The organism is Bacillus crepusculi (assembly GCF_014764715.1).
GTDB lineage: Bacteria > Bacillota > Bacilli > Bacillales > Bacillaceae > Bacillus.
This window is the reverse complement of record NZ_JACXXE010000008.1, coordinates 1-115,343: the sequence shown is the minus strand read 5'-3', so window position 1 is coordinate 115,343 and position 115,343 is coordinate 1. Positions and strand designations below refer to the sequence as shown.

120 protein-coding genes and 3 pseudogenes (1 of these 123 running past the window's edge) are annotated in these 115,343 nt (G+C 41.9%); 82 read left to right on the top strand and 41 right to left on the bottom strand.

Annotation, left to right across the window (positions count from 1 at the left end; genetic code table 11):
- The 7 genes from IEE86_RS14505 to IEE86_RS14475 all read left to right on the top strand — a co-directional run.
- A protein-coding gene (locus tag IEE86_RS14505; RefSeq protein ID WP_191097847.1) for a HAMP domain-containing sensor histidine kinase crosses the window boundary here: on the top strand, positions 1 to 400 show its final stretch. The gene continues 908 nt to the left of window position 1, outside the view; the window shows 400 of its 1,308 coding nt (coding positions 909-1,308); the start codon falls outside the window, past its left edge; it ends in the stop codon at positions 398 to 400.
- A 38-nt stretch (positions 401 to 438) separates the two neighbouring features.
- Positions 439 to 867, top strand: coding sequence for a phosphate-starvation-inducible protein PsiE (psiE, locus tag IEE86_RS14500; protein WP_191097846.1), 429 nt, complete (start codon positions 439 to 441; stop codon positions 865 to 867).
- Between the two features lie 519 nt (positions 868 to 1,386).
- Positions 1,387 to 1,944, top strand: a complete 558-nt coding sequence (locus IEE86_RS14495; protein WP_191097897.1) for a cupin domain-containing protein — start codon at positions 1,387 to 1,389, stop codon at positions 1,942 to 1,944.
- A gap of 810 nt (positions 1,945 to 2,754) precedes the next feature.
- Positions 2,755 to 3,708: an ABC transporter substrate-binding protein gene (locus IEE86_RS14490; protein WP_191097845.1), complete on the top strand. Its 954-nt coding sequence runs from the start codon at positions 2,755 to 2,757 to the stop codon at positions 3,706 to 3,708.
- A 71-nt stretch (positions 3,709 to 3,779) separates the two neighbouring features.
- Positions 3,780 to 4,796, top strand: a complete 1,017-nt coding sequence (locus IEE86_RS14485; RefSeq protein ID WP_191097844.1) for a FecCD family ABC transporter permease — start codon at positions 3,780 to 3,782, stop codon at positions 4,794 to 4,796.
- The gene (locus tag IEE86_RS14480; RefSeq protein ID WP_191097843.1) at positions 4,789 to 5,826 is read left to right on the top strand and encodes a FecCD family ABC transporter permease; all 1,038 of its coding nucleotides are present in this window, start codon (positions 4,789 to 4,791) and stop codon (positions 5,824 to 5,826) included. Before IEE86_RS14485 ends, IEE86_RS14480 begins: the two co-directional genes overlap by 8 nt.
- Before the next feature lie 21 nt (positions 5,827 to 5,847).
- The gene (locus tag IEE86_RS14475; RefSeq protein ID WP_191097842.1) at positions 5,848 to 6,591 is read left to right on the top strand and encodes an IucA/IucC family C-terminal-domain containing protein; all 744 of its coding nucleotides are present in this window, start codon (positions 5,848 to 5,850) and stop codon (positions 6,589 to 6,591) included.
- Positions 6,592 to 6,606: 15 nt separating this feature from the next.
- On the opposite strand, the gene IEE86_RS14470 is transcribed toward IEE86_RS14475, so the two are convergent.
- Positions 6,607 to 7,485, bottom strand: coding sequence for an endonuclease I family protein (locus IEE86_RS14470; protein ID WP_191097841.1), 879 nt, complete (start codon positions 7,483 to 7,485; stop codon positions 6,607 to 6,609).
- Between the two features lie 171 nt (positions 7,486 to 7,656).
- On the opposite strand from IEE86_RS14470, the gene IEE86_RS14465 reads away from it, so the two are divergent.
- A complete protein-coding gene (locus tag IEE86_RS14465; protein ID WP_191097840.1) occupies positions 7,657 to 8,892 on the top strand; it encodes a pyridoxal-phosphate-dependent aminotransferase family protein in 1,236 nt (411 codons plus the stop codon).
- Positions 8,825 to 10,234, top strand: coding sequence for an MFS transporter (locus IEE86_RS14460; protein ID WP_318010292.1), 1,410 nt, complete (start codon positions 8,825 to 8,827; stop codon positions 10,232 to 10,234). The genes IEE86_RS14465 and IEE86_RS14460 overlap by 68 nt, the downstream gene beginning before the upstream one ends.
- Before the next feature lie 63 nt (positions 10,235 to 10,297).
- Here the strand turns inward: IEE86_RS14460 and IEE86_RS14455 are convergent, their stop codons facing one another.
- On the bottom strand, positions 10,298 to 11,449 hold the full coding sequence (locus IEE86_RS14455; RefSeq protein ID WP_191097838.1) for an oxalate decarboxylase family bicupin: 1,152 nt from the start codon (positions 11,447 to 11,449) through the stop codon (positions 10,298 to 10,300).
- 64 nt (positions 11,450 to 11,513) lie between these two features.
- Positions 11,514 to 12,683 (bottom strand): PucR family transcriptional regulator, encoded by a 1,170-nt coding sequence (locus tag IEE86_RS14450; RefSeq protein ID WP_191097837.1) that lies wholly within the window; start codon positions 12,681 to 12,683, stop codon positions 11,514 to 11,516.
- Positions 12,684 to 12,998: 315 nt separating this feature from the next.
- On the opposite strand from IEE86_RS14450, the gene IEE86_RS14445 reads away from it, so the two are divergent.
- The 5 genes from IEE86_RS14445 to IEE86_RS14425 all read left to right on the top strand — a co-directional run bounded on the left by IEE86_RS14445 (position 12,999) and on the right by IEE86_RS14425 (position 17,053).
- On the top strand, positions 12,999 to 13,850 hold the full coding sequence (locus IEE86_RS14445) for a DUF72 domain-containing protein (RefSeq protein ID WP_191097836.1): 852 nt from the start codon (positions 12,999 to 13,001) through the stop codon (positions 13,848 to 13,850).
- A gap of 61 nt (positions 13,851 to 13,911) precedes the next feature.
- Positions 13,912 to 15,285, top strand: coding sequence for a bifunctional metallophosphatase/5'-nucleotidase (locus IEE86_RS14440; protein WP_191097835.1), 1,374 nt, complete (start codon positions 13,912 to 13,914; stop codon positions 15,283 to 15,285).
- A gap of 68 nt (positions 15,286 to 15,353) precedes the next feature.
- Positions 15,354 to 15,659, top strand: coding sequence for a YunC family protein (locus tag IEE86_RS14435; RefSeq protein ID WP_191097834.1), 306 nt, complete (start codon positions 15,354 to 15,356; stop codon positions 15,657 to 15,659).
- Between the two features lie 69 nt (positions 15,660 to 15,728).
- Positions 15,729 to 16,499 (top strand): sporulation protein YunB, encoded by a 771-nt coding sequence (yunB, locus tag IEE86_RS14430; RefSeq protein WP_191097833.1) that lies wholly within the window; start codon positions 15,729 to 15,731, stop codon positions 16,497 to 16,499.
- A 323-nt stretch (positions 16,500 to 16,822) separates the two neighbouring features.
- Positions 16,823 to 17,053, top strand: coding sequence for a hypothetical protein (locus tag IEE86_RS14425; protein ID WP_191097832.1), 231 nt, complete (start codon positions 16,823 to 16,825; stop codon positions 17,051 to 17,053).
- A gap of 92 nt (positions 17,054 to 17,145) precedes the next feature.
- Here IEE86_RS14425 and IEE86_RS14420 read toward each other — a convergent pair whose 3' ends face one another.
- Positions 17,146 to 18,126, bottom strand: a complete 981-nt coding sequence (locus IEE86_RS14420; protein WP_191097831.1) for a M23 family metallopeptidase — start codon at positions 18,124 to 18,126, stop codon at positions 17,146 to 17,148.
- 289 nt (positions 18,127 to 18,415) lie between these two features.
- Here IEE86_RS14420 and lipA point away from each other — a divergent pair, with 289 nt between their 5' ends.
- A complete protein-coding gene (gene lipA / locus IEE86_RS14415) occupies positions 18,416 to 19,312 on the top strand; it encodes a lipoyl synthase (RefSeq protein ID WP_034317455.1) in 897 nt (298 codons plus the stop codon).
- A 39-nt stretch (positions 19,313 to 19,351) separates the two neighbouring features.
- Here lipA and IEE86_RS14410 read toward each other — a convergent pair whose 3' ends face one another.
- A complete protein-coding gene (locus IEE86_RS14410; protein ID WP_191097830.1) occupies positions 19,352 to 19,987 on the bottom strand; it encodes a YhcN/YlaJ family sporulation lipoprotein in 636 nt (211 codons plus the stop codon).
- A 120-nt stretch (positions 19,988 to 20,107) separates the two neighbouring features.
- Between IEE86_RS14410 and IEE86_RS14405 the strand changes: the two genes are divergently transcribed.
- The 3 genes from IEE86_RS14405 to IEE86_RS14395 are packed head-to-tail and all read left to right on the top strand — an operon-like array spanning position 20,108 to position 21,629.
- Positions 20,108 to 20,383, top strand: coding sequence for a YutD family protein (locus tag IEE86_RS14405; protein WP_003213192.1), 276 nt, complete (start codon positions 20,108 to 20,110; stop codon positions 20,381 to 20,383).
- Positions 20,384 to 20,402: 19 nt separating this feature from the next.
- The gene (locus tag IEE86_RS14400; protein WP_191097829.1) at positions 20,403 to 20,837 is read left to right on the top strand and encodes a DUF86 domain-containing protein; all 435 of its coding nucleotides are present in this window, start codon (positions 20,403 to 20,405) and stop codon (positions 20,835 to 20,837) included.
- A gap of 18 nt (positions 20,838 to 20,855) precedes the next feature.
- Positions 20,856 to 21,629 (top strand): TIGR01457 family HAD-type hydrolase, encoded by a 774-nt coding sequence (locus tag IEE86_RS14395; protein WP_191097896.1) that lies wholly within the window; start codon positions 20,856 to 20,858, stop codon positions 21,627 to 21,629.
- A 40-nt stretch (positions 21,630 to 21,669) separates the two neighbouring features.
- Here IEE86_RS14395 and IEE86_RS14390 read toward each other — a convergent pair whose 3' ends face one another.
- Positions 21,670 to 22,170, bottom strand: a complete 501-nt coding sequence (locus tag IEE86_RS14390; RefSeq protein ID WP_191097828.1) for a phosphatidylglycerophosphatase A family protein — start codon at positions 22,168 to 22,170, stop codon at positions 21,670 to 21,672.
- 115 nt (positions 22,171 to 22,285) lie between these two features.
- Between IEE86_RS14390 and yutH the strand changes: the two genes are divergently transcribed.
- The 6 genes from yutH to IEE86_RS14360 all read left to right on the top strand — a co-directional run bounded on the left by yutH (position 22,286) and on the right by IEE86_RS14360 (position 29,958).
- On the top strand, positions 22,286 to 23,326 hold the full coding sequence (yutH, locus tag IEE86_RS14385) for a spore coat putative kinase YutH (RefSeq protein ID WP_191097827.1): 1,041 nt from the start codon (positions 22,286 to 22,288) through the stop codon (positions 23,324 to 23,326).
- A 74-nt stretch (positions 23,327 to 23,400) separates the two neighbouring features.
- Positions 23,401 to 24,369: a 2-hydroxyacid dehydrogenase gene (locus IEE86_RS14380; RefSeq protein WP_191097826.1), complete on the top strand. Its 969-nt coding sequence runs from the start codon at positions 23,401 to 23,403 to the stop codon at positions 24,367 to 24,369.
- Between the two features lie 223 nt (positions 24,370 to 24,592).
- Complete coding sequence (locus IEE86_RS14375; RefSeq protein ID WP_191097825.1) at positions 24,593 to 25,894, top strand: homoserine dehydrogenase; 1,302 nt, start codon at positions 24,593 to 24,595, stop codon at positions 25,892 to 25,894.
- Entirely contained in the window at positions 25,894 to 26,955 is a 1,062-nt protein-coding gene (thrC, locus tag IEE86_RS14370) for a threonine synthase (RefSeq protein WP_191097824.1), read from the top strand. Before IEE86_RS14375 ends, thrC begins: the two co-directional genes overlap by 1 nt.
- The gene (thrB, locus tag IEE86_RS14365) at positions 26,952 to 27,884 is read left to right on the top strand and encodes a homoserine kinase (protein ID WP_191097823.1); all 933 of its coding nucleotides are present in this window, start codon (positions 26,952 to 26,954) and stop codon (positions 27,882 to 27,884) included. The genes thrC and thrB overlap by 4 nt, the downstream gene beginning before the upstream one ends.
- A 103-nt stretch (positions 27,885 to 27,987) precedes the next feature.
- A complete protein-coding gene (locus IEE86_RS14360) occupies positions 27,988 to 29,958 on the top strand; it encodes a S9 family peptidase (protein WP_191097822.1) in 1,971 nt (656 codons plus the stop codon).
- A 44-nt stretch (positions 29,959 to 30,002) separates the two neighbouring features.
- On the opposite strand, the pseudogene IEE86_RS14355 reads toward IEE86_RS14360, so the two are convergent.
- Positions 30,003 to 30,302, bottom strand: a pseudogene (locus IEE86_RS14355) (NifU family protein).
- A gap of 121 nt (positions 30,303 to 30,423) precedes the next feature.
- Between IEE86_RS14355 and IEE86_RS14350 the strand changes: the two are divergent.
- Positions 30,424 to 30,753, top strand: coding sequence for a YuzD family protein (locus IEE86_RS14350; RefSeq protein WP_191097821.1), 330 nt, complete (start codon positions 30,424 to 30,426; stop codon positions 30,751 to 30,753).
- A gap of 100 nt (positions 30,754 to 30,853) precedes the next feature.
- Positions 30,854 to 31,084, top strand: a complete 231-nt coding sequence (locus IEE86_RS14345; protein WP_191097820.1) for a hypothetical protein — start codon at positions 30,854 to 30,856, stop codon at positions 31,082 to 31,084.
- 51 nt (positions 31,085 to 31,135) lie between these two features.
- Here the strand turns inward: IEE86_RS14345 and IEE86_RS14340 are convergent, their stop codons facing one another.
- A complete protein-coding gene (locus IEE86_RS14340) occupies positions 31,136 to 32,203 on the bottom strand; it encodes an NAD(P)/FAD-dependent oxidoreductase (protein WP_191097819.1) in 1,068 nt (355 codons plus the stop codon).
- Between the two features lie 255 nt (positions 32,204 to 32,458).
- Here IEE86_RS14340 and IEE86_RS14335 point away from each other — a divergent pair, with 255 nt between their 5' ends.
- The 3 genes from IEE86_RS14335 (at position 32,459) to erpA (ending at position 34,257) form a co-directional block, all read left to right on the top strand.
- Positions 32,459 to 32,695 carry a YuzB family protein gene (locus IEE86_RS14335; RefSeq protein WP_008346813.1) on the top strand — a complete coding sequence of 79 codons (237 nt, stop codon included), beginning with the start codon at positions 32,459 to 32,461 and terminating at the stop codon, positions 32,693 to 32,695.
- A 271-nt stretch (positions 32,696 to 32,966) separates the two neighbouring features.
- A complete protein-coding gene (gene dapF / locus IEE86_RS14330) occupies positions 32,967 to 33,821 on the top strand; it encodes a diaminopimelate epimerase (RefSeq protein WP_191097818.1) in 855 nt (284 codons plus the stop codon).
- 73 nt (positions 33,822 to 33,894) lie between these two features.
- Positions 33,895 to 34,257: an iron-sulfur cluster insertion protein ErpA gene (gene erpA / locus IEE86_RS14325; protein WP_070325977.1), complete on the top strand. Its 363-nt coding sequence runs from the start codon at positions 33,895 to 33,897 to the stop codon at positions 34,255 to 34,257.
- 122 nt (positions 34,258 to 34,379) lie between these two features.
- On the opposite strand, the gene IEE86_RS19390 is transcribed toward erpA, so the two are convergent.
- The gene (locus tag IEE86_RS19390) at positions 34,380 to 34,622 is read right to left on the bottom strand and encodes a hypothetical protein (protein WP_224741007.1); all 243 of its coding nucleotides are present in this window, start codon (positions 34,620 to 34,622) and stop codon (positions 34,380 to 34,382) included.
- Complete coding sequence (locus IEE86_RS19385; RefSeq protein WP_224741006.1) at positions 34,619 to 34,795, bottom strand: hypothetical protein; 177 nt, start codon at positions 34,793 to 34,795, stop codon at positions 34,619 to 34,621. The genes IEE86_RS19390 and IEE86_RS19385 overlap by 4 nt, the downstream gene beginning before the upstream one ends.
- 195 nt (positions 34,796 to 34,990) lie before the next feature.
- Here IEE86_RS19385 and IEE86_RS14315 point away from each other — a divergent pair, with 195 nt between their 5' ends.
- Positions 34,991 to 35,197 (top strand): hypothetical protein, encoded by a 207-nt coding sequence (locus IEE86_RS14315; protein WP_191097817.1) that lies wholly within the window; start codon positions 34,991 to 34,993, stop codon positions 35,195 to 35,197.
- Between the two features lie 45 nt (positions 35,198 to 35,242).
- Here IEE86_RS14315 and yumC read toward each other — a convergent pair whose 3' ends face one another.
- Positions 35,243 to 36,241, bottom strand: coding sequence for a ferredoxin--NADP reductase 2 (gene yumC / locus IEE86_RS14310; protein ID WP_079920600.1), 999 nt, complete (start codon positions 36,239 to 36,241; stop codon positions 35,243 to 35,245).
- A 391-nt stretch (positions 36,242 to 36,632) separates the two neighbouring features.
- Here yumC and IEE86_RS14305 point away from each other — a divergent pair, with 391 nt between their 5' ends.
- From IEE86_RS14305 to IEE86_RS14290, 4 genes are all read left to right on the top strand, one after another.
- Entirely contained in the window at positions 36,633 to 37,850 is a 1,218-nt protein-coding gene (locus IEE86_RS14305; RefSeq protein WP_191097895.1) for an NAD(P)/FAD-dependent oxidoreductase, read from the top strand.
- A 133-nt stretch (positions 37,851 to 37,983) separates the two neighbouring features.
- Positions 37,984 to 38,109 (top strand): YuiA family protein, encoded by a 126-nt coding sequence (locus IEE86_RS14300; protein WP_191097816.1) that lies wholly within the window; start codon positions 37,984 to 37,986, stop codon positions 38,107 to 38,109.
- An 81-nt stretch (positions 38,110 to 38,190) separates the two neighbouring features.
- Complete coding sequence (locus IEE86_RS14295; RefSeq protein WP_003212933.1) at positions 38,191 to 38,511, top strand: YuiB family protein; 321 nt, start codon at positions 38,191 to 38,193, stop codon at positions 38,509 to 38,511.
- Positions 38,512 to 38,610: 99 nt separating this feature from the next.
- A complete protein-coding gene (locus IEE86_RS14290) occupies positions 38,611 to 39,255 on the top strand; it encodes a 3D domain-containing protein (RefSeq protein WP_191097815.1) in 645 nt (214 codons plus the stop codon).
- Positions 39,256 to 39,297: 42 nt separating this feature from the next.
- On the opposite strand, the gene IEE86_RS14285 is transcribed toward IEE86_RS14290, so the two are convergent.
- Positions 39,298 to 39,774 carry a divergent PAP2 family protein gene (locus tag IEE86_RS14285; protein ID WP_024719744.1) on the bottom strand — a complete coding sequence of 159 codons (477 nt, stop codon included), beginning with the start codon at positions 39,772 to 39,774 and terminating at the stop codon, positions 39,298 to 39,300.
- A 326-nt stretch (positions 39,775 to 40,100) separates the two neighbouring features.
- Between IEE86_RS14285 and IEE86_RS14280 the strand changes: the two genes are divergently transcribed.
- Positions 40,101 to 41,591 carry a leucyl aminopeptidase gene (locus tag IEE86_RS14280; RefSeq protein ID WP_191097814.1) on the top strand — a complete coding sequence of 497 codons (1,491 nt, stop codon included), beginning with the start codon at positions 40,101 to 40,103 and terminating at the stop codon, positions 41,589 to 41,591.
- Positions 41,592 to 41,732: 141 nt separating this feature from the next.
- Positions 41,733 to 43,061, top strand: a complete 1,329-nt coding sequence (locus IEE86_RS14275) for a Na+/H+ antiporter family protein (protein ID WP_191097813.1) — start codon at positions 41,733 to 41,735, stop codon at positions 43,059 to 43,061.
- A 111-nt stretch (positions 43,062 to 43,172) separates the two neighbouring features.
- Here IEE86_RS14275 and IEE86_RS14270 read toward each other — a convergent pair whose 3' ends face one another.
- The 3 genes from IEE86_RS14270 to IEE86_RS14260 form a co-directional block, all read right to left on the bottom strand.
- Positions 43,173 to 43,769 carry a biotin transporter BioY gene (locus IEE86_RS14270; protein WP_191097812.1) on the bottom strand — a complete coding sequence of 199 codons (597 nt, stop codon included), beginning with the start codon at positions 43,767 to 43,769 and terminating at the stop codon, positions 43,173 to 43,175.
- Between the two features lie 115 nt (positions 43,770 to 43,884).
- Entirely contained in the window at positions 43,885 to 45,021 is a 1,137-nt protein-coding gene (gene ald / locus IEE86_RS14265) for an alanine dehydrogenase (RefSeq protein WP_191097811.1), read from the bottom strand.
- Between the two features lie 110 nt (positions 45,022 to 45,131).
- A complete protein-coding gene (locus IEE86_RS14260) occupies positions 45,132 to 46,361 on the bottom strand; it encodes a PucR family transcriptional regulator (RefSeq protein ID WP_191097810.1) in 1,230 nt (409 codons plus the stop codon).
- A 404-nt stretch (positions 46,362 to 46,765) separates the two neighbouring features.
- Here IEE86_RS14260 and IEE86_RS14255 point away from each other — a divergent pair, with 404 nt between their 5' ends.
- From IEE86_RS14255 to IEE86_RS14220, 8 genes are all read left to right on the top strand, one after another.
- Positions 46,766 to 47,059, top strand: coding sequence for a WXG100 family type VII secretion target (locus IEE86_RS14255; RefSeq protein WP_003213769.1), 294 nt, complete (start codon positions 46,766 to 46,768; stop codon positions 47,057 to 47,059).
- A gap of 95 nt (positions 47,060 to 47,154) precedes the next feature.
- Positions 47,155 to 47,394, top strand: coding sequence for an ESX secretion system protein YukD (yukD, locus tag IEE86_RS14250; RefSeq protein WP_003213579.1), 240 nt, complete (start codon positions 47,155 to 47,157; stop codon positions 47,392 to 47,394).
- Between the two features lie 14 nt (positions 47,395 to 47,408).
- Complete coding sequence (essB, locus tag IEE86_RS14245; protein WP_191097809.1) at positions 47,409 to 48,722, top strand: type VII secretion protein EssB; 1,314 nt, start codon at positions 47,409 to 47,411, stop codon at positions 48,720 to 48,722.
- Between the two features lie 51 nt (positions 48,723 to 48,773).
- Positions 48,774 to 53,249, top strand: coding sequence for a type VII secretion protein EssC (gene essC / locus IEE86_RS14240; protein ID WP_191097808.1), 4,476 nt, complete (start codon positions 48,774 to 48,776; stop codon positions 53,247 to 53,249).
- Positions 53,246 to 56,140, top strand: a complete 2,895-nt coding sequence (gene esaA, locus IEE86_RS14235) for a type VII secretion protein EsaA (RefSeq protein WP_191097807.1) — start codon at positions 53,246 to 53,248, stop codon at positions 56,138 to 56,140. The genes essC and esaA overlap by 4 nt, the downstream gene beginning before the upstream one ends.
- On the top strand, positions 56,130 to 56,615 hold the full coding sequence (gene essA / locus IEE86_RS14230; RefSeq protein ID WP_191097806.1) for a type VII secretion protein EssA: 486 nt from the start codon (positions 56,130 to 56,132) through the stop codon (positions 56,613 to 56,615). Before esaA ends, essA begins: the two co-directional genes overlap by 11 nt.
- A gap of 193 nt (positions 56,616 to 56,808) precedes the next feature.
- Positions 56,809 to 57,576, top strand: a complete 768-nt coding sequence (locus IEE86_RS14225) for a (S)-benzoin forming benzil reductase (RefSeq protein WP_191097805.1) — start codon at positions 56,809 to 56,811, stop codon at positions 57,574 to 57,576.
- A 144-nt stretch (positions 57,577 to 57,720) separates the two neighbouring features.
- Positions 57,721 to 58,254 (top strand): HD domain-containing protein, encoded by a 534-nt coding sequence (locus IEE86_RS14220; RefSeq protein ID WP_191097804.1) that lies wholly within the window; start codon positions 57,721 to 57,723, stop codon positions 58,252 to 58,254.
- On the opposite strand, the gene IEE86_RS14215 is transcribed toward IEE86_RS14220, so the two are convergent.
- The gene (locus IEE86_RS14215) at positions 58,251 to 59,741 is read right to left on the bottom strand and encodes an esterase/lipase family protein (protein WP_191097803.1); all 1,491 of its coding nucleotides are present in this window, start codon (positions 59,739 to 59,741) and stop codon (positions 58,251 to 58,253) included. The two genes, IEE86_RS14220 and IEE86_RS14215, sit on opposite strands and share 4 nt — an antisense overlap.
- A gap of 182 nt (positions 59,742 to 59,923) precedes the next feature.
- Between IEE86_RS14215 and IEE86_RS14210 the strand changes: the two genes are divergently transcribed.
- The 9 genes from IEE86_RS14210 (at position 59,924) to IEE86_RS14170 (ending at position 66,302) form a co-directional block, all read left to right on the top strand.
- Positions 59,924 to 60,160, top strand: a complete 237-nt coding sequence (locus IEE86_RS14210; RefSeq protein ID WP_099681761.1) for a YuzF family protein — start codon at positions 59,924 to 59,926, stop codon at positions 60,158 to 60,160.
- Positions 60,161 to 60,343: 183 nt separating this feature from the next.
- Positions 60,344 to 61,447 (top strand): AI-2E family transporter, encoded by a 1,104-nt coding sequence (locus IEE86_RS14205; protein ID WP_191097802.1) that lies wholly within the window; start codon positions 60,344 to 60,346, stop codon positions 61,445 to 61,447.
- A 67-nt stretch (positions 61,448 to 61,514) separates the two neighbouring features.
- Entirely contained in the window at positions 61,515 to 61,736 is a 222-nt protein-coding gene (locus IEE86_RS14200) for a spore germination protein (protein WP_008345880.1), read from the top strand.
- A 102-nt stretch (positions 61,737 to 61,838) separates the two neighbouring features.
- Positions 61,839 to 62,060 (top strand): spore germination protein, encoded by a 222-nt coding sequence (locus tag IEE86_RS14195; protein ID WP_034317131.1) that lies wholly within the window; start codon positions 61,839 to 61,841, stop codon positions 62,058 to 62,060.
- A gap of 94 nt (positions 62,061 to 62,154) precedes the next feature.
- Complete coding sequence (locus tag IEE86_RS14190) at positions 62,155 to 62,403, top strand: YueH family protein (protein ID WP_191097801.1); 249 nt, start codon at positions 62,155 to 62,157, stop codon at positions 62,401 to 62,403.
- 27 nt (positions 62,404 to 62,430) lie between these two features.
- Positions 62,431 to 62,838, top strand: a complete 408-nt coding sequence (locus IEE86_RS14185; RefSeq protein WP_191097800.1) for a YueI family protein — start codon at positions 62,431 to 62,433, stop codon at positions 62,836 to 62,838.
- Between the two features lie 60 nt (positions 62,839 to 62,898).
- Entirely contained in the window at positions 62,899 to 63,450 is a 552-nt protein-coding gene (locus IEE86_RS14180; protein ID WP_191097799.1) for a cysteine hydrolase family protein, read from the top strand.
- Positions 63,451 to 63,467: 17 nt separating this feature from the next.
- Positions 63,468 to 64,937 carry a nicotinate phosphoribosyltransferase gene (locus tag IEE86_RS14175; RefSeq protein ID WP_191097798.1) on the top strand — a complete coding sequence of 490 codons (1,470 nt, stop codon included), beginning with the start codon at positions 63,468 to 63,470 and terminating at the stop codon, positions 64,935 to 64,937.
- Between the two features lie 138 nt (positions 64,938 to 65,075).
- A complete protein-coding gene (locus IEE86_RS14170) occupies positions 65,076 to 66,302 on the top strand; it encodes an EAL and HDOD domain-containing protein (protein ID WP_191097894.1) in 1,227 nt (408 codons plus the stop codon).
- 109 nt (positions 66,303 to 66,411) lie between these two features.
- Here IEE86_RS14170 and IEE86_RS14165 read toward each other — a convergent pair whose 3' ends face one another.
- A complete protein-coding gene (locus tag IEE86_RS14165; protein ID WP_191097797.1) occupies positions 66,412 to 66,765 on the bottom strand; it encodes a YuzC family spore coat inner layer protein in 354 nt (117 codons plus the stop codon).
- 505 nt (positions 66,766 to 67,270) lie between these two features.
- Here IEE86_RS14165 and degQ point away from each other — a divergent pair.
- From degQ to IEE86_RS14135, 6 genes are all read left to right on the top strand, one after another.
- Positions 67,271 to 67,411: a degradation enzyme regulation protein DegQ gene (gene degQ, locus IEE86_RS14160; protein WP_003213123.1), complete on the top strand. Its 141-nt coding sequence runs from the start codon at positions 67,271 to 67,273 to the stop codon at positions 67,409 to 67,411.
- Positions 67,412 to 67,562: 151 nt separating this feature from the next.
- Positions 67,563 to 68,477, top strand: a complete 915-nt coding sequence (locus IEE86_RS14155) for a polyprenyl synthetase family protein (protein WP_191097796.1) — start codon at positions 67,563 to 67,565, stop codon at positions 68,475 to 68,477.
- A complete protein-coding gene (locus tag IEE86_RS14150) occupies positions 68,474 to 68,644 on the top strand; it encodes a competence pheromone ComX (protein WP_191097795.1) in 171 nt (56 codons plus the stop codon). The genes IEE86_RS14155 and IEE86_RS14150 overlap by 4 nt, the downstream gene beginning before the upstream one ends.
- A 42-nt stretch (positions 68,645 to 68,686) precedes the next feature.
- Positions 68,687 to 70,999, top strand: a complete 2,313-nt coding sequence (locus IEE86_RS14145) for an ATP-binding protein (RefSeq protein WP_191097794.1) — start codon at positions 68,687 to 68,689, stop codon at positions 70,997 to 70,999.
- 80 nt (positions 71,000 to 71,079) lie between these two features.
- Complete coding sequence (gene comA, locus IEE86_RS14140) at positions 71,080 to 71,721, top strand: two-component system response regulator ComA (protein ID WP_003213500.1); 642 nt, start codon at positions 71,080 to 71,082, stop codon at positions 71,719 to 71,721.
- Positions 71,722 to 71,744: 23 nt separating this feature from the next.
- Positions 71,745 to 72,134 (top strand): hotdog fold thioesterase, encoded by a 390-nt coding sequence (locus IEE86_RS14135; RefSeq protein WP_191097793.1) that lies wholly within the window; start codon positions 71,745 to 71,747, stop codon positions 72,132 to 72,134.
- Between the two features lie 175 nt (positions 72,135 to 72,309).
- On the opposite strand, the gene mnhG is transcribed toward IEE86_RS14135, so the two are convergent.
- The 7 genes from mnhG to IEE86_RS14100 are packed head-to-tail and all read right to left on the bottom strand — an operon-like array spanning position 72,310 to position 78,080.
- Complete coding sequence (gene mnhG / locus IEE86_RS14130; RefSeq protein WP_003213369.1) at positions 72,310 to 72,684, bottom strand: monovalent cation/H(+) antiporter subunit G; 375 nt, start codon at positions 72,682 to 72,684, stop codon at positions 72,310 to 72,312.
- On the bottom strand, positions 72,668 to 72,949 hold the full coding sequence (locus IEE86_RS14125) for a Na(+)/H(+) antiporter subunit F1 (protein ID WP_191097792.1): 282 nt from the start codon (positions 72,947 to 72,949) through the stop codon (positions 72,668 to 72,670). Before IEE86_RS14125 ends, mnhG begins: the two co-directional genes overlap by 17 nt.
- Entirely contained in the window at positions 72,949 to 73,428 is a 480-nt protein-coding gene (locus IEE86_RS14120; RefSeq protein WP_191097791.1) for a Na+/H+ antiporter subunit E, read from the bottom strand. Before IEE86_RS14120 ends, IEE86_RS14125 begins: the two co-directional genes overlap by 1 nt.
- Positions 73,429 to 73,434: 6 nt before the next feature.
- The gene (locus tag IEE86_RS14115; protein WP_191097790.1) at positions 73,435 to 74,913 is read right to left on the bottom strand and encodes a Na+/H+ antiporter subunit D; all 1,479 of its coding nucleotides are present in this window, start codon (positions 74,911 to 74,913) and stop codon (positions 73,435 to 73,437) included.
- Positions 74,906 to 75,247: a Na(+)/H(+) antiporter subunit C gene (locus IEE86_RS14110; protein ID WP_003213576.1), complete on the bottom strand. Its 342-nt coding sequence runs from the start codon at positions 75,245 to 75,247 to the stop codon at positions 74,906 to 74,908. The genes IEE86_RS14115 and IEE86_RS14110 overlap by 8 nt, the downstream gene beginning before the upstream one ends.
- Entirely contained in the window at positions 75,247 to 75,678 is a 432-nt protein-coding gene (locus IEE86_RS14105) for a Na(+)/H(+) antiporter subunit B (RefSeq protein ID WP_044140818.1), read from the bottom strand. Before IEE86_RS14105 ends, IEE86_RS14110 begins: the two co-directional genes overlap by 1 nt.
- On the bottom strand, positions 75,675 to 78,080 hold the full coding sequence (locus IEE86_RS14100; protein ID WP_191097789.1) for a Na+/H+ antiporter subunit A: 2,406 nt from the start codon (positions 78,078 to 78,080) through the stop codon (positions 75,675 to 75,677). Before IEE86_RS14100 ends, IEE86_RS14105 begins: the two co-directional genes overlap by 4 nt.
- Positions 78,081 to 78,300: 220 nt before the next feature.
- On the opposite strand from IEE86_RS14100, the gene IEE86_RS14095 reads away from it, so the two are divergent.
- Complete coding sequence (locus tag IEE86_RS14095; protein WP_191097788.1) at positions 78,301 to 78,510, top strand: hypothetical protein; 210 nt, start codon at positions 78,301 to 78,303, stop codon at positions 78,508 to 78,510.
- A gap of 71 nt (positions 78,511 to 78,581) precedes the next feature.
- On the opposite strand, the gene IEE86_RS14090 is transcribed toward IEE86_RS14095, so the two are convergent.
- The 7 genes from IEE86_RS14090 to malK form a co-directional block, all read right to left on the bottom strand.
- A complete protein-coding gene (locus IEE86_RS14090; protein WP_224741016.1) occupies positions 78,582 to 79,901 on the bottom strand; it encodes a 2-hydroxycarboxylate transporter family protein in 1,320 nt (439 codons plus the stop codon).
- 195 nt (positions 79,902 to 80,096) lie between these two features.
- Positions 80,097 to 81,056 carry an ABC transporter permease gene (locus IEE86_RS14085; protein WP_048237319.1) on the bottom strand — a complete coding sequence of 320 codons (960 nt, stop codon included), beginning with the start codon at positions 81,054 to 81,056 and terminating at the stop codon, positions 80,097 to 80,099.
- Entirely contained in the window at positions 81,057 to 82,103 is a 1,047-nt protein-coding gene (locus IEE86_RS14080; protein ID WP_191097786.1) for an ABC transporter permease, read from the bottom strand.
- The gene (locus IEE86_RS14075; RefSeq protein ID WP_191097785.1) at positions 82,096 to 83,631 is read right to left on the bottom strand and encodes an ABC transporter ATP-binding protein; all 1,536 of its coding nucleotides are present in this window, start codon (positions 83,629 to 83,631) and stop codon (positions 82,096 to 82,098) included. The genes IEE86_RS14080 and IEE86_RS14075 overlap by 8 nt, the downstream gene beginning before the upstream one ends.
- Before the next feature lie 159 nt (positions 83,632 to 83,790).
- On the bottom strand, positions 83,791 to 84,873 hold the full coding sequence (locus IEE86_RS14070) for a BMP family lipoprotein (RefSeq protein ID WP_191097784.1): 1,083 nt from the start codon (positions 84,871 to 84,873) through the stop codon (positions 83,791 to 83,793).
- Positions 84,874 to 85,267: 394 nt separating this feature from the next.
- A complete protein-coding gene (locus IEE86_RS14065) occupies positions 85,268 to 85,975 on the bottom strand; it encodes a response regulator (protein WP_191097783.1) in 708 nt (235 codons plus the stop codon).
- A complete protein-coding gene (gene malK, locus IEE86_RS14060) occupies positions 85,968 to 87,566 on the bottom strand; it encodes a malate sensor histidine kinase MalK (RefSeq protein ID WP_191097782.1) in 1,599 nt (532 codons plus the stop codon). The genes IEE86_RS14065 and malK overlap by 8 nt, the downstream gene beginning before the upstream one ends.
- A 183-nt stretch (positions 87,567 to 87,749) precedes the next feature.
- On the opposite strand from malK, the gene IEE86_RS14055 reads away from it, so the two are divergent.
- Complete coding sequence (locus IEE86_RS14055; protein ID WP_008345822.1) at positions 87,750 to 88,307, top strand: YufK family protein; 558 nt, start codon at positions 87,750 to 87,752, stop codon at positions 88,305 to 88,307.
- A 46-nt stretch (positions 88,308 to 88,353) separates the two neighbouring features.
- On the opposite strand, the gene IEE86_RS14050 is transcribed toward IEE86_RS14055, so the two are convergent.
- The 3 genes from IEE86_RS14050 to IEE86_RS14040 all read right to left on the bottom strand — a co-directional run bounded on the left by IEE86_RS14050 (position 88,354) and on the right by IEE86_RS14040 (position 91,971).
- Positions 88,354 to 88,764, bottom strand: a complete 411-nt coding sequence (locus IEE86_RS14050) for a thiol-disulfide oxidoreductase DCC family protein (RefSeq protein ID WP_191097781.1) — start codon at positions 88,762 to 88,764, stop codon at positions 88,354 to 88,356.
- Between the two features lie 18 nt (positions 88,765 to 88,782).
- Positions 88,783 to 90,684, bottom strand: coding sequence for a transglycosylase domain-containing protein (locus tag IEE86_RS14045; protein WP_191097780.1), 1,902 nt, complete (start codon positions 90,682 to 90,684; stop codon positions 88,783 to 88,785).
- Between the two features lie 108 nt (positions 90,685 to 90,792).
- On the bottom strand, positions 90,793 to 91,971 hold the full coding sequence (locus tag IEE86_RS14040) for an MFS transporter (protein ID WP_224741013.1): 1,179 nt from the start codon (positions 91,969 to 91,971) through the stop codon (positions 90,793 to 90,795).
- A 218-nt stretch (positions 91,972 to 92,189) separates the two neighbouring features.
- Between IEE86_RS14040 and kapD the strand changes: the two genes are divergently transcribed.
- Complete coding sequence (gene kapD, locus IEE86_RS14035; protein WP_191097778.1) at positions 92,190 to 92,807, top strand: 3'-5' exonuclease KapD; 618 nt, start codon at positions 92,190 to 92,192, stop codon at positions 92,805 to 92,807.
- On the opposite strand, the gene kapB is transcribed toward kapD, so the two are convergent.
- Entirely contained in the window at positions 92,804 to 93,196 is a 393-nt protein-coding gene (gene kapB, locus IEE86_RS14030) for a kinase-associated lipoprotein KapB (RefSeq protein ID WP_191097777.1), read from the bottom strand. The genes kapD and kapB overlap by 4 nt on opposite strands.
- Positions 93,197 to 93,286: 90 nt before the next feature.
- On the opposite strand from kapB, the gene IEE86_RS14025 reads away from it, so the two are divergent.
- On the top strand, positions 93,287 to 93,466 hold the full coding sequence (locus IEE86_RS14025) for a hypothetical protein (RefSeq protein ID WP_191097776.1): 180 nt from the start codon (positions 93,287 to 93,289) through the stop codon (positions 93,464 to 93,466).
- Here the strand turns inward: IEE86_RS14025 and IEE86_RS14020 are convergent, their stop codons facing one another.
- Together IEE86_RS14020 and IEE86_RS14015 are read right to left on the bottom strand one after the other, a co-directional pair.
- Complete coding sequence (locus IEE86_RS14020; protein ID WP_191097775.1) at positions 93,467 to 94,759, bottom strand: ATP-binding protein; 1,293 nt, start codon at positions 94,757 to 94,759, stop codon at positions 93,467 to 93,469.
- A 132-nt stretch (positions 94,760 to 94,891) separates the two neighbouring features.
- Entirely contained in the window at positions 94,892 to 96,067 is a 1,176-nt protein-coding gene (locus tag IEE86_RS14015) for a MalY/PatB family protein (protein ID WP_191097774.1), read from the bottom strand.
- Between the two features lie 83 nt (positions 96,068 to 96,150).
- Between IEE86_RS14015 and IEE86_RS14010 the strand changes: the two genes are divergently transcribed.
- Positions 96,151 to 96,411 (top strand): YugE family protein, encoded by a 261-nt coding sequence (locus IEE86_RS14010; RefSeq protein ID WP_191097773.1) that lies wholly within the window; start codon positions 96,151 to 96,153, stop codon positions 96,409 to 96,411.
- On the opposite strand, the gene IEE86_RS14005 is transcribed toward IEE86_RS14010, so the two are convergent.
- Positions 96,408 to 97,232: an alpha/beta fold hydrolase gene (locus tag IEE86_RS14005; RefSeq protein ID WP_191097893.1), complete on the bottom strand. Its 825-nt coding sequence runs from the start codon at positions 97,230 to 97,232 to the stop codon at positions 96,408 to 96,410. The genes IEE86_RS14010 and IEE86_RS14005 overlap by 4 nt on opposite strands.
- 170 nt (positions 97,233 to 97,402) lie before the next feature.
- Between IEE86_RS14005 and IEE86_RS14000 the strand changes: the two genes are divergently transcribed.
- From IEE86_RS14000 to yugI, 3 genes are all read left to right on the top strand, one after another.
- Entirely contained in the window at positions 97,403 to 97,903 is a 501-nt protein-coding gene (locus tag IEE86_RS14000; RefSeq protein WP_003213765.1) for an Lrp/AsnC family transcriptional regulator, read from the top strand.
- The gene (locus IEE86_RS13995) at positions 97,904 to 99,097 is read left to right on the top strand and encodes an aminotransferase (RefSeq protein WP_191097772.1); all 1,194 of its coding nucleotides are present in this window, start codon (positions 97,904 to 97,906) and stop codon (positions 99,095 to 99,097) included.
- A gap of 198 nt (positions 99,098 to 99,295) precedes the next feature.
- Complete coding sequence (yugI, locus tag IEE86_RS13990; protein ID WP_003213420.1) at positions 99,296 to 99,688, top strand: S1 domain-containing post-transcriptional regulator GSP13; 393 nt, start codon at positions 99,296 to 99,298, stop codon at positions 99,686 to 99,688.
- Between the two features lie 236 nt (positions 99,689 to 99,924).
- Here the strand turns inward: yugI and IEE86_RS13985 are convergent, their stop codons facing one another.
- The gene (locus IEE86_RS13985; RefSeq protein WP_191097771.1) at positions 99,925 to 100,158 is read right to left on the bottom strand and encodes a DUF378 domain-containing protein; all 234 of its coding nucleotides are present in this window, start codon (positions 100,156 to 100,158) and stop codon (positions 99,925 to 99,927) included.
- A 146-nt stretch (positions 100,159 to 100,304) separates the two neighbouring features.
- Here IEE86_RS13985 and IEE86_RS13980 point away from each other — a divergent pair, with 146 nt between their 5' ends.
- From IEE86_RS13980 to IEE86_RS13960, 5 genes are all read left to right on the top strand, one after another.
- Entirely contained in the window at positions 100,305 to 101,468 is a 1,164-nt protein-coding gene (locus IEE86_RS13980) for an iron-containing alcohol dehydrogenase (protein ID WP_191097770.1), read from the top strand.
- A gap of 120 nt (positions 101,469 to 101,588) precedes the next feature.
- Complete coding sequence (locus IEE86_RS13975; RefSeq protein ID WP_191097769.1) at positions 101,589 to 102,761, top strand: iron-containing alcohol dehydrogenase; 1,173 nt, start codon at positions 101,589 to 101,591, stop codon at positions 102,759 to 102,761.
- A gap of 126 nt (positions 102,762 to 102,887) precedes the next feature.
- Positions 102,888 to 104,243, top strand: a complete 1,356-nt coding sequence (locus IEE86_RS13970) for a glucose-6-phosphate isomerase (RefSeq protein ID WP_017358963.1) — start codon at positions 102,888 to 102,890, stop codon at positions 104,241 to 104,243.
- A 112-nt stretch (positions 104,244 to 104,355) separates the two neighbouring features.
- Entirely contained in the window at positions 104,356 to 104,574 is a 219-nt protein-coding gene (locus tag IEE86_RS13965; RefSeq protein ID WP_191097768.1) for a spore germination protein, read from the top strand.
- A 29-nt stretch (positions 104,575 to 104,603) separates the two neighbouring features.
- On the top strand, positions 104,604 to 105,005 hold the full coding sequence (locus tag IEE86_RS13960; protein WP_191097767.1) for a YugN-like family protein: 402 nt from the start codon (positions 104,604 to 104,606) through the stop codon (positions 105,003 to 105,005).
- Here IEE86_RS13960 and IEE86_RS13955 read toward each other — a convergent pair.
- Positions 105,002 to 105,988: a potassium channel family protein gene (locus tag IEE86_RS13955; protein ID WP_191097766.1), complete on the bottom strand. Its 987-nt coding sequence runs from the start codon at positions 105,986 to 105,988 to the stop codon at positions 105,002 to 105,004. The two genes, IEE86_RS13960 and IEE86_RS13955, sit on opposite strands and share 4 nt — an antisense overlap.
- Before the next feature lie 125 nt (positions 105,989 to 106,113).
- Here IEE86_RS13955 and IEE86_RS13950 point away from each other — a divergent pair, with 125 nt between their 5' ends.
- From IEE86_RS13950 to IEE86_RS13925, 6 genes are all read left to right on the top strand, one after another.
- A complete protein-coding gene (locus IEE86_RS13950; protein ID WP_191097765.1) occupies positions 106,114 to 106,338 on the top strand; it encodes a YuzI family membrane protein in 225 nt (74 codons plus the stop codon).
- A gap of 81 nt (positions 106,339 to 106,419) precedes the next feature.
- The gene (locus IEE86_RS13945; RefSeq protein ID WP_117733154.1) at positions 106,420 to 107,094 is read left to right on the top strand and encodes a zinc metallopeptidase; all 675 of its coding nucleotides are present in this window, start codon (positions 106,420 to 106,422) and stop codon (positions 107,092 to 107,094) included.
- Between the two features lie 48 nt (positions 107,095 to 107,142).
- Positions 107,143 to 108,435: a hemolysin family protein gene (locus IEE86_RS13940; RefSeq protein ID WP_191097764.1), complete on the top strand. Its 1,293-nt coding sequence runs from the start codon at positions 107,143 to 107,145 to the stop codon at positions 108,433 to 108,435.
- 136 nt (positions 108,436 to 108,571) lie between these two features.
- Complete coding sequence (locus tag IEE86_RS13935; RefSeq protein ID WP_191097763.1) at positions 108,572 to 108,973, top strand: secondary thiamine-phosphate synthase enzyme YjbQ; 402 nt, start codon at positions 108,572 to 108,574, stop codon at positions 108,971 to 108,973.
- Between the two features lie 16 nt (positions 108,974 to 108,989).
- Complete coding sequence (locus IEE86_RS13930; RefSeq protein ID WP_191097762.1) at positions 108,990 to 110,021, top strand: NAD(P)H-dependent flavin oxidoreductase; 1,032 nt, start codon at positions 108,990 to 108,992, stop codon at positions 110,019 to 110,021.
- Positions 110,022 to 110,040: 19 nt separating this feature from the next.
- Positions 110,041 to 110,289 carry a hypothetical protein gene (locus IEE86_RS13925; RefSeq protein ID WP_191097761.1) on the top strand — a complete coding sequence of 83 codons (249 nt, stop codon included), beginning with the start codon at positions 110,041 to 110,043 and terminating at the stop codon, positions 110,287 to 110,289.
- A 21-nt stretch (positions 110,290 to 110,310) separates the two neighbouring features.
- Here the strand turns inward: IEE86_RS13925 and IEE86_RS13920 are convergent, their stop codons facing one another.
- Entirely contained in the window at positions 110,311 to 111,051 is a 741-nt protein-coding gene (locus tag IEE86_RS13920) for a protein-glutamine gamma-glutamyltransferase (RefSeq protein ID WP_191097760.1), read from the bottom strand.
- A gap of 156 nt (positions 111,052 to 111,207) precedes the next feature.
- On the opposite strand from IEE86_RS13920, the pseudogene IEE86_RS19715 reads away from it, so the two are divergent.
- The 4 genes and pseudogenes from IEE86_RS19715 to IEE86_RS19700 all read left to right on the top strand — a co-directional run.
- A pseudogene (locus tag IEE86_RS19715) lies at positions 111,208 to 112,257 on the top strand (cache domain-containing protein); the annotation flags it as partial.
- Positions 112,249 to 113,199, top strand: a complete 951-nt coding sequence (locus IEE86_RS19710) for a methyl-accepting chemotaxis protein (protein WP_411955702.1) — start codon at positions 112,249 to 112,251, stop codon at positions 113,197 to 113,199. The pseudogene IEE86_RS19715 and the gene IEE86_RS19710, both read left to right, overlap by 9 nt.
- A gap of 126 nt (positions 113,200 to 113,325) precedes the next feature.
- Positions 113,326 to 114,372, top strand: a pseudogene (locus IEE86_RS19705) (HAMP domain-containing protein); the annotation flags it as partial.
- Positions 114,367 to 115,317 (top strand): methyl-accepting chemotaxis protein, encoded by a 951-nt coding sequence (locus tag IEE86_RS19700; RefSeq protein ID WP_411955701.1) that lies wholly within the window; start codon positions 114,367 to 114,369, stop codon positions 115,315 to 115,317. The pseudogene IEE86_RS19705 and the gene IEE86_RS19700, both read left to right, overlap by 6 nt.
- Positions 115,318 to 115,343 lie beyond the last annotated feature (26 nt).

Below are 115,343 nucleotides of genomic sequence, written 5' to 3'. Positions count from 1 at the left end.
GACCGTTGCAGTGAGAGAGGTGATTTATGATCTCCTATCAGATCAGATAGCGATCTTGCATCAGGAGCAATTCCGGGTTCATCTTTTAGGGGAGTTACCGGACAGCTTTATCAATGTGAACGTCGAGGAGCTTGGCCGAGTGTTTGATAATGTGATGTCGAATCTACGCAAATACGCAGACCCGAAAAAGGACATCAATATGACGTTTTTATCCGATCAAGAAGTCTTTGAAATCCATGTGAGCAATGCGATCAAAGAGATGGATGTCACACCGGAAAGTAACGGACTCGGTGAAAGAAGCATTACGCGAATGATGTCTCGCATGCAGGGAGAGTTTGAAAGTAAAAAAAGGAACGATACTTACTATATCGTGCTGCGATTTTGGAACATGAAAATGTAGATAACAAATCAATCTAATTGGAATGGAGAAACTATACGATGAAACTTTTCAACAATTTCCAAAAGGTACCTGATCTCTTGCAAGCCCTTCTGAACGTCTGTCTGTTCTTTCTAGCGATTGCGCTCAGTGTCCTCTTAATCAGCGAAACCTGGTACATTGTCCAATTCGTCTACAAGACATTGTTCAACAAAGGAGAAAGCTATTATGGGATGCTTGGAGAACTGCTGATCTTCTTTATGTACTTTGAGTTTATTGCCTTAATTATTAAATACTTTAAATCCAACTTTCATTTTCCGCTTCGCTACTTTATTTATATCGGCATCACAGCTGTGATTCGTTTGATTATCATCGATCATGAAGAGGCTGTATCGACGTTCTGGTGGGCGCTGGCCATTCTGGCTATGACCTGTGCACTCTTTATCGCAAGCAAAAGAGATGCTGCTCAGGAGCAGGAGGAAGTGAAGTAAGGAAAGAAGACGAATGTTGCGGTTCGTCTTTTTTTCGTTTGATCGAGGTGGCTCACTCATGAACAATCATGAGTCATCTGTCTATTAATGAACGGTTATGATCGGATTGACAAGTTGTACATGAAGATGTTGTTGTGGTGAGTAATCAGCAGGATGAAAAGGGATGTTCAAAAGTCTTGATTAATGAGGTTTTCGTTTTCCATTCAATAGCTTCTAGCATGTTTTATGGCTTTTTGAATAGCATCAATAAGTTAATTGGCATACGATAAAAATCAACATAATTTGGTGCATATTGATTAAAAACATCTTTGTTTCCTTTTTAACCATCAACATATCTTATTCATTGTGCGTATGTCGCTGTGGAAGTTCATTTCTTATTATTTTGTTCTTGTTGACTTATTAGCTATAAGTGAAGGGTTTGTCTCTCTTTTTATCATCATGATTTTCATGTAACCGAAGTACAATTCCTTACCCATTGCATAGGATGGTTTTATATCAAGGTGAAGGGGTTGAGTGAAAATGTACTATAATCCTTATTTTTATCCATATCCTTATTATATAAGTACACCAAGGCATCATTATAGTGTGCATCCTCCTGATTACTGGAATTTCCCTCATGAAGGAGGGTTTGGAAACTTTAACGTTGATGGAAAAAGACGGTTAAAAGATTATGGCAAACAACCATTTGTCATCAATATCAATGAAGCAACAAAGCAAAATAATACTTATCGTACTGCCTTATGGACAGGAACACATTTGCAAACCACTTTAATGAGTATTGGCGTTGGTGAAGATATAGGGTTGGAAATGCATCCTGACGTTGATCAATTCTTAAGAATTGAAAAAGGACATGGGATTGTCCAAATGGGAAAAAGTAAAAATAATTTAAATTTTTATAGAAATGTGTATGATGATTCTGCCATATTTATACCAGCTGGCACATGGCATAACCTAACTAATAGAGGGAATATTCCGTTAAAACTTTATTCGATATATGCACCTCCTAATCATCCATTTGGGACTGTCCATGTAACCAAAAAAGACGCCATAGCTTCGGAAGAAGGTCTTGGTCATTGAAATAGAATTTAGTTATTTTTGACAAGATGCTAGATTGAGAATGAGTGGAGGATATTAAAGGGGGACTACACTCCACACAGATTCTTCAAGAATTTTTTCTAATAGGAGGTTCTTGTAGGAAAAGGCTATCCTCCTGAAAAAGCTGAAACGTACAGGAGAAACGAAACTTTTTCAACAAAGATAGTATCACTCATTAAAGAAACACCGATAAAAAGAAATGCTGTGAAATACATCACAACATTCCTTATCGGTGTTTTTTTACTTGATTGCTGATACTTTAGCCATCATAGTAAGCATAGAGTCCAAAGCTTCCTTAAAAATACCCTTTCACTCCATTTGCATCTGTGAACGAATTTGCAAAAATAGCTGTATCGGAGTACATACAGTGATAAGGCTTGTTTGAATTTCCTTGAAATTTTCTTGAGATTTCACTAGGGCGGAATGTGACGTAAGCGCTGATGAGCAACGCCATCTGAACTGTCTATTGATGAAGTAGCTTTAGCTACTTAAACATTCGAAGAAAGAAGTAAACCAAAAGCAACACAAGTCTTAGTTTTTTCCAATTCAGTACGATCACCTCTTTCCGAAATCTGTCTTTTCCTACAGCTTCATTATAGGAAAATAGAAGGCGGCAAAAAAGATGAAAGAATTGTGTTTTCCTATAATATGTCACGATGTGATGAGGAGATGATCAGCTGTTATTTTTATATTTTACATTGACACCATCTTTTTCTATGATAAAATCAAATTGTGATAATGAGAATCGTTATCAAACGATATGACTACATATAGAATGGATAGGTGAGGTACATGTTCAAAAAATCTTTTTGGTCGCTATTAGTTGTGCTCTCCATCGTTTTACTTGCAGCTTGCGGCAGTAACAGCAGTGAAGGCAAGTCAGATAGTAATGAGAAATCAAGAACTGTTGAAAGCGCTATCGGTTCAACTGAAATTAAAGGATCGCCTAAACGTGTTGTGACGCTGTATCAAGGAGCAACAGATGCAGCCGTCGCTATGGGTATTAAACCAGTGGGTGTTGTAGAATCTTGGCTTGAAGCACCTACGTATAAATATTTAAGAGATGATTTAAAGGATGTCAAAATTGTTGGGCAGGAAACACAGCCAAACTTAGAGGAAATTGAAAAGCTCAAGCCAGATTTGATCATTGCATCTAAAGTCCGCCATGAGCAAATTTTTGATCAGCTGAAAGAAATCGCTCCAACTGTTGCAACAGAAACAGTGTTCACTTTTAAAGACACAGTGAATTTAATGGGTGAAGCGTTAAACAAGCAAGACAAATCAAAAGAATTGCTGACGAAGTGGGATAACCGTGTCGCTGACTTCAAAGAAAAAGCAAAGAAAGACATTAAAAACTGGCCAATGAGTGTGTCTGTGGTGAACTTCCGTGCAGATCATGCAAGAATCTATCAAACTGGTTTCGCAGGATCCATTTTAACAGAGCTAGGCTTTGAAGGACCTAAGAATGTCAAAGATAAAAAGCAAGACATCATTACACTTACAGACAAAGAGAGCATTCCGCAAATGGATGCAGATGTCATCTATTACTTTATGGATGATCAAGATAAGGCAGTCGAGAAAGCATATAAAGAGTGGACGAGTCATCCTTTATGGAAGCAGCTTGACGCAGTGAAAGCGAAACAAGTGCATAAAGTAGATGAAATCACTTGGAACATGGGCGGCGGTATTATCGCTGCAAACATGATGCTTGATGATATTTATGATCGTCTAGGAATTGATAAATAAGTAGAACAGAGGAGAAAATGTGAACATACCATTTTCTCCTTTTTCCATCACAGATTGAAAGCGGGAATCAGATGAGAAGTTTATTAAAAAAGGATTCGAGTAAGGCACTGCTATTTGCTGGATTCATCGTGTTGATGTTGGTCTTTTTTATGCTCAGTATTTCCCTTGGGCAAACCTCGATACCCCTCAAAGCCACCATCCATGCTTTTCTTCATTTTGATGAATCAGATCCAAACAGTGTCATTGTCATGACATCGAGATTATCAAGAGCTTTAATTGCAGCGGTTGTTGGATCAAGTCTAGCTATTTCAGGTGCACTCATGCAGGCATTGACGAGAAACCCGCTTGCTGCGCCTGATTTATTAGGAATTAATGCAGGTGGACTATTTTTTATTGTGATTTCGATTGTTTTCTTTTCAACAGAGTCGTTAACAGGCTATATGTGGACAGCCTTTTTAGGTGCTGCGATTGCAGGGATGCTCGTTTTCCTATTGGGCTCTATTGGAAGAGATGGATTGACGCCGGTTAAAATTGTGCTTGCAGGTGCGGCGATATCTGCACTGTTTGCGTCCTTTACGCAAGGTCTTTTAATCGTAAATGAACAGTCGATTCAAAGCATCCTGTTCTGGATGGCGGGTTCGGTGTCTGGAAGAAGCATTGATATGCTGCTGCCTGTTTTGCCTTATATTTTAGGTGCAACTGTTGTGGCGCTGCTTCTTGGGCGCTCGATCAACGTCCTTTTGTCAGGAGATGATATTGCCAAGGGGCTTGGACAGCGTACGCTGCTGCTGAAAATCACGATGGGAGTGCTTGTCGTGTTTTTAGCAGGGGGTTCCGTCGCTGTTGCAGGCTCGATTGGTTTTGTTGGTTTTCTAGTGCCGCATATTGTGAAAAAGCTTGTCGGACCTGACCACCGCTGGGTACTGCCGTATTGTGCCGTCGTGGGGGCGTCGCTTTTACTTGTCGCAGACCTTGCGGCTCGTTTTTTGATCATGCCGCAGGAAGTGCCGATTGGTGTCATGACGGCGGTAGCAGGAGCGCCTCTATTTGTTTATCTCGTGCGTAAGGGGTTGAAGACAGGTGGCTAAAACATATACAGTGCGTTCAAAGGGCGGGCGCATTTCATTTCAATTTTCAAAGCGGACGTTTTTGATTTTACTTTTATTAACGGCCGTTGCTTTTGGGTTATTTATTCTCAGTCTCTGTATGGGCAGCCGGTTCATTCAGCCGGTGGATGTGCTACTTCATTTAATCGGTCAGGGAGAGGGGAATTCCTTTGTCTTAAATACACTAAGAATTCCACGAACGCTGCTGGCTGTCTTAGTTGGGGCCGCGCTTGCGGTATCAGGGCTTATTTTGCAAGGATTAATCCGTAATCCACTTGCATCACCTGATATTATTGGAATTACGAGTGGTGCTTCGTTTGGTGCGATTATGTTTATCGTCTTTTGGATGGGCACCGTACCAATTGCTTATCAGTCATTGTGGGCGATTGCAGGTGCTTTTGTGGTATCGTGTTTGATCTATTTGCTTTCATGGAAAAAAGGGGTCAAACCGATCACACTTGTCCTGATGGGAATCGGTATTTCTGCCATTATGAAGGCATGTGTGACGTTTACGCTTGTTCTTAGTGATACGATGACGACGACAAAGTCATACATCTGGCTGACGGGCAGTTTATATGGGTCTACGATGAAGGATGTCACTGCGATGCTTCCTTGGGTGATGATCATTCTACCGATTGTGATGGTGCTAGCAAGAACGATGAATGTGAAGGAGCTTGGGGATGATCTTGCAACAGGGCTTGGGGTAAAAGTACAGGCGAAGCGGTTATTCTTTCTGCTGATGAGTGTGACATTAGCTGGTATTGCGGTTGCATTTGCAGGCGGCATTGAATTTGTTGGACTCATGGCGCCGCATGTCGCTAGGATGATCATTGGCCGTTCCTTCATTGCACTTGTCCCAGCCTCTGCGCTTGTTGGGAGTATTCTCGTGATGTTGGCAGATCTAGTTGCTAGAACCGCTTTTCTCCCGTTAGATGTACCAGCAGGTGTCTTTACGGCAGCAATTGGTGCACCGTTCTTTATCTATTTGTTATATCAACAGCGAAATCGCTAAACGAAAGATGGGGGTTTTGATATGAGGCCAGAGTGGGTTGAGCGAGAATTACTTGATTTTGGGGTACACATCACAAATGAACCAATGACATCTGATCGCACACTTGCTGCGCTTTTTTCAGAAGAATCCGCTTTGCGTTTATTGGAGGCTGAAAAGGCAGCCATGCATGCACCGAATTTGGCGGTGGCGGCCTCTATGTTTTCAAAGCGTTATGCCTACTTAGCTGTCAGTTCTTCTTTATACTTGATGACGCTGTATGATAGTGTCTATCAGTTTTCACCGGAGGCATGCGCGTTTAGAGAGGATCGGAAAATTGAACTTGATGAGACATTGTGTTCGCTTGTTCCACTAAAAGGAGATCGACATGAATGGAGAGAGCAGGTTGTGCATGCGCTGTTTACAGAGTGTGTCACACCTCTTTTAGACGTGCTGAACCGTACATCAAGACTTCCGTATTCTATTTTATGGGAGAATATAGCTGTACGAATAAACTCTCTGTACCGCAGCATGATGCGCGAAGCAGAAGAGCCTGATGTAAAGCAGCGCATTCAGGAGGATTACCTTTTTCTAAAGCATGCGGCTGGGGCTATATTTGGCGCTCAGCAAAATCCATTTCAGCAAAGCTTAAACTTAGACGATCGTTTACTGGAAACATCTAATCGCAAGACTTGCTGTATGTATTATAAGCTCGAGAAAAAATCGGAGAGTCTTGATTATTGTCTCGTCTGTCCGCTTGAAAAAAAGAAAGGCACTGCTTGCTCGTAGCAGTGCCTTTCTTTTTTATTCCCAAATTGCGCTTGCCCATTCAGGGTGATCAATAAAAGGGTTGCGATTGTGCTGATATGTTTGATAAATGATCTCGTTGCGGTTCCGTTCGATTTGATCGACTGGGTCTTGCTTGTGCCATTTGAGAAGCACAGACATTTTGCCGTGAAGAGGAGCGCTTCCATTATTGACTTTGTCGTTCAATTCTAAATCTGGAAAGCGGTCATCACCCTCGTATCGAACCGCCATATAAAAGAGCATTCTTGCTACATCTCCTTTCACCCGGCTATGAGGTTCGAATGAGTCGCTATCGTAGAAGTTGCCCGGTGCTCCCTTGTATTCATTTCCGCCCAAATCAAAATCTAAATTTCCACGTGTGCTATTCGTTTGCACGTCTGTTGCCCGCAGATGATGGAGATCTGTACCTGGACCCTGGCTTGTCCCAAAATTGCCGTGTGACTTAGCCCAGACGTGCTCCCTGTTCCACTGGCCAACATTTCCGCCATTCGCTTGCTTTGAGCGAGAGACACCGCTATAGAGCAAGAGCACATTGCTTGGATTTTTTGGATCTTCATCTGTTTTCTTTAAGGCATCCCAAACCTGGCTGTAGGATAGCTGCGTATGATCATCAATAATATCGTGTAAAGCTTTCTTAAGAGCGGGTCCTGATTTGCCATTAGCAGATTGATAGTAAGAATCGCTTTGGCTTGCGGTGGCTGTTTGCGCTTGTTGTGTAGATGTTTCGTTTTGAAGCTGTAACGGGGAAAAGGTGATCGTTTGGTTCGGTTCATTCAGAAAGAAGCCTTGAGCATTCACAGCTTGCGGCAGCGGGGCAGCTAACGTGCCGAATATCATCATTCCGGCGGCTAAAGTTCCAAATAACGTTCTCTTCATTCGATTTCCTCCTTGGTAGGGAATGTATTCTCTTTATTTCTATCACATTGTCATAAAGAAATAAATGGATGAATCGTAAATTTTATGTAATTCATTCATCAGAAAAGAGATTGCTATTTTAGAAGCATTGCTGTATAAGTGGGCATATAAGGCTAGACAGCAAGGGAGAGGATGGATAACGTGAAAGAACTGCAAACACCTTCGAGAACCATTATGACACCAGGGCCCGTTGAAGTAGATCCAAGGGTGCTCCGCGTGATGAGCACACCGATTCTTGGTCAATTTGATCCAGCATTTACTCACATCATGAATGAAACGATGACCTTATTGCGGTCACTCTTTCAAACAGAAAACGAATGGGCTTATCCGATTGATGGTACGTCACGTTCAGGGCTTGAAGCTGTGCTTGCCAGTGTGATTGAGCCGGGAGACTTGATGCTTGTTCCTGTCTTTGGCCGCTTCGGTCATTTGCTCATTGAAATAGGACAGCGCTACGGTGCGAAGGTACATACAATGGAGTGTGAATGGGGAACTGTTTTTGAACCTGGTGACATCATTCGTGAAATGCATCAGGTCAAGCCTAAAATCGTTGCAATGGTTCATGGTGAAACATCCACCGGGAGATTGCAGCCGCTAGAGCAAATTGGTGAAGCGTGCCGAGCACTTGATGCTCTTTTCATTGTAGACGCTGTGGCAACCATTGGCGGTGTCGAAGTCAAAGTGGATGAATGGAAGATTGATGCGGCGATTGGTGGCACGCAAAAGTGCTTATCTGTTCCATCAGGCATGTCACCTATTACGTATAATGACCGAGTGGCGTCTGTCTTAGAATCGAGAAAGAAAGTGGAAAAAGGGATCGCGACACAGCACGAATTGCAGAAGCAGATGGATATTTCCCCAATCAAAAGCAATTACTTTGATTTAAGCCAGCTCCAGGATTATTGGAGTCCGAGACGATTAAATCATCATACGGAAGCAACAACGATGCTTTATGCGCTTCGGGAAGGCGTTCGTCTTGTGCTGGAAGAAGGGCTGGATGAACGTTTTCGAAGGCACGCATATCATGAGAAGGCGTTGATGAAAGGTCTTGAAGCGATGGGGCTTGAATTGTTTGGTGATCCGGATTGTAAAATGCCGGTTGTGACATGCGTTGTCATTCCAAATGGTATTGACGGAGAAGCGGTGCGTGCCGATCTGCTCCATCATTTTGGGATTGAGATTGCGAGTTCCTTTGGACCGCTTGCAGGGCGTATATGGAGAATCGGCACAATGGGCTATAGCTGCCGGAAGGAGAACGTTCTATTTGTTTTAGCAGGACTTGAAGCGATCCTGATCAAATATGGTGCATCTATTCATTGCGGAGCAGGGCTTCAGGCGGCTCTTTCTATCTATGAACAAGCTGAATAAAGAGATACCTCATACTCGCCATTGGCGGGTATTTTTTATTTGGAAAAGAACACTAATTTTAGAAAAACTAGACTTACGGGCGGAGAAATCGCTATACTGGAGAAGCTCTTATCATTTTTATTTATTTTGCAGAAAGAGGTTTTTGGATATGAAAAAAATGGGCAGATTATACATTTTGATGCTCAATATTTTTATTGCCATGCTTGGCTTTGGCCTCATTGTACCTGTCATGCCAAGTTACATCGAAGCCTTTGGGGCAACAGGTAAAACACTTGGTTTTCTTGTGGCTGCAACAGGTCTTACACAATTTACTTTATCACCGATCGCCGGCGCATTGACCGATCGATTTGGACGAAGAAAATTGATCATTGCCGGGATTGCCGGCTTTACCATTGCCCAGTTTATTTTTGCGTTTGCCGATCAGCTTTGGATGCTGTTTGTGTCTCGGTTTTTAGGAGGGGCTGCCGGGGCCTTGCTCATGCCGGCTATGTTTGCATATATCGCCGATATTACAAGTGAAAAGGACCGGGGGAAAGGGATGGGGCTGTTTAGTGCAGCGATGACACTCGGTTTTGTCATTGGACCGGGCGTAGGCGGGTATTTGGTTGAGTTCGGGATCGCTTTTCCTTTTCTCATCGCAGGTTCCTTTGCAGCATTATCTACCTTGTTATCCATCCTGTTTTTACCTGAAACATTAACAAAGGAAAAGCAGGAAGAAGCACGGTTGAACAAAGACATTCATTTCAATCCATTTATGCAAATGATCCAAGCTTTAAAGACATCCTATGGCTTTTTGTTTATATTGGCCTTTGTCCTCAATTTTGGGATCATTCATTTTGAATCGATTTTCGGTTTATATGTAGATCAAAAACACGGATTTACACCGAAGGATATTGCGTTTGTGATTACGGTGGCCGGACTTGCCGGAGTACTTGTCCAAGGTGCGCTAGTAAATAACTGTGTGAAACGATTTGGTGAGATGCGTGTTGTGCGTTATGCGCTGCTAGGTGCGGCTGTCATGCTGATCGCCTGCCGCTTTGCGCCGTCCTTTTGGTTGATCTTTACAGGTTCGATTTTATTTTTGTCGGCGACTTCCTTTGTCCGCCCAGCCCTCAATACATTACTATCCAAGATGGCGGGGAATCAGCAAGGGGTAGCAGGCGGTCTCAATACCTCCTTTATGAGTCTTGCCAATATCATTGGACCGAGCCTTGCGGGCATATTATTTGATGTAAATATTGAGTTTCCTTTTATGTTTGGGACACTTGTGCTTTGCGTAAGTTTCATTGCATCTATCGTATGGGCGAAAAAAGTCTCGCAGCATGCTCCGGCAGTTTCTTAAAATCAGCATGAGAAAACCGATCAGCATGGATTGATCGGTTTTTTTAATGCTGAGCATGATCTCTTAATATTTAACGACAGGTGATTTTTTCTTATGAAGTGCACGAATCAAAGCATCATCTACATGTAAATGCTCTTTCACTAATTGAGGAGGGGTTAAGGCCATCCACTGATTCAAGGAAATATCTGCGAACCGATCACTTTTAAAAACTTCTAGAAACCAAAGGCTCGTTTGACCGATATTTTGTATGTAGTGCCCCATACCAAAAGGAACATAGCCGACATCACCTGCTCGGTAATTAAAGGTGCGAGCAGTTCCGCCTGATCCAAAGACCGTCATTTTGGCAGTACCGGTTAAATAGTATTGCCACTCATCATTATTAGGGTGCCAATGCATTTCTCTCATGCCGCCAGGTTTTACTTCAACAAGCGCAGCCGCAATGGTTTTTGAAGCCGGGAAATTGTGTGAATCGACAATTCGCACCGTTCCGCCAGAGGTTGTGATGGGCTTTTGACGAAGAAGCTGATACGTGAATGGCGGCTCGATGCTGCCATATGGATCAAGTACCTTCTGGCTATCTAATGATGCCGGCGGCGAGCCTTGAAACATATAGCGCTGCTTATTCGGAATGTGGCCGAACAGCTTCTCGGAAACACCAAAATTGCTGGAAAGAATGTCTTTTGGTGTATGGGCAAACCAGTCTGTGATCGTAAACGTATCAAATTCAGAAAAAGCACCATCATCAAATACAAGAAGAAACTCACACCCATCCTCAAGACCTTGAATGGAGTGCGGGATACCAGGCGGAAAATACCACAAATCTCCTTCTTCTACATCAGCGATCATATTGCGTCCTTCTGCATCTACTGATGTAATTCTAGCTTTGCCTAAAATCATATATGCCCATTCCGCCTGCTTATGCCAATGAAGCTCTCGCACACCGCCGCGTGTGAGCCGCATGTTGACACCTGCAATCGTTGTTGAAACAGGCAGCTCTCGCTTCGTGATTTCTCTCGACCAACCCCCGTGATTCAAATGCATGTGTGTATCAGAATATGAAAATTTTAAATTTGGGATTGTTCCTGCATCGGTTTTAGGAGGAACGAGCATATCTGGGTTCTCCATATCCCGAAGGACGTCCCGCGGGCCTAAATCGGTGGCACCAGCGCCATCTTCTCGAATCGGCTGCGGGATGTGACGCAGCTCTTCATCCATTTGTCACCACTCCTTATGTCTCGCTTTTCTCCTCCAAACTATATGAAGCTTTGGAAGAAAAAATTCAATCAGGATGGGCGGAGAGATGCATTCGAATACGTAATGCTAAGCGAAGCCGCAGTGTAGTATCAGGATCTTTTAAGCTGATTTGAAGCAATTCCTCACACTTTTCCAGTCGATAAATGACCGTGTTGCGATGAATAGACAAACGTTTAGCTGTTTCGGAAATGTGGCAATGTGTTTCTAAATAGACAGATAAGGTGTGGAGGAGGCTTTTATCGACTTGTGATGATTCATATAATGGATGAAGATGCAACTGGTGGAATGTGACCAAATCTTTTCTTGGAATCAGCTTCAGTAAATCTGTCACATCCTTCGCCTGATAGAACTGAATGTATTCAGCTCGTGATGAGAGATGTCCAGCTTGAAGGGCATCTAATGCTTCACTGTAGCCCTCATGCAGACGAGTGATGAAGTGTCCTGTCAGGCTCACCCCAAAGGAAATGGTGTCATTCACATGGCGCTTCACGAGCAGCTGCACTTGTTTTAAAAAAGAGATGAGCAAATCGCTGATGTCAGACCAACTGCCTGTCTCTTCCATCAATAGAATGACCCTATCACCTTTGACAAAAAGAAAAGCAGGAAATGGACAGCTTGGAAGTGCGCTTTCAAGCAAATCTACCATTTGATCTAAAACGATTTGCTGCTCAATGAAACACGTGGTATCACGACACTGATCGAGCTGACAGATTATACATAGGTAGGTGTTCCGTGTGTTGAATCCAAGCGCTCGAGCTAGGCGTGTGACGTCTTGCTCGGAGGAGATGTTACCTTCTATCCATCTGCGAAACCCTTCATTTCTAGCACGCTTGACCGTTTGCTCGATGGCGTGTTGTCTCATGCGCGCATGAGACATTTCATTTACTGCTTGTAGCAGCATCCCTTGCAGTTCTTCATCCTGCGGAGGAATGAAGGAAGGGATGACCAGATAATCGCATGTTTGTTCATTGAGATAAATCGGAAAGACGGAAAAGCTTTGCTTCGAATGGATCATAGAAACATAATGGTTTGTCGTGCTTTGAAAAAACGGGGGAGTGCGAATCCATTCTGGGCTCGTTTTCATGGTGTGCGAGGTGTAGAGAATACGTCCATATTGGTTAAACAAATAGACTGGCTTGTGGATTCTTTTGGCGATTTTTTGTAATACTTCAAACTGATGATCGTCTATGTTCATATCCACTGGGTCTCCTTTATTTAGAGCCAAAGCTGCTAGTGAAGATGAATAAACAAATGGACAAGCACTGTCAACATCTCTAAGTATTATGTTATCAGCTAAAATCATTTTACATAGAAAGTTGTCAACTAATATCACAAACAAACAGGGTGCAGGACTTAATCGTCTACCATCAGTCATCTTCATTCAGAATTACGGGCAAATGTGATATGTTGTAGTCAGAAGAATTTCTTTCAGAAATATGGGTATCACAAAAGAAAAAGGCGATCATGTGTGAAAGCTGTCAATACCCGTGAGTGGCAAGAGGTGAGATACATGATTTATATCGGATTAACTGGCTGGGGGGATCATGACAGTCTTTACCCGCCGAGAATAGGAAGCTCTCAAAAGCTGTTTCACTACGCGTCAACGTTCCCTATTGTAGAACTGGATGCCAGCTTTTATGCGGTTCAGCCTGAGCGCAATCATGAAAAGTGGATAAAGGATACACCGGACACCTTTCAATTTGTTGTGAAAGCATATCAAGGAATGACCGGACATCAAAGAGGCGAGATTCCGTTTGCTTCGAAGGAAGAAATGTTTGATGCATTTATCCTCTCGTTGACTCCGCTTATTCGTGAAGGGAAACTGGCCATGGTCCTGTTTCAATTTCCACCATGGTTTGATTGCAAAAAAGAGCACGTCCACTATTTAAGATGGTGTAAGGAGAAAATGGGTGACATTCCATGTGCCCTCGAATTCCGAAACCGGACATGGTTTTCAGATGAATTTTATGAACAAACGTTGTCCTTTATGGAGAATGAAGGGTGGATTCATTCCGTTTGTGATGAGCCACAAGTCGGAGAAGGGTCTATTCCACCGGTCATACGAGCCACGCACCGTGATAAAACATTGGTCCGTTTTCACGGAAGAAATAAACAAGGCTGGCTTCACCCGGCAGACCATGAGAATTGGCGTGAAGTGCGCTACTTATATCTATATAATGAAGCTGAATTAAAGGAATGGAAAAAGAATCTCGACATCCTGCATCAGCAATCGAAAGATGTATATGTCGTGTTTAATAATAACTCCGGCGGAGATGCGGCGACGAATGGCCAGCAAATGATTGATTTGCTGGATATTACCTATTCAAGCTTATCCCCGAAGCAGTTAGACTTATTTAGTTAAATGAGAGCCGCGGCTTTCAACCTGAATGAGACGGTTCAGTGAACTTGAGGGAGAGATCAACATGCTGCAGAAGCTATGGTTATATCATACAAACGACTTGCACAGCCACTTTGAAAACTGGCCTAAAATCGCAGCGTATATTGAAGAAAAGCGTCAAATTCACGATCAGATGCTCTTGTTTGATATTGGCGACCATATGGACCGAGTGAACCTGGTGTCAGAAGCTGATTATGGAAAGGTAAACGTCAAGCTCCTCAATCAGCTTGGCTATGATGGGGTCACGATTGGCAATAATGAAGGCATTACGCTGCCCCATGATCAACTGGATCAATTATACAAAGAGGCTCAATTTCCAGTGATTTTGTCTAATTTATTTGAGAAAGGCAAAAGACCATCATGGGCACAGCCTTATCATATGATCACAATGGAGAATGGACTGAAGATATGCCTTTTAGGGGTCACGATTGCATATACACCTGTCTATGAAAAGCTGGGCTGGGACATTACAGATCCGTTTGACAGCATACGGGACATGCTACAGGAAGTGAAGGGACAGGCGGATGTGATTGTGCTCCTATCCCATCTTGGCATCATCCATGATCGAGAGGTCGCCAGTGTGTTCCCTGAAATCGACATCATCCTAGGCTCACACACGCATCATCTGTTAGAGCAAGGTGAAATGGACAACGGGGTGCTGCTTGCATGCGCTGAAAAGTATGGGCATTATATTGGGTGTGTCGAGCTGACCATTGACGTAGCGCGCAAAGAGCTGATCGAGAAAAAAGCAACGGTGCAATCAGTGGATCAGCTCATTAGTGAATCAGATGAAGCCATCACAACCTTACAGCAAGCAGAAAGAAGAGCAAAATCATTGATGCAGGAAAAAGTGACAACAATTAAGACGAAGCTTGAAACGAAGTGGTTTGACGAATCCCCGCTTCCGCAGCTGTTAACAGATGCCATTAAAGATTGGTGCGGGGCAGATATCGGTATGATGAATGCAGGCATGGTGCTTGATTCATTGGAGGCTGGGATCGTGACAAGAGAAGAGATTCACCGGATATGCCCGCATCCCATTAATCCCATTCGGGTAACGCTTACGGGTCAACAGCTGATAGAAACTGTTCGGCGTGCCTGTGAAGAAAAAATGGAACAGCTGCGTATCAAAGGCTTCGGCTTTAGAGGGGAGTTAATGGGGAAAATGCTATACAGCGGGCTGACCTATACATTAGAAGAAGGCGAAGCCAAACGGGTCAAGGATGTCTTTGTACACGGTCAGTTAGTCAAAGAGGAGGACTCATTTACGGTTGGCACTGTAGATATGTATACGCTCGGCTCCCTTTTTCCACATATACGTGACCATGAACACATTGAATATTTCATGCCGGAATTTTTACGTGATGTACTGAGCTGGCGCTTGAAGGAAGCAAGATAAAATCCGCTTCAGCCTAACAACACTCGCCCTCTCTTCACATAGATTGTGGGTGAGAGGAGTGAAGGGATTTGGTGAATTTAACACCGATTACAATTGATGGCCATTCCTTTACAGCCGTCACCGTCAAACTGCCGAAGACCAATTTTATGGCAGTGACAAATGAACATGGGTATATCATGTGCGGTGCACTTGATGTCGGGCTCTTAAATGAAAAGCTTGCAGATAGAGGAATCATCGCCGGAAGAGCGGTCGGTGTGAGAACCATTGAGCAATTGCTCGAAGCACCTTTAGAATCTGTCACATACGCCGCTGAAGCACTAGGCATTCCAGTTGGAACAATTGGCAGAGACGCATTATTAAAAATGGTGAAATAAAATAGTGAGATGATTCCTATCCCCCCGCCTGTCTGCATACACTTGTAATGGAGAAGGGGGGATTTTTTATTGAGAATAAACCGCCGTTATCGCCCCTACAAAAAGGGCCCTTTGCCGTTTCGTTACGTCATGCTGCTTGCCATATTATTTTTCGTGCTCTCAACGGTCATTAGTCTATTCTTCATTAATCGATCTATTAAACCAACCTTGATTCACATTGCTGAACTAGAAACAGAGCGAATCGCCAATCATCTGATTCAATATTCTGTTCAAGACTTTGCAGATGATCAGGAGAATATGAAGGATATGGTGGTCATGAATACAAGCGAGAACGGAAAAGTGACGACGATTGATTTTAATGCGCAAGCAACATCGAAAGCAATGGCTGACCTGTCACGTCACCTTCAAAAAAATTTAGAGGACATTGAAAAGGGGAATTTTCAAAAAAAAGCGAAAGAAGCATTAAAGGATCAAACGGAAGGCCATAACGGCATTATATACAATATTCCACTTGGGCAAGCGTCCGGAAACGCATTGATCGCAAACCTAGGACCAAAAGTGCCTGTACGCTTTAGTGTGATTGGTGATCCACATACGGACGTTGAAAAAAACATTAAGCCCTATGGCATTAACAATGCTTTGATTGATATTAGCGTTTTGATCGAGGTAAAGGTAAGAGTCATCATCCCGTTTGCATCTGAAACAATCGTGGTTAAAAACTCTGTTCCTGTCTCCATACAAGCCGTACAAGGGGACGTGCCAGATTATTATAATGGAAGCGGTACGAATTCCGGTGCACCATCTATTGTTCTGCCAGAGAAAAAGGAGAAAGAAGAATAACAGCCCAAGAAATGCTTGGGCTGTTTTTTGATGCGCTAAAAGTGAAGGTTCTTTTTATGAATGGTTACCATGCAGATCATCTTGTCCGTGTATCATATTCATTGGTTACATATGCCACATTCTACTGTTTTCTTAAAATAATTTGTGAATAAAAACCTAATGGACCACTTGATTCTTGTGTTGAATGTGTCATGATAAATTTACTTGTTACAGTGCTTGGATAGTGGCAGCCACTTTGTAAGCTGATTTTGGAGTAACAGGTTCGACTGTGTATGCCTTTGATTACTATCGCCTTAATGACTGTATTTGTTAGGAGGAGCTATATGAAGAAACTTTATGTAAGTGGATGTTGTTTTTTGGTTTTTGCCATTGTCTTTAGTGCTAAATATATTTCAGCATCGATATTATTGGTAAGAAATGAAAGTTTGAGTGTCGATATTTTTCGAGGTATGTTTGAGATGATTCCCCTGGAAATAACAGTTGTGTATATGATTTTTCTCATCATGGGTATTCTATTTTTATATTTAGGAATGAAGGAGAAAAATGAGCAGTGACTGTTTGAGTCAGTAAGTTGTTTGTTTCGAGAGAAAGTCTTATAAACATAAAAAAGAGAAGAATGCGACATCGCTAAACTTCTCCTTTTTATTTAATGTCGTTTCCGCTCAGCTCTTTCCCACGCGCGCAGATGAGGGTATGGATCAAATGACCATTCGGTTCGGCCGTTGTCCTTATACATGCCATAGTGAAGGTGCGGCGGAAACTTTCCTGCTGTGCCGGGAGGGCCATAACCCGAGCTTCCGACAGATCCTATAACCTGTCCAGGTTCAACAATTTGGCCAGTCTTGAGCCCTTTTGCAAAGCCATTTAAGTGAGCGAAGTAATGATAATGATTATGAATATCCCGAATCCCTATGCGCCAGCCGCCAAAGCGGTTCCAGCCTTTCATTTCAATCACGCCATACGATGTCGCACGAACGGGAAGTCCATAATGGGCAAATAAATCGGTTCCCTCATGAATTCTCCTTCCCCCAAATCCTCTCGCATCTCCCCATGTACTCCGGTAGCTGTAGTCAGCTCCGACCGGAAGAGGAAAGGCATGCTGTCCGAGATCAAGATGGCCGTAGTGCTGATATAGCTTCATAAAAGATGAAATGATTCCAACGGTTTGATCACGTCCATAATAGTCCCATAAAGCAATTTTTAATTGGTCAATGCTGCTTCCGTAGTGAAGCAAGTATTGTGCAAATGTAAACAGTACATCTTCATCGTGATCGCTTTCAGCTTTTCCATCCCCATTTCCATCAAGCCCAATGCCGTCAAACACTTTAATGCTTAAGGGAGACGTATCCTGCTTATTGGGGTTTTCTGGTCCAATCCACATTTCCCGGGGAATGTAGATGCCGATGATGCCTTTTTGTTTCGGTAAATCTCTTCTGCTTTTTCGAATATTGTGTTCGTACTGATCAACCGCAGCGAGTACATACCATGGAACCTGTGTCGTCATGGCGACTTTTTCGTATAGTGCCATTCGTTGCTTCAATTCATCTGGCTGCTTGCTGGCTCCTTGTGCATGAACAGGTAAGGGTAGCATTGAGAGAGTGATGATGATGGATAAAACGACTTTCACAAATGTCCATCTCCTTTCTTCGAGCATCATCTTCTACCGTTTAGTGTGGTTAGATCATTCTATTTCATAAGAAGAAAATGTTGGTGATTTTCTTCTGTTTCTTTAGGAGGCTTTTGGGTATTTTTGCAGCTCATTCCCTTGTTGTTCAATCTGTACTATGTTAAAGTGTCTAAAGAAAAGGCTTTAGGCCGAAGATTCAATTTTTTGCAGCTTTAGGCTGCATCCATCGTATATAGCAGGAAGATTTTTGTATATGCACCTTTAACGAATTCATATGGAGATGATGGAATTGGCAAAGAAGGAAGAGCACGTAAGAAAACCGGACTGGCTTAAAATTAAGCTGAATACGAATGAAAACTATACCGGTTTGAAAAAAATGATGCGGGAAAACAACCTGAATACCGTTTGTGAGGAAGCAAAATGTCCGAATATTCATGAATGCTGGGCAGTTAGAAGAACCGCTACATTTATGATTCTTGGGTCTGTTTGCACGCGCGCATGCCGTTTCTGTGCGGTGAAAACTGGACTTCCAACTGAGCTTGACCTGCAAGAGCCAGAACGCGTTGCAGATTCAGTGGCATTAATGAATTTAAAGCACGCCGTGATTACAGCGGTTGCAAGGGATGACCAAAAAGATGGCGGAGCAGGCGTATTTGCTGAAACAGTGCGTGCCATTAGAAGAAAAAGTCCATTCACGACAATTGAAGTTCTCCCTTCAGACATGGGTGGCAATTATGATAACTTGAAGACGTTAATGGATACACGTCCTGACATTTTAAATCACAATATTGAAACAGTCCGCAGATTAACACCAAGAGTTCGTGCACGAGCTACATATGATCGTTCATTAGAATTCTTGCGTCGTGCAAAAGAAATGCAGCCTGACATTCCAACCAAATCAAGCATTATGATTGGACTCGGTGAAACGAAGGAAGAAATCATTGAAGTCATGGATGATCTTCTTGCCAATAACGTCGACATCATGGCAATTGGTCAGTATTTACAGCCTTCGAAAAAGCATTTGAAAGTTCAAAAATACTACCATCCAGATGAGTTTGCAGAGCTGAAGGAAATTGCGATGTCAAAAGGCTTTAGCCATTGTGAAGCTGGGCCGCTTGTCCGCTCTTCCTACCATGCAGACGAACAAGTAAACGAAGCGTCTAAAAAGCGTCAGGCGCAAGCATAACAAAGAAAACGCCAGAGCATTCTGGCGTTTTTTCTCTTATTAATTTTGTCCGTAAGGGGCGTTTCTTCTCATGGTGCGGTCGGAATTCGTCATACCATTTGCATCTTCTTGATTTGATATCTCCCCGCCTTGAGGGGAATATTTCATTTGTTGAATCGTTTTGGTTAAAATTTGATCAAAATCACGTGAATTTGTTTGAAGACGTGAAAAATTGGCAATGGATTGAAAGTGCTCTGGATTATCAGAGACGTATACATGATAATAACGAGGGAGAACAGAAACGGCTGTTTTCTTTACTTGGTCAGCAGATTCATCTCTGTTTTTGTTTCCTGTTCGGTATACAATCAGCGCATCCTCATCTGTGACAAGCGTTGCTGCATCTTTTATGTTTGGTAGCTGCACAGCTAAACTTGTTATCACGTGGGCAAGATGCTCACGATTTAAAGCAGGTGTTCTTTCTTTCTGATCCGTTACTTGCTGGCGCTGATAACGTACGTATCCTGCTCTCTTCGTGTCTGCTTCTGGCATGTTGGAATTATTTCCTTCATGACGATCAGACAGTCGGATGGTTTTACTTGAAGAATCCTCATCCACCTGCCGGTTCATACCTGATTGAAAGCCGCACCCGCCTAAAAGCATACATAGGAGAATAGTGGCTGTCAGTTGTTTCATCATCAATGTGACCTCCTTTTTTCTTTAGCTTCGGCTAAATCGGAAAAAACATGCTTTAGCAATTGATGGAGTTGTTCCAATGAATTATCATTAAAGATGGATCGTTTAAAAAGAGGTGAGAAGATGATCGTTATTCAGAATGCTACCTTTGATCTTGTAAGAGATATCAAAGACGGCTTTGATGAGGAAGCGTTTAAAGCAAGGTACTCAGATATTTTAAATAAGTATGATTATATTGTGGGGGATTGGGGCTACAATCAGCTTAGGCTGAAAGGGTTCTTTGATGACCAAAACCAAAAGGCCACATTTGATACAAAAATCAGCACACTCGATGAATACATCTATGAATACTGTAACTTTGGCTGTGCCTATTTTGTCTTAAAACGAATCAGAAAATAACGCAAAGGGGAGCGTCATGATGTATTTCGTAGACAGAAAAAAAATTGAAGAGACATTACGTTTTTTCGAGGAGCAATATGAATTGATGCGCAGTCATCAGACATGGACAAGCCCTCTTGAGAAAAAAGCGCTGGAACGAATCGTTCATCTGCTCGTCGAATGTATTCTTGATACGGGGAATGACATGATTGATGGCTTTATTATGCGTGACCCAGGAAGCTATGATGACATCATGGATATTCTTGTTGATGAAAAAGTCGTACCAGAAGAGGAAGGCAGCCAGCTGAAAAAGCTTGTCTCGTGCCGAAAAACACTTGTTCAGCAATACCAGGAAGTAGATCATCATGATGTATTACAGGCGATCAGCGAGGTAGAAAAGGCGCTTCAAGTATTTCCGAACAGAATCCGTACCTATTTGGAGCAGGAGCTTGGACCAGTATCAGCGTTTAAATAAACCATTGGAGTGTTGAACATCATGAAATACAAAGGCTATTTAATTGATTTAGACGGGACGATGTATAAAGGAACAGAAAAGATTGAAGAGGCGGGCCAATTTGTTCACAAGTTAAATGAGTTGAGCATCCCTTATTTGTTTGTCACGAATAACTCTTCTCGCACGCCGAAGCAGGTAGCGGAAAAACTTGTTTCATTCGATATTCCTGCAACGGAAGAACAAGTCTTTACAACAAGTATGGCGACGGCAAACTATATTGCGGAACAAAAGAAAGATGCGTCTGTTTACGTCATCGGCGAAGAAGGAATCAAGCAGGCAATTGAAGAAAAAGGGCTGACATTTGGTCAGGAAGACGCTGATTTCGTTGTTGTTGGAATTGATCGAGGCATTACATATGAAAAATTCGCAGTAGGTGCGATTGCCATTCGTCAAGGCGCACAATTTGTCTCAACAAATGGAGATATTGCTATTCCAACCGAAAGAGGGCTTTTACCAGGGAACGGCTCATTAACTTCTGTGCTGACTGTCACCACAACGGTCCAACCGACATTTATCGGAAAACCAGAATCGATCATCATGGAACAAGCCATGCGGGTACTTGGGACAGATGTGTCTGAGACGCTCATGGTCGGTGATAACTATGATACCGATATTATGGCAGGGATGAATGCTGGAATGGATACATTGCTCGTTCATACAGGCGTGACAACAAAAGAGCTGCTTCAGCAGTATGACAAACAGCCAACCTATGTCATTGATTCGTTATCCGAATGGATTGAGCGATTATCATAAAAAAAGAGGACAAGCATTACGCGCGTCCTCTTTTTTTGTTTTATTCTGCGTTTCTTGCACTATGTGCCAGCCTGCTTGACGCTGCCGCGGCAATCGCGCCGACAATATCATCTAAAAAAGTGTGGCACTCGCCTGTGGATTTATCGTTTAGTTTTCCGAGAATCCCAGGTTTTTCTTTATCGATATATCCGTAATTCGTAAAGCCGATCGATCCATAAATATTGACGATGGCAAAGGACAGAATTTCATCGACCCCATACAGGCTTTCATCTGTTTCAAGAATCGTTTGCAGCGGCTCGGTCAGCTTTTTTTGCTCAGCCAAGACATCTAGTTCAACACCTGTTAGGATCGCATTTTGGACCTCACGTTTTGAGATGACACGCTCCACATTGTGGATGCACTCTGTCATGTCTAAGCCAGGATGGTATTTTTTCTGTAAAAAATAGACAAGGTCTGCTATATCTTGAATGGTTACGCCTCGTTCTTGTAAACGGCGTCTTGCTGTTTTTTCTACTTCATTCATCTCATGATGATGCGGCATGTATTCCTCACCCAATCCTCGTATTTTGTCCACAACGTGTGAAAAAGCTTCGGATAGTAAATAGTATTCATAAATCCCTCAACCTGCGACTACGATATGATAAGAGATCGATCATATGAACGCAGGTGAAAACATGAAAGAAACCATTTATCACACATTTGGTATTGATGTTCGTCAATTTATGCCATATGGCAGTTATCAGAGCTTTCAAACGTCGAAGGCTCTCTTCCTCATTGTTCCAGTCTCTCATTTACGAGAAGAAGAACTCACTGAGCTTTATCATATCAGTCAGTATTTACTGAATGCCGGAGACCCATACGTCGCTGTGTTTGAATTAACAAATGAAGAGAAGCCCACCTTTACGCATGGAAAGGAGCAATACGCTTTATTAAAGGCAGCACCGCGGATCTCAAGTCGCACATTTCAGCATGCGTCAGAGCTGGCCGCCTTTCATGTCAGGGGAAGAGGGTTTCCGCATGAGGTGTCTGAAACAAAACGGGTGGGGGCCTGGAAGGAATTATGGGCAAAACGGTTAGATCAGCTCGAAGGCTTTTGGATGCAGCAAATGCATCAAAAACCGCTAGAACGGTTTGAGAAAAAATTCATCGAATCCTTTCCGTATTATCTTGGGCTAACGGAAAATGCCATTCAATATTTAGTGGATACGGAGCTTGATGATGAACCGAAGGAATGTGACTCAGGCACTGTCTGTCATCAGCGCTTTTCACGTATGACATGGCCACATGAGCAGCCGCTCCGTTTACCTGTGGATTGGGTTTTTGATCATCCAACCCGGGATATTGCCGAATATTTAAGAGAAACCTTTGTACAGCACAAGGAGGATTTAATTGAAGAGGGATTTTCCTTTTTGCAGCAATATGAACAGGTGACACCTCTTTCATCCTTCTCAAAGCGTTTGTTATACAGCCGCCTGTTGTTCCCGCTTCATTATTTTGAGATTGTGGAAGGCTACTATATGTCGGGAGAAAATGAAAAATCATATTATGAAGAACGGCTAGATTATGTCTTAAATGATGCCAATCGCTATGAATACTTTCTCAAGGTCTTTCAAGAAATGAGTGCCATGCGAAGCGGTGGGAATCTCATGCCTCCTGTTGGATGGATTCATCAATCCGCTGATTTGAAGTTTCAGTGAACAGACGAAACGTCTCTTTTCTCTTGAGGCGTTTTTCGTTATGCTTAAAGAAAACAACCAAAGGAGTGTTCTTCTTGACGAAGCCTTATGTCTATATCACAAGAAAGCTAGATGAAGCATCACTGACACCATTAAAAGAAGTCGCTCATATTGAGATGTGGCCGAGCGAGGATGAGCCATGTCCAAGAGAAGAGTTAGAAAAACAAGCTGCTCAAGCGGATGCGCTTCTCACCATGCTGTCAGATCAAGTAGATGAAGCCCTTTTATCAAATGCCCCGAATGTCAAGGTGGTCGCAAACCTTGCTGTTGGCTATGACAATATTGATCTTAAGGCAGCTAAAAAGCGCGGAATCACCGTATGTCATACACCGGACGTATTAACAGAATCTACGGCTGATTTAGCCTTTGCCCTACTAATGGCGTCAGCTAGACGGATTGTCGAGGCGAGTGATTGGATAAAGGAAGGGAAATGGACAGGCTGGGGACCGCTTCTTCTTGCTGGTGCTGATGTTCATCACAAAACCCTTGGAATTGTCGGAATGGGCAGTATTGGAACAGCGCTTGCCAAGCGGGCAGCGGGCTTTGATATGAAGGTGCTGTACCATAACCGTTCAAGAAAGCCGGAGGCAGAAGCGCAGCTTGGGGTAGCCTATGCCACTTTTAAAGAACTGCTTTCGCAGTCTGATTTCATCGTCTGTCTGACGCCTTTAACTCCGGAAACGAAAGACATGTTTAATGAAAAAGCATTTGATCTGATGAAGAACTCTGCTTATTTTATTAACGTGTCAAGAGGACAGACTGTGGATGAGGAGGCTTTATATGAGGCTGTCACGACAGGCAAAATTGCTGGCGCCGGTCTGGACGTATTCAGACAGGAGCCTGTCAGCCCGTCTCATCCGTTAACAACATTACCTAACGTCACGGTACTCCCTCATATCGGAAGTGCAAGTGTCGAAACGAGAAAAACGATGATGCGTTTATGTGCTGAAAATATTGCGCTTGTCTTACAAGATCAGCAGGCCAAAACGCCGATTCATTCATAATATAAGGCTTCCCGGCTGTTGGGAGCTTTTCTTACAAAAATATTTAGAAAATATAGAATCTTGATATAAATAGCTGTTAAGCGGTTTCATCCTTATATTCTTATATTTTATTACCTTGTCAAAATGGGGATACCCCTTTATAATGTGTGTACATTGAATGTCTGTGTTAGGTTAACAAATGTCTTTTTAGAGAGGACATTTACGGAGAAAGGTGGAATTTCAGGTGAAGGCAATTCGAGTTGGACTACTAGGATTAGGAACAGTGGGGAGCGGTGTTGTGAAAATTATCCAAGATCATCAGGATAAATTAATGCACCAGATCGGCTGTCCAGTATTAATACAAAAAGTGCTTGTGAGCAATCCCGATAAAAAGAGAGATGTGGATGTAGCAAGAGAGGTCTTCACAACTGAAGTATACGATGTGATTAGAGATCCAGAGGTCGACGTCATTATTGAAGTGATGGGCGGCATTGAAGAGACAAAACAATATTTAATAGATGCGTTAAACGAGAAGAAACATGTCATTACAGCCAATAAAGACTTAATGGCGCTTTATGGAACGGAGCTTTTACATGTAGCGAAAGAAAATGGCTGCGATCTTTATTATGAAGCAAGTGTCGCCGGAGGGATTCCAATTCTGCGTACGCTTGAGGAAGGATTGGCCTCCGATCGAATCACCAAGATGATGGGGATTGTGAACGGCACAACGAATTTTATTTTAACGAAAATGAATGTCGATAAAAGTGCATACGAGGATGTCTTAAAAGAAGCGCAAGATCTCGGTTTTGCAGAGGCAGATCCAACAGCTGATGTAGAAGGACTGGATGCGGCAAGGAAAATGGCGATTCTTGCAAGACTCGGCTTTTCCATGAATGTGGATTTAGAGGATGTGAAGGTCAAAGGGATTTCTGACATCTCTGATGAGGACATTAATTTCAGCAAACGTTTTGGCTATACCATGAAGCTGATCGGAATTGCCCAAAGAGACGGAGATAAAGTGGAGGTCAGTGTACAGCCAACCTTACTCCCTGACCATCATCCGCTATCATCCGTCAACAATGAATTCAATGCGGTGTATGTCTACGGAAGTGCTGTAGGAGAAACGATGTTTTACGGACCTGGGGCAGGAAGTCTGCCAACGGCCACAGCTGTTGTATCAGACTTAGTCGCAGTGATGAAAAACATGCGTCTTGGTGTGAACGGAAGCGGATTTATCGCAGCGCAATTTGAGAAGAAAATCAAATCATCATCGGAAGTATTTGCTCAGCAATTCTTAAGAATTCATGTCAGAGACCAAGTCGGGGCATTCTCCCGCATTACATCTATTTTTTCTGAAAGAGGCATCAGCTTTGAAAAGATCCTTCAGCTTCCTATAAAAGGACATGATGAACTGGCTGAAATTGTGATCATTACACACCAGACCTCAGAAGAAGATTTTTCTAATATCCTGCAAAAATTAAACGATCTCGACGTGGTGGTTCAAGTGAAGAGCACGTACCGAGTAGAAGGGAACGGTTTAAGCTGATGAAGTGGAATGGACTGATTGAAGAATTTCAAGAATTCTTACCAGTAAACGAACACACACCTAAACTAACATTAAATGAAGGGAATACACCGCTGATTCACCTCGCTAAGCTTTCCGAAAAGCTGGGGATTGAGCTTCATGTGAAAACAGAAGGCGTCAATCCGACGGGTTCTTTTAAGGATCGCGGGATGGTCATGGCCGTTGCAAAGGCAAAAGAAGAAGGCAATGATACAATCATGTGTGCTTCGACAGGGAATACCTCAGCTGCTGCTGCGGCTTATGCAGCTCGCGCTGATATGAAATGTATTGTCATCATTCCAGATGGGAAAATTGCTTTCGGTAAGCTTGCACAGGCCGTGATGTACGGAGCAGAGATCATTGCCATTGACGGCAACTTTGATGATGCGCTGAAAATTGTCCGCAGCATCTGTGAAAAAGCACCGATTGCACTTGTTAACTCCGTCAATCCTTATCGAATTGAAGGACAAAAGACAGCGGCTTTTGAAATCTGTGAGCAGCTAGGCTCTGCCCCGGACGTACTGGCGATTCCTGTTGGAAATGCAGGGAACATTACGGCCTACTGGAAAGGCTTCAAGGAATATCATGAGAAAAAAGGAACTGGACTGCCTGTCATGCGCGGTTTTGAAGCAGAAGGTGCCGCAGCGATCGTTCGAAATGAAGTGATTGAGCAGCCAGAAACAGTCGCAACAGCCATTCGTATTGGAAATCCAGCGAGCTGGAAGCAAGCTGTGGCAGCCGCTGATGAATCAAACGGAAAGATTGATGAAGTGACAGATGAGGAAATCCTTCACGCGTATCAATTGATTGCACGCGAAGAAGGCGTGTTTGCAGAGCCGGGCTCATGTGCGTCCATTGCGGGCGTCCTAAAGCAGGTGAAATCTGGAGAAATCAAACAAGGCAGTAAAGTTGTCGCGGTATTAACAGGCAACGGGCTAAAAGATCCGAATACGGCCATTGATATTTCGCACATCAAACCGGTCACACTCGATGCAGATGAAGATCAAATTCTTGACCATTTAGAAAAGGCCGCACGCGTATGAGTGAAGCCTCCATGCTTTTTTCAATCACAGTACCGGGAAGCACTGCCAACTTAGGACCAGGCTTTGATTCAGTCGGAATGGCGCTCAGCCGCTATTTGAAGCTATCGGTCTATGACCATGATAGCTGGCTGTTTGAAGCAGAAACAGATGTTGTGTCTGGTATTCCATCTGGCACCGACAATCTGATTTATCAAACAGCCAAAAAGGTCGCAGATGACTTTGGAAAAACACTCCCGCCTGTTCATGTCAAAGTGTGGAGTGATATTCCATTGGCAAGAGGGCTTGGCAGCAGTGCTGCCGCCATCGTGGCCGCCATAGAGCTTGCCAATCAGCTACTTGAATTAAATATGTCAGATGATCAGAAGCTCTTTTTTGCAAGTGAGGTAGAAGGTCATCCAGATAATGCCGGTGCTTCGCTATTTGGTGGTTTACTCATCGGCCTTCATGAAGAAGACAAGACACATGCCGTCAAAGTGCAGCATGTGAATATAGATGTCGTCGTGGTCATTCCTTTTTATGAGGTGCTCACAAAGGACGCCCGTGATGTCCTGCCAGAGGATTTTTCCTATAAACAGGCCGTGAGCGCGAGTGCTGTGAGCAACGTCCTTGTTGCTGCTTTAATGACGCAGAACTGGCCGCTTGTAGGGGAAATGATGAATAAAGATTTGTTTCATCAGCCTTATCGCACCATGCTTGTTCCAGAGTTGTCGAAGGTGGAGCATGTCGCTTCACTAAAAGGAGCCTATGGAACAGCCTTAAGTGGTGCCGGACCGACGATCCTTACCTTAGTTGAAAAAGGGAAGGGAAAAGCGCTGAAAGAGCAGCTTGCCCAAAACTTTCCGCATTGTGAAGTAGATGTACTGACAGTGCCAGTAGAAGGTGTCGTCGTCGAACATCATCCTGTCAATCAAGTAAAGAACGTGCTGTGAATAGGCACGTTCTTTTTTATTCTTGTTTTTAAAAATAGAAGCAGGGATTATTATTTAGAGGATCGAACTATTTTTTTTATACATAAAAGGGGGAGTTACATTCATGAAGAAATTAATGACTGCCGAAGACTTAACGAAAATTGCTTCTGTTACGCATCCGGTCTATTCGCCAGATGGAAAAAGGGCCGTCTTTACAAAAGTCACTGTGAATGAGAAAAAGGATGATTACAATATCCATTTGTGGGTTCGAGATGAAGAGACAGAGGAGCTGTCACAATGGACATTTGAGGATGGAAAGCATCATCAGCCAGTTTGGTCACATGACGGAAAGCAGCTTGCCTTTATTTTGCAAAAGCCAAAGGAAGTCCCTCAATTGGCACTCATCCAGAGTCAAGGAGGCGGCATTCGTATCTTAACCAATATTCCATACGGGGTATCTCATCCTATATTTTCACCAGATGGAGCTTTCGTTTATGCTGCTGTCTCGTTGAAACAAACAGAATCTGTTCATGATGAAAAAAAGGAAGAGCGAGATGACTTTGCTCCGGCGGTATATGATGATTTGACCTATAAAGCAGATGGAAAAGGCTTTTTAGATGGGCGTTTGACGCAGATTGTTCAAGTGGATGTCCGTTCAGGAGAGGTAGAGCCTATCACGAGTGAGCAGCACCATCATATACATCATGTGGTCTCTCCGTGCGGGAAATGGCTCGCCTATATTCAATCAAATCCTCAAACGTTCTACTTAAGTGATGTGTGTCTTCTCTCATTAGAGGATGGTACATCCAGAAAAATCACACAATCAACCGGCGCTTATTCCGCCGTATCTTTTTCTCCAAATGGAGAAAGCCTTTTGTACATTGGACATGAGCGCGAATTTCAAAATGCAACCTTCCCGTCATTATGGCTGTATGACCTGAAGGCGGAAAAGACCGTTCAGCTTTCAGAAATGCTCGATATGTACGTGGGTAGTTGTATGGCAGGGGATAGTGTCATAGGTGAAGCCAATCAGCTTCCGCAGTGGACAAAGGATAGCCAGGGTTTTTATGCGCTTGTTTCCGATCAAGGCAGTACAGGGATTTATTATTTCTCTATTGAAGGCTTAGCCTATCCAGTTCGGCTAGAGGCAGAACATATCACAAACTTCAGCCTTCATCCAGATGAATCAAAATTGCTGCTTAGCAGACTGTCACCTGTTTCACCGAGTGAGCTGTATGAGCTGACATTAGGGGAGACAGAACTAAAGCAAATCACGTCTGAGCATGATGAATTTCTTAAGGAGCATCTCCTATCGGTACCGGAGCCATTTTCTTTTCAGTCGAAAGAGGGAGACGAGGTGCATGGCTGGTTTATGAAGCCTACCAAGATGGAAGAGGGGAAAACCTATCCGCTCATTCTAGAGATTCATGGCGGACCGCATGCGATGTATGGTCATACGTATTTTCATGAATTTCAAATGCTCGCCTCTGAAGGCTATGCCATTGTATATATCAATCCTCATGGCAGTCATGGGTATGGTCAGATGTTTACCGACCGTGTGAGAGGAAGCTACGGTGATGTTGATTATGAGGATGTCATGCAGGCTGTTGATCATGTGCTCAAAGCCTATGATTTTCTTGATGAAACGAGACTCGGAGTGACCGGCGGTAGCTATGGCGGTTTTATGACCAACTGGATTGTCGGACAGACAGACCGTTTTCGTGCAGCCGTTACACAGCGGTCCATTTCAAACTGGATTAGCTTTTATGGCATCAGCGATATCGGCTATTTCTTTACAAAATGGCAGATTGATGGGGATATTTATGATTCGGTTGATAAGCTATGGGATCGGTCGCCGCTAAAATTTGTGAAACAGGTGAACACGCCGCTCCTCATTTTGCACAGCGATGAAGATTATCGCTGCCCAGTTGATCAAGCAGAGCAGCTTTTTGTGGCATTGAAGGAGCTTGGAAAGGACACGAGATTGGTCAAATTCCCAAAGGCATCTCATGATTTATCAAGAAGCGGCCACCCAGGGCAGCGTATTCAAAGACTGACCTTTATGAAGGAATGGTTTAGAGAAAAGCTAACCTAATCAAAAAACGACCCAAAACGGATCGTTTTCATGTCATATATGAATTAGAAAACCTGTTCAACTTCTACAACGCCAGGCACTTCTTCTAATAATGCGCGCTCAATACCGGCTTTCAATGTAATGGTTGAACTTGGGCAGCTGCCGCATGCACCAAGAAGACGTAATTTCACAATGCCATCTTCAATGTCTACAAGCTCACAGTCTCCACCATCACGTAATAGAAATGGACGAAGTTTGTCCAGTACTTCCTGTACTTGGTCTTTCATTTCGACTTCAGTCATTAGATATAATCGCTCCTTTCACAACATATCACCATTATATTCATCTGGACGATAAAAATCTATTGATTGGTTTCAAAGTTTCCTTCTCATTATAGCACAATCTCATCTTGAAACAAAAAGTGATTTTGACTTTTTTCATACAGAAAATTCAGCTAAAATGAAGAAAGAATAGGGGGCTTGTCAAATGAACAAAACCGTCAATCTTTATGTATATGGAAGAGATGTACTGTGCGCTAGCTGCGTGAATCTGCCTTCTTCAAAAGATACTTTTGAATGGTTAGATGCAGCGTTAAAACGAAAATATCCGAATCAGCCGTTTCGCATCACATATATTGATATTGAGCACCCACCAGAAAATGAACGCCAAAAAGAATGGTCTGAACGAATTCTTGATGATGAATTCTTCTATCCACTTGTCTTCGTTGAGGATCAAATTGTTGGAGAGGGCAATCCGAAATTAAAAGACATTTATCAAGAAATGGAGAAATACGGGTACAAAGAGAGCAGTGAATAAGCTGTTCTTTTTTTGAGAACAAAAATAGAACAAATGTTCCTTTTTGTGTTGAAAAAGAACGTTTGTTCGTATATAATAAAATGAAAGGAGCGTGAGCAGCATGAATTATTTACTGAAACAATCTCTCCATCAGCAAATACCGATTGAGATGATTTATATGAAGAAAAACGGCGAATGCACGAAGCGAAAAATCATTGTACACCGTCAAACGGACCAGCTCATTCAAGCATATTGTCTATCGAAGAAGACGATGAGAACTTTTCGTAAAGACTGCATTCTTGCCCTAGCTCCGATCAAATTGACCAATCCGCCGGCCCATGCTGTTTCATAGAAAAAAGCTCCTTCGTTTAGGAAGGAGCTTTGAGAAAAAATTCACATGTGTTTAGCCGTTGTGATGCTTGTACATCCAAAGAAGTCCAGATTTTAGAAGTCTTGGTACACGTCCAACAAGTGGACGATCCGCCACTAAGCCAAAGCCGGCTTTTTTTCCTAAAGAACCTAAGACCCCTTTTAGCTTAAACTGTGGGTATGCCTCAGGAAGCGGCTCGTTTTTCCAGCGCTTTTGTAGAGATTGGACAATTTGTTCTGCCTGTGCCTCGGCAAGCTGTGCACTTGGGGCATGCGGCAAGCTTGCGCAATCACCCACGACATATACATGCTCATCTCCAGGGATATTGTGATGAGGAGTTAAGACGACGCGACCTTGTACGTCTTTTTCAACATCCATCTCTCTCACGACTTTGCTTGGCTGAATGCCTGCTGTCCACACAATGACTTCAGCTTCAATGGCATCGTCATGGTTGTAAACAACGCCTTCTTCAACCTTCGTAATATTGGCGCAGTTAATGATTTGTACATCATTTTCTTCAAACCATTTCTGTACATATAAACTTAATCTTTTTGGGAAGCTGGATAGAATCAGTTCTCCGCGGTCAAAAAGAATAATGTTTAAATCAGAGCGGCTTTCTCGCAGTTCACTGGCTAGCTCTACCCCGCTAAGTCCAGCTCCGACAATGGCTACCGTTGCACCTGCGCTTAAATTGTTTAATTTGTTATACGTAAGCCTTGACTGATCAATGGTTTGAATGCTGTATGTATGTTCTTTTGCACCAGGGACATTATGGTACTTGTCCTCACAGCCAAGTCCAATGACCGTGTCGTCATATGGAATCGGTTCACGGTCGCTGAATAAGATCTGTTTGTTTTCAATATCAATTTTTTCTACTTCCCCATATTGAATATCCAGCTTCGGATGCTCTGGAAAGGATACTCGAATGTGATGATCAGAGATCGTTCCAGCAGCAAGTGCATAATATTCTGTTTTTAAACAGTGGTAAGGATTTCGATCAATTAATGTGATAGTGACATCATCAGGTAATTGATTTGGCAATAAGCGGTGGAGAACCCGCATATTCCCGTAACCTCCGCCGATCAAGACTAAATTTTTCATGACGATTCTCCTTTTCCCCATAGACATTGAAAAACACTTATACTAAAAAACTTTAAGTTAAAATACCAAATAAAATTATATCGAATTTACTGTGAAACCACAATAATTGTTTCAAAATAACCTACATATTCATCAGTAAGTCCTAAATAGTAAAACATTTTATGCGGAATAGGCGTAACGATATAGGTGAAGCTCATGTTTTGACTAATAGGAGGAATTTCGGTAGGATGTAATGGCAATGTGAGGTGAAGCACAGTGTTTCCACTGATCGAATTTTGTGTAAGTAATCTTGCACAGGGGTCTCAAGAAGCAAAAGAGAAGCTTGAAAAAGACCCAAATCTAGATGTAATGGAATACGGCTGTTTAAGCTACTGCGGCAAATGTATGGACTCCCCATTTGCACTTGTGAATGGAGAATTTGTTTCCGGAGAAAATGCAGAGCAGCTAGTCGAGCGTATTTATGCTTTTATAGAGGAAAATGACATGTTTTAAATGCACCGCATGGGTCATGAGGTGCATTTTTTTCTCGCTTTCATCTTCCATTTTTAAGGAAAATGAATAGAAAGCGCATCCAATATGTTATGCTAATAAAATTTCATCAAAATGAAGAATCACACGAGAGAAAAAGAGGCATATGCATAATAAAAGCCCTTTGCCATGGCAGCAAAGAGCTTCTATGTATGAAAAAACGGGGGATGATAAGATTGTCTCCTGAATCGACTCCTTTTATACTATAAAGAAACAACATTTTTGGAGGACGCTCATGACATCATTTCAATTCACGAAAATGCACGGACTAGGAAATAATTATATATACGTCAATCAGATGAAAGAACAGCTTCCAGAGGAGCAGCTGTCAGAGATCGCCATCCGCGTTTCTTCTGTTTATACAGGAATCGGTTCTGACGGGATGATCCTCATTTGCCCATCAGATGTTGCACCTGTGAAAATGCGCATTTTCAACAATGATGGATCAGAGGGAAAAAACTGCGGCAACGGTCTGCGCTGCGTCGCAAAATATGTGTATGAGCATCAAATCGTAGCAGACACAACATTCCAGATTGAAACATTGTCAGGACTCGTTGAAGCCACTGTTCATGCACAGAATGGCCACGTTCAGTTCGTCACAGTAGATATGGGAAAACCACGTTTTGAAAAAGAAGCAATGCCGATGCTTGGTGAACCGGCTAGCACAACGGTTAATGAGCTGCTTGATTTTGGCACTGCGAAATTAAATGGAACGGCCGTTTCGATGGGAAACCCGCATATCGTTTTTTATTTAGAGGACATTGAAAAAGCGCCGCTTCATACACTTGGGCCGATCATCGAAAAACACGACATGTTCCCAGAAGGCGTCAATGTGGAATTTGTTGAAGTCGTCAGTGAAACCGAGCTGCATTTTCGAGTGTGGGAAAGAGGATCAGGGATTACGCAAGCGTGCGGAACGGGAGCATGTGCTGCGGCTGTATCAACGATTGTAAATGGACAGGCGAAAAAAGAAACAGACATGACGGTTCATTTAGCAGGCGGAGACCTCATCATTCGCTGGAAAGATAATGACCATGTGCTCATGACAGGACCTGCTGAAACGATTTGTGACGGCACATTTTATCTGTAAATCATTTATTTGAGAAAAGGCACCATCACGTTTATAATTGAAAAGAAACATCCAGTCAAAAGGAGGGATGATCATGAGTACACCAGTAACCATTACAGAAGCTGCTGCACTGCAGATTAAAGATATGATGAAAGAACATGAAGAAGAAAATGCGTTCCTTCGAGTGGGCGTAAAAGGCGGCGGCTGCAGCGGTCTTTCGTACGGCATGGGCTTTGACCATGAAGTCTCAGAGAAAGACACACAGTTCGAGCAGCACGGCATTCAGGTTCTTGTCGACTCCGAAAGCCTTGATATCATGAACGGAACCATCATCGATTTCAAACAATCACTAATGGGCGGCGGTTTCACCATCGACAACCCCAACGCCATCGCTTCATGCGGATGCGGTTCTTCTTTTAGAACAGCGACGAATACCGGTACGCCGGAAGAGTGTTAAGTATGTGATCATGAATAAAGATAAGCCTACTTGTTCGTTTGTTATGTAAACAACACGATCAAAGTAGGCTTTTTGTTTGATTAGTAAAGACAATTGTAAAAAGAGATGTTCTATCAGCATGTCTACTCCACTGCTTCTTCTGTTTTTAAAAGTTCTTTTTCGAGGATATAGACCAACTCTTGTGTACTATACAAATAGATCACGACCTCTTTATTGATATCTTCCACATGCACTTCAACCTCAACTCGAATCTTTGCTGGTTCTCCGCGATATATCACTTTAAACGTACCGATTTCTTTCGTTTCATTGTCTTTTTGTATTTTCTTTACTTCACTATGGATCTGTTTGATCTCTTGATGACTCAAACCAGAATCAAAAACTGAAGAGGAAACATGTTCAAAAAATGTTCTAGCTGATCAACATCAATATTCAGTCCTGCTGCGAATTCAGCATTACGTTTGTTAAACTCTTTTGCAAACATTTCAACCGAGCCACCAATGATGAATAACAAGCTAAAACTGATGATTAAGCGCTTCAATATCTTTCCACCTATCCTTCACGATCTACCTTACTTTCTTTATATCGGCTGAACAGATGATACCTTCATTCATTTCCTCACTGTATAAATCGCTCAATTTTGTTACAGCTTGCCCTAACAACTGGCTATTTCACCTTGAAAAGAGTATCATGAGAACCAAACATAAACTGTCATCAGAAAAGAGGTTGCTGAGGTTTGAGTGAACAAATCAATTGCAGGAACTGTCATGAATTGATTCCGTATCGTTCCAAAACGTGTCCAGCTTGCGGGATAGATAAGCCGCTTCCGAAAAAGGAACGTGTGAAAGATCGGGTGATTTTGGTTGTGGCAGGGATTGTTGTGGTGCTGCTTGCTGCAATGGTGCTTGGAATGGCGAATGCCTATATTGGGGTTTTTAAATAAACGAAAAAGGAGTTCCCGAGTGGGAACTCCTTTTTTGATCCGCTCTTATTTGTTTTCAAATAAGCTTGTGGAATGAAGAGGCTGTACACGAGCTTTCGGGTCCATGTAGGCTTTCGCATTGTTGACAGCAGTCGGTGCTTCACCAAATCCGCTTGCAATCAATTTGACTTTCCCTTCATACGTACAGATGTCCCCTGCTGCATAGAAACCTTCAATGTTTGTTTCCATTGTGGATTTGACCACGATGGAGTTCTTTTCGATTTCAAGGCCCCATTGTTTAATTGGTCCAAGGGAGGAAACAAAACCGAAGTTGACGATCACGTCGTCTACATCAAGCACTTGTTTTTTATCACCTTTGACTTCTTCTAGCACGATTTGTTCAATACGGTCCTCGCCAATGAGCTCAGTTGGCACAAATGGTGTCAGCACATTGACCTTTGAGTTGTGCAGGTTTTCTACACTGTGCTCATGCGCGCGGAACTTATCGCGGCGGTGAATAATGGATACTTCTTTTGCAATTGGTTCAAGCATGAGTGCCCAGTCCACCGCAGAGTCTCCGCCGCCAAGAACGGCCACACGTCTGCCAGCAAATTGGTTCAAGTCATTAATGAAGTAGTGCAGGTTGCTTCCTTCAAATGATTCTGCTGCACTTAGTTCAAGCTTTCTCGGCTGGAATGCACCGTTACCAGCTGTAATGATGATCGTTTTAGAATAATGAACCTCTTGATTTGTCACGAGTTTAAAAATACCATCTGCCTGCTTTTCAACCGTTTCAACGGCCTGCTCTAAGCAAATGGTTTGATCAAATTTATCCATTTGTTCCTTTAAGTTATCAACTAATTCTTGTGCGCGGATTTTTGGAAAACCAGCCACATCATAAATATATTTTTCAGGGTAAAGAGCGGATAGTTGACCGCCGAGCTGAGGAAGGCTTTCAATGATTTTCACACTTGCCTGTCTCATGCCTCCGTAAAACGCAGTAAACAATCCAACTGGGCCGCCCCCGATAACGGTAATGTCATATACCTTAGAATCTTCTTGCATTCCTTTAATCCTCCCAAATGAAAATTGTTATCACTATATCATATCATACCACATATCGCCGTTTGACTTGTTTTGAAAAACTTGTCGTTTTTTGATGACGGTGCCTTGAATAAGAGGGAAAGTTGAGAAAGACCGTTTATCATAAGGAATTTCACTTTAAAGCCTTGAAAAAAGGAGCAGAACTCGCTATTATTGTTAAGGGAACTAAATATTAATTTTTTATGAATTTTTGTCGGATACGGTCAAATGCTTTCGTTTTTTGTAGGTGAAAGTTCAGATTTTCACATACTTATTTTTTTGTTTAAATTTCATAAAATGCCGCAAAGCGGTTGAGAATAACGTTATGTAATTCTTTATCCGTTTTACAGCAAATTTAAAAAAGGTGGATGTGATTCCAGTGAATAAACCGAAAATCGTTGTATTAGGTGCAGGTTATGGCGGATTAATGACAGTAACAAGATTAACAAAACAGCTTGGCACAAATGATGCGGACATTACTCTTGTGAACAAGCATAATTATCATTACGAAACAACATGGCTACATGAAGCAAGTGCAGGTACACTTCATCATGATCGCTGTCGTTACCAAATCAAAGATGTAATTAACAGTTCCCGTGTCAACTTTGTACAAGCAACAGTTGAAAGCATTGACAAGGAAGCGAAGAAAGTTGTGACATCAGATGGCGAACTTTCTTATGACTACCTTGTTGTCGCGCTTGGTGCTGTTCCTGAAACGTTTGGTATTGCAGGTCTGAAGGAATATGCCTTCTCTATTTCTAACATCAACTCTGCTCGTCAGCTTCGTGAGCACATTGAGCTTCAATTTGCGACGTATAATACGGAAGCTGAAAAGCGTCCAGAGCGTTTAACAATCGTTGTCGGCGGTGCGGGCTTCACAGGTATTGAGTTCCTTGGTGAGCTTGGAAACCGTGTGCCTGAGCTTTGCAAAGAGTATGATATTGATCAAAAAGACGTGCGCATTATCTGTGTAGAAGCTGCGCCAACCGCTCTTCCAGGATTCGATCCTGAATTGATCGACTATGCGATGAACTACCTTCAAGGTAAAGGTGTTGAGTTCAAAATCGGTACAGCGATCAAAGAATGTACGCCAGAAGGCATCATTGTTGGAAAAGACGATGATACAGAAGAAATCAAAGCTGCAACTGTTGTTTGGGCAGCAGGTGTACGCGGTAACCCAATCGTGGAAGAAGCTGGATTTGAAAACATGCGCGGACGCGTAAAAGTGTCTCCAGATCTTCGTGTACCAGAAAATGAAGATGTATTCATCATTGGTGACTGTTCATTGATCATCAATGAAGAAATCAACCGTCCATACCCACCAACAGCACAAATTGCGATGCAGCAAGGTGAAACAGTAGCGAAAAACCTTGCAGCACTAGTCAAAGGTGGCTCTCTTGAAAGCTTTAAGCCAGACATCAAAGGAACAGTTGCTTCTCTTGGTGAACACGACGCTGTAGGTGTTGCGTTTGGTAAAAAACTTCAAGGGACAAAGGCTTCTGCTATGAAAAAAATCATCGACAACCGTTCTTTATTCATGGTTGGCGGACCAGGACTTGTTCTGAAAAAAGGAAAATTCAAGTTCTTCTAAACCTTAATAGACTGAAACGTGTATCCTCGTGATACACGTTTTTTTTATATACGGCATATTTTCTCACTTGGTGCTGGACAGCAAAATATGTTATGATTAATTATCAGAAAATTTAGATTAAGGGGTGAGCAATATGAATGCACAAGCAAAAGAAAAAAAGTCCACCTGTCAATATTGTTCAGGGAAAGGATATTTTCAGCTATTGCTCGGCGGATCTGAAACATGTGAGGAATGTAAAGGGACAGGAAAGAAGCATTAATCCAACTGCTTTTTCCATTGATTGACTTCATCTCTATTTCCAAGTTAAACTAATGATGGGATATTTGGGGGTGGAGATGAAGTGATCAGTTTACCAGTCGTTATCATTTCAGTTATTTTATTTTTCGTGTTATTCTTCGGCATTGGCTTTTTGCTGAATATGCTGCTGAGAATGTCATGGATTATGGCAATTTTATATCCAATTGTATGCCTTTTCATTATCAATAATCAAAAGATGATCGCTTATGTTAGAGAACCGGGCATCGCTTTTTCTGGAATAGGAGACCGCATTGTCTCACTCGCTGCGGCAGATATCATCATTTTATTAAGCGGCCTGATTGGTGCCATTGCATCTGGCTTTGTCATCAATGCCCTGCGAAAAAGAGGATATCAAATGTTTTAACTCACTTGTTCACACGCAAGTGGGTTTTTTTGTTTCTCCTTTGCATAGTTTCCATTTCGTTTGGAAACAAATAGATGGGTAGAGGAGTGACAAATAGAAATGAAAACATGGATGAAACGATTGTTCATGACAGCCCTTTTTATGCTTGCACTTTTGACAAGCTTTACGGGCATATCTGGAGTAGAACCAAGTGATCTAGCTGCATGGGTGAAAGAGACCGATGCCGGCAAGCAAGTATCTTCTTTTTTTCAACATCAAAAAAGACAAACGATGGTCGTCAAAAGCGAGGATTTGCGAGCTGCTTCGCTCGAAGAAGCATTTAATTGGAATGATTATCCGAAGCAAAAGGTTGTCGCCACAGGCTATACAGCAGGTGTGGAATCAACAGGTAAAACGAAGGATCATCATGCATATGGGATTACATATTCAGGCGTCAAAGTGAAACGTGATTTATACTCAACAGTGGCGGCGGACCCGTCTGTCTTTCCGATTGGAACTGTACTGTTTATCCCAAACTATGGCTATGGTGTAGTCGCAGATACTGGGAAAGCGATTAAAGGTCATAAGCTTGATTTATATTATGAAACTGTTGATGATGTGTATAGAGAATGGGGTAAAAAAGTGCTGGATGTCTATATTATCAAAAAGGGCGAAGGGACGCTGACAGAAAAGGACTTAAATCAGCTCAATGAAGCAGAATCGATGCAAGTGTTCCGTCAGCAATTTCAAGCCAATAAAGAATAAAAAAGCTTTGGACATTTTAAGGTCCAAAGCTTTTTTTCGCTTCTACATGAAGTAATAATCTAAGATGAGTGTGAGCAAGATCCCTGTCAAGCCGCCGAAGAAGACCTCAATCGGCTTATGCCCAAGAAGCTCTTTCAATTTCTTTTGCTTCTCTTTTTCTTCCGCGCTTGGGAAATTTTTTGCCTCGGCAACAAATCGGTTAAAATCTGTCACCAGCTTGTTGAGAACAGTGGCCTGTTCTCCAGCCTGTCTGCGAACACCTGTCGCATCAAACATCGTAATAATGGCAAAGATGGCGGAAATGGCAAAAATAGATGTTCCTAGCCCGTGCTCTAAAGCCACTGCTGTTGAGAGTGCTGTTACGGCTGCGGAGTGTGAACTTGGCATTCCGCCTGTGCTTGTAATGAGCGACCAATCTAGTCGTCTAGAAATGATAAATTGAATCGGTACTTTTACAAATTGTGCAAAAAAGATGGCTGCAAGGCTGGCAAGCAGCGGAAAATTCGTCAGTACGCTCATGAACAAGAAACATCCTCTCTGTAAGAAAAAAATATCGTGCGAAATGATGGACTGTTTACCCTAGTAAGATGAAAAAATGATTGCAGAAAAAAATGCTGCCAAGTCCATGTTCATTATAACATTAAAGAATGTAGATGTGGAACGAGGAGAACATGGATAGGCTGCTCAAGTTTTCATCGCTTTTTCATGATGCCCTTCCGCGTGTGAAAATATAAATGTTCATCAAGTAAAGACAGATTGGCTATGATCGTATAGGCCCGCAAATTTTGATATAATAGAAGTTCCAATGTGAAAAATGGAGTTCATTGAAGGAGCGTGTGATAAATATGTTTTTCTCGACAAATGAATTGCAACATAAAGATACACTGGCCATCGGACTTTTTCAAAAGAGCCAATTATCAGGTAAAGCAAAAGAAATGGATGAATTAGTTGAAGGAAGAATCACTGAACTATTAAAAGAGGGCGATATTTCATCTAAGAGAAATCAGCTTTCGAAGTTTTTCCCATCTCCTGAAACAGGCATTAAACGCATTTATTTTGTCGGGCTTGGGAAGGAATCAGATTACACGTTTGAAGAGGCAAAAGAAGCCTTTGCGCATTTATTTAAAAAGCTTCACCAAGATAAAAAGCAAGCGGTTTCGGTCTTGCTTGATACGTTTATTGGAAAGGATCTGCCTGCGCAGGATGCAGCTCATGCCCTTTCTGAAAGTTGCCTCTTAGCTACATATGAATTACAAGATTTTAAACATAAAACAAATGAACCGGATCGCTTTATTGAATTTGTCTATGCAACCACGGATCATGATACAGCCGAAATTCAGGCTAGTCTGAAAGTGGGCGAGGTCTACGGACAGTCAGTCAATTCGGCCCGCACCCTTGTGAATATGCCGCCGAACATGCTCACGTCCTCCGATCTTGCTTCGTACGCGGCAGAGCTTGCGTATAAGTACGAATTTGAGATTGAAATCTTAGATAAAGAACAAATGGAAGAGCTCGGGATGGGTGGTATTTTAGCTGTTAATAGAGGCTCAACAGAACCACCAAAGCTCATTGTGTTGAAATATCAAGGCAAGGAAGAATGGACAGATGTCATCGGTCTTGTCGGTAAAGGCATCACGTATGATACAGGTGGATATTCATTAAAGCCAAGAGCAAGTATGGTGGGCATGAAAACAGATATGGGCGGATCAGCCTCTGTTTTAGGCGCAATGGAAATCATCGGTGAACTGCGCCCAGAGCAAAATGTCATTGCTGTCATTGCCTCAACAGATAATATGATCTCGGCAGACGCCATGAAGCCGGACGATGTGATCGTGTCACTAAGCGGTAAAACAATTGAAGTGCTCAACACTGATGCAGAAGGACGCCTCGTCTTAGCAGATGGAGTCACGTATGCGAAGCAGCACGGTGCCTCAGTCCTTGTAGACGTGGCTACATTAACAGGCGGGGTCATTGTAGCGCTCGGAAATGAGACAACAGGCGTGATGACGAATAACGATGAACTGTATGCCCAGTTTAAAGAGGCATCAGAAGAATGCGGTGAAATGATTTGGCAGCTGCCAATCACTGAAAAAGATAAAAAACGAGTGCGAAACAGCAAAATGGCGGATCTGAATAATTCCCCTGGCCGAGATGGTCATGCGATCATGGCAGGTGCTTTCATCGGTGAATTTGCTGAGGACACCCCTTGGGTTCACTTAGATATTGCAGGTACAGCGACAACAGAAAAACCTTCATGCTTTGGACCAACAGGAGCAACAGGTGTGATGGTGAGATCATTAGCAACATTTGTAGAACGATTTGAAGCTAAGAAATAAAGGAGAAGGCTCTGCCAGGTGGCGGGGCTTTTTTTATTTAGGACATACGCCATTTGACGAAGTTTTTTTTCTATGGTAACATACGTTGGTACTTTAATTATCTACTACATTAGTAAACTAAAGGATTTCGGAGGTTTCACCATGAATGCAGTTGTTTTAGCGGTTGTTTTAATGTTGATATTAAGCTTGCTGCGGGTCAATGTGGTTGTTGCGCTCGCTCTAGGCGCTTTAGCTGGCGGACTTGCAGGTGGATTAGGCCTTGGAGGAACGGTTGAAGCCTTTACTGACGGGCTCGGCGGAAATGCGACAGTGGCGATTAGCTATGCGCTTTTGGGAGCCTTTGCTGCGGCGCTGACAAAAACGGGTCTTCCAGATGCCATGGTCGAAGGAGCAGTGAAGCTACTAGGAAAAGAAGGCGACTCAAGAAGAAAAACATTATCAAAAGTGCTCATCATTCTTGTCATTTTGATCGTATCCTGTTTTTCACAAAACGTTGTTCCTGTTCACATTGCCTTTATTCCGGTCTTAATCCCGCCATTATTAAAGGTGTTTAACGAGCTTCAAATTGACCGCAGACTGCTAGCATGTGTCATGACCTTCGGACTCACTGCACCATATATTTTACTCCCAGTCGGTTTTGGACAAATTTTCCACGGAATGCTCCGTGATAACATGAAGGAAGCAGGTTTGACAGTTGATTTAGCGGATATTCCGTATGCCATGCTCATCCCTGTTGCGGGAATGGTTCTCGGATTGATCGTCTCACTTTTTGTGTATCGTAAGCCAAAAGTATATGAGGATCGCGACATTACAGATGTAGAGAAATCAGCGTATACGAAAAAAAGCTTGTCTTTTGCTGTTCTTGCCATTCTCGTTTCATTGATTGTCCAGCTGTATCTTTCTCAAAGCCTTGGAGTGGAAGGGATGATCTTCGGTGCACTCGCAGGACTGCTTGTCTTGTTTGTGACTGGAATGATGAAACGCGATGAGGCGGATGCACTCATTACATCTGGAATGAATATGATGGCATTTATCGGCTTTGTGATGCTTGTTGCGGCTGGATTTGCCAATGTTTTAACCAAAACAGGAGATATTGAAAAACTAGTTAAAGCATCTTCTCATTTCATCGGAAACAACCAAAGTGTAGCGGCGATTTTAATGCTATTGGTTGGACTGCTTGTCACAATGGGCATCGGGTCATCCTTTGCAACGATCCCGATTATTACGACCATCTTTGTTCCACTTTGTTTACACTTAGGATTTAGTCCCATGGCAACCATTGCGATCATTGGTTCAGCTGCGGCTGTTGGGGATGCAGGTTCACCTGCAAGTGACAGTACGTTAGGACCGACATCTGGTCTGAATATGGATGGACAGCATCACCATATTTGGGGTACATGTGTCCCGACTTTTATCTATTATAATATTCCGCTTGTTCTGTTCGGCTGGCTGGCGGCGATTATCCTGTAATATGAAAAGCTTGTAGAGAAAGTATCGTTTTCTCTACAAGCTTTTTTGTTTTCATGAAACATTCAACTTGTACAAGTGCAGCTTCCTTCATAGTAAGGAACTTTTTTGTATCTATGACGCAGCTTGCTGCTTTCGAAAGGATGTGGCTTTTGAAACAGAGCGATAAATTCTAGGTGCCAGCATCGCAAGTAATATGGTTAATGCATAGTCTTTTACCATAAACCAGATCATGAAGAACCATGTTGTTTGATAGGAAATCGGTGCATTCAGCCAAACATTTAACGCGAAGTACGTATAAGTTGTCCCGATCACATACATCACGGTCGTTCCAGCAATGGCTGCAAGTAAAAAGTGGCCAAAGCCGGGGTTTTTTCTTTTCTCTAGAATGAATCCGGCAAGCCAGGCAGCAGGAATGTACGATAACACAAAGCCGCCGCTTTTGCCTAAAATGACCCCAAAGCCCGCAGAGAACTGTGCGAATACAGGTGCACCAGCAATCCCTACAAGAGCATAGACAATCATGGCTAATGCGCCAAGCCGTCTGCCGAGCAAAAGGCCAGCAAGTACACAAAAAAACGGCTGCATAGTGAGTGGAATTCCGCCGACCTGTAAAAACGGCACAATGGATGTGATATTCGCTCCTATAGCCATCAGTGCAGCGAACATTCCAACTAGTACAAAATCAGCAGTTCTTGTCTTCTTTTGCATGATGTTTCCCCCTGTCTTATCTGTACAAATAGAGTAAGGGGAAGAGGGGTTTTTGTCAACTTATTTTTGTTTTAGGTTAACAATAAAGCTCGCCCATGAAAGGGCGGGCCATATATTAAGCTTCAGTCATAGAAGATGTATCGATTGCTTGATTTACAGGCACGTACTCATAGCCAAGATCACGAGCGACAGCTTCATACGTGATATGTCCGTTCATCACATTGACACCTTCAGCAATCGCTTTATTTTCTTTGATGGCTTTTGCAGCACCTTTATTTGCAATTTGCAGCGCGTATGGGACGGTAACATTGGTTAAAGCAACAGTCGATGTTCGCGGAACCGCACCTGGCATATTCGCAACGGCATAATGTAAAATGCCGTGTTTTTCATAAGTAGGCTGATCATGCGTTGTGATATGATCAACCGTTTCCACAATTCCGCCTTGATCAATGGCAACATCTACAATGACAGAACCTGGCTTCATTTGTTTCACCATTTCTTCTGTTACAAGTGTCGGTGCCTTGGCACCTGGGATCAGCACAGCGCAAATGAGCAGGTCTGCCTCACTGACTGAATCTGCAATGTTGACAGGGTTAGACATTAACGTTTTCATTTGGTGACCAAATTGATCATCGAGCTGACGCAACCGTTCTGCGTTTAAATCAATGAGTGTCACATCTGCGCCAAGGCCGATCGCCATTTTCGCTGCATTTGTTCCAACAACACCGCCGCCTATAATCGTGACCTTTCCTCTCGATACCCCTGGTACACCGGCGAGCAAAATGCCTTTACCGCCTTTTGGCTTTTCTAAAAATTGTGCACCGATTTGGGCGGCCATTCTGCCCGCCACTTCAGACATAGGGGTTAGCAGAGGAAGTGATTTTCCGTCCGTTACCGTTTCATAAGCAATGGCTGTGACGCCTTTTTGTTTTAAAGCTTCAGCCAAGGAGGGTTCTGCGGCAAGATGCAGGTACGTAAATAAGATGAGTCCTTCTCTGAAATATGAATATTCCTCAGGTAATGGTTCTTTTACCTTCATGATCATATCAGAAGATGCCCACACATCTTTCGCTTGATCAAGAATTTCTGCACCAACAGATACATAATCGTCATCAGTGAATCCGCTTCCAGAACCAGCGTTTGTTTCAATTAAAATCTGGTGTCCAGCTGAAAGCAATTGAGAAGCTGCTCCTGGTGTTAATGCCACTCGGTTTTCATTGTTCTTAATTTCTTTCGGAATGCCGATGATCATGTTTATTCCTCCTATGCTTATCTATTGATATTGTATGTCTAGTGTATCCTGAAAGTTTAGAAAATTCTTCGGTTGAAATAAAAAATAAAAAAACGCCTCTTTGTGAAATTTCACAAATGGACGTTTTTTAGCTTCATATCAAGATAAATGGTCATTTTCTCATTCATGTTTTTTAAATCAATTTCTGCAATGTCTGTAATCCGTTTTAATCTGTAATTCAATGTGTTGATATGAATGTTTAATTGCTTTGCGGCAATATTGGCATTGCTGTCACAGTCAATAAACCGTTCAAGGGTTTCGACTAGATTGGAATGATGCCTTAGGTCGTAATCCTCGAGCTTCGATAAAGAGTAACTCGAGTAAGACGAGCCCTTTCGCTTTTCAGCCAGCACATCTAAATACTGGTATATGCCGAGTTCGGAAAAACTGTTTAAACGTTCCGTTTCAACAGGAAAGCGTTCTTTTGTCTTTAATACAGCTAGTGCTTCTTTATAGGACGGCTGAATCTGAGAGATGTTATCGTAAATTCCACCAATGGCCGCCTGAACGTGATGAATATGGTAGCGATCAGCCAGCTGCTGCAGCATGCCGCTTGTGAATTGTTTAATATCTTGAAGCGGGTGCTCTGTTTTTGGCGAGACAAGAATAATGAATTCGTGAAAATCAACAGTCGTTAACAGCACCTGTACTTGCTGCGTTGTTTCAAGCAGATAGGATAGCTTTTTTTCCGTCTCCTCTGTGAGTTCGTCACGAAGGCGAAAGATGATAATGGCATACGTGTCTGGACATCTCATGCCTAATCTTAAAAATAGGTCAAGCATCTCATCCTTTTCATGAATATGACCTGTGAGCATCTTCCAAAAAAGCTCCTGATTGCGTTCTTCTGTTTTCGTTTTTCGAATCTGTAAATTGAGTAATTTGTTTTTAACAGCATGTGCTGCCATTTTGAGAAGGTCCATTTCCTCTTCTGAAAAAGGCTGCGTGGATTCAATCGCCCAGATAAATCCGAGCACTTCTTTGTCCTTCCAAATCGATATGGCAACTCTGCTAGATAAACCCACCTCTGCAATTTGAGGGACACGAAGCGGTTCATCTGTTTTCAGGAGTGTAGGAATAATGCCGTCCTTCCAAAGCCGATTAATGACTTTTTCCGGTACACGGCGGGAGATAATAGTTGAAGTTCTGGCGGGATCAGTGAAATCATTGTGTGTGCTATATGCCAATAAGCGATGATGAGTATCTTCTATAGTAATAGGGCAATTGAGCACATCACTAATTTGGTCTGCCACATCCTCTAAACGATCAAGACTATACTTAAACGGATCTGTCTTTTTTGTCATAAAAAACCCCTGCTTTTTCGAATATTTCACGTACTTACATTATGAAGAGAATGAGGTACGTAAATCAATAAAAAAATGTCATAAACTTAAAAAACAGATAGCTTTAAAACAGAGCACTTGGAAGTGAATGGATATCAAAAAGAAATAGTACAATAATAATGTAGTAAAAAATCAATAGGTGAAAAGGTTCATCAAAGAGTGTGTACACTTATTAAGAATATATGACCAAAAAAATGTTAAATACTAGATAAAGAGCGAAAAAACAGTAATTCTATAGACTCATTTTGTAAAATAAAAACAGATTTGTTTGACTGTGTATCATTTCTGTTTTTATAATAATAACGTCAAAAAATAAGTGGATTAGCCCATTATATGGCGGCTATGCACGGGAGGTAATGAGGAATATGTCAGGAATTATTCGCGTAACCCCAGAAGAACTAAGAGCGACCGCTAAGCAATATGGTGTTGAAAGTCAAGAAGTGTTAAACCAAGTTGATCGTCTAAATAGAATGATCTCTGATTTAAAAGGAATGTGGGAAGGTGCTTCTAGTGAAGCATTTGCTGATCAATACGAACAGCTAAAGCCTTCATTTATCAAAATGTCTGATCTATTAACAGATGTCAGCAATCAGCTTGATCAAACGGCAAATACACTTGAAAGCACTGACCAAGACATCGCAAGCCAAATCCGCGGCTAACCAAAGGGATTTCCTTTCTAAGTGTGAAAAGCAGAAAAAGCGCCGAGTCTGTCAATGGATGCCGGCGCTCTTTCTATTTTGTGAGGTGGAAATTTGTGTATATCGATATTACCATCGACTTAAAAAATTATGATGGCAGTGTGTTTGATTTGAGACTATCAAATTATTTACATATTAAACAAGTCATCCATATCGCCTGGCAGGCAAAACAAATCTCACTTCCTAAGCGAGAAGGCGGTTGGGTGCGTGTAGTCAATAAGAAAGCTGTGTTTTCAGGCGAATATAAGCTGTCAGACTGTGGAATCACCACAGGAGACAGGCTGGAAATACTATGAAAGGACTTTTGTAAATGGCAGATAAAAAGAGTTCCTATTTAGAAGAACAATTAGAAGCAGTCATGAAAAAAGAGGATGGGACCTACAGCTTCATTTTTCAAAGAGAGACAATTAAACTCTTAGACGGTTTAGAAGCGGCACCGATCAAAGACATCAACCCTTCATTTCAAAAAGAGATTCAATTAACCGAAGATGAGGTCATCATTTCGATTCAACCGCCTCCTGCCTATCAGGAATTTCGTTTCATCCATGCAAAGGATGAAAAAAGCAAATGGATTTTTTCATACCAGCTTGTCGATGCAGTTTGCAAACACGACGTGAAACGGCTGCATCCTATTGTTTCTCCTGAAAACATTGTTTTTCATCAAGGTTTAGCTCCTGCATTTTTGCATTACGGGGTTAAAGAAAGCATCCCGCCATATGAAACCGATGAGCATCGCCTGTTAAAAGAGGTCAAAGCCGTCATTTTGCGAGTGGTTGACCATGAGTATCAATTTCAGGAATATTTGGCTTATCATGATACGTTGAAATTATCAGAGCTGGCAAAGGAAATCAGTGAAGTGAAGTCGCTGGAAGAATTGTCCGCCCTCATTCAGCAAAAGATCGAAGCGCTTGAAATGAAAGAAAAGACGCTATTAACCATTCCTAAAAAGAAGTGGAAGATCGAACGATACATTGGACTGGGTCTCCTTGTCCTGTTAATTCCCGCATTGGTGTATACCATTTACACCTTCTTTTTCGCGATGCCGAAGCAAGAAGCGTATGTCGAGGCAAACAAATATTATCTCAACAAACAGTACAGCCAAGTGGTGGATACGCTAGAAAAATATCCAGCCAATCAAATGCCAGTCTCTCTTCAATATGAACTGGCCATTTCGTATGTGCAAACGAACCAGGGCAGCCTGTTACTTGATCAGCACAAAAAGGAAATCACGGATACGTATACATTGCAGACAGATCCGCAATACTTCCTTTTCTGGATTCACATTGGACAAGGCAATAGCAAGGAGGCGCTTGATATTGCAAGGGTGCTTGGAGACGACAGGTACATATTCACGGCACTCGTCGCCTATCGCAACGAAATTCAAAACGATGACAGCCTTTCTGCTGAAGAAAAACAAAAACAGCTAGATCCAATTATTAAGGAAATGGCGAAATATGAAGAAAAAGAAACAACGGAGACAAGCACGAGTGACTCCTCGGGCGCAAGCCAAACAGATGAAACAGCTGAACAAAAAGATCAGTCAAAAGCCGATCAAGAGAAAAAAGAGAAAGAATCTGAAGCGAAAAAGAAAACCTCTCAGACGAAAAAAGATGAGAAAAAATAATTCTTTCGATACAACCGACAGTTGGCGCTGTCCCATGAGGAGGTGGAGCGTTTGAGTCTTCTTTGGGTTTTTTATGAGGAGGATTATCAAACCGTCCGTTTAGATGAGCAGTTCAATCGAGAAGCTGTGATTGGACCTGAAATAGAGCACACGGTGACAATTTCTTCACTTTCGTTTGATGAAGGAGCAATTCGTTTATCTCCTGATGAATCGAATGATGGTTTTTCTATTTATCAGGGAGAAGAGAAGAAAGGTACATTACTTCCACATGAGCCATGTAAGATTGGATCACTCACACTTATTTTAATGGATGCACATCATGATCAACACATTTATTACCTAGGAAATAGAGTGGAGGTATCCTTTTCAAGTGAGGAGAAAGATGAGGTCGATATTTGGAAAGACCAACCTCATTCCATGTTTCCACATGCCAATCAGTTCACTTTAGAACAAATTGAGGGAACTTGGTATGTTGTGCCTCAGGAAGAGACGATTTATGTGAACGGAAAGCAAATCCACGGATCAGAAAGGATTCATGCCGGAGATGAGCTACTTTGGAACTTTCTGACGGTGACACTTAAAGATGATGATTTATTGCAGGTGACAGCATACGAACCATTTCAAACACGTTTAGAAAAAACAAAACCACCAAGCACAGAAACAAAACAAAAATACCCTTTATACAGACGGACACCACGTTTAATTTATGATCTTCCAGATGACCGGGTATCCTTCAGCTTTCCTTCGCAGGAGAGTGAAAATAATGGCAGAGGGCTTTGGCTTGTTGTTCTTCCTCCGCTTGTGATGCTGATTGTTATGGGAATTGTCGCACTCATCCAGCCGCGCGGGATCTTTATCATTGTGTCGATGGCCATGTTTATCATGACGTTAATTACATCGTCCGTCCAATACTTTAAAGAGAAGTCACAGCGTAAAAGACGGGAGGAGAAACGGCAGCGTGTCTACTCTCTTTACTTAGAAAATAAGCGGAAAGAGCTGCAGGAGCTGTATGACCGTCAGCAATATGTCCTGACGTATCATTATCCGTCGTTTGAACAAATGAAGTACTTAACGTCGGAAATTAGCGGGCGTATTTGGGAAAAGACGCTTGTCAGTGACGACTTTTTGCAGCTACGTCTTGGAACGGGCGCTGTTCCGTCAAGCTATGAGTTATCAATGAGCGGCGGCGATATGGCCAATCGTGATATCGATGACTTAATGGAGCAAACGCAGCATATGCAAAATGTGTATCGTGAGGTCAAGGATGTACCGGTTACATTCGGACTGGCTGACGGCCCAACAGGATTAATTGGAAAGCCTGCGATTGTGAAAAAGGAGCTTCATCAGCTTGTCGGACAGCTTGCCTTCTCGCACAGCTATCACGATTTGAGATTTGTCTTTATCTTTCATGAGCAGGAGTATGAGAATTGGGAATGGATGAAATGGCTTCCGCATTTCCAGCTGCCTCATACATACGGCAAAGGGTTTATTTATAACGAACAAACACGTGACCAGCTTTTGTCCTCTATTTATGAGATTTTACGTGAGCGTGATCTAGAAGAAGAAAAAGAGAAAAAAATCTTTACGCCTCATTTTGTGTTTATCGTGACAAATCATGAGCTCATTGCTGAACATGTGATTTTAGAATATTTAGAAGGCAGCCGGACAGATCTTGGCATCTCGATTATCTTTGCTGCAGAAACGAAGGAAAGCTTAGCTGAAAATATCTCGACGCTTGTCCGTTATATTAACGAAGAAGAAGGAGATATTCTCATTCAGCATAAGAAGGCAGTACGGATTCCTTTTCAGCTTGATACACATCAGCGCACGGACAATGAGCTGTTTGCCAGAACGCTGAGAACATTAGATCATCAGGTCGGAATGACCAACTCGATTCCTGAAACGGTCTCATTCCTAGATCTTTTTCATGCCAAACTGGTAGACGACATTGGCATTCGTGAAAAATGGCTAACTTCAGAAACAGCAAAATCATTATCTGTACCAATCGGTTATAAAGGGAAAAACGACATTGTCGATCTGAACCTGCATGAAAAAGCACACGGCCCGCATGGACTGTTGGCTGGAACAACGGGATCAGGGAAAAGTGAATTTTTACAGACGTATATTTTATCACTCGCTGTACACTTTCATCCGCATGAAGTCGCTTTTCTGCTGATTGACTATAAAGGAGGAGGAATGGCGCAGCCTTTCCGAAATATTCCTCATCTACTTGGAACCATCACCAATATTGAAGGCAGCAAGAATTTTAGTGAAAGAGCACTTGCCTCGATTAAAAGTGAACTGAAGAAAAGACAACGGTTGTTTGATCAGTACAATGTGAATCACATCAATGATTATACGAAGCTCTATAAGGAGAAAAAGGCTGAACAGGCGATGCCTCATTTGTTCTTAATCTCTGATGAGTTTGCTGAATTAAAAAGTGAAGAGCCGGACTTTATTAGGGAGCTTGTAAGTGCCGCGCGTATCGGCCGAAGCCTCGGTGTCCATCTTATTTTGGCGACTCAAAAGCCAGGCGGGGTCATTGATGATCAAATTTGGAGTAACTCACGCTTTAAGGTCGCACTAAAAGTGCAAGATGCGTCAGACAGTAAGGAAATTTTGAAAAATAGTGATGCGGCGTCAATTACCGTCACAGGACGAGGATATTTACAAGTTGGAAACAATGAAATCTATGAATTGTTCCAATCGGCTTGGAGCGGTGCACCCTATATGGAAGATGGCTATGGATCAGAAGATGACATCGCCATTGTGACAGATACCGGACTCATTCCGTTATCAGGGGTGAGCACAGAGCCAGCGGTGAAAAAAGAAACAGTGACAGAGATTTCAGCTGTTGTGGATGAAATTGAACGTATGCAGCAGGAGCTTGGGATCGAGAAGCTCCCGAGTCCGTGGCTTCCACCGCTTGAAGAGCGTATTCCAAAAACGCGTTATGCGTCGAGTGAAGAGCATGTTTTCCATTTTGCGCTTGTCGATGAGCCAGATCAGCAAAGCCAGCATCCGCTCTCTTATCAAATGATGGAAGACGGGAACATTGGGATCTTCGGTTCCTCTGGCTACGGCAAATCACTTGCTGCCACAACACTGCTCATGAGTTTTGCGGAAAGATATTCACCTGAAGAATGGCATGCGTATATTTATGATTTCGGAAACGGGACCCTGCTTCCGTTAGCTAAACTTCCGCACACCGCTGATTATTTCTTAATGGATCAAATGAGAAAAATTCAGAAGTCAATGAAGCGTCTGCGGGAAGAGGTTGAATACCGCAAGTGGTTATTCAGACAGCAAGAAATGAGTCATATCAAAATGTACAATGCCTTAAATGAGAAGAAGCTTCCGTTCATTTTTATCGTGATTGACAACTTTGACATTGTGAAGGACGAAATGCATGATCTCGAATCTGAATTTATCCAGCTAAGCCGTGATGGGCAGTCGCTCGGCATTTATTTCTTGATCACAGCGACTCGTGTAAACGCAGTGCGCCAATCGCTTATGAACAACTTGAAAACAAAGATTGTCCATTACTTAATGGATCAAGGAGAGGCATACTCGATTATTGGCAGACCGAAATTCAGCCTAGAGCCGATTCCAGGTCGCGTCATTATCAACAAGGAAGAACTTTACTTTGCACAAATGTTCCTGCCAGTGGATGGAGAGAACGATCTCGAATTGTTTGAGCATCTGAAACAAGAGATCCAGCTTCTTCATGATCGCTTCAAAGAGGCTGAAAAACCAAAGCCTGTGCCAATGCTGCCTGATAAGCTGACAGTTTGGGAGCTTGAGAATCGTCTAGATGAACAAAAACAGCCTTACGACATTCCAGTTGGACTAGATGAGGAATCTGTGGCACCTGTTTACTTTGATTTGAAAAAGAATAAACATTGTCTCATTATCGGTCAAACGCAGCGCGGGAAAACGAATGTGACAAAACTGATGCTTGATCATCTTTTAGAGGCAAAGCCTGAAAAGCTGGCCGTCTTTGATTCAATTGATCGAGGCCTTTCCCATTATGCAAAAGAAGAGAATATCGATTACCTTGAAACAAAGGATGATATTACCGAATGGGCAGAGGGAATGGTCCAATTATTCAAGGTGCGGGAAGAGATGTACGTCGAAGCTGTACGCAGAGGAGAGACCGATCAGCTGTCATTCCCTCAAATTGTGCTTGTGGTCGATGGCATCACACGCTTTCAGCAGACAATCGATCCGCGTCTTCAAGATCAATTGGCGGATTTCATGAAGTCATATGCACACCTAGGCTTCAGCCTGATCGCATCAGGCAATCATACCGAGTTCAGTAAGGGCTATGATGCACTCACAAACGAAATCAAACAAGTTCGTCATGCTATGTTACTCATGAAAAAATCAGAGCAAAACATCATACCGCTTCCGTATGCAAGACAAGAACCAGAGATTCAGCCAGGCTTCGGTTATTTGGTTGAAAACGGGAAAGAGAAGAAAATCCAGGTTCCTTTATGTGCGGTAGAAAGGAAGAGTGTTCAATGACAGAGCAGCAAAAAAGCTCCATCAAAATCGTATCCACCATGATATTGATTCTTGTGCTTCCGGTTTTATTTTTCCACCTGATTGGAGATGACCCGGCAAAACAGAAGAAGAATGCGACACGAAATATTGCGGTGGTCAATGAGGATATGGGAGCGAGCGAAAGTGAAAACACGGCTCGTTTCGGACAGGATGTTGTGGCAGCATTGTCAGAGCGTCCTGATTATACATGGACTGTAGTGAATCGCAGTGCGGCGGAAAATGGACTGAAAAACAGAAAGTATGACGCTGTCCTCTATATTCCGTCTGACTTCTCTAAAAATGTGCTGAGCTATGATAAAGACCATCCCGAAAAGGCGTCCATTCAATTTTCAATTCAAGATCAGCTCAATGCAGTTAATAAAGAGAAAGTGCAAAGAGAGCTGGAAAATGCACAAAAGAAAATGAATGAACAGATGTCGACGCTATACTGGAGTTTTGTATCACAGGAAATCGGCAATGTAAGAGAAGAGTTTGAGCATATTGTCGGCAAAGAAGTCGAATTCCAAAACACGATGTACAACTTCTATAAGCCGAACTCGAACAAACTATCAGATGCCGTACAGCAGCAGAAGAATCAAATAGAAGAATTAAAAAATGCGATGGCCGATTCACAGAAACAATATAAAGACGGCTTGAGTACAACAGAAGAAGCAAAGAACCAATTAAAGGACTTTGTGAAAGCAGTCGATCAATACCAGGAGTATCAAGACAAACAAAAGGATGTCTTGATCAAAGCGCAATCAACAAGTCAAAAGCAAATCCAGCAAGGGCTCAAACAGCTCGCTGACATTCAAAACCAAAATGCCCGCAGCTTTAGTGACCAAATGGGCGGACTCAAAACAGACATCAATGGGGTACAAAGTCAGCTGAAAACAACTGACAGCGCCATCCAATCTGTTCAAAAGTCGAGAGAAGACGTTATTCCTGATCAATCAAAGGGATTAGCTAAACTTGTGCAGGACTCTCAGGAAGAACTAATTAAAACCTATGAAAAGCGGTACTTGGACTATTATAAAAATAAGATTATCGTCTTGCAGAATAAGTTAGACACAAAAAGGCAAGAGTTAATAAACGCACCTAAGCCACCAGAAGACGATAATGACGACGATTCATCAGATCAAGATAATGAAAACCCAGAAGAGATTGGGATTAACCTAGATGAAGAAACAAATGAGCTCTCGCAAATTTCAACAGAAATGAACGATCTCGCGGATCAATTAGCAGATCAGGAGACGCCGCCTACTGGAGATGGCAATGATGATAAAACCGGTGATGATCCTGCTCAGCCAGATACCGGCAGCACGAATTCATCCAAGGATGATCTAAAAGCACTCGCTACTCGTCTAGATGAAGTGAAAAAGAAAATTCAAGAAAAAGCGGCAGCTCATAATGACGAATTGAAAGATAAAGTGAGTCAGATAAATGAAGAGCTTAAAGACCTTTCTGACAAAATAGATAAACTTGAAAAGAAGTTTCTACAGTTACAAGATCGATATAATGTGATTCCAAATGAAATCAAAAATCAGGAATCCTCTATTTTAAGCAAAGTAAAAGAGCTGAAACAAGAAAACTCACCTATTGCAAATGCCTTTAACATTAAGATATTTGATCAAGAGTTTGAAACAAATACAAGAAACACTAAGAAATTAATGGAGTATTCCAATCAACTCTCTCAACTAGAAATGATGCTTAGTAATTTATACGAACCAACAAATAACTCTTCTCTATATGACACAAAAGGAGAAGAAATCCAGTCCATCCTCTCCATCAAAAAAGAAGAAACAGAAAACTGGGATAAGCTCAAAAATCAGATGCTGACATCAAACGATGATGTGTCTACTTTTATTGATAAGATGCAGAAGTTTTCAGATGGCTATGCAGAATACATTTCGACTCAGCAAGCAAGCATGGAACAGGAATTAAAGACAATTTCTGAAAGTGCGAACAATGTAGCCGAGCAAATGGCTGATCAAGGAGATGCGGTGTATACGGCAGACCTTGCAGGCAGTTCAATTGTCGTCAGTGCGCAGGATTCAATTGGACAGGAAGTGCTTCGTCTTTCTGAAAATATGAGTTCGTTAACCGACCGCCAAAAAGGTGTGGCGGATTATACGAATAACATTGAAGAAAGTGTCACAACGGTTCAAGAAAAAGCGGATACGCTAAATGAAAACTGGAGCAAGAATGTCAATTCAACGAAGCTTGTTCAGCGTGATTTAAATGGTATATTAGGAAATACATTGAGCGATCAAGGCAACAGCAACTATGTGTATAACCACTTAGCCAATCCGCTCAAAATCAGCGGCGATGTCCCGGAAGAAAAAACGCAGACTGTACCACCAGTGGTCATTTTGGTCATTGTGATGATCAGCAGTTTATTGATTGGCTTTTTTAGCTCGTATTATGCGGCGGCTCCGATGCTGGTCAAAGGTGCACTTTTTGGCATTTTGAATCTGTTAGTCGGACTTATGATCAGCTTGTTTGGACTTAATATCTACAAACTCGCAGATGATCAAGCCATTCAATGGTCGATCTTTACGATTTTGCTGTTGGTGGCGTGCTCTGCCTTTATTCGCACAGCCTTCCTTTTTGGATCTATCGCTGGATGGATGGCAGCAACGGCGCTCATTTTCTTCTTTGTTGCACCATTAATTGATTTGGTGATGCCGAATTTCCACTTTACAAATCCGGTGACAGACGTGTATATGTCGATCCAATATGGAAATGGGGACAATTTTGGAATGGGCATCACAGGGCTAGTGATTTTAACTGTCCTCTTAATGGCCATACCACTTGTAACAAAGCTATGGAAAGATAAAACAGAGGAACGTGATGTGACTCATGAGGCTTAATCTGTTCGTGAAAGGGATGGCACTTGGTGTCATATCCCTTTTTCTCCTCATCCCTGCTGCTTTTGCTGCTGGTGAAGACACGGATACAAATGTCAAGCCGAATGAATATCAGGAAAAGGAACTCAATATTAACTCGAGTATATTGAGGGATCAAACGAAATACGAACAAAGCAAAACAACAACAAAGGTCAAAACAGATATTCATTTTACTGACCCGCCTAAAACCTCGGGTGGACAGCTTTCGCCACAGCTATTCAGTGATTTAAAAGAGAACCCGCCCAAAACACCAGCTCGTATGATGAAAGAGATGAACATCTCTTTTAGCGATTCGGCTGTATCGGCACCTTCTGTCGATGATCATGAGAAACAGACATCTGCGCTACTTCCGATCATCTTTGGCTTCTTGATAGTCTTTGGCATGATCGTGATGATCATCCTGATTCCAAAGGTAAATGTGAAGGCTGAAAAGAAATAGTCTCAGATTTTAGTCCTTTGTTTTCTTTTCAGCGTGAATGAAAACCTTTGAAGTCTAGGAATGGTGAGCACCGGCGCGCAGACCTGACAAAGAATGCGAGGGTTTGTCTACACGCTGAGCCTGTCTCTTTAGAAGAGGCAGGCTTTTCTTTATGCAGATTGCTTGATGTCATGCCGTTTCACTACGTAAAATAGTGTTATCAAGGGAGGAGATTGTCATTCGAATTTCAATCGTTACAGGAGGATCAAAAGGGTTTGGCCTAGCACTTGTGACCCGGCTGCTTTCACGCGGGGATCATGTGTACACTGCGGCAAGAAGTGCATCGCCAATATCCCATCAAAATCTCACACATACACAGGTCGACCTAACCGATGAGGCGGCAGCTGCCAAATGGCTTCAAGATAGTCTCACGCCGCAAACATTGGCAGATGCTGATGACATCTTATTCGTCAATAATGCAGGAGTGGTGACCCCTATTAAACGGGTTGGGCAAGGCGGGCAGGATATGCTTCATCAGCATTATACGTTGAACCTTGTCATTCCTGTTTTGCTGAGTCATGTATTTGCCAAGCAGACTCAATCATTCAAAGGGAAGAAAACGATCGTTCATCTTTCTTCTGGAGCGGCCAAAAACCCATACAAAGGATGGAGTGCGTATTGCAGCTCCAAGGCTGGACTCGATATGTTTATGAGGACCTTACATGAGGAACAGCAAGATGAGGCGTATCCAATCCGCACGTTTTCCTTTTCACCTGGCACGCTTGATACAGATATGCAGGGTGAGATTCGGAAGTCTTCAAAACAAGACTTCGAACAAATTGACCGTTTTCAGCAATTATATGAAACGGGCGCGCTGAAGAGTCCAGATGAAGTCGCATGTATTTTGCTCGACCTTTTAGCGGATGACCCAGCTGGCGGATGTGTATACGATGCACGTGAGTATGTGAAAAAGCAGTCATAACGACTGCTTTTTTCGTATGGTACAAGCAAAAACGGCTGGCTTGACATAAGCTAATTTTGAGACTCATTGGAAATATGACAGAACATTTGAGTTTCTTTTCAGAATATGTTAGGATGCTAAAAATATAGATAAGGAGGGGTCTCCATGAGAAAGGTTACATTAATGGATGTTTATACCCATCCAGTCGCTCAAAAATATTTAAATCGTTCAGGAAAAGCCCATGCCATTGCTTGTGCTTATCACGCATTCAAGCTGGCGATGCAGGCAGGAATTAACCCAGATCTTGCTGTGAAAGCAGCGCTCTTGCATGACATCGGTCACTATGAATGGTATACAGACGGCGGAGAATGGGATTACGAAACATATAGACGGAATGATATTCATGCCATTAAAGGCGCAGAGAGGGCTCACAAGCTACTCATACGTCTCGGCGAGGAACCAAAAGCAGCCAAAGATATTGCACTGGCTATTCTGCTCCATACCGATTCTTATTTGCCAGAGGGCGACCTTCATAAGGACACACTCCAGCAAATTGTGAAGAAAGCAGATGAAATGGATGAAGAGCCTGGCGGACACCATCATTACAGACAAATTGATGAATCACTTGCGCTTAAAAAAATGACTGATTTAGATCAAAAGGTGCAACAGGCACTTCAGCCCATGAAACGCTCTGTTTAGTATGGAACGTCTCCATGAATATTTCCTTGATGATCGACATACAATGTGCGAATAACGGTACGGTTAAACGCAGATGTACCTGACGCAGTGAGTCCGGTGTAATGAACCGTGACAGAATAAGCACCTTCTTTTTTCAATTGAACGGCTGATGAGCTACTTGTTTTCAGTGGATGATCTTTTTGCGCATCATTAAAGTAAGTGGTTTCCACTGTTTTGCTTAACCGTTTAATCCGACTGCTTGAATGTGTTGATGCATCTCCTGACTTCGATGCAGCTGCTTTAATTTCTTCGTTTAATGGCGAATCGAAGGAAACAAGCAGCAAATAAGGAGCCTTTTTCTCTGAATTTGATCGAATGGTCCATTTTCCAGGAACGGGTTTATTGATTTGCACATGGTGTGAATATGCGCCTTCATATGGGAAAGATGCTTCTGCTGTCGTTAGTTTCGTTAAGACATCTCCATTTGGGGCGACGATTTCCGGCTGCGCCTCCTGCGTTTCATTTAACCACTGAATCGATAAGCCATTCGTTCCTTCTTCTACATAGAATGCTTCTGTTTTATCCTTTTCACTTTCCCCGCCTTTGACATATACGTCTGTATTCAGATCAGCAGAGACTAGCTCTTGTTTCGATTCATCTTCATCTTCATTTTCAGCATTCGCAGTGCTTGCCAGCAGTTGATTTTGGAACACTGGGAACATGCTTGTGCCGTTTTTGATCGAAAAATGATCCCATTTTCCTGTTAAAATATTATTTGCGTACGATAACCTTGTGCTGCTTACTGTGACAGCGCCATCGTTTGCGCCAAAGCTTTTTAAATACATGCCACCTAAATACAATACACCGCCAAATGTTCCCCATTCCGAACCAGAATAGGTGATATATTTATTTGGGAACGTCTCTAGCCGATCGGTTTCACTTCGAAAAGCTGCCATGAGACCTGTCTGTAAAGAATAGAGTGCGTCGCTTTTTTGTCCAAGAATTTGTGCCAGCCAGCTTCCGCCTTTGCTATAGGCTAAATCCGCAAGCGGCGTCCCGTAATGGGGGGACCCGAGTGTGATGACCTTTTCCACATATGGATGGGCATTGTAATACACGAGTGCAGATTGTGCATCCACTCCGCCTTTACTATGGCCGATCACAATGAGTTTTCTTCCAAAAAAATCATAGATTTCTTTTAGCTTTTCAGCTAGTAGTTTGCCATTGTTTTTGATGTCCTGATCTGGATACAAATCTATGAATGCGCTCTCGTATCCGTTCAGAACAGCTTGTTTTGCCATATCGTTTCGATCGAACCAAGTGGAGGAAGAGCTGTTAATGCCATGAACAAAAACAAGCGGGGGTTTTGACTCGTCTTTTTGAGCCGGCTCTTCTCCTTTAAACCACTTTCCTGGTGTACCAGGTTCATCTCCAATTGTGCCTGCATACGCATAACTTGCAGAGGATAAAAAGAGCATGACAGCAACGATACAAAGTAATTTTTTCAAGATAATTCACCTCTTCAAATGATTTAAGTTGTTGGCAGCACCAATCTATTATACTTCTAAAAAATGTAAAAAAATATAATTTGTAAAAATACGGTATTAATGTTGTGGGTTTGCCCTGAGTGACATTCACATGGGTCATTGCATACGCTGTGGGTAAATACACAAGTAAAGGGGCAGGTAGGATGGCACAACAAGGAAGTCCACAGCTTGTTTCATTGGTTGATCCATATGTTTATCAAACATTGCAGAAAGTGGTCGGTATGAGATTGATTGTTCAAACAGTGAAAGATACTGTGCGTGGAAAATTGAAGGAAGTCATGCCGGATCATATTGTGATTGAGGCGGGGACAAAATCAGTATTTTATGTGCGAATCCAGCAAATTGTCTCGGTGATGCCTGATCACAGTGAAAGAGTGTAACAAGCAGACGCATAGGTGTCTGCTTTTTTCATGCTTACAGAATGTATATCTGGAAAAAGTGCATGATATACCAATTGTTCTTTTTTTTTCAAAAAGTGTGGTTCTAAAACAAGAAGCAGTTGACAGAAGGTGGGTTGAATAGTAGTTTTTTAATAAGATCAATACGTAACAGGAGGAGCATCTTTGCTAAAATCTAAAGTTCATTTTTGGACATTCCAAATATTACTTGTTTTACTCATTGTGTATGTATCAACAAAGGTATCGTTTTTGTTTCAGCCGATTATATTATTTGCGTCAACCCTGTTTGTCCCCATCTTGCTGGCAGGCATTCTCTTTTTCATCTTTAATCCCATTGTTCGATTTTTGTCCAAGAAAATTCCTAGAACACTTGCCATCTTGATCATTTATCTCCTGTTCATTGGACTCATCACGATCATTGTCAATGCTGCTGGACCTGTCATTGTGACGCAGGTGGGTGGACTTGTACAAAGCTTCCCTGGTTATATCACGGACATGCAGAAATTTATTAACGATTTCTCGCATTCCAAAACATTTACTTGGATGATGAGCCAAGATTATGTGTCTGTCTCAAAGTTTGAACAGACGGTCGTTTCGACATTAAAGGCATTACCGGAAAACATTGCTTCAAGCATGTCTGCGGTGTTTGGCGTGATTGCGAATATTGCCCTAGCTGTCATCACAGTTCCATTTATTTTATTTTATATGCTGAAAGACGGGCATAAGTTTCCGGACAAGCTCGTTCAGTTCTTGCCAATGCCTTACCGCAAGGAAGGGCTAAAGATCTTCAAAGAATTAAATGACACGCTGGCGGCTTACATACAGGGGCAAATTATTGTCTGTTTGTTTGTCGGAGTCGCTTGTTTTATCGGATATTTGTTAATTGGTGTGAAATATGCACTCATTCTCGGCATTATCATTGCGGTCACAAATGTGATTCCATATCTTGGACCATATCTCGGCGCGGCACCAGCTGTGCTCATTGCCTTTCTTGATTCGCCTGGAAAAGCAGTGGTGACAGTGATTGTGATTCTTGTTGTCCAGCAAATTGATGGAAACGTGATTTCTCCATTAATTATTGGGAAACGACTTAATACACATCCATTGACCATCATCCTGCTATTGATTGGGGCAGGAAGCTTTGGCGGGATACTGGGCATGATCTTTGCCGTTCCTGTCTACGCACTGCTCAAAGCCATCACCCTGAATATTGTTAGATTGGTTCAACTGCGCCAGCGTTCTCGAAAAGAACAGCATTTAAACGTCTAGGACAGATGCACAACTTTTCCCTTTTTGCATAAAATGATGGATATAAGCAGATAGGGGGAAGATGCTGATGCCTGCAATCGTTGGACCTATTCATATCGAGTCGTTAGGAGGGAATGGTTCGGCTACATTCGGTGATGTTCTGGCCATTGCCCCATTGGCCGTAGACCACTCTACTGGCGGGGCGGGAGCCTTTAATTCAGGTGATTATATGTCCCTCACAAGTGATCCAAACGCCACTATGCTGTGGGACTTTACACTGTTTGGTCAGCCTCAATCATTTAATGCATAGAAAGGCAGCTGATGATAAGACGTATCAGCTGTCTTTTTTATGTTGGATATACACGTATTTTTTTCATAGGCATATGATGAGGGTAGTAAAGGTGGTGGAAAGATGCCAGCAATTGTTGGACCAATTCATATTGACCGTGTGATTGGAAACGGTTCTGCACATTTCGGTGATGTTTTTGCTATTTCGCCAAAAAGTGTTGATCACTCCGCCGGTGGTTCAGGTACTTATAATGCAGGGGACTTTGTTCAATTCTTCAACAGTCCAAACGTCACATTTGTCTGGGATTCAAACCTGATTAGTCAGCAAAAGAGCTTTAATGCGTAGCCAGCTTTGAAAGGGATTCCTTTTCAGAAGCTGTCTTTTTTTATGGTACAATGGATATGGATGTAAGAAGAAAAAGAGGTGTGAACAGAGTCAAATGAAAATAAGAAAAGCACACATCACAAGCGGACAACCGAAGACCTACAATGTATATTTACATGAAAATAAAAAAGAATATAAAACGCTTGTCGCCGTACCTGATATTGAATGGAGTATGTCTATTGCGTATGAGGACGAAAAAACGCAGCTTGAACATTCACTTGAGCAATCCTTAAAGGAAAGAGTAGAAACAGACGAAGCACGTGAGCTCGCACTAAAGATTGTGCACTGGGTCACAGAAATGTAAATTCAAAAACCAGGAGTGAAAACAGCGATGAAAGAAGAATCCGTAGACTTTTATTTACAGCAAGGGATATTTGGACATGCTGAAACAAAACCCGATGAACGAAGAATGTTTCTAGGTTCATTAAGGGAACGAGCGCTTCTCGCCTTGACAAAAGGACAGGTATTAAGAAATAAACCGTATCAAGAGGTAGAACAAGTATTAAAGGCCAATCGGCAAGCCACTGTTCTTTTAAATGGTGAATTGTCTTATGCGTCTTATTCTCAATATGTCAAAATGGCAAATGCCGCTGGATGCTCATTTAAAGTGGTGAATCATCACGAAGCGCACTCGCCTTTTGGTCTTGTTATAGAGGTGCCAGATGCAATCAATCAAGGGCACATCTATATAGAAGATGAGCTGTTTCAAAAAGCTTTTTCTCATGAATCTGTTGAATAGGTTTCCCTAGTGAAATGAATAGGCTATAATGATTCAAAAGAGCATATGGGAGAGATGCGGATGGGCAAAGCATTGATTTGTATTGATTATACAGTTGATTTTGTTGCAGACGACGGAAAGCTGACATGTGGAAAACCTGGACAGGCGATTGAATCTAAGATCACTGAGATCACTTCTTCGTTTATTGATGAAGGACACTTTGTCGTCTTTGCGGTCGATCATCATGAAGAAGAGGACCCTTATCATCCAGAGACAAAGTTATTTCCGCCCCATAATATTCGCGGGACAGAAGGAATTGAACTTTATGGCAAACTAAGTTCACTATTTCACACGTCAAAGCATTTAAAGCATGTCTACTATATGGAAAAAACAAGATACTCTGCTTTTGCAGGCACTCAATTAGAAATGAAACTGCGCGAGCGTGGCATCACTGAGCTTCATTTAGCCGGAGTGTGTACCGATATTTGTGTACTTCATACAGCTGTTGATGCGTACAATAAAGGCTTTGAGCTTGTGGTTCACCAAAATGCTGTGGCAAGTTTTAATGAAGCGGGGCACGAGTGGGCACTTTCTCACTTTGAGCATACGCTTGGTGCGAAAGTGGTTAAGTAAGGGAAGGAGAATGGAAGTTGGAGCATCGGTTTATTGACGACAGTTTATCACTACATACAGATCTTTATCAAATTAACATGGCAGAAACGTATTGGAGAGACGGTATACATGAGAAGAAGGCAGTCTTTGAGCTCTTCTTTAGAAAGCTTCCATTTGACAACGGCTTCGCTGTATTTGCTGGGTTAGAGAAAGCGATTGAATATTTATCGGACTTCTCCTTCACCGAAAGCGATCTTGCGTATTTAAAAGATGAACTCGGTTATAAAAGCGATTTCATTGAATACTTAAGCGGGTTGTCCTTTACAGGTACACTTCATTCAATGCGAGAAGGCGAAATTGTCTTTGCGAATGAACCAATTATGCGCATTGAAGCAACACTAGTTGAAGCGCAGCTCATCGAAACGGCACTGCTCAATATTGTGAATTTCCAGACGCTGATCGCAACAAAGGCGGCTCGAATTAAGGGAATCATTGAAGATGAGACAGCATTAGAATTCGGGACAAGACGAGCGCATGAAATGGATGCAGCGATGTGGGGAGCAAGAGCGGCTCTGATCGGCGGATTCCAGGCGACAAGTAATGTTCGTGCAGGGAAACGCTTCAATATCCCAGTATCAGGAACACATGCCCACGCGCTTGTACAAGCCTATCGCGACGAGTATATGGCATTTAAAAAATACGCTGAAACACATACAGACTGCGTCTTTTTAGTCGATACGTATGATACCGTCAGATCAGGCATTCCGAATGCGATTAAGGTAGCAAAAGAGTTCGGAGATAAAATCAACTTCATTGGTGTCAGACTGGATAGCGGAGACCTTGCCTACTTGTCTAAAAAAGCTAGAACGATGCTGGATGAAGCAGGATTCCATGACGCAAAAATCATTGCATCAAGTGATCTTGATGAACATACCATTATGAATTTAAAAGCACAGGGTGCAAAAATTGATGTGTGGGGTGTTGGGACAAAACTGATCACAGCATTTGATCAGCCAGCCCTCGGTGCTGTGTATAAGCTTGTGTCGATTGAAGAGAACGGCAAGATGAATGACACCATCAAAATTTCATCTAATCCAGAGAAAGTCACAACACCGGGCCGTAAACGTGTGTACCGCATTATCAATCAATTGAATCATCACTCAGAGGGCGACTACATTGCGCTTGAAGAGGAAGATGTTCATAGTGAGGATAAGCTGAAAATGTTCCATCCTGTGCATACATTTATCAGCAAATTTGTCACAAACTTTGTAGCAAAGGATCTTCACGTCCCAATCTTCGAACAAGGGAAACTTGTGTATGATAATCCGGATATTCAAACGATTCAAGCCTATGTGCAGGACAGCCTCGGACTCTTCTGGGAGGAGTACAAACGAATCAGCAAACCAGAAGAATATCCAGTCGATTTGAGTCAAAAATGCTGGGACAATAAGATGCAATTTATCCATGATGTGAAAAATAAAATCAAAAAAGAGCTTTATGAAAGCTAAGTATGGAAGAGAGGAGATCATCAAGCCAGATGGTCTCTTTTTTTCATGTTGACCGGTTCAAAATGAACCATTTGGACAATCATTTGGTATACTGAAAGCACATCTTGTTTGTCATTGCATAAAGGAGGATTGGAGCAGTTGAGGGTGTTTGTTGCGAGACAGCCTATTTTTAACAGAAAAGAACAAGTCGTATCATACGAGCTGCTTTATAGAGATAGTGAAACCAATACATATAGCGCTGAAGATGGTGATCAAGCGACAACGGACCTCATTATTAACAGTTTTTTAAATATTGGTATCGAAACACTCACAGAAGGAAAGCGATGCTACATTAATTTCACCGAAAGCTTGCTTTCGTCTGATCTGCTCACGTATTTTGATCCGCATCAGCTTGTGGTCGAAATATTAGAAAATGTACCGATTACCCCGGCACTTATTATGAGATGTAAGCAATTAAAAAAATGGGGATACACGATTGCACTCGATGATTTCTTTCTAAGCGGAACACATTTTAGTGACAAGCTGCTTGACGAACTCCTCTATTGCATTGATATTTTAAAAATTGACTTTCTGAAGACAACATCCGAAGAGCGAAGAGATATTCTGCATACATATCAAAAGTATCGCCTTCGATTCCTTGCAGAAAAGGTGGAAACACGAAAAGAATATGAAGAAGCGCTGGAAGCCGGCTTTCATCTGTTTCAAGGGTATTTCTTTAGTGAGCCGCACGTGATATCAGGACGAGCATTATCAACTAGCTTCCATGCGTACCACCAGCTTTTAAATGAGCTAAGCCAGGAACAACCGAATATCCAGACAGTGACGCATTTTATTGAAAGTGATCTTTCGCTATCATACCAATTATTAAAAATGCTCAACTCAGGCGGCATGAGACGCCTTTATCAAATTAAGAGTATCCGGCAGGCGATTATTCTGCTTGGGTTTAATGAGATTCGGCGATGGATCTTTATTCTTTCATTCAAGGAACTGAATGTCCAAGCCAACTCAAGCCAAAAAGAAATTATCAAAATGTCATTCATTCGTGCGAAAACGTGTGAGCTCATTGCCAATCGTACTGAACGAGAGCATCCAGCTTCATATATGCTGACAGGCATGTTTTCACTCATTGATACACTTGTCAGGGCAGACATTACAGAACTTGTGAAAGAGCTGCCGCTTTCTGATGAAGTTGGCGAAGCACTACTTGGCTATGAAAATGATTATTCTTTTGTGTTAGACATTGCCAAACGTATTGAACGAAATGAATGGGATGATGAGATGTTAGATGGGAATCTCCCGAAGCAAGAAGCCTACGGATGTTATATAGAAGCCATTGAATGGTGCCATAAAATGTTTGAATCTTAAGCATATTGATAAACCCCCGCATCCGCCGGCAGGTCTATGCACCGGTGCATCAAAGGGGTTTCAAATCACGCTAAAGAAAAGCCGCTCTGACACGAGCGGCTTTTCTTTGTTATCCCCACTGTAAAAGGAGAAAGAGCCTGCTTGAACTCAGAGACAAGTAGATACGAATGCCTTCAGGACTAAAGCGGAGATCAATGTTGCTTTTCACACCGATTTGCTTCAGCATTCGGATGACACTTGTCGTATCAGAACGTTCAGCAGCCTCCATAATTCGCTGTGCAAATGAAAGTGAGCTGGAAATCTGCTGTGTAATGAGTGAAGCATCAGCAACAAGACGTGCTGATTCCTTTGCGGCTCGTTGAAACGAGTGGGCATCAACTGCAGGAAAAGTCATAGGCGTGCGCGGGTATGCACTGCTCATTGCGGGAACCTGCAAAGTAGGATACGGAACATAGTAAAACAAATGGTCACCTCTTCTCTCAATGAAGTGAATTTGGACGGATATCTGTTCTAAATGTATGTAGAAAATCAGAAGAAAGAATCAAAATGATTTTTCTATCTTTGGAAAATCATCGTAAAAATAGGTAATTTTGCGGTCAGTTTCGGTGAATGTCGCCAAAAAATTGCGGTGTCCACAATAGCGTCTGTCGTCTGACCTATGACACGTAAAATCGAGGATACGGAAGGGATCGTACGTTCTGTTGTGAGAGAAGTGTGACGAAGGATGCCTATTCTTGTCATAAAAATGACGGAGTTGCTTTGAAATTGAGATAAAAGTATGATTTGAAAAGTCAGAAAATGATGAAAAAAGACCTATTGAGTTTTGCGGTATCACGCACACATTTTGTGCATACTTTTCGGTGAAAAAATACTCAATAGCATTTACACTGTTAGTAACAGATCAAATACTTATGACCCAATCAACATACACAAATACATTGATCTTCCAAAAAAGGAGAGTGGAATCGATGGAAAAGTATGAAATCGAAGAACTTAAACAATTATTATGGAAACTCGAAAACGAAATTAGAGAAACAACGGCTTCTCTTCATAACATTAACAAAAGCATTGATCAATACGACAAATATGAATATGTGAAAATTTCTTAAAGACTTGATCATCATCAAGTCTTTTTTTTATCCAAATACATACAAAAAAAGGATATATTATTATATAATTGTTAAATAGTGATGTCAGTGGACATTTGCTCATGTCTTTTTAGTAAAATAAGAGGCGAGAGGGTGAGGTACAAGACCGAGTATGCTAAACTATCTAGAGAATACAAAAATCAAGCAGAATATGTCTGATTTTATTCAACATGCAGTCAGGCAAAATGATTTACAAAAACTGCTTCTAACATTTACAGATAGAAAAAATGAATTTCCTCTTGGCCAATTGGCTTACCAGCACTATGAGGCATTTGGAGGACAAGACAAGCAAGCGATTACAAAATTAGCAGCAGGGATTGAACTTCTCATTTTATCAGCCGATATATTAGATGATATTGAAGATCAGGACAATGATTCGTATCCTTGGATGAACGTTAACCAAGGAGTGGCCATCAATGCTTCTACGTATTTGTATACGCTGAGTATCCAACTCATCACATCAATTTGTGAAAATAATTCTCAATTAATCGAGAAGTTGTTCCACTTCATCACAATGTCAATGGAAGGACAGCATGAGGATTTGAGTCATATGCATGGAACAGAAGAAGAGTGTATAGAGGTTTTAAGGAAGAAATCAGGATCATTAACAGCTCTTTCTAGTGTACTGGGTGTTTATTTAGCGACGAGAAAAATCAACTCCACTGTTGAATCTTATTCCATATATTATGGTGTTGCTGAACAGATCAGTAACGATTTTTTTGCGTTATTTTCGAAAAAAAACGGAGATTTTCTAAAAAAACAAACGCTGGCATTTAGCTATTTACAAAGAGGCTTTAACGATGCCAGTCAAGAGATTCTTACGTTCTTTTCTAATCGTCTAAATGAGTCAGAACAAAAGTCATTTCAGCTAAAGCAGAAATTACTTGAAGCAGGTTTGACTCAGTACATGGTGTCAATGAGAGAGATTATGCTGTTAAAAATGAGGCTAGGGATTGACCAACTTGATTTACCTAAAACAAAGAGGGAGCAATTGTATGCATTTATGACAAAGGAGGGAAATGATTGAACATTCAAAATGTTATTGCATATTTAATGAAAAATCCTAGTGTTGTGAATGAATTGGACTTAGGGAATGCAAGTTTAATTCACACAGATGAGCAAACCACGAAAGCAATTATTCGGGGCATTAAAAAAGGGCAAATGTCTGCAGACTATATATGGTACTATAAATGATGCTTTTCATTTAAAAGTTCTCCAGTTAAGGATGTTTTATACATGAAGATAACTTATACGAAACTATCTGCTTTTTTGGTTTTTCTGTCTTTTTTATTTGTGATCTATGTTTCATATATTTATGTATTTGATATTTTTAATGGAGCACGTGTAGCGGAGAACAAGAACGGTCAAGCAGAAGTTGTCAAAGTTGAATATCTTTCTTTAGCCTACACATCAGGATTAGAAGAAGGAGATATTATACTTAAAATCAACGGGGAACCTGCTAACAACAAAAATCATTTGATCAATGGTGAGCTTAGGAATGTGCAAAGAATTGATATTCAAAGAGGCAACCAAATGATCACCCTTAAAAATAAGACATTGATTGGTCAAGAAAGTTTATTTGTCTATTTAATTCCTCTCGTCCTGTATTCAATTTGTTTATTTTGTATCTTCTTTATCATTAGAATTAACAAAGAGGCCCAACGAAAATCAGCATTTCTTTTGGTTTTATTTTTATTAACGATTTGTATCGGATATCTTAGTGCAGGTACTTCAGGAATTGGCGATAGGTTTAGTCATTATGTGATCGTATTTTGTTTATCAAGTGTATTTATCTTTTATATTCATTTCATTTATCAATATTTCAAAGAGTTTGACCTGCATATAACGACTCAAAAAACGATTCGCTTTTTATATAGTCTTCCTATAATTAATCTAGTAATAGAGTCATTTGTTCCAATTGATTCGGTGATAGCCAGATACATGCCAAGTTTAAATCTTTTATTCTTTTTCGCTTCTATTATCATTTCATTCAAAGTGATTATCAATGGAATGCGGAAATATAAAGAGACAGAGCAGGGGTCTGTTTTAAAGTTTTTTGTCATGATTAATATCATAGCATTTTGTCCATTTATATTTTTATTTGCAGTTCCATATGTTTTGTTTCGTATTTATGTGGTAGATCCCTTTTTCTTGACTTCTTTTGTTTTGCTCATTCCTTTTTCACTCGTGTATCAATTTATGACGAACAAACTTTACAATATGGATTTTTTGATTAGCAGACTGAAATACTATGGCTTTCTAGCCATCACACCGACTATTTTTGTTGTCGTCACGTTTTACATTCTGCAGAAACCAGAAGACTTGAAGTACACAATAAAGCTAGCATTAATCACCTATACACTCATGCTTGCTGTCTTCTATTTCAAAGAAATTCTAGATTTCCGCTTCCGGTTGAAACGTTTTTCAGAGAAGCATAATTACCAGGACAGCGTCTTTAAATTTACGCAGCTCATTCGTGAGGCCTCGTCACTAAATCAAGTGCTATATCATTTGAAATACACCATTTTAGAAGTACTTGTTGTGAATAAAGCCTTTGTGCTTGAAGTGAAGGCAGATGGTCAGATTGAAGAGATTGGTGAATCGACAGATGATAGCAAGCTATGGAAAGAGTATGTGGATCAATTTCAAGATATTTTAGGTGAAGTAGGGAAAATCATCGGGCTTGATAAAGGCTTTATGATGAAAATTGGGGAGCGGGGCGGTCACTCGTTTGTGATTTGCTGTTTATCCAATTTAAAGACACCGAAATTGACGCGGGATGAGATTTCTTGGCTGAAAACATTGGCCTTTTACACAAGTGTCAGTTTAGAAAATGTCGTCAAGATTGAAGAATTGATGGAGCATCTTGACGATTTGAAACAGCGTGAAGCCAATCCCGCGTGGCTGAAAAAGATCATGTTTGCGATGGAAGAAAAGCAGCGCTCCGATTTAGCGAGGGATCTACATGATTCCGTGCTGCAGGACTTGATATCGCTAAAAAGGCAGTCAGAGATGTTTTTAACGAATTTTCAAAACGACCAATGCCCAACATCTATTCAAAATTCACTCATCTCATGGAATGAACAAATGTCTAAGGTCATTCAAACCACGAGAGAAACCTGTCATGAGCTTCGGCCGCAGCTGCTTTATGATTTAGGTTTAGTGAAGGCGATATCGAAGCTAACTTCTCAAATCCAGGAGGAAGCACCGTTTCATATTAGGCTGAATACGACACGCTTTGATAAAGAGCTGGACATTGATATTGACTCTCAGCTCAATATTTACCGGATTGTTCAGGAGCTGTTATCCAATGCCTTGAAGCACTCCAAAGCCAATCAAGTGTTAGTGATGCTCATTTGTATTAAAGATCAGGTTGTTCTTCATTATGAGGATGACGGAGTCGGTTTTGATGCAAGTCAGCTTGATCAGCACACAAAAAGCATGGGCTTATCGGGAATAAGAGAACGTGTCAAGGCGTTAAATGGAAAGCTTCAAATTCACACAGCACCCGAAAAAGGGCTCAAGGTGAAAATTGAAATGGAATTGTAACGATTTATTAAGGATTAAGACTTGGCATCTGCCAAGTCTTTTATATAAAATGGAAGTGAGTGATTTAAAGGGAGGAAGACATGAAGAAGATATTGGTCATTGATGATCATCCGGCTGTCATGGAAGGGACAAAAAGCATATTAGAATCAGATCAGCAGCTATCAGTCGATTGTTTAAGTCCTGATGCAGAAGCCGCCTTTTTAAAAACGCATGACTTTTCCATCTATGATGTGATTTTGATGGATTTAAATCTCGGGGATATCAATGGAATGGACATTGCGAAACAAATTCTAGAAACAAATCAACAAGTGAAAATTATCATTTATACCGGGTATGAAGTAGATGATTATTTTGAAGAGGCCATTCGAGCTGGATTGCACGGTGCAATTAGTAAAACAGAGACAAAAGACAAAATTATTGAATACATACACCGCACATTGCAAGGAGAAGTTGTCATTCAGCTATCCTATTTAAAGAAATTAATTTCACAGCAGCAAGAAAAGCCAGAACAAGCGCAGGAGACTGATCACGAGCTGTTAACAGAGCGAGAGTGTCTAATCCTTAGAGAAGTGGAAAAAGGGTACACGAACCAAGAGATTGCCGATGTGCTTCATTTGAGCAAACGCTCGATTGAATACAGCCTAACCTCCATCTTTAATAAGCTGAATGTCGGATCTCGAACCGAAGCGGTGTTAATTGCAAAATCTGAAAGTGTGCTGTAAACGTGTGAAGGGAGAGGGCCTTGATGGAAGTGAGTGGAGCCAATACACTGCTTGAGGCACTAGGGATTGAGATTGTAGAGTGCAATGAGTTACGATGCGTTGCAACAATGCCAGTCGACCACCGAACAAAACAGCCATTTGGCTTACTGCACGGAGGAGCATCTGCTGCTCTAGCAGAAACCGTGGCGAGCATGGGGGCTGCTGCTCATTTAGACTTAACTCAGCAGGTTTGCTCAGGTATTGAAATCAATGCCAATCATTTAAAATCTGTACGCGATGGAGTGGTGACAGCGACAGCTGTTCCTGTACATGTAGGACGTCGTACAATGGTATTCCAAATCGATATAAAAGATGATCGAGACCGGCACATCTGTACGTCAAGATGCACACTTGCTGTCATTGATCGCATATAAAAAAGCTCCCGGTGCAGCGGAAGCTTTTTTTTTTAGATTTTGTTGAGCGACCAATCGAGATTTTGTTATCACTTGAATGTCAAACCATACAAAACAATCAATGATTCTAAACGTTTAGTAGGCAAATGAGATGGTGTTTTTTTCTGCACACATTCACAAATGAATAGATCGCCTTTTATAAATAAGAATCTTCTTTTCGTTTAATAACGAAATTACGAAAACCACCATAATCATCCTGTACGCTACGTTTGTCCATCTTGACACCCGTATTATAGGCGGCTCTTCCAATCAAATGAGCGCCGACTGGAGCTGTCAGAAAGATAAACACGATCCCAAGTAGGATTTTCGCAGAGATAATGCCTGCAAGAAACCATTCGTGAAAAAATACACCGACCAAAATGAGGACAACGCCAAGTGTCGATGCTTTTGATGCCGCATGCATGCGTGTGTAAACATCCGGCAGGCGAAGTACGCCAATGGCTGAAATGAGACAAAGGATGGCGCCAAGCAGGATAAAGAAAATGACAATGGCTTTAGCGATGACGATCATTTTCAATCACTTCCCCTTTCTCAAGGAATTTGGAAAAAGCGACAGTGCCGATAAAGGCAAGGATACCGAGCAGTAAAATAATTTCAAAGAACGTTGTCGTTTTCAGTAAAATGGACACGATGGCGGTCATCCCAATTAAATTGATTCCTATCGCATCAAGCGCACTTACACGATCAGGAATAGAGGGACCTTTGATGACCCGTATAACAAAAAGAAAAGTAGACAGCGCAAGTATGCCAAGTGCAATTTGCAATATGAGTTCCATTACTTACCGCTCACCTCCTGAATCGCTTTTTCAAAAGAGACCCGAATATCGTGAATGGCTTTTTCCGCATCTTCAATATCCATGGCATGAATGTATAAAATCGAACGATCATCGGAAATATCGATGACTAGTGTACCTGGTGTCAATGTAATCATATTAGACAGTATGGTGATTTCCCAATCCGTTTTCAAGTCTGTACGAAAGGCGAAAATGCCGGGCTTAATCGTCAGCTTTGGAGATAATACGGTCTTTAATACACTTAAATTGGCAAGAAGTAGCTCGCGAATAAAAATGATGATAAGCTTAAAAATCGCATAAAGAGCATAACCGTAAAAACGCTGCGGGAAGAATCGCCGCAACATAAAAATGGCGACCATCCCTAGCACAAAGCCTGAGACAAAGTCTGCGGCTCTGTATGTATCATTCATAAACATCCATGTAAAGGCAAGGAGAGCGTTTAGTAATATTTGAAAGGCCATGTTCATCTACTCCTTCAGCACAGCTTGAATATATTTTTCTGGTGTTGAAAGCATTTCCGCTGCTTGATTGATATAAGGGGCAATGAACTCTGTCCCTAACCCAATCGCAAGCGACAAGATCACAAGCAGTACGCCTGGATACACCATTCCTTTAATTGACGGTTTCCTTCTTCGCATATCCTGTTCCTCGCCCCAAAAGGCAAGCATGAAAATCCTCATAATCGAATAAAGGACAAGAAGACTCGACAGTAAGACAAGGATAGAAAACGTCATATGTCCAGCAGAAAATCCACCTTCAACAATTTTTAGCTTTCCAACAAATCCACTCAGCGGCGGAATGCCTGCAAGTGATAAAGCTGAGATGAAAAACATCCAGCCGAGGAGAGGCTGCGATTGAATCAGCCCGCCCATTTTTTTTAGGTTATTTGTGCCAGCATAGACAAACAGTGCACCAGCCAGCATAAATAAAGCGCCTTTGATCACCATGTCATGAATGAGATAATAAATGGCCCCTTGGAGTGAGGCGGGTGTATTGACTGCAATCCCAAATAAAATGACCCCAACTGCTGTGACAATGTTATAGATCACGATCTTTTGCACATCAGAATAGGCAATAGAGCCAATCACACCGAATATGACCGTGAGTGCGGCAAGCCAAGCCATGAGCGTATGTGTAAATCCTGTATCATGTATAAAAATTAACGTAAAGACTCTGGCAATCGCATATAAGCCAACCTTTGTCAGCAGTGCGCCAAATAGAGCTGAAATCGCCGCTGGCGGTGCATGATACGATCCAGGCAGCCAGAAATAAAGCGGGAAGACCCCGGCCTTTAAGCCGAAAACAATGAGGAACAGAATAGAAATGACGGTCATTAACCCGGTTTGTCCCGATTCAGCTATTTTCACACTTAAATCAGCCATATTCAGTGTGCCAGTGACGGCATATAAACAAGCCACACCGACAATAAATAATGCCGACGAGATGATATTAAATACAATATATTTGAGTGATTCACGAAGCTGAGGCTTTGATCCGCCTAACACAATCAGCATGTAAGACGCCATCAGCAGTAATTCAAAGAATACAAACAGATTGAAAATATCTCCGGTTAAAAAGGCTCCGCTCACGCCGGCTAACAAGAACTGGACGCCAGAGTAATAGAACAGCCGCTCTCTTTCCTTCCCAATTGTTTGAAAGGAAAAGAGCACTGTGACAAGTCCAACAATGGAAGCAGTCAGCACAAGGAGAGCAGCAAACTGGTCGGCTACAAGGGCAATCCCAAATGGGGCTTTCCAGCCGCCCAAATAAAGGGTTTGGATGCCGCTTGTGAAAATTGTTTGGACCAAATATAGATTACAGATAATGGCTGAAAGAGAGGCAAAGACACTGAAGCCTCTTGACAGCATGATGTTCTTATTCATAAAGATCAATAGTGTCGCAGCTAGTAATGGAATCAAAATAGGCAGGATCACGAGATTATTCATGCTGATCATTTCCTCTCATTTGATCCATGTCATCTGTTCGCAGCTCTTGGAAGGCACGGAAGGCCATGACGAGCAAAAAGGATGTTACACCAAAAGCAATCACAATAGCTGTTAAAATTAATGCTTGTGGCAATGGATCTACATAGGATGTGAGCCCCTCTTTTAAAATAGGAGGTGCTCCTTTTTTCAAGCCGCCCATTGTTAAAAGAAGCAAATGGACGCCGTGACTTAAAACGGCAGTACCGACGATGACCCGTAGAAGGCTTTTTGAAAGCATTAAATAGGTCGCCGCCATAAAAATAATTCCGACGATAATAGACATTAGAAATTCCATTATTCCTTCTCTCCAATCGTTTGAATAATGGTCATGGTGACACCAACAACAACTAAATATACACCGATATCAAACAGTACGGCTGTCGCCAGTTCTGTTTTCCCTAAAAACGGCAGTTGGAAATAATCAAATGTATGGGATAGAAAAGGCGCACCGAATAGAAATGATCCCATACCCGTCAGGATCGCAACGAGCAGCCCAGTCGCTGCAACATAAATAAAGTTAAACGGTAGAATGCGTCTTACTGTTTTTAGGTCATAGGCTAAAAGCAGAAGAACGACAGCCCCAGCACTCATCAGGCCGCCAATGAACCCCCCGCCAGGGTTGTTATGCCCCGCAAGAAATAGGTGAAGGGAGAAAAGCAGGATGATGAATGCTGTGATTTTTGTTGTGACTTGTAAGAGCATATCATTCGTATCAATCTTTCTCATCGCCGCACACCTCTCTTCCGTTTTCCTTGCGCTTTTAATAACCCATAGATACCGAGTGCCGCAATGGCTAGTACGGTAATTTCAAAGAGTGTATCAAAGCCCCTGAAATCTACAAGAATGACATTGACAATGTTGTCGCCGCCTGCAAGCTTGTAGCTGTTTTCAATAAAGTAAGTTGAGATGGTGTCAAATGACTGCTGACTTGTGGAAGCAAAAGCTAGGCAGGTGACAATGACCCCAACTCCTAATGAAATGATCAAATTGGTTAATTTGAATCTTCTCGTTTTTTGCTTCAAGCTCAGCTTTGGCAAATGATAGAAGCAAAGCAAAAACAGTGCAACAGAAATCGTTTCAATAATCAGCTGCGTCAGCGCTAGGTCAGGTGCTCTGAAAATCACGAAGAATAATGACAGCGTGTATCCCATGACACCTAGAGCAATAATGGCTGTTAAGCGTGAGCGGGCGAATACAGTCGTGACCGTCGCGGCGACCATCACAAGTGAAAGGATGGCTTCGTACGTGCCGATTGATGCAGCCTGATCTGTTTGAAATGAGAAGGCTTGCTGATAGACCATGACACTGCCAAGTACGATAATCATAAATCCAAACACATAGACAAGGTAGTCACGAAGAAAACCAGTCATATAGCTGTTTGTCAGGCGGTAAGAGCCTTTTTCTATGCCTGTCAGCGAACGGTCATATAAAGCATTAAATGACCATTTTTCCTTAAATATGTTGTACATTGGGCGCCATTTTGACAACGTCAAATATCCGATGATTCCTAGAGCCACAACACCTATTGTCATATAAAGCTCTGGCTGGAAGCCATGCCACGCTTCAATTTTTACAGCAAAACGACTTCCTGGATCAATGGCATCAGGAATGATTGCAGCAATCGCGGGTTCGATGACAGAATAGGCAAGAATATTTGGGAAGAAGAAAAAGGTGACCACAAGTGCAGCTAGAATCATTGGCGGAATGAGCATACCAATCGGTGCTTCATGCGGCTTTTTCTCCAATTGGTCTACATTCAGACGACCTCTAAATGTTTTAAAGAGGAGCATCATACTGTAAATGAACGTAAACACACTAGCAAGCCAAGCAATTGCTGGGAAGACAGCCCCCCATGTTGAAACGTCCGTAAAGCTGATGTCAGAAATCCGGATCATACTTGTGAAAAATAGCTCTTTACTTAAAAATCCATTAAATGGCGGGAGTCCAGCCATCGAGAACGTGCCGATTAATGTAATCGTAAAGGTAATCGGCATGATGGTCATTAATCCGCCTAATTTCCGAATGTCACGCGTGCCCGTTTCGTGATCGATAATCCCAGCTGCCATAAAGAGACTGCCTTTAAAGGTAGCATGGTTAATGAGATGAAAAATAGCAGCAAGGACGGCTGCGCCAAAAAAGGCAGGATTGTTTTCATGAATCGCAGCTGCGCCGACACCAAGCATAAGCATTATCATGCCGAGCTGACTAACCGTCGAATAGGCTAGGATGGCTTTTAAATCGTTTTGCCGGACGGCGTGGAATGATCCCCAGAATAATGTGACAAGTCCGACGATAGAAATGGTCCAGAACCACACCTCGGATATAGCAAAGATTGGACTAAAGCGGGCAACAAGATAAATACCGGCTTTTACCATCGTAGCAGAGTGTAGATAACTGCTCACAGGGGTTGGTGCTTCCATTGCATCAGGCAGCCAGATGTAAAATGGGAACTGCGCCGATTTCGTAAAGGCACCTAGTAGAATCAGGATCATGGCAGGGATAAAGTAAGGTGATGCCATAATGAGCTGAAGCTGATTGACTGCTTCACGAATACTGAATGAATCAGTGATCAGATAGATGAGGATAAATCCGCCAAGCATAGCTAATCCGCCAAACACAGTAATAAGAAGTGATTTGGTTGCGCCATAGCGTGAGCGCTCCCGCTTATACCAATACCCAATTAAGAGGAAGGAAGAGATACTCGTTAGCTCCCAAAACAAGTAAAGAACCACCATGTTGTCAGAAAGAACGACACCTAGCATAGCGGTCATAAACATTAACAAATACGTATAGAAAGAGCCAAGCTGTTCTTTTTCCTTCGATAAATAAAAAATACTGTACAACACAACAAGTGCGCCAATACCTGTAATTAATAAAGCAAATAACAGGCTGAGACCATCGACATACACAGTGAAATTCATCCCTAAGGATGGAATCCATTCAGCCTGTGAGAAAAGCGTTCGTCCATTCGAGGTGATATGTAACATTTGAATGAAATAGGTAAATAAAAGAATCGGCAAGATGAGAACAAACCATCCTGTATGTATACGCCTTACATATTTAAAAAGGAAAGGGACCACAAAGGCGAGTAAAAAAGGTGATAGGATGGCGAAGTGAATAAGCTGCAAGAAAATGAACCTCCTTTGATCAATAATAAATTCACGTTCTAAAGAACTGGTAATTAAAATTATAGCGTAAATACAGCCATAGTGCATTGGTTTGAAACGATTTCAAGCAAACTGTATTTATTTTAGGTTCTTTTGACCACAAAAATAATTTTATCAAAAATGAATCTCATTGTATATTGTTTTGTATTTCGTACATGCTTTTCTTAAAGGAGCTGATCAAATGAAACGAAAGATCGCCATCAGCTTAAGCATATTCTGCACGATTTTAGGAGGAGCATTCTTCGTTGATCGAAATGATCAAAAAAGGTGGCAGGCTAGAAGTGAATGGCCGCTATTTTCTGAACATCTTCTCCATATGACGTACGAAGAGGCCAAGCAGTACCCTTTTCAGCCTCGCGAATATTTACGACTTGTATTAGCTGATGAATAAGACATATAGGAGAAAAGAAATATAAAAAAGCATGTGCCCTTTATAAGAGCCCATGCTTTTTATTGTTTGGATTAAGTAAACATTCTAAGTAGGATCGTTGCGCAGATCACAGTTGCTGCTCCGCCAAGACGTGTAGAGACTTGAGCGAAAGGCATAAGTCCCATTCGTCCAGAAGCTGAAAGGATCGCAACGTCACCAGTACCGCCAAGTCCGCTGTGGCAGCCAGTCACAATTGCAGATTCTACTGGATACATGTTCATTAATTTCCCAACGAAGTAACCAGAACCAACCATTCCTAGAACAACAGCGATACATACACAAACGAAAGGAATAGAGATAACAGTCGCTACATCATCAAGTGGAATGTATAGAATTCCTAAACCAACCATGAGAGGCCATGTAAAGCTTTTCGATACAAACTTGTAGAACTGCTGTGAACCGTCTTGCAGATGCTGAGGCATCACGTTTAAGTATTTGATTAATGCTGCAAGAACAATCATTAAGATTGGACCTGGAATATGAATAAAGCTTTCTAATAACCCGCCAAAGATAAAGGTTGTACACGCAACAAGTACACCTGCACCCATTAAGCTGAAATCAACTTTCTTATCTATTTCAGGCTGTTCGAAAATTTCATTTGCTTCTTTTGATTTAACAAGTCGTCCATTACCATTTAGTTCAGGACGTTTTTCACCAAGCTTCTTCAATGCGCCAGCACAGATAATGGCAATGACGTTCCCAATCACAGCAGCAGGAATTAATTGAGAAATTAATGACTCTGCTGATACACCAAGAATTTGTGAATAAGCGATAGATAATGGCAAAATCCCTTCTCCAACGCCACCGGCAATAATCGGCACAATAATAAAGAAGAACGAATGATGCGGTGTGTAACCAACTAAAAGACCCACAAGAATCCCAGCACTCACAGCTGCGATTGTACCTGCAACAAGAGGAACAAACATACGAATAAGTCCTTGTACTAATACCGTTCGCTGCATCCCGAGAATACTACCTACGACAAGAGCAGAAATATAGAAATAAAGGAAGTTAGACGTTTTCATAAGAGACGTAACCGCTTCCAACGAGTTCGGATTCAGAACATGAAAAAAGACCAGGAACGATGGTACGAATAAAGAAAGAATCGCTGGTCCACCAATATCTCTTAAGATTGGAATACGTTGTCCTACATCTCCAAGGAAAATCCCTAAAATCATAATAACAGCGAAACCGCCAAGCATATTTGCTGGAATTTTATTAAAATAAGCGGCCGTTAAAATAATCGCTGCAAGTACTAAATACACAGGTAGATCAATAACACCAATTTTCCAAGACATCATCTTTCGGAAAACGCTTTTATTATTGTCAGAATCATTTGTAATCGATTTCAATTGTTGTGCATTAGCCACATAAACACCCCCAAATGCTATTTGTCTCAATTGTAGAAGATTCTGTGACACTCATCTATTTATTAAACTAAATTAAGTGTAATAAAAGTAAAATAAATAGGGGGATTTTATCGTTTTTATCATACAAAAATCCCCTGAAGGTAGTTTATCCTTCAGGGGATTGATCATACATCGTATTTATCGTTTTCCTTTTAAATAAGGTGTACCAAGTGCTTTTGGTGCATCTGCTCGTCCGATGAAGCCAGTAAGTGCTAGGATCGTCAGCACATATGGTGCAATGAGCATGTACACGTTCGGTATATCCTGAAACAGCGGTAAAAGTGAGCCGATGATGCTTAAACTTTGTGCAAATCCAAAGAATAAAGCAGCGCCCATTGCGCCGAATGGATGCCATTTGCCGAATACAAGCGCAGCTAAAGCGATGAAGCCTTGACCAGTAATGGTCGCATGTGAGAAATCAAGCGCGATGGTCGACGCATAAACAGCTCCGCCAAGACCGCCAAACAGACCACTAATGAAGACGCCGATATAGCGCATCCGGTACACTTTGATTCCCATTGTATCAGCAGCCATTGGATGCTCTCCAACTGCACGAAGACGAAGACCAAACGGCATTTTAAACAAAACAAACCAAGCAACAACCGCAAGAGCCAAGGCGAGTATGGACGTATAATAAACATCTTTGAAGAAAATATCGCCAATGATCGGAATATCACTTAAAAGGGGAATATCTCCTTTATAGAAAGGCTCTGTAATTTTATCTGTTTGTGCTTTCCCGTAAATGAGTTTCACGACAAATAGTGTAGCGCCAAGTGCCAGCATGTTAATGGCAACACCACTGACCGTTTGATCTGCTCGGAAGGTAATGGTCGCAACTGCATGAATTAGAGAGAACAATCCGCCAACGGCCATTCCGATGAGAAGCCCAAGCCACGGGGTCAAGGCCCCAAACGTATCAGCAAAAAATAAGTTAAAGATAATACTGGAAAATGCTCCGACGACCATCAAACCTTCAAGACCGATATTGACAACACCTGATCTTTCTGAAAAGACGCCTCCAAGAGCGGTTAAAATAAGTGGTGCAGCATAAACAAGTGTAGCTGGGACGATGATTTCAAGTATTTGCAGAAATCCCACTTATTTTCCCCCCTTTTTCTTCATTTGTTGAATGACAAGACGGATGATATAGCTTGAGGCGACGAAAAGAATAATGATCGCAATGACAATATCAACGACCTCAGTCGGTACGCCAGATTCAAGTGGCATATTTAAAGCACCGACCTTCAATCCACCAAGCAGTAATGCCGCTAAGACGACACCAACGGCTGTATTTCCGCCTAATAAGGCAACAGCGATTCCATCAAAACCGACGCCTGTAAACGAGCCTTTAATAGAGGCATATTCAAATGTGCCAAGACCTTCCATTGCGCCTGCAAGCCCTGCAAAGGCACCTGAAATGAGCATCGCATAAATGATGTTGCGGCGAACGTTCATGCCGGCATAATGTGATGCCTGCTGGTTCATCCCAACAGCCCGTAATTCAAAGCCTTTAGAGGTTTTTTGAATAATGACCCACATCACGACCGCAGCAATAATGGCAACAAAAATCCCATTATGCATTCGGGAAAAATCGGTGATTTGCTCAAAAAATCCAGAGCGAAGTGAGGCAGTGGCATCAATTTTTTCTGTCTTATCTTTATTGTCTGTTAAGACATTTGAGATCAAATAGTTTGTGACATGAAGCGCAATATAGTTCATCATGATCGTCACAATGACTTCATGAACATAAAATCGGGCCTTTAAAAATCCAGGAATAAAGCCCCATAATGCACCTGCGGCAGCAGCCGTGATGAGTGCAAGCGGCAGATGGATATACATAGGTGCATGGACGGTTGTTCCGATCCATACAGCAGCTACCCAGCCAATGAGCATTTGACCTTCTACACCGATATTAAAGAGACCTGTCCGAAATGCAAAAGCAACAGCAAGTCCTGATAAAATATAAGGTGTCACTTGCCTGATGGTTTCTCCCATATAATAGGTTTCACCGAAGACGCCATTCCAAAGGGCACCGTAGCCTTCGATGACACTATAACCGCTTGCCAGCATAATAATGGCCCCAACGAAAAGACCAAGTACAATGGCTATAAGCGGAATCAGCAGATTTGTTAAGCGATTAGACATTTGCTTCTTTCCCCACTTCCTGTTGCGTACTTCCAGCCATTAATAGACCTAGCTCTTGCTCTGTTGTTTCTTTTGGATCAACAATGGCAATAATGCTGCCTTCGAAAATGACAGCAATCTTATCACTGACATTGATAATTTCATCAAGCTCAAAGGAGATGAGCAAAACGGCTTTGCCGGAGTCTCTTTGCTCAATCAGACGCTTATGAACAAATTCAATCGCACCAACATCAAGACCTCGTGTCGGCTGAGCGGCAATTAATAAATCAGGATTGCGGTCAACCTCACGGCCAATAATGGCTTTTTGCTGGTTACCACCTGACAGGGCGCGCGCCTCTGTATATTCACTCGGTGTTCTTACGTCATACTCCGCAATGATTCGTTTTGCTTTTTCATAAATATTTTTCATATTCATCAAGCCAAATTTTGAGTAAGGACGCTGATAATACGTTTGTAAGGAAATATTTTCTCCAATTGAAAAATCGAGTACAAGTCCATGCTTATGACGATCTTGAGGAATATGTCCAATCCCAGATTCGGTGACCTTACGAGGCGGGAGATTTTGAATGGCTTTCCCGTTTAGCATGATCGTGCCAGATTCTGATTTTTTTAGACCGGTAATGGCTTCAATTAATTCAGACTGACCATTGCCATCTACCCCAGCAATTCCGACAATTTCGCCAGCCTTCACTGAGAGATTCAGATGTTTGACCGCTTCGATTCCTCGTGCGTCTTTAACAGTAAGGTCCTCGATTTGAAGCACTTCCTCAGCAGGAGAGGCTGCTTTTTTGTCAGTTTTAAATGAGACTTCCCTGCCAACCATGAGGCTCGCAAGTTCGTCTTTATTTGTGCTTTCCACATCGAGAGTACGAATGCCTTGGCCTTTTCGAATAATGGTGACGCGATGACAGGCATCCATAATTTCTTTCAGCTTGTGGGTAATTAAAATAATGGATTTGCCTTCATTGATTAAATTTTTCATAATTTGTATGAGTTCTTTAATTTCTTGAGGTGTTAAGACGGCTGTTGGTTCGTCGAAGATCAAAATGTCAGCGCCGCGGTAAAGTGTCTTTAAGATTTCTGCACGCTGCTGCATGCCGACAGAGATGTCAGATACTTTTGCGGCAGGGTCTATTTTCAAACCATAGCGGTCAGAAAGCTCTTGTACTTGCTGTATGGCTTGTTCTTTGTCAATCTTTCCAAACTTCTTTGGCTCTTTTCCTAAAATGATGTTTTCAGCGACAGTGAATGTATCAACAAGCATAAAGTGCTGATGCACCATTCCGATGCCTAAATCACTCGCATCATTTGGACTAGAGATGGTCACAGGTTTTCCGTGTACCTTGATTTCACCTTTTTCAGGCTGATACAGTCCGAAAAGCACGTTCATGAGCGTTGATTTTCCAGCGCCGTTTTCACCAAGTAGCGCATGAATTTCGCCCTTTTTTAGCTGTAGCGTAATGTTGTCGTTTGCTACAATGCCAGGGAATTCTTTGCGTATATTCAACATTTCAATGACATAATCCACAGGTTTAACCGCTCCTTTTTTAGGGTGCTGATGAAGATAAAAACTAGCAAAAGAAAAGCTGCAAAACGAGGCTGCAGCTTTTCTTTTACCACCTTTTACGAATAAAGAGGAGGTAAAGGAGAGGCAAGGGGATAAGGCGTGCTTATCCCGATGCTCAAATTAAGCTTTAAAATCTTTTAGTTCATCACGTGTTGCAGGGATTTTGACTTCACCCTTGATGATTTTTTGTTTCCATTCTTCTACTTTTTTCAATACATCTTTGTCAAGGTTATCTTGAGATGGAGAAATGTCAACAGCGCCTTCCTTCAGACCGTAAGTGATCACTTCGCCGCCAGGGAATTTACCTTCTTTTGCTTTTGTCGTTAAGTCTTGTACCGCTGTGTCTACTTTCTTAATCATAGAAGTAAGGGTGACACTTTGTTTTGTTCCAGGTACTTTTCCTTCGTCATACTGATCTTTATCTACACCGATGACCCAAACTTTACGGTTAGGATCAGCTTTTTTCAGGTTTTTCGCTTCTGTGAAGACACCAGTTCCAGTGCCGCCAGCTGCATGATAAATGATGTCGACGCCAGATTTGTACATGCTTTCAGCGGTTGCTTTCCCGATGTCTGCTTTATCGAATGCACCAGCATATTTCACTTCAACTTTTGCTTTCGGATTAGCTGCTTCGACGCCTGCGCGGAATCCAACTTCGAATTTTCTGATTAATTCAGAGTCAACGCCGCCAACAAAACCGATTTTGTTCGACTTTGTAGAAAGAGCAGCCGCAACACCAACAAGGAATGATCCTTCGTTTTCGTTAAACGTAATGCTTGCTACGTTGTCTTTTTTCACAACTGCATCAACAATTGCAAAATGGTTTTTCTTACGTTGATCTGCGATTTCGCTAATAGAATCTTGCATTAAGAAACCAATACCATAAATCAGGTCGAATTTCTCACGAGCAAGTGTGTTTAAGTTTGTTGTATAGTCAGCGTCTGATTTAGATTGTAAGTAATCAAAGCCGTTTTTACCTTTTGTTAAATTGTTGTCTTTCCCAAATGCTTGTAGACCTTCCCAAGCGGATTGGTTAAACGATTTGTCATCGACACCACCGACGTCAGTTACCATTGCAACAGTGAATTGATCTTTATCTTTTTTGTTTTCACCGCTGTTTGAGCCAGAGTTGCCGCATGCTCCAAGGATGGTTCCTGCTGCTACGACTAAGGACAATGCTAGTCCAATTTTGCGCTTCTTCAAAACATAACCCCCTATAATATTAAAAAGTTTCAGAAAAGTCTCGCGAAAAAAGACCGACCTATCTCTTCTCACCCTTATAAAAAGGGTATTTTATCCTGCTTTTCCATGAAACTTATGGAGTGCAGGAGAGAAGAAGTAAGACATCAGACTTATATCTCGTTGAACTAATCAATCATAATTTATCATTTCCGATCGAATAAATAAATAGAAATTTGTTTTATTTTAAAAAAAATGTTAAAAGGTTTAATTGGATGTCTTTTTATCGGTTGAAATATGATATAATGCCGCTTTTGCAATGTACCATATTACAGTGGAACCGCTGATATCAAGGGGTTTGTTAGATCGTATGCTATAAAAAAACACCTGGCCTTTGGGAAAGGTCAGATGCATCAAATTATAGATATTGCTGAATCAAATTCATATGATTCGTATTGAGTTTATATTGGAAAACAGGGCGTCCAATTGTTCCATACGCCATTTCCACATCAACTACTTCGATGTCCTCAAGAAATTTCAAGTATTTTCTAATGGAAACTTGAGAAATTTCTGTATGGTTGGCTAGGTCTTCGGTCGTGAAAGCCTGCTGACCAAATGATTGAATGCTTGTCCAGATCAGTTTTAAGGTGCTTTTCGTCAGACCTTTTGGCAGAAGGACTTTTTCTGCATCTGCTTTTTTATGAAAGAGCTTCGCATCTAAATCGTTTTGCGAGATGCTGTTCATCGATTGGTACAAGGCGTGTTTTCTTTTATACTCTGCCAAAGCTGATTGGAATCGTTCGAACTCAAACGGCTTGATTAAATAATCAACAGCACCGTTTCGCATCGTTTGCTGCACAACGTCGACTTCATTGGCAGCCGAAATGACGATGACATCAACAGAATGATTTTGCTGGCGAATTTCTGATAATAGCGCCAGCCCATTTTGCCCAGGCATATAAATATCGAGCAGTACAAGATGAATGACTTCTGTTTTTAAAAATTCTAGTGCCTTCTGAAAGGAGGTAGCAATCCCCTTTAACTCAAAGCCTTCTATTTGGCTTAGATAGCGTTTGTTCAGCTCCCCAACCATTGGGTCATCTTCTACTATTAACACATTAATCATGTGAATCCTCCTTTTGTTTATACGGAATGCGAAGACTAAAGGTCGTTCCTTCTCCTTTTTCACTCGTGACAATCATATGTCCGTTCAATTTTTTAATGCTTTGGTCAACGAAGTAGAGCCCGAATCCTCTGTCTTCTCCTTTTGTTGAAAAGCCTTGATCAAACATGATGCTCTGTTCTTCTTTTGTCAGACCGACCCCTGTGTCCGTAATTTCAATATGAAGCTGCTCCTGGGCGTATCGGAAGGAGATCGAGATGTTTTTGATCTCTGTATGAGAAACAGCGTCGAGTGCGTTATTTAACAGGTTGCCAATAACGGTGATGAGATCATGCGTCACTGCGGGGTCCTCTGTGTTTGGAACCTGTGTGCTGCACATGACTTCTAAGGTAGCACCTTGTTCTCTGATGTAGCTTTGTTTTCCTAGTAAAAATCCTGCTAAGACAGAGTTTTTCACATGGTTGATGATTTCATTGGTTTCTGTTTGCTGATAAATGGCAATATCTTTGATATAGGTGCCAAGGTCATCGTAATTTTTGAGCTGGACCAATCCTAAAATCACATGGAGCTTGTTCATAAATTCGTGTGATTGGGCACGAAGGGCATTGGCATACATCTTGACGCCGCTAAGCTGCTCAGCAAGGTGTTTGACTTCTGTTTTGTCACGGAAGGTAGCAATCGCCCCAACAATCTCACCCTTTACCGTAATTGGTACCTCATTAAAGACAAGTTCCAGTCCATTCATTCTCACATCACGATCAAGCAGCGGCTTGCGGGTTTCAATCACTTGCTTTAAGCCGCTTGAAGGAAGGAGAGTCTGAACATCTTGTTCTCTAGGATCACCTTTAATGCCCATATTATGAAAGAGGCGTTTGGCTTCTAGATTGGCCAGCTTGATTTTACCGTGCTGATCGACCGCAAGAATTCCTTCTTTCGTTGATTCTAGCATAGCGCTTCGTTCTTTTAATAATGTGGCGATCTCATCCGGCTCCAGCCCAAACATAATCTTCTTCACTTTGCGCGCAACAATGAGTGCGCCGATAATGCCAGACAGAAGGCTAAGTGATGTGACGAAGTAGAGCGGAAGTAAGCTTTGATGAATAATCAAATCAATTTCCTTTAATGTAATCCCTACTGCTACAGCTCCGAGCTGCTTTCCGTTTTGATCATAAACAGGAACAAAAGCACGCATGGATCTGCCTAGTGTTCCAGAAGCTGTACTAATATGTTCTTTACCGTGTAATGCCGGTTTTTCATCACCGCCAGCAAACCGTTTCCCGATCTTTTGCGGATTCGGATGTGTTTTGCGAATGCCGTTCATATCCATGACGACAACAAATTCCGTTTTGGTGATTCGCTGAACACTTGTTGTATATTTACGCAGTGCTGAGTATGAATGATCTTCTAATGATTTCGCTGTGATCGGAGCCTCTGCGACCATTTTGGCAGTGGAGAGGGCAATGTCACGCTCCTGCTGATGAATATTCTTGGCTGTTTCCGACCATATCGTAAAGAATGTGATACAAAGAGAGATCAGGACAACGATACAAACAAAGATCGTCAGCCGTGTTTGCAGTCTTAAAGTTTTTTTCACGAGTATACCCCTAACGCGATTTTTTCGTAATAGTAATACTTTAACGGGAAAATGTAAGTTTGTGAAGGAATGTACGTTCAAAATCACAAATTTGATTTTGTTGCCAGTTTACTTTGAAAGCATCTTGTCAATCCGTTTTAAGTGAGCCATAATAAATGTGAGCTTATGAGAAAGGATCTATTTATGAAAAATACATATTTGACTGGATATTTTCCGCTGATTTCTATTTTACTATTCAGCTCTGCTTTTTCGATTTTCACCGTAGGGATCACGACTGATTTCTTGACGCAGGCAGGTATTTTAAAAGGAATGCTGGAATTCTTCTCAGAACAGGGCATCCGTCTTGCTCTTTTTGCCGCTTTTGCACTTGTTTACTTTATGATCTTATCTGCCTTAAAACTGATTGCAGATACGGTGTTAGAGCTGGCGCTACTCTTTTTCGCTAAGGACCCTGAAGGGGAGAACTTAAAGAAAATTCGGATTGCATCCGTTGTTTATTTGTTTGCCAGCTTGCTTGCCTTTCTGTTGACGCAGCAGTTGATTCTGCTTGTGGGACTGTTTGTTTTAGCAAGTCTTGTTTATTTTATCTGGGTTGTCGTACGTATTTATCAATCGCTTTCTATGCTGAATTTAATTGGATTTATGATGTTTATTCTGCTGTTTTGGGCCACATTTTTAATCGGCATTTTGTACTTATTTATTAAGCTTTATAATAGTGTAATGGCGAGTCTGCCTGCTTAAACAGACAAAGAAAGCATCCTCCGACATGATGGAGGATGCTTTTTTTTTATGAAAGAAATCGTTTTTGAATATCGGGTGTAGGCATCATACAGGATGTTTTTTGCCCAAACCATTTGTAGCGATTTTTCGCGATGAGCTGATAAAACCAATCACGGATTGGGCGCGGAATGGCGAGGAGCAAATAGCTCCACCGGTACATTCCTTTTAGATGCCATGCAGCTTTTAAAATGCCTGTCGACTTCATATAAAGAGTGCCTTCTTCAATATAAATGAATGAATTGAACTCATCTAAAGGCAAACCATGTTCTTGTAAAATTCGCTGCCCTGTATCTGATTGTAAAGAAGCAAACATCATCCGCTCATCCGGATCGTGCTTAATCACAAACTGAACAGCGCCGCTGCATACGTTGCAGACACCGTCAAATAAAATCAAATGGGGCGGGTGTGTTGAATGCATCGCAATCAAACCTCCTGTTTATCTGGCGTATTGCATCGTATTTTTCCAAATACGTAAGTGCGGGCTTGAGCTATAAATTGATTCAACCGTTCCTCTATCTCTTCCGACCCATACACCCATTGTATATTGATCAGTCAGTCCAACAAACCAAATGTCCTTGTAGTCATTAGAGGTCCCCGTTTTACCACCGATGTAAGGGGAGTTGAAATTGGCTTTTTTCCCTGTTCCACTTTTCACAACGGAGGCCAGTAGTTTGCGCATCGTTTCATTTGTACGCTGAGAATACACTTGCTTCGGTGATTCCTTCCACTTGTATAGGGTTTTGCCGTTTAAGTCTGTCACCTTTGTGATCGAATGACTTTGCGTGTAGGCACCTTGATTGCCAAAAACGGTATACGCATCTGTTATTTCTAGCGGCGAGAAGCCTTTCGTAAATCCTCCAAGTGCAGAAGGAAGGCGATAGTCATCTGCTACAATATGTTCGAATGAGAATTTCTCTAAATAGCTGAAGCCTTTTTTGACGCCTACTGTATCCAGCATTCGGATTGCAGGGGTATTGTAAGAATTCTTAAAGGCTGTTTCAAGTGAGACCGTACCATACGTTTTGTGATTATAGTTCTGCGGACAGTAACCACTGCTACAAAACTTGCCGGCACTGATGGTGCTTGAAGCTGTTGCCCCTGTTTGATCAATGTAAGGACCATAGTCTAAAAGCGGTTTAATCGCAGAACCGGGCTGTCTTTGCGCTTGATAGGCGTAGTTGAAATCAAACTTTTTATAGTTTTTCCCGCCAGCAAGTGCAACAATTTGATGGGTTTCATGGTTAATGACGGCTGATCCGCCTTCCACACCTTGATAAGGCAATTGAGCATTGAGCTGATAGACCGCTCTTTGCTGTAAGGAAGGATCAAGTGCTGTATAAATCTTCACGCCATCCTGGAGCAGGGCACTCACCTTTTCAGATAATTCCTTTTGAATGGCTTTTTTTGCTCCTGCTGTTTTTGCCTTCTTCAATCGTTTTGTAAAGCCTTCCTGATCAGACACAAGATCGGTAAATTCCTCATTGGCATATGTCACATAGTCAGGGTAAAGATTTTTCTTTTCACTTAAGGACAGGCTGATTTTTTCTTTGACGGCTTTTTTGTATTGCTTCTTGGTGATGACGCCATCTTTTTTCAAAATCCCGAGTAGCCGTTCTTGTCGTTTCTTTGTGTGTTTGAATTGTTTTAATGGATCATACAGTGTTGGGTTGTTTGGAATAGCAGAGATAAATGCCATCTGTGCCAGCGACAAAGAACTAAGCGGCTTATCAAAATAGTAATTAGCCGCAGAACCGACACCGTAAACCCCGTTACTAAAATAAATCGTATTTAAATAGCTTTCGAGAATTTCATCTTTCGTAAATTTCCGCTCGAGTTCATAGGAATAGAGCAGCTCCGTAAACTTTCGGCTGAACGAACGTTCATGGCTTAAATATAAGTTACGGGATAACTGCTGTGTGATCGTACTCGCACCTTGGCTGATGCCATGGTTTTTGACATTTGCGGCAAGGGCGCGGACAACCCCCATAAAGTCAATGCCTTTATGGTCATAAAAGTTGCGGTCCTCTGAGCGGAGGAACAGCTCCTTCACAGGATCAGGAATTTTATCGTATTGAACGAAAACTCGGTTCTCATCATTCGATACGATCTCAGAGATGAGAGAACCATCCCGATCATACATATAACTGTTTTGGGAAAAATCTATCTTTTCCAGCTTGATTTTTTGATCAAGCACTTCGTTAACAGGCTTTACACTTGCAGCTTCTTCCTTTGATAGATAAAAAGTCAGAACAAATAATGGGATGAGGGCAGCAAGTAATAACCAACCAATCATTGCACGAAACATGAGGTCACTCACTTTCTTCAATTTTCTAGCCATATCGTACCATTCTTTTGCGAATACGAGAAGGTTATTTTTAGAAAAGAATGGGTGTGAAGTCTAGTGAAGAGGGCTTCTAGACATGAAAAAAGAGTATCTGATGATGGATCAGACACTCCTTTCTTTTGCCTGTGAATGTGAGCGGACCGCCCACAAAAATAACGCGCCAAACAGAAAAATCCCGGCAGTGACATAAAAGACAGCAGGAATCCCGTAATGACTCGCTACAATGCCGCCGATGACTGGACCGACGACATTCCCGAGAAATCGGAAGCTGACGTTGTATCCGAGCACCTCCCCTTGCATGGAGGTAGGTGCTTTGATTCGAATATACGCCGTCGTACACGGAATAATTCCGCCTAGTGCCATCCCGTACAGAAAACGAAAAATGACTAACATGACGTAGGAATCCGCCATGGCTTGCGGGATGAATAAAATAGAGGAGAGGATGAGAAGGGCAAGCAGCACCTTATCGTGTCCGATTCGATCCCCAAGCTCTCCCCATTTTCGAGTAAAGAGCAAGTTGCCAAGTCCAGTTGCAGAAAACGCCAGTCCCGCATAAAAGGCAAGATTGACCGGGCCGTGCAAATCATGAATGTATAAGGCTAAAAGTGGCTGAATACTAAAATTCCCCACTTGCGTAATAAACGTTAAAAGCATCGTGACCACAAGCAATGGCTGTTTGAAAATATGAATGAGTACATCCTTTCGTGAGTAAGAGACGCGCTTTGCTTCTTTTGACCGGATCGGCTGCTCCTTCACACCAAAGATAATGACAATAGCCGACACATAAATGACAGCGGCTGTTAAGAAAAACGTATAAATGAATCCGACGCTGTCTGCCATAAACCCGCCCATTAATGGGCCGAACAATCCTCCGGCGACATTACTCATTTGCATGGTTCCTAATGTTTTACCGGCAGTTGCCTTTTCAGTCTGAGCAGAGATCAGCGCCATTGAAGTAGAGATAAAGCCTGTGACAAGCCCCATGAAGAGCCGCAGTGCGAATAGCTGATAAACGGTTTGAACAAGCCCCATTAATAGAATACTCGTGGCAATGCCAATGCCGTTCAGTAACAAAATCTTTTTATACCCATGCTTATCCCCAATTCGTCCCCAAATTGGAGAGATCAAAAAGGCCGTTAAAAACGTGACCCCAAAGACATAGCCGCTCCATCTTTGGACAAATTCATTCGAATAGCTACTATCAAGAGATTCTATGTAAAGTGATAAAAAAGGGACGATCATTGTAATGCTGGCAGATACAAAAAAGTTCACAAACCACATGATGTACAAGTTTTTCTTCCTGTTTGTGATAGAGACCACCTTCTTTAATTATTTCGTGTTCCTTAATAATTATAAAGGAAAATAAACGATCTTTCATCTGGTGAATAGGTTGGGCATAGTGAATCTGCATTATTTTCGCAAAAATGAAGTGATTTCAAGGTCCGTCTTAATATAATGATAGCAGGATCAAAAACAGACGAGAAAGTGGGGTGAGACTGGTGGAACAGAAGACGTTGCTTGTGGTCGATTTTGAATTTACGATGCCTGATGGAAAGTATCATCCACAAAATTTTTTCCCTGAAATTATTGAGGCTGGGGTAGTGAAAGCAACAAATGAAACGATCATAGACACGTTCTCAAGCTACGTCAAACCGAAAAAATTCCCGAAGCTGACAAAGCGCTGTAAAACTTTTCTCGGAATTACGCAGCAGGATGTAGACGGCGGGATTTCATTTGAGACGTTTATCGAGAAGCTCATGTCGCTTGATGGGGGAGAGGACTGTGAGATTATCACGTGGGGGAATATGGACATGAAGGTATTGAAGCAAAACTGTATGCTCAACCATATTGCCTTTCCTTTTAAAGGAAAGACGCGGGATCTCGCCTTTGAATATAAAACCTTTTTTGGTGACCGAACACTTACGGGGCTGCGAAAAGCCGCAAAGGAATATGGCAGTGAAGGAGCTGGTAAGCATCATAAAGCACTTGATGATGCCATGACGACTTATCAGCTGTTCACTCTTTTTGAAAAAGACAGAGCCTATGTGGAAAACCCGAAAACAACCAAAATTGGCGAACTCATCGATTTCTCTCATTTTTTTGATTCGACTGATTAGCGGGCGTCTTCTGGAAAATAATCTTTTTCAAGAGAAGATAGGCAGGCTCTCGATTTTTCAGCCCATTTGGAATCATCCGCATGGAGCGCTTTTTTTAATTTGTTTACGGCTTCTTTCAGTGACACTTGATAATCAGGTATGTCACCATCGAAAGGCTTTACCATATGATGAGGGATATTTGTCTGTTCTCTATAGGCCAAAGCTCGCCTCTCCTGAAAAAAAGGCACGTCTGCTTCTTTCGGATGATGCAGGTCGCCTTGAGTGGGATGTGTCAGAACCGCTTTGATTTGAACGAGATAGGCCGACGGTTTCACTGCTGTCACTTCCCCAACGTACACACCTGTTTTGTAAAAACCTTTCACAACCTGTCCCATTTGAATGTCTGTCATGTGAAATTCCTCCATTTCCTTCTCGCAGGAAGGTATTTCATTTCTTTTAGCTAATATAGTGAGGTAAACGAGCAAAAGGGGGAATGGCGAATGCTGTCGTTCATCGCACTCTTTTTACTGTATTTTCCTGAAGATAAAAGGGAGTACATCCCAGCGGCAATCACCACAGTACTTTTCTTTATTGCTGCATTTATCTGCTTTCGTCTGATCGTTCGCGCGTCTAAGAAGCAGGAGCAGATAGATGAAAAAAGAACAAAAAATATGGATTGATCATTTCCTTCTTGTGTCTTCAGGAAACTTCACGGTGACTGTTGTACCAGACTGTAGAGAGCTTTTGAAACGAATGGTTCCGTGGTGATTTTCTATGATAGAGAAGGTCACTGTGAGCCCAAGTCCAGTCCCTTTATTTTTCAAGGTGTAATACGGTTCGCCAAGCTTTTTCATTTGGCTTTCTGTCATGCCTACACCGTTATCAATGAAATAAAGGCATATTTTATGATTTTCTTTTGAAGCAAAAAGTTCCACTTTCCCTTCGTGATCGGGGGCTGCTTCAATCGCATTTTTGATTAAATTAATCATGACTTGCTTGATCTTCGTTTCATCACCTTGAATGTATAGGCCGGGTTCAATGGATTGATGAATCGTGACCGATTTAAAATTCGCATAGGATGTCATCAGTGATGCACATTCCTCAAGTAATTTAGACAGATTGAGAGATTCAATTTGATAATAGTTTTGTTTCGCAATATCAAGATAACTCGTGATAATATCCTGCGCGCGGTCTAACTCGGACAGAACGAGATTTTTATAATCTTTATGAGCAGGCGGCTCTTTTACATTGTCACTAGAAAAGAGCAATTGAATAAACCCTCTCACAACTGTAAGCGGATTGCGGACTTCATGGGCGACACTTGCAGCGAGCTCACTCACAATGGTCAGCTTTTCTGACTGGACGAGCTGTGTTCTCATTTGTGCATTTTCTTTGATGAATTCAATGGAATAGATACTTAGCACAAGAAAAAATATGTAATAAAGAGTTGAGAAAAATAACTCAAGGAACTTTTGCTGCATAATAAAAGCTGGGCTGTATTCTATTAGGCTGACTGCAAGCAGTCCAATGTAAATAAAGATTCCTTTTGATAGACCGATGAGGACTCCGAATATCAGCTTTTTTACCTTTGAATATTGACGCCATTTCCGGTAGAACAGAAATGGGATGAAAAAGTAAATCGGTACAACAATGAGTCCAATCCATAAGAAAGAGCCATACATCACGAATTTGACAATAGAGCTAATCAAGATGGCGACAATACCGGCAGTGTACCCTCCGTATAAAATGGCAAGTACAAGGGGAATTGATTGAAGCCCAGTTTGTAAATCTAAAATCGAACCAACTGGATATAGAATACATAGTGCGGAAGAGATGGATGCAAATATTGTGATGAGCAGTTTGTTCCTTTTTGGGAAATGAGCAGGGGTCCGGCTTAGCCATAGCGCATGATATAAAAAGATTGGAAATAGAATAAAAGATACATGGAGCAGAAAATCCTTGAACATTTCCATTTAAATGCTCTCCTCGTAAATAATAGTAATTCCTCTCATTATATCATCTCATGTACAAAGTAGATATGATAAAAGGAGGGTTTTTTTCTTTAAAAAGAACACCCGCTAGGATGCTCTTTTGTATAATTGGTCTTACTTGGTTGATAGAGTGAATGCTCGATGAAGGCGTGTCAGACCCTCTTTCACCGTGAGAGCAGGACAGCCGAGATTCATCCGAATAAAGCCGTCTCCTTCATGTCCATACACATGTCCAAGCTCTAGTATGACTTTCCCCTTTTTCAGCAAATTCCGTTTCAATTCCGCTCGAGTCAATTGATAATCACGAATGTCCAGCCACAATAAATAAGAAGCATCTGGTTTCATATAACGCATATTCGGAAGATGTTCGTCAATATAGTCCATCGCCATCTTCATATTGTTTTCGAGATAAAGAACAAGTGAATCGAGCCACTCATCCCCTAGGCGATAGGCCGCTTCCATCGCAGGAATGGCAAATGCATTCAGTTTGGCCAGCCCGTTTCTGTGCACTTCATTGGTGAAAAGGGTTCTTTTTTCTTCATCCGAAATGATAATGGCAGATGCCTGAAGCCCAGCTAAATTAAAGGTTTTACTTGGTGCAATACACGTTACTGTAATATTTGCAATATCATCAGAAAGACTAGCAAATGGCACATGCGGCTTCCCGTATAGCATCAAATCAGAATGAATCTCATCTGAAACGACTGTTACACCATGCTTGATACATAGGTCTCCCACTCGTTTTAATTCCTCTTTTGACCACGCTCTGCCGGACGGGTTATGCGGATGACAAAGGAACATCAGCTTCGCCTCTGGTCTGCTTAGTTTTTTCTCTAAATCATCAAAATCCATCATGTAGCGGTTATTTTCTATTTTTAAAGGATTGGTTGAGACAGTACGTCCATTTCTTTCAATCATTTGATAAAAAGGCGTATACACTGGAGACTGAATCACCACCTCATCATTCGGTTCTGTAAAGGCTTGGACAGCAAAACTAAGTGCCGTCACGATACCTGGTGTGAAGGTGACAGCTTCTGTTTGAATCGTCCATCCATGTCTTCTTTTGAGCCAGCCGGCCACTGCCTGCTGCGTTTGGTGATCCTGATAGGCATAGCCAAATACGCCGTGATCTAATCGTTCTTTTAATGCATCAAGGACGACCTGTGGCGCTTTAAAATCCATATCTGCTACCCACATCGGCAGTGCATCTGTTGTGAGGAACAAAGACTCTGCTTGATCCCATTTCACTGATTTTGAACCTTTACGTATGATCTGTTCGTCGAAATTCATGAAACCCACCTCTAGCTGTTTTTCAACCATTGTTGGTTGTGCTAAAATAAACATCACAAAATTTATTATAAGCGGTGATACCGATGAAAGATAGTCAAGCTGTAGAAGAGATGATTCATATCATGAAGGCATGGGACCCTTTTCATTATGGAGAGGACTTTTATGAAACGGAGCCTGCTGACGTCATCAGTGCGTTATACGACGCAGAAGACCCGTTATCTTTAGCAAAAGAAATTCAAGCTATTTACCATCACTCATTTGAGCAGCTTCTTCCGATAGAGAGCTGTCAACATATCGCGAATCAGCTTTTCGTCGTAAGAGACAGCAGCTCGTGCTCACGCTAAGACAGGCTGAAATTGCCGATTTGATCAGACACAAAGACCGGATTTTCCTCAGGAATGAGGTGCCCGGTTTTTTTTAATGCATGCAGCGTCGAGTGCGGCAAATCCTTGTGCAGTCTTTCGCCAATTTGAATAGGAACGATCCGGTCTTCCTCCCCCCAAATCAGCAGGACGGGTGTCTCCATTTTCTTTAAGACATCTGACGCTAAATCGCCTTCCCTGTGCCGAATCAAACGAAAAATACCTCTGAAAATTTGGTCGTCTGAAAAAGGCTTTAAATATCCGTCCACCATCTCTTGATCAATAATCGAATGATCGTGCACAACAGCGGTTAAATTTTTCATAATACCTTGCTTGAACAGCTTTCTTTTTAGATAAAGATAAAAATAAGGAATATATGTGCTGTAAACAAGCGATTTTTTGGACTTATTCATATACCCTGAACTGCACAAAAGAACCGCCTTTTCAAATAGATCTGGGCGTTCAGATGCAGCGTATAAGGCAATCTGCCCGCCCATCGAATGGCCCACTAGGATCGCATGCTGAATCTGCAAGTAACCGGCTAGTTCAATAATGATATTTGCCATGTTGCGATAGCTGTAAATAAAGGTATTCGACTTCTCGGACTGCCCAAATGGAGGCAGATCGATTGCGATTAAATTGAAATCTTGTTTCAAAAGCGGGATGAGCTTTCGATAGCTGAAAGTAGAAGAGAAGAGACCGTGAATCAGGATCAATGTCTTCTTTCCCACATTTGGATAGTGCTCGTAATAGATATCTAAACCGAATTTACTTCTCATATAAGCTGGCTGAACAATGTCCACACTCATCACTCCGATACTCACTCTCTGTTAGGTGACTGTATTGTACCCTAAATAGTGGATTTTAAGCTACGATTAGAATCTTTTCCCTGCTTAGCATAATGGGAAAAACGTGCTATAATGTTCAGAAGATTTTTTAAAACTAGCTTTTACATACAGAGGTGTGAAATTAAATGAAACTAACAGAAAAAGAAACTGAAATATTAGAGATTTTAGATGAAAACAGCCGCGCCGATTTAAATACAATTGCGAAAATGGCAGGCGTGACAACAGAAGAAGCCGAAGCCATTATTCAAAAGCTTGAAGATCAAAAAGTCATTATTGATTATTCAACCATGATTGACTGGCGTAAAGTGGATGGTCACGAAGGTGTCACAGCCATGATTGATGTGAAAGTGACACCAAAAAGAGGCGTCGGATTTGATGAAATTGCTGAACGCATTTATAGGTTTCAGGAAGTGGAGTCCGTATATTTGATGTCAGGTGTATATGATCTCTCCGTTGTGATCCGCGGAAGATCCATGTCTGATATTGCCCGCTTCGTATCTGAAAAATTATCGACACTTGATTCCGTTGTTTCAACTACGACCCACTTCATTTTGAAAAGATATAAACATGATGGGAAAGTGTTTGAAACAGGGGATGATGACAAAAGAATCGTGGTGTCTCCTTAAATGAAAAAGTCTTATTTATCTGAAACGGTTCAAAGCATTCAGCCGTCAGGTATTCGAAAATTTTTTGATCTCGCAGCCACAATGGAAGGGGTCATCTCCCTTGGTGTCGGCGAACCAGATTTCGTGACAGCTTGGAATGTCAGAGAAGCAAGCATTATGTCATTAGAGCAAGGCCTTACCTCTTATACGGCGAATGCAGGTCTGCTATCTTTGCGGAAAGAACTAAGCCACTATTTATATAAGCGATTTCACATTGATTACAGTCCTGAAGAAGAACTCATTATTACGGTAGGCGGAAGCCAGGCTCTTGATTTGGCCTTTCGCGCGATTTTAAACAGTGGCGATGAAGTCATCATTCCAGAGCCTTGTTTCGTAGCATACGGGGCACTTACGACACTTGCAGGCGGTGTGCCGGTTTATTTAAGTACATCGGCTGAAAAAGACTTTAAAGCCGATTCTGCTGATCTTCGTACAAAGCTGACGCCGAAGACAAAAGCCATCTTGCTATGCTCGCCATCAAACCCAACAGGGTCTGTCTACTCGAAAGAAGAGCTTGAAGATATTGCTCAGTTTGCAAAGGAGCATGATCTTTTAATTATCACGGATGAGATTTATGCAGAGCTGACGTACGATGAAGCTTTTACAAGCGTTGCGGCGATTCAAGATATGAAGGAAAGAACGATCTTGATATCAGGCTTTTCAAAAGGGTTTGCGATGACAGGCTGGCGCTTAGGATATGTGGCAGCACCACCAGTACTCCGTGATGCCATGCTGAAAATACACCAATATTCTATGATGTGTGCTCCGGCTATGGCACAATATGCGGCAGAAGAAGCATTGAAAAATGGACTTGAAGATGTAGAGAAAATGAAGAAAAGCTACAGAAGACGCCGTAATTTGTTTGTCGGCTCTCTCAATGAACTGGGTCTGACATGTCATCAGCCAAACGGAGCGTTCTACGCTTTTCCGTCGATTAAAAGCACGGGTATGAGCTCAGAACAATTTGCTGAGGAGCTACTGCTAAGTGAAAAAGTAGCCGTTGTCCCTGGAAATGTATTCGGTCCGAGTGGTGAAGGGCATATTCGTTGTTCATATGCATCATCACTCGATCATCTTCAGGAATCACTGTCAAGAATCCAGCGCTTCTTACAGGATCGACAAGTGAAAGAAGAAGCACCGGTCATTTTAAAATAAAAAAAGGCACCAATCCAGTTGGATTCATGCCTCTCAAATTAGGGGGGAATACTAGAAAGCATTCTTGTTTTCAGGTATTCCCCCTTTTGTGATCATCTAAACCCTTTTAAAAAATATTTTGCGTAAAAGACCGTTCTATGATATAGTTTTTAATTGCGTATAAACGAATATTAAAACATTTATTTAGGAGTTGTTATCATGGCGACAAAGTTTGAAGTAGGCAGTGTTTACACTGGTAAAGTAACAGGATTACAAGCGTATGGTGCGTTTGTTGCATTAGATGAAGAAACTCAAGGACTTGTGCATATTTCTGAAGTAACACATGGCTTCGTAAAAGACATCAACGAACACCTTTCAATTGGCGATGAAGTTCAAGTAAAAGTTCTTTCTGTTGATGAAAAAGCTGGTAAAATCAGCCTTTCTATCCGTGCTACACAAGAAGCACCTGAAAGAAAAGAAAGCAAGCCAAAGAAACAAAGACCACAGCAAGTGAAAGAAGAAGCTGCTACGCCACAAGGTTTCAATACACTGAAAGATAAACTTGAAGAGTGGATTGAACAATCTAACCGTAAAGACTTAATCAAGAAATAAAAAAAGCACCGCTTCAAACGGTGCTCAGATTGTTGACAAAGGGCTAAAATGATCTTCATTTTAGCCCTTTGTCTTCTTTTCAGCATGATTGAAAACCTTTGAAGTCTAGGAAAGGCGAGTACCGGAGCGAATTGGACATTCGTGAGCACCGGCGCGCCAGACCTGCAGGCGAATGCGAGGGTTTGTCTACACGCTGAGGCTGCCTTATGTGGGCAGCCTTTTTTGTGTCATTTTGTTTAGCGAACCTCTGGATTCGGCTCGTCACGGACAACTTCTTCACTTGGCTTGAACAATAGACCAAGATTGACAAGACCCGCAATTCCAACAAGACCATAAATAATACGTGACAATGCAGCACCTTGACCGCCAAAGATCGCTGCTACTAAGTCAAATTGAAAAAAGCCGATTAGTCCCCAGTTAATAGCACCAATAATCGTGAGCACGAGGGCAATACGTTGAATAGCACTCATCGTGTGATTCCTCCTTTCGCTACAGCATCAATACATTTATATTTTGCAGATTTTTAGCCAAACTATGCGTAAGAAAATGGATGAAAGCAAATTACTTTACTTTTGGAATGAATGAGGCGCATAATGTAGCGCGAGGAGGAGATCACATGGATCGATTTACTTATTGGAACCCAACGAAATTAATTTTTGGAAAGGGAGAAGTATCAGCCCTTTCAGATGAACTCAAACACTACGGAAAAAACATATTGCTTGTATATGGTGGAGGCAGTATTAAACGAAACGGCCTTTATGACCAAGTTGTCAGCATCCTAAAAGAATCAGGAGCTCATATCACTGAACTTGCTGGTGTTGAGCCAAACCCGCGCTTAACAACAGTAAGAAAAGGGGTTGAGCTTTGCAAAGAGAACGACATTGATTTTATTTTGGCAGTTGGCGGCGGAAGTGTGATTGATGCAACGAAAGCAATCGCAGCTGGTGCGAAGTACGATGGAGATGCTTGGGATATCGTTACTCGTAAGCATGTCCCAATGGAAGCTATTCCGTTCGGTACTGTCTTAACACTTGCTGCAACAGGCTCTGAAATGAACTCTGGGTCCGTCATCACGAACTGGGAAACAAACGAGAAATATGGCTGGGGCAGTCCAGCAGTCTTCCCTAAATTCTCTATTCTTGACCCAGTAAACACATTCACTGTGCCAAAAAATCATACGATTTATGGCATGGTCGACATGATGTCTCATGTGTTTGAACAATATTTCCATCACACGGAAAATACACCTTATCAAGATCGTATGTGTGAAGGACTTCTTCGTACGGTCATTGAAACGGCACCGAAGTTGATCAATGATCTGGAAAACTATGAGCTGCGTGAAACGATCTTATTCACTGGCACTATTGCACTTAATGGAATGCTTTCAATGGGCGCACGTGGAGACTGGGCATCTCACAATATCGAGCATGCGGTATCAGCTGTTTATGATATCCCTCATGCAGGCGGACTTGCGATCTTGTTCCCGAACTGGATGAAGCATGTCATTCAAGAAAACCCAAGCCGCTTTAAACAATTAGCAGTGCGTGTATTCGATGTGGACCCTGCGGGCAAAACAGACGAAGAAGTTGGCTTAGAAGGTATCGAAAAGCTATCTGCTTTCTGGACAAGCCTTGGGGCACCAAGCCGTTTAGCTGACTATGACATCAACGATGAAAAAATTGATTTGATTGCAGACCGTGCAATGGCACGTGGTGAATTTGGTCAATTTAAAAAGCTGAACAAAGAAGATGTTCTAGCTATTTTAAACGCCTCTCTCTAATTGAACTTTAAACAGATAACTGCTTTCGAGCAGTTATCTGTTTTTGAATTCAGCGTGTACATATGTTACAGTAGTCTTTCATGTTTTTGGATATATTCGTTGTAAGGAGATGTTGAACAGATGGAGAACTTTATTTACTATAATCCAACGAAATTAATGTTTGGAAAAGGACAACTAGAAGGACTTAAGAGCGAACTCGCTCGTTATGGGAAACGAGTGTTACTTGTATATGGTGGAGGCAGTATTAAGAAAAATGGTCTTTATGATAACGTGATCAGCGCGTTAAATGACGCAGAGGCAGAAGTATTTGAGCTGTCTGGCGTTGAACCGAACCCTCGTCTGACGACAGTCAAAAAAGGAATTGAGATCTGTCAAAATGAGAACATTGATTTCTTATTAGCAGTTGGCGGGGGAAGTGTCATCGACTGTACAAAAGCGATTGCAGCAGGTGCAGAATATGACGGGGATGTTTGGGACATTATTTCAAAGAAAACAACTGCTCAAAAAGCATTGCCGTTTGGCACAGTGCTAACACTTGCAGCGACTGGTTCAGAAATGAACCCAGACTCTGTGATTACAAACTGGGAAACGAATGAAAAATATGTGTGGGGCAGTTCAGTCACTCACCCTGCTTTTTCAATTCTAGACCCGGAGCATACGTATTCTGTGCCAGAAAATCAGACGGTGTATGGCATGGTCGATATGATGAGCCACGTCTTCGAGCAATATTTCCATAATGTCAAAAACACGCCTCTGCAGGATCGGATGTGTTTTGCTGTTCTTCAAACAGTCATCGAGACAGCACCAAAACTGCTTGAAGACTTACAAAACTATGAGCATCGCGAAACCATTCTCTATGCAGGAACCATCGCTTTAAATGGCACGCTGCAAATGGGCTATTTTGGCGACTGGGCGTCTCATACGATTGAGCATGCTGTATCGGCTGTTTATGACATTCCGCATGCAGGCGGACTTGCAATCCTTTTCCCAAACTGGATGCGTCATACACTCGATCATAATGTGGAACGTTTTAAAAACCTCATGCTGAACATGTTTGACATCGAAACAGAAGGAAAATCAGATCGTGATATCGCATTAGAAGGAATCGACAAACTGTCAGCCTTCTGGACTAGCCTCGGTGCACCAAGCCGTTTAGCGGATTATGATATTGGTGAAGATCAACTAGACAAAATTGCTGACATCGCAGCAAAAGAAATGGAATACGGTGGTTTTGGTAACTTTATGAAACTAAACCGTGATGACATTTTAGCTATTTTAAAAGCCTCTTTATAATCTGGATGGCTGCTTCTCTTCAGGAGAAGCGGCTTTTTGCTGCACCAGTGACGATCACTTGATTTCAATAGCTAGTTCCGCTAAAGTGAAAGGGACAGAACTAACGTAATGGAGGGCTTACAAGCGATGACACATATTCAATTTGACTACTCGAAAGCGTTACCTTTCTTTCAAGAACATGAGCTTACATATTTAAAAGATTTTGTGAAGGTGGCCCATCATAATATTCATGAGCAAACGGGTACAGGCAGTGATTATTTAGGCTGGGTTGACTTACCGAAGCAATATGATCGCGAAGAATTTGCCCGCATTAAAAAAAGTGCAGAAAAGATTAAATCTGATTCCGATGTTTTACTCGTTGTTGGAATCGGCGGCTCTTATCTTGGCGCACGTGCGGCGATTGAATTTTTGAACCATTCTTTCTATAACACTTTGCCAAAAGGCAAACGCAAGACACCGCAAATCATTTTCATTGGAAACAACATCAGCTCTTCTTATTTAACAGATGTAATGGATCTACTGGAAGATGCAGATTTCTCCATTAACGTGATTTCAAAATCTGGAACTACAACAGAGCCAGCCATTGCGTTCCGTATCTTTAAAAAGCTCCTCATTGAGAAATACGGTGCTGAAGAAGCGAAAAAACGTATTTATGCAACAACTGATAAGGCACGCGGTGCACTTAAAACATTGGCAACTGAAGAAGGCTATGAATCCTTTATCATCCCTGATGATGTAGGTGGACGTTATTCCGTTTTAACGGCTGTCGGTCTATTGCCAATCGCTGTTAGCGGTGCAGACATTGATCAGATGATGGAGGGTGCGGCAAAAGCGAGCGAAGACTTCGCATCATCTGAGCTGTCAGAAAATGCAGCTTACCAATATGCTGTAGTCCGTAATGTCCTTTACAATAAAGGCAGAACAATTGAAATGCTGATTAACTATGAGCCAGGTCTGCAATATTTCGCAGAATGGTGGAAGCAATTATTCGGCGAAAGTGAAGGAAAAGATGAAAAGGGAATCTACCCTTCGTCTGCTAATTTCTCAACGGATCTTCATTCACTTGGTCAATATGTTCAAGAGGGAAGAAGAGACTTGTTTGAAACCATCGTCAATGTAGACAAGCCGCGACATGAGCTTGTCATTGAAGCAGAAGAACAAGACCTTGATGGCTTGAACTATCTAGCAGGAAAAACGGTTGATTTCGTCAATAAAAAAGCATTTGAAGGAACGATGCTTGCCCATACAGATGGAAAAGTACCGAATTTAATCGTCACAATTCCTGAGATGGATGCTTATACATTTGGATATCTCGTTTACTTCTTTGAGAAAGCATGTGCGATGTCTGGTTATTTATTAGGCGTCAATCCTTTTGACCAGCCTGGGGTAGAAGCTTATAAAGTGAATATGTTTGCTTTATTAGGAAAACCGGGCTTCGAAGAGAAGAAGGCAGAGCTTGAAAGCCGTCTAAAACAATCATAAGAACGAAAAGGCACACCTTTTGATCAGGGTGTGCCTTTTTTGATTTCTAATGGTTTAGTGCAAGCCTTTACGTAATTTGTACATAGAATAGACAGAGGAGGGTGAGGAATGAATGAGAACAAATCATATTTATATTCACGATATTTCTGGTCAAGCGATTGTCAACTTTGGTAATGTCGGTCGCATTTGTCCTATGAGTGCTGTGAAGGAAACATCAGGTGCTGGCAGTGCGAATGAAACCAATCAATCATCCAATCAAAGCTTATTCGATGCCGCTTTTACAAACAATGTGCAAATTACGAGAGGCAGATGTATGAATTCCTCTCTTTAACGAACCCTATAAAAAAAGGAGGGGTTCGTATGATTCATGTACCATCCAGGCTGACTGGTGAAAGCTTTTCCCTATACCATTTGGAAGACACCATGAAGCCGCTCGGCTATGTTATTAATGGCAATTGGGATTATGATCACGGGTATTTTGATTATAAAATTGATAACCGTGATGGCTATACCTTTCTCAGAGTTCCTTTTACAGCCGAGAAAGGACAGCTGGATCAGCCAGGCGTTGTGGTGAAAATGGGACATCCATTTCTTTTGAAGCATGTATATCAAGACAAATTAGATGATCATGCGATGGTTGGGAATGTGGGAGCTTCCTTTAACCAATTCCAAGAACCAAAAGAGAAGGATGGAGATGTCTCTAAAGCTTATACCGAAATTGGCTTTTCACTCGTTAAGGAATTAGAAGATGCACTGCTTTAAAGGCTGATCAGTTCATCCTCTGGATGAAGCTCATATCCAAAGGGAGGATTCATCATGGGTCCTTCTTTTTTTTGTACGCCGACAATGATCACATGATGCTCTAGAAAGTGATGGAGCGCTGTTAAGAACGTTTCTCCTGCTAATGAAGCTGGTACTGGAATGATGGTGACGTGTTTATGCAGTGTCATATTCCGTTTTTTCTTTAACGCCATGAACTGTTCTTTTAAAAGAAAATGTTCGACCATTAAATGATTCACAGCATCAGAAGTATGAATGACTTGATTGGCTCCAGCACGCTCGGCATTTTTCACGTAACGATCTGTTAAAATTTCAATTAAACAGTATAGCGAAGGATTTAATCCTTTTGCTGCAAGTAATGTCAAAACACTCTGCATATCGGCTGTCATTTCATTTTCATGCTGATCGGCGGTAATCATTAGTGTATCTGCGCTCATAATATTGGCTTTGCGAAGTGTGACATCTTCTGTCCCATGTCCTTTAATAAAATGCACATTTTCTAAAAGAGGCCCTTCCTTCAAGGAATCATCAATGAGCACAATCGGCATGGCTGGATCAATCGTTTGAAAGGATTGAAGCAGTTTGTTGGTTTTCTCATTCCAGCCGACGATAATCAAGTGCCCTTTCCCCTTAAACGCCACCTTCCCCTCTACATAATGATGCTGCTTGCTAAACACAGCGGCAGCAAGTGTGGCAAAGTAAGCGGTGACAAAGCTTGCCCCGATAAAAATGAGAGCCATACCAGCGACTTGTCCAGGCATGGTTTGCGGCACAAAATCACCATATCCAACCGTAGAGATTGTAATAAGCGCCCACCAGATCCCGTCAAAGATCGTATGGTACTGCTTTGGTTCAAGCAAAACGATTAATTGTCCAAAAAAGAGAAGTATGAAACAGATGATGATGGCAATACGAAGATAAATTGGCCACCTTAGCCAAGCGATAAAGATACGGTTTGATTTCATCGGACTCGTCCTTTCAGGGAGACTGCTACTGTCAGTATGCCCGATTAAGGAACAATTTTTCATCTTCGTCATGTATTGAAACAGATCCCATATCTTAAAATAAGAGAGGAGAAGGAGGGATTCGAATGTCATACGTTCAAAAGACCGTACTTCTTTTTATCGGCGCACACTTTTTATCATCTGCTGTGATCTTACTCGTGTTTGACTTAAATGCTGTAAATCATTTCATGAGTGATTTCTCGTGGCTGCGTTTTTTTCAAGATCTATACGGAACGGTCACCTTTTATACAGCATGCTTAGGTGTGTTCTTCTTTTTCATCGGCGCTGTCATCCCACTTAAAAAGACCTAGTGCTTTTTGCTGTACACGTTACATAAAAGTCATTAAAATTGTAAATAAATATATAAAATAAAAAGGAAGCTGATGAGCATGCTGTTTTTTTATTTTTTAACATTTGCCGCATTGGGATTGTCATTTTGGGCACAATTTAAAGTGAAGAATAATTTTGAAAAGTATTCAAAGGTCGAGGCAGCCAGTATGAAAACAGGCGCTGAAACCGCTCGATATATTTTAGATCGCAACGGGTTATACGACGTGCCTGTTGAACCGGTAAGAGGAACTTTGACTGATCATTACGACCCGACGCAGCGTGTGGTTCGTTTATCTGAACCTGTGTACTACGGCCATTCCATTTCGGCCATTTCAGTCGCATCACACGAGGTTGGACATGCCTTGCAGCATCAGGAATCCTATGGTGCGCTTGTCTTGAGACATAAGATCTTCCCTGTCGTGAACTTTGCTTCTGGTGTTGCCCCGCTTCTTTTCCTTGGTGGAATTTTGCTTGGCAGCCTTAACTTAATCGGGCTTGGGATCATTTTGTTCTCAGCAGCTGTGTTCTTTCAGCTTGTCACATTGCCTGTCGAGTTTAATGCAAGTTCTCGTGCAAAAGATATCATTGTTTCAGAAGGAATCATTAGAAGCAGTGAAGAAAGAGGCGTGAACAAGGTGTTAAATGCTGCCGCTCTTACGTACGTAGCAGCCGCCCTTGTCTCCCTGTTTGAATTGCTCCGTTTTGTAATGATCTTCCTAAATGGCCGTAATGATTAATTGACGCCAGAGGAGGTGAGCCCTTACCAATGTTAGGTAAGGGTTTTTTTGTATATTTTAAACGTATTTTTAGTCATATTACTCATTGCTGCGACAGCATTTTTTGTTGTCACTGAATTTGCGATAGTGAAAATTAGAGGTTCTAAAATCAATCAGCTGATCGAAAGCGGTGATAAGAGAGCCATCCACGTTCAAAAGCTCATTTCAAATCTCGACGAATATTTATCGGCTTGTCAGCTGGGGATTACGATCACTGCTTTAGGCTTAGGGTGGTTAGGAGAGCCGACGGTGGAGCATTTCCTGCATCCGCTTTTTGAAAAATTTGAGCTTCATTCCGCATTGACAGACATCTTATCGTTTATCATTGCGTTTGTGATTATTACGTTTTTACATGTCGTCGTTGGAGAACTGGCGCCTAAAACGATTGCGATTCAAAAGGCAGAGGCTGTCAGTCTTGTGACAGCAAAACCACTGATTTTTTTCTATAAAGTCATGTACCCGTTTATTAAAGCATTGAATGGGGCTGCGCGGGGTATTGTGAAATTATTCGGCTTTCATTCTGTCAAAGAACATGAAGTGGCGATCAGTGAGGAAGAATTGCGTCTGATTTTATCTGAAAGCTACGAGAAGGGCGAGATTAACCAATCTGAATACAAATATGTGAATAAAATATTTGAATTCGATAACCGGGTGGCGAGAGAGATCATGATCCCTCGGACAGAAATCTCAGCCATTGACATTGAACAGACGATTGAAGACGTGACGCATTATATGCTGAATGAAAGATACACACGCTATCCTGTCATCAAAGAAGACAAAGATCATGTGATTGGTGTCATCAATAGCAAGGATGTATTTAAAGCAAGCTTTCTGAATCAAGAGGTTACCATTGAAGACTTGATGCGCCCAGTGATTCGGGTAATTGAAAGTACCCCTGTTCAAGAATTGCTCATTTTGATGCAAAAGGAACGGATCCATATGTCGGTGCTCGTAGACGAATACGGCGGAACAGCGGGACTCGTCACAGTAGAGGACATATTAGAGGAAATTGTCGGAGAGATTCGGGACGAATATGACCAGGATGAAACCCCGCATATTGTGAAAAAAGGGGACTTCCACTATGTGATGGACGGGAAAGCCTTGATCGATGAAGTAAACGATTTATTGGATTTAGCCATCGAGAATGATGATGTCGATACGATAGCTGGCTGGATGATGACACATAAATTCGATATTGAGATTGGAGATACGATTGAAGCAGAAGGCTGTGAATTTAAAATTTTAGATGCAGAAGATCATCATATCCGTACCATTGAAATAAAAAAGATTCACTTTTCTTAAAAACCTCGGAGCTCTTGACGAGGTTTTTTTGCTTGGTAAACTTTAGGTGAGAGGGTTGATTTCTGTGTATTGTCAGCGATTTGTTTTGCATAAAAAGGGTATGGTTTGATAGAAACGACAAAAAGGAGCATCTCAGATGAAAAAAATCAATGTACAAACAGACAGACGCGATGACATGATCGACGTCACGCACGAGGTCCAGCAATATGTCAGAGAAACAGGTATTCAAAACGGAACCGTCATTGTTTATTGTCCGCATACGACAGCAGGGATCACCATTAATGAAAATGCGGACCCAGATGTCAAACGAGATATGCTGCGCCGGCTTGACGAAGTCTTTCCGTGGGAACATCCAAAGGATCGACACATGGAAGGAAATACAGCAGCCCACATGAAAGCGAGTTTTATGGGCGCATCTCAGCATATTCTCATCAATCATGGTGATCTTGTGCTTGGAACGTGGCAGGGAATCTATTTCTGTGAGTTTGACGGGCCAAGGCATCGCCACTTTTTTGTCCAAGTGTCATCAAATGAGTAAAAGGTGGGGGAAATAAATGGGGGAATTCACAGCGTTGCTTCAAATCAAACATGGGATCATCCAAGCGCCGATGGCAGGAGGCGCCGTAACGCCGCAGCTCGCAGCAGCTGTTTCGCAGTATGGTGGGCTTGGCAGCTTAGCAAGTGGCTATGTACAGCCTGAAAACATGAGACAGCAAATTAGACAAGTCAAAGAGCTGACATCTCGCCTGTTTCAGGTCAATGTCTTTGTACCCGAGCCAATTCCAGATATAAAAAAAGAGAATGTGGCATTTTGGGAAAAGCGGCTGCCTGTAAGACCAGCAGTTGAGAGGATGCCAAGTGAAGAGGAATTATGGGAGGATTTTGAACAGAAAATCACCATTATTCAAGAAGAGGGTGTGCCGATCGTTTCCTTTACATTCGCCTGTCCGAATGAACAAACGATTCGTCGCTTAAAACAAAAGGGGATCTTTTTAATCGGAACGGCCACAACAAAAGAAGAAGCACTACTTTTAGAGGAAAAAGGAATGGATGCTATTGTTCTGCAGGGAAGTGAAGCAGGAGGACACCGCGGCACCTTTTTGCCTTCAAAAGGAGATGCCCTGCTTGGACTGATCAGTCTGATCTCTGACGTCAAACAGATATGCCGTGTGCCTTTGATCGCCGCAGGTGGCATCACAGATCGAGTAGGTGTGAAAGCAGCCCTGGCGCTTGGGGCGGATGCCGTTCAAATCGGCACACGATTTTTAGCCAGTAAGGAAAGCGCTGCGGCGGAAGTGTACAAAAAGGCTATTTTACAGGCTGAAGGCAGTGATACAAAGATCACAACGCTATTTTCTGGGAAAAGAGCAAGAGGTATTGTGAATCAGTGGATGGAGGAAGAAAGGCCGCACGAAGATAAGGTTCTTCCCTATCCAGTGCAGCATATATGGACAACGCCTATGCGAAAAGCGGCAGCTGCTGCGGGAAGCCCTGATCAAATGGCTCTTTGGGCAGGACAAGGCGTTGGACGCATTCAATCCATTTTAACTGTTGAGGACATCATGCACGAACTCACGCAGACATAAATTCATAAGGGGGGACAGGATGGACATCTTAAAACATTCATACCGGAAAAAAGGACAAATCGAATTTGTATTTGATGATTTTCCGCACTCCCCTGCCGTTCTTACCCCTATTCGTCACTACTATTTTGTTCGTTTCGTGAAATGGAGCCGGCACGACCCTCCGGTCACAAGAAATGATCTAGAACAAATGGAGATCCTTGCAAACAAGATGCTTGGCACGCTCCAAGATTATCGCAAACGTAAGGCATACAAAGGTCCCTTGTCATAACCAATAGACAAGAGGCCTTTTTTAGCTGCCGAACATTTGCCTGAGATAAATGACATCCATCCGGGTGGTCTGAGGTAATAAATACGCGGATTGAACAGCACCTGGCCGCCTTCTATTATTTAATTTGTCAATAATTTCTGCCGCGGTTAAAATGCCAAGCCCATGCCCATAATATTGATCTTCTCCTAAGTAAATGACATTTTCCCCGCGCCATTGTGACTGCTGATAGCTAAATTCCGGATTTTCGAAATATAAGCAGTCCCCATAGATAAAGTCATTCCCGCGCTCTGTGTAAATCGACAAGGTATCATAATGCCAGTCATATAGCGTTAAAGTGCGTAGCCTCCGGTTGAACTTCTCATCACCTATCGTTTGCAAAACCCCCATATAAAAGACAATGACAATCGCCGTTGCACATTCAAATGCATATTTTGAGCCATTTTCAAAAATGTCCTTGATCCCTCTAGATGGTTCAACTTGATAGCGCAGTTCTAATGCTCCGGCCTCTGATACACGCCAATAGGCGTCATTCGCACGGGACCTTTGAAAGATAGCAAATGAGGCACCGCTTTTATTCAAATCTCTTGCTGCATTCATGATATTCGATCTTAAAGTCACCTCAAATAACAAATCAGATGTCTGCCTATAACGGAACGTATCATTTGAGGCTTGTAACTGCATCAAAATGATCCGCTTTTGTCCCTCTAACTGAAACGATGCCAGCTGCTCATTTGTCACTGGCTGTCCTGAAAGGATAATCATATGAAAAGCGCCCCCTTTTGTATTAGCGTATGCGCAAGGCTTGGGCAAGGAATCAATTTGTGAAAATAAACAAAAAGGCATCCTTTTTATTTGAAAAACATGAAAATAATATGAAGATGTCCGATATAAAACATAACGTTTAAAAGGAGGAAAAACATGAAAAGAGCAATAAAATGGTTGAAAAAACCATCGATTTCAAAGAAATTGATCATCTCATTCACACTTGTTCTTGTTTTACCAATTATCACACTAAGTACAATTTCATATGAAATTGCAAAACGAGAATTAGATCATGAAATCATGTACGGAGCAAACGCAAGAGTCACTGAACTGAATGACATGATCGAGCAAAAGCTTTTGAACAAAGAAAACGCGGTGAAACTCTTTACTGAAACATCCACTGCTGCCGACTTTAAGAAGAAAAACCAGCATGAACTTTATGAGCATTTTGAGATATACAGCAAAATCAATGAAGATGATGTGGTTGGTTTTTATGCAGCAAGTAAAAAGCGTGATTTCATTCAGTTTCCAAAAGTAGATATGCCAAAAGGCTATGATCCAACAACACGCGATTGGTATAAGCAAGCGATGCAGGACGAAAAAGGAGAACCTGTTGTCACCAATCCATACATCTCTGCTACAACAAATGGTATGGTAGTCACAATCGCCCAGCGTCTGAAGGACGGATCGGGAGTCATCGGAATTGATATCGATGTTCAGGACATTGTCGATAAAATAAAAGAAATTAAAATTGGACGAGAAGGATATCCGATTATTACCAATAAAAACAAACAAATTGTGGCTCATCCAGAAGAAAAATCAGGCTCTAAGGTCACAGGAAATATTTCATCTATCCTTTATAGCGGCAAAGAAGGCACAGCAACTTATGAGAATAAAGGACAGCAAAAGCGTCTCGTTTTTGTCACGAATGATTTAACAGGTTGGAAAATTGCTGGAACGATGTTTGTATCAGAAACAGAAGAAGCAGCACAGCCAGTTTGGAATTCTGCCATTATTCTTTTAATTACTTCATTTATCCTTGGCGGCATCGCAATCTTCTTCATCGTTCGCTCCATTACAATTGGGCTTAGAAAGCTTGTAGATTTCTCCAATAAAGTGAGTGAAGGCGATTTAACTGAAACCCTTGAAACCAAATCGAAGGATGAAATAGGGGATTTGACAAGAAGCTTTAGCAAGATGAGTGAATCCCTGCGCGAAGTCATTCGAGCTGTACAGCAATCTGTCGACAATGTGGCTTCGGCTTCAGAGGAGCTGACCGCAAGTGCCAGCCAAACGAGTCAAGCAACAGAGCATATCACGATGTCGATTGAACAATTTTCAAATGGAAATGAAGCGCAAAATGAGAAAGTCGAATCTAGTACAAATCAGCTTGTGGCGATGAATGAAGGGCTACAGGGCATGTCACATACTTCATCAGAAGTGGCTGCTGTCTCACTTCAATCGACAGAGGCTGCTGGTCAAGGCGGACGCATTGTTGAAAACACAGCCGACCAAATGAAACATATCGATACATCTGTTCAAGAAGCAGAACAAGTCATGAAAGAATTAGAATACAAGTCTAAAGATATTACGAGTATTTTAAATGTGATCAACGGCATTGCGGATCAAACGAATTTACTTGCGCTGAATGCGGCAATTGAAGCAGCAAGAGCTGGTGAATCAGGACGCGGCTTCTCCGTCGTTGCAGAGGAAGTGAGAAAGCTAGCTGTCCAATCTGCAGATTCAGCGAAAGAAATTGAAAAGCTGATCCAAGAAATTGTGCTTGAAATTGCCAAGTCTCAAGATATGTTCAAAGCAGTCAACCGCGAAGTACATGCAGGACTCGGGATGACAGAAGAGGCAAAAGAAAGCTTCCAGAACATTTATGAGGCGGCAGAAGGAATGTCGAAAAAACTGACCCAATTAAACGATACGGCAGTTGACCTATCGAGCGGTTCAAAGCTTGTTTCACAAGCCATGCAGGAGATGCGCCAAGTCTCAAGAGAAAGCGCAGCGAACATTCAAGACATTGCGGCTTCTGCTGAAGAGCAGCTGGCATCTATGGAAGAAATTACGTCATCTTCTGTGACACTTGCCAACATGGCAGAGGAACTAAAAGAGCTCACAAGTCAATTTAAAATTAATTAAAAGATGATGAAAAAATATCCAGAATTGTCTGGGTATTTTTTTTTATTTTTAAACGTCATTTCCAGTCTCTAAAAATAAACCTTTCATCCGATAATAACTTTAGAGAAGTAAAGGGGGAAAGATAAAATGGGAAAAATGATCCAATGGTTCAAAAAACCATCCATTTCAAAAAAACTAATCATTGCCTTTTTGGTAGTCCTTATTCTACCAACCGTCGCACTGACGATTAGTGCATTTTTTACATCAAAGACAGAGCTAGACAAACAGATTATGGGCAGTGCGATGAGTCAGGTCAATGCCTTTGATACGTTAATCAATGAGAATATTGGAAACAAAGCAGATGCAGTGACACTATTTACAGACTCTCTTAAAGCTTCTAATCTTCAAGAAAAAAATAGAAATGCGACCATTAAAGAATTGCAGCAATATGGAAAAATTAATGAAAAAGATGTATCTGCGATTTATGCTGGCTCTGAAAAGGGGTTGTTCATGCAATACCCAGTTCAAAAAATGCCGGATGGCTACGATCCAAGAGAGCGGCCATGGTATCAAGAGGCGCTCAAAGCAGAAAATGGCAAACAGGTCATCACAAAACCATACGTAGCAGCATCCACAGGCAAAATGGTCATTACCATTGCTCAAAAAATGAAAGATGGTTCAGGTGTCATTGGTCTTGATATGGAAATTGACAGCCTGCTTCAAAAATTAAAAGAAATCAAAATCGGACAAAAAGGCTATGCCTTCATCATGGAAAAGGATAAAACCGTTCTAGCAGATCCAACCCAAAAGTCAGGAAGTCAAGTGAATGAAAATCTGGCGAATATTATTTTTAAAAACAAAGAAGGAAGCGGCAGCTACACACTCAAAGGAACAGATAAAAAGGTTGCGTATGTGACCAATGAAATAACCGGCTGGAAAATCGGTGGAACGATGCTCGTATCAGAAGTGGAAGATGCAGCAAAGCCCGTTTTCAATACAGCCATTATCGTGTTCAGTGTGACACTTATCGTAGCAGGAGCCCTCATCTTCTTTATCGTCCGCTCTATATCTAAAAGATTATCCAATCTTGCCCGTTTCTCGAAAAAAGTCAGCGAAGGTGATTTGCGTGATAAGCTTCAGATCCAATCAGATGACGAAATTGGACAAGTTGGGAAAGGCTTTAATACGATGATTGACTCATTAAGATCCCTCATTGGTGCCGTTCAAACCTCAGTCGAAAATGTCGCTTCTTCATCAGAAGAACTGACCGCTAGCGCAGGACAAACAAGTAAAGCGACAGAACATATCACATTAGCCATTGAACAATTCTCAAGCGGAAATGAAAGCCAAAATGATAAAGTGGAATTGAGCTCAGATGAGTTAGAGGAAATGAACCGAGGCCTTCAGCACATGAATGAATCTGCTGAATCAATTACCGCTTCATCAATCAAATCAACTGAAATCGCAGGAGAAGGCGGACAGCTTGTTGAAAAAACCGCTTCTCAAATGAATGTCATTGATGAGTCAGTGAAAAAAGCAGAGAATGTGATTCGTGCACTTGAAAGTAAATCAAAAGACATTACACAAATTCTCGGTGTCATCAATGGAATTGCCGACCAAACGAATTTACTTGCACTAAATGCAGCGATCGAGGCTGCAAGAGCTGGTGAGTCTGGCAGAGGCTTCTCCGTTGTAGCAGAGGAAGTAAGGAAACTTGCTGTTCAATCTGCCAATTCGGCGAAAGAAATAGAGAACTTGATCAAAGAAATCGTTCAAGACATTGATGTATCACAGGAAGTATTCACAGCAGTGAATCAAGAAGTTCAATCAGGCTTAAGCTTCACTGAACAAACGAAAGTTAGCTTCCACAACATTTTCGACATGACAAAAGAAATTTCAGATCAGCTTCAAACGATGAACCAAACCGTTGTCCAGCTTTCAAAAGGCTCGGCACATGTTTCAGAGGCTGTCCGTGAGATCGCAGACGTATCACGAGAAAGCTCCGCAAATATTCAAGACATAGCCGCCTCAGCAGAAGAACAGCTGGCGTCAATGGAAGAGATCAGCTCATCCTCTGCCACACTCTCTTCCATGGCAGAAGAATTGCGTGATTTGATTAGTAAATTTAAAGTCGAATAGGCAGGATGAAAAGAGTCTCCAGCTAG

Coding starts and splice junctions, on each gene's coding strand:
- IEE86_RS13995 (WP_191097772.1), top strand. CDS start 97,904: ATGAAAAAGTCTTATTTATCTGAAACGGTTCAAAGCATTCAGCCGTCA.
- IEE86_RS14210 (WP_099681761.1), top strand. CDS start 59,924: ATGGCACAACAAGGAAGTCCACAGCTTGTTTCATTGGTTGATCCATAT.
- IEE86_RS14440 (WP_191097835.1), top strand. CDS start 13,912: ATGCTGCAGAAGCTATGGTTATATCATACAAACGACTTGCACAGCCAC.
- IEE86_RS14000 (WP_003213765.1), top strand. CDS start 97,403: ATGAAACTAACAGAAAAAGAAACTGAAATATTAGAGATTTTAGATGAA.
- IEE86_RS14025 (WP_191097776.1), top strand. CDS start 93,287: ATGCTGTCGTTCATCGCACTCTTTTTACTGTATTTTCCTGAAGATAAA.
- IEE86_RS14260 (WP_191097810.1), bottom strand. CDS start 46,361: ATGACAAAAAAGACAGATCCGTTTAAGTATAGTCTTGATCGTTTAGAG.
- IEE86_RS14490 (WP_191097845.1), top strand. CDS start 2,755: ATGTTCAAAAAATCTTTTTGGTCGCTATTAGTTGTGCTCTCCATCGTT.
- IEE86_RS14300 (WP_191097816.1), top strand. CDS start 37,984: ATGAATGCACAAGCAAAAGAAAAAAAGTCCACCTGTCAATATTGTTCA.
- yugI (WP_003213420.1), top strand. CDS start 99,296: ATGGCGACAAAGTTTGAAGTAGGCAGTGTTTACACTGGTAAAGTAACA.
- IEE86_RS14345 (WP_191097820.1), top strand. CDS start 30,854: ATGAATTATTTACTGAAACAATCTCTCCATCAGCAAATACCGATTGAG.
- IEE86_RS14190 (WP_191097801.1), top strand. CDS start 62,155: ATGAAAATAAGAAAAGCACACATCACAAGCGGACAACCGAAGACCTAC.
- IEE86_RS14050 (WP_191097781.1), bottom strand. CDS start 88,764: ATGCATTCAACACACCCGCCCCATTTGATTTTATTTGACGGTGTCTGC.
- IEE86_RS13970 (WP_017358963.1), top strand. CDS start 102,888: ATGACACATATTCAATTTGACTACTCGAAAGCGTTACCTTTCTTTCAA.
- IEE86_RS14470 (WP_191097841.1), bottom strand. CDS start 7,485: ATGAAGAGAACGTTATTTGGAACTTTAGCCGCCGGAATGATGATATTC.
- IEE86_RS14185 (WP_191097800.1), top strand. CDS start 62,431: ATGAAAGAAGAATCCGTAGACTTTTATTTACAGCAAGGGATATTTGGA.
- IEE86_RS19710 (WP_411955702.1), top strand. CDS start 112,249: ATGAGTGAATCCCTGCGCGAAGTCATTCGAGCTGTACAGCAATCTGTC.
- IEE86_RS14465 (WP_191097840.1), top strand. CDS start 7,657: ATGGATAACGTGAAAGAACTGCAAACACCTTCGAGAACCATTATGACA.
- IEE86_RS19700 (WP_411955701.1), top strand. CDS start 114,367: ATGATTGACTCATTAAGATCCCTCATTGGTGCCGTTCAAACCTCAGTC.
- IEE86_RS14270 (WP_191097812.1), bottom strand. CDS start 43,769: ATGCAAAAGAAGACAAGAACTGCTGATTTTGTACTAGTTGGAATGTTC.
- IEE86_RS14220 (WP_191097804.1), top strand. CDS start 57,721: ATGAGAAAGGTTACATTAATGGATGTTTATACCCATCCAGTCGCTCAA.
- ald (WP_191097811.1), bottom strand. CDS start 45,021: ATGATCATCGGCATTCCGAAAGAAATTAAGAACAATGAAAACCGAGTG.
- IEE86_RS13985 (WP_191097771.1), bottom strand. CDS start 100,158: ATGAGTGCTATTCAACGTATTGCCCTCGTGCTCACGATTATTGGTGCT.
- IEE86_RS13930 (WP_191097762.1), top strand. CDS start 108,990: ATGGGGGAATTCACAGCGTTGCTTCAAATCAAACATGGGATCATCCAA.
- IEE86_RS14360 (WP_191097822.1), top strand. CDS start 27,988: ATGAAGAAATTAATGACTGCCGAAGACTTAACGAAAATTGCTTCTGTT.
- IEE86_RS14450 (WP_191097837.1), bottom strand. CDS start 12,683: ATGAACATAGACGATCATCAGTTTGAAGTATTACAAAAAATCGCCAAA.
- IEE86_RS13965 (WP_191097768.1), top strand. CDS start 104,356: ATGAGAACAAATCATATTTATATTCACGATATTTCTGGTCAAGCGATT.
- IEE86_RS13975 (WP_191097769.1), top strand. CDS start 101,589: ATGGAGAACTTTATTTACTATAATCCAACGAAATTAATGTTTGGAAAA.
- IEE86_RS14115 (WP_191097790.1), bottom strand. CDS start 74,913: ATGAATAATCTCGTGATCCTGCCTATTTTGATTCCATTACTAGCTGCG.
- IEE86_RS14155 (WP_191097796.1), top strand. CDS start 67,563: ATGCTAAACTATCTAGAGAATACAAAAATCAAGCAGAATATGTCTGAT.
- IEE86_RS14275 (WP_191097813.1), top strand. CDS start 41,733: ATGAATGCAGTTGTTTTAGCGGTTGTTTTAATGTTGATATTAAGCTTG.
- IEE86_RS14105 (WP_044140818.1), bottom strand. CDS start 75,678: ATGAGAAAGATTGATACGAATGATATGCTCTTACAAGTCACAACAAAA.
- IEE86_RS14045 (WP_191097780.1), bottom strand. CDS start 90,684: ATGGCTAGAAAATTGAAGAAAGTGAGTGACCTCATGTTTCGTGCAATG.
- IEE86_RS13935 (WP_191097763.1), top strand. CDS start 108,572: ATGAAAAAAATCAATGTACAAACAGACAGACGCGATGACATGATCGAC.
- IEE86_RS14280 (WP_191097814.1), top strand. CDS start 40,101: ATGTTTTTCTCGACAAATGAATTGCAACATAAAGATACACTGGCCATC.
- IEE86_RS14195 (WP_034317131.1), top strand. CDS start 61,839: ATGCCAGCAATTGTTGGACCAATTCATATTGACCGTGTGATTGGAAAC.
- IEE86_RS14425 (WP_191097832.1), top strand. CDS start 16,823: ATGAAGAAACTTTATGTAAGTGGATGTTGTTTTTTGGTTTTTGCCATT.
- IEE86_RS13980 (WP_191097770.1), top strand. CDS start 100,305: ATGGATCGATTTACTTATTGGAACCCAACGAAATTAATTTTTGGAAAG.
- IEE86_RS14200 (WP_008345880.1), top strand. CDS start 61,515: ATGCCTGCAATCGTTGGACCTATTCATATCGAGTCGTTAGGAGGGAAT.
- IEE86_RS14010 (WP_191097773.1), top strand. CDS start 96,151: ATGAAAGATAGTCAAGCTGTAGAAGAGATGATTCATATCATGAAGGCA.
- IEE86_RS14495 (WP_191097897.1), top strand. CDS start 1,387: ATGTACTATAATCCTTATTTTTATCCATATCCTTATTATATAAGTACA.
- IEE86_RS14120 (WP_191097791.1), bottom strand. CDS start 73,428: ATGGCCTTTCAAATATTACTAAACGCTCTCCTTGCCTTTACATGGATG.
- IEE86_RS14475 (WP_191097842.1), top strand. CDS start 5,848: ATGAGGCCAGAGTGGGTTGAGCGAGAATTACTTGATTTTGGGGTACAC.
- IEE86_RS14390 (WP_191097828.1), bottom strand. CDS start 22,170: ATGCCGCATCATCATGAGATGAATGAAGTAGAAAAAACAGCAAGACGC.
- IEE86_RS14135 (WP_191097793.1), top strand. CDS start 71,745: ATGGAAGTGAGTGGAGCCAATACACTGCTTGAGGCACTAGGGATTGAG.
- IEE86_RS14055 (WP_008345822.1), top strand. CDS start 87,750: ATGAAAAATACATATTTGACTGGATATTTTCCGCTGATTTCTATTTTA.
- IEE86_RS14290 (WP_191097815.1), top strand. CDS start 38,611: ATGAAAACATGGATGAAACGATTGTTCATGACAGCCCTTTTTATGCTT.
- IEE86_RS14110 (WP_003213576.1), bottom strand. CDS start 75,247: ATGGAATTTCTAATGTCTATTATCGTCGGAATTATTTTTATGGCGGCG.
- IEE86_RS14285 (WP_024719744.1), bottom strand. CDS start 39,774: ATGAGCGTACTGACGAATTTTCCGCTGCTTGCCAGCCTTGCAGCCATC.
- IEE86_RS14350 (WP_191097821.1), top strand. CDS start 30,424: ATGAACAAAACCGTCAATCTTTATGTATATGGAAGAGATGTACTGTGC.
- IEE86_RS14040 (WP_224741013.1), bottom strand. CDS start 91,971: ATGTGGTTTGTGAACTTTTTTGTATCTGCCAGCATTACAATGATCGTC.
- IEE86_RS14400 (WP_191097829.1), top strand. CDS start 20,403: ATGTATTTCGTAGACAGAAAAAAAATTGAAGAGACATTACGTTTTTTC.
- IEE86_RS14080 (WP_191097786.1), bottom strand. CDS start 82,103: ATGTCTAATCGCTTAACAAATCTGCTGATTCCGCTTATAGCCATTGTA.
- IEE86_RS14405 (WP_003213192.1), top strand. CDS start 20,108: ATGATCGTTATTCAGAATGCTACCTTTGATCTTGTAAGAGATATCAAA.
- IEE86_RS14180 (WP_191097799.1), top strand. CDS start 62,899: ATGGGCAAAGCATTGATTTGTATTGATTATACAGTTGATTTTGTTGCA.
- IEE86_RS13955 (WP_191097766.1), bottom strand. CDS start 105,988: ATGAAATCAAACCGTATCTTTATCGCTTGGCTAAGGTGGCCAATTTAT.
- essB (WP_191097809.1), top strand. CDS start 47,409: ATGGCAGATAAAAAGAGTTCCTATTTAGAAGAACAATTAGAAGCAGTC.
- erpA (WP_070325977.1), top strand. CDS start 33,895: ATGAGTACACCAGTAACCATTACAGAAGCTGCTGCACTGCAGATTAAA.
- IEE86_RS14065 (WP_191097783.1), bottom strand. CDS start 85,975: ATGATTAATGTGTTAATAGTAGAAGATGACCCAATGGTTGGGGAGCTG.
- IEE86_RS14015 (WP_191097774.1), bottom strand. CDS start 96,067: ATGAATTTCGACGAACAGATCATACGTAAAGGTTCAAAATCAGTGAAA.
- IEE86_RS14455 (WP_191097838.1), bottom strand. CDS start 11,449: ATGGATGAAGAGCTGCGTCACATCCCGCAGCCGATTCGAGAAGATGGC.
- IEE86_RS14255 (WP_003213769.1), top strand. CDS start 46,766: ATGTCAGGAATTATTCGCGTAACCCCAGAAGAACTAAGAGCGACCGCT.
- thrC (WP_191097824.1), top strand. CDS start 25,894: ATGAAGTGGAATGGACTGATTGAAGAATTTCAAGAATTCTTACCAGTA.
- dapF (WP_191097818.1), top strand. CDS start 32,967: ATGACATCATTTCAATTCACGAAAATGCACGGACTAGGAAATAATTAT.
- IEE86_RS14340 (WP_191097819.1), bottom strand. CDS start 32,203: ATGAAAAATTTAGTCTTGATCGGCGGAGGTTACGGGAATATGCGGGTT.
- IEE86_RS13920 (WP_191097760.1), bottom strand. CDS start 111,051: ATGATTATCCTTTCAGGACAGCCAGTGACAAATGAGCAGCTGGCATCG.
- IEE86_RS13925 (WP_191097761.1), top strand. CDS start 110,041: ATGGACATCTTAAAACATTCATACCGGAAAAAAGGACAAATCGAATTT.
- mnhG (WP_003213369.1), bottom strand. CDS start 72,684: ATGATCGTCATCGCTAAAGCCATTGTCATTTTCTTTATCCTGCTTGGC.
- essA (WP_191097806.1), top strand. CDS start 56,130: ATGAGGCTTAATCTGTTCGTGAAAGGGATGGCACTTGGTGTCATATCC.
- IEE86_RS14485 (WP_191097844.1), top strand. CDS start 3,780: ATGAGAAGTTTATTAAAAAAGGATTCGAGTAAGGCACTGCTATTTGCT.
- IEE86_RS14095 (WP_191097788.1), top strand. CDS start 78,301: ATGAAACGAAAGATCGCCATCAGCTTAAGCATATTCTGCACGATTTTA.
- yutH (WP_191097827.1), top strand. CDS start 22,286: ATGAACGCAGGTGAAAACATGAAAGAAACCATTTATCACACATTTGGT.
- IEE86_RS14020 (WP_191097775.1), bottom strand. CDS start 94,759: ATGGAAATGTTCAAGGATTTTCTGCTCCATGTATCTTTTATTCTATTT.
- IEE86_RS13960 (WP_191097767.1), top strand. CDS start 104,604: ATGATTCATGTACCATCCAGGCTGACTGGTGAAAGCTTTTCCCTATAC.
- IEE86_RS14445 (WP_191097836.1), top strand. CDS start 12,999: ATGATTTATATCGGATTAACTGGCTGGGGGGATCATGACAGTCTTTAC.
- comA (WP_003213500.1), top strand. CDS start 71,080: ATGAAGAAGATATTGGTCATTGATGATCATCCGGCTGTCATGGAAGGG.
- psiE (WP_191097846.1), top strand. CDS start 439: ATGAAACTTTTCAACAATTTCCAAAAGGTACCTGATCTCTTGCAAGCC.
- kapB (WP_191097777.1), bottom strand. CDS start 93,196: ATGACAGACATTCAAATGGGACAGGTTGTGAAAGGTTTTTACAAAACA.
- IEE86_RS14460 (WP_318010292.1), top strand. CDS start 8,825: ATGGTGCATCTATTCATTGCGGAGCAGGGCTTCAGGCGGCTCTTTCTA.
- degQ (WP_003213123.1), top strand. CDS start 67,271: ATGGAAAAGTATGAAATCGAAGAACTTAAACAATTATTATGGAAACTC.
- IEE86_RS13950 (WP_191097765.1), top strand. CDS start 106,114: ATGTCATACGTTCAAAAGACCGTACTTCTTTTTATCGGCGCACACTTT.
- thrB (WP_191097823.1), top strand. CDS start 26,952: ATGAGTGAAGCCTCCATGCTTTTTTCAATCACAGTACCGGGAAGCACT.
- yumC (WP_079920600.1), bottom strand. CDS start 36,241: ATGCAAGAAGATTCTAAGGTATATGACATTACCGTTATCGGGGGCGGC.
- esaA (WP_191097807.1), top strand. CDS start 53,246: ATGACAGAGCAGCAAAAAAGCTCCATCAAAATCGTATCCACCATGATA.
- IEE86_RS14145 (WP_191097794.1), top strand. CDS start 68,687: ATGAAGATAACTTATACGAAACTATCTGCTTTTTTGGTTTTTCTGTCT.
- IEE86_RS14410 (WP_191097830.1), bottom strand. CDS start 19,987: ATGATGAAACAACTGACAGCCACTATTCTCCTATGTATGCTTTTAGGC.
- IEE86_RS14125 (WP_191097792.1), bottom strand. CDS start 72,949: ATGGAACTCATATTGCAAATTGCACTTGGCATACTTGCGCTGTCTACT.